A 113,379-nucleotide genomic window follows, 5' to 3' on the forward strand; every position below is an offset into this window, starting at 1 on the left:
TGCGGCAACGGATTCGCGGTGAGATCTCCGCCGAGCAGGCGGCAACGTTCCCGCATGCCGGTGATGCCGCGGCCGTCGCCACCGCTGTCGGCGAGTTCCGGTGCGCGCGCCGCCCCGGCCGGTCCGGTGTCGGCCACCCGGACCCGGAGCCGGTCGGCGCTCGACTCCAGGACCACGGTCACCGAGGTGCGGCCGACGTGGCGGATCACATTGGTGATCGACTCCTGCACGATTCGGTAGGCCGCGCTCTCCACCGCGCTCGGCAGCGGCGTCGGTGCGTCGGACCGTTCGACGGTGAGTTCGAGTCCGGCCTCGCGGGCCATGTCGAGGATGTCGTCGAGCTGCCCGAGCCCGGGGCTCGGTGCGCGGCGGTCGTCACCGCGCAGCACGCCGAGGATCGCCCGCATCTCCCGCAGTGCTCGCGCGCTGGTCTGCTCGATGATCCGCAGCGTCTCGCGCGCCTGCTCCGGTCGCTTGTCGAGAATGTGCGCGGTGACACCGGACTGCACATTGATGATCGCGATGGCGTGGGCGACGGTGTCGTGGACTTCTCGCGCGATCCGGAGCCGTTCGGCGTCGACTCGCGCTCTGGCCTCCTCCTCGCGATGTCGCTCGGCCAGTTCGGCGCGCTGCTGGGCGTCGGCGGCGATGATCCGGCGGGAGCGCACCGACATCCCCAGCGTCATGCTGATCACCGTCGCGCCGATCCGGAAGAACACCCAGCCGATGGCCACGCTCGGCTCGGTGTCGGCGGCCGCCGCCAGCCAGCCCAGCGACAGCACCGCGATGCCCGCGCCGGCGATCACCACCGAGCGGCGGCGGTCGCTGTGCGCGGTGAGGGTATAGGTGGCGACGAACAGCGCGAGGCAGGACAGGCGGTCGGGAAAACCGAGACCGAAGTACACCAGGCTGAGCACGCCGGTGATGCCGAAAACCAGCACCGGATAACGGCGCCGGACGACGAGCACGCCGCCGCCGAGGATCAGCAGCGCGTAGGCGGCATGCCCGAAATCGGTGACGGGCCTGGCCACCGGCTCCGCCCCGAGCGCCGTCCCCGCGCTCTCCACCTGCATCCCGATGACGAACAACGCCAGCAGCAGATCCGTCAGCCACGGTGGCCTGCGGGCCGCCCACGCCCTCGCTCGCGGTACATCCCACCGTCGCATGTCGTGATCGTAGGGGACCGGACGCCGCGTCCGCATGGGTGCGAGGGTGCGCTCGGCTACGCGGCTCGGCGTAGCCGAGCGGGCCGGGACTACGTCGATCGGTGTAGCGGCTCGATGCCGGCGCCGGACGCGAAAAGACCAACCCGGGAGTGGAATCGGAGGCATGAAACGTATCGTCTCCGTCGGGGCGGCAGTGCTCGCTCTCGCCTCCATGACCGCCGCCGGTCGCGCGTCGGCCCAGCCACCGGAACCCGGCAGTGTCGTCACCGCACGCGAACTGACCGGCGGCGAACTGATTCCCGGCGCGGCGCGCGGCTACCGCCTGCTCTACCGGACGACCGGACAGCACGGCGAACCCCAGGTCAGCGGCGCCACCGTCCTGGTGCCCGCGGGCGACCCGCCCGCGGGCGGATGGCCCGTGGTGTCCTGGGCACACGGGACCAGCGGCATGACCTACGGGTGCGCCCCCAATCTCGATGGCGGGCAGGCCGACACGTTCGACGAGACACCGCAGATGTCCACCTACCTGGACCAGGGCTACGCCGTCGCGGCGACGGACTACATCGGGCTGGGCGGACCGGGGACCTACGAGTACCTCGCGTGGCGCGCGGCGGGCCACGCCGTCCTCGACGCCGTGCGCGCCGGCCACACCGTGGACCCGCGGCTGTCGCGGTCGTTCGTGGCGGCCGGACATTCCATCGGCGGCCAAGCCGCGCTCGCCGCGTCGCGGCTGTGGCCGGACTACGCCGCCGACCTGGACCTGCGTGGCACCGTCGCCTACGCGCCGACCAGCAATATCGGCGAGGCGATCGCGGCGCTCGCCCGTCCCGGCACACCGGCCCTGCCCGGCCTGGACGGACTCCATGCCCGGCTGGTCATGATCCTGGCCGGGCTCGATCACGCCCGCCCGGATATCGGGGTGGCCGACTATCTGACTCCGCACGGCAGGCATCTGCTCGATGTCGCCCGGGCCGGCGAGGACTGCCTGGGCGTGCTGGAGGCCGCGGTCGCGGGCCGACCGGTCGGCGCGTTGTTCGCCGCGCCCCTGGCCGATTCGCCGCTCATGACGGCGTTGGCGGACTATCTCGCCCCGCCCACCGACGGGTTCCGGCGGCCGGTGCTGCTCCTGCAAGGTGACGCGGACCGGGTTCAGCCGATGCCGACCACGGTGCTGCTACAGGAGCAGCTCCGGTTCGGCGGGGCCGACAGCAGGCTCGTGCGCCATCCCTCGGCCGACCATTTCGCCATCCTGGTGGCCACTGCGGGCGACACGCGATCGTTCGTCGCCGGGGTGCTTCCGGCGAGCTGACCGGGATCGAAGACCGTTACGCCGCAGCCGATTCCGACGGCTCGGTGGTCGGCTGCCGTCGGCAGCGGCGGCGGGCACGCAGGACGTGTTCGGGGTCGCCCGCCGCCCGGTCGTAGACGAAGAACACCACCCTCGTGATCAGCCGGGCCGGTGCGTCCAGCCATCGGCGCGGCGTGATGCCGAGCTCGGTCGCCGCCCAACCGGGCAGCATCCCCACGATCACCCGCAGCAGGATATTGGCGCAGTACCAGATCGGGAAACGGGACAGGGCCGCCACCGTCGCGCCGACCGGCCTGCCGAAGCGGGTGAACAGCTCGCCCACCCGGCGGGCGCCGTCCCTGGCGACGGTGCCGTGCCACGACCCGACCTCGTGCAGGATCCACGCCGCTTCCGCCCGCGCGGCGGCGCGGTCGGCGGCGGACTCGGCGAGTTCGCCGCGCACGGTGTGCCAGTACGCTTCGACGGCCGCGCGATCGCGGGGAACGCCTGTGCCGCCGAGCTTCTCGCCGATCGGGGCGATGTCGGCCCAGTACCGGTCGACGTCGTCGGGTGCCAGTGCGCGTCCGCTGAGCCGCTGATAGCCGTCGAGGAACCCACCCCAGATGGTGACGTGCACCCAGGTGATCAGGTCCGGGTCGGCGGCGTTGTAGTCGCGGCCGTTGATCGTCCCCGAGACCGGCACGTGCATCCGGTTGACGACCTCGATCACCTGGTCGGACACCGGACCGGCCGCATACGTGGTCGCGCGGACGAAGCCCGCGGTCCGGGCCAGGCGGCCGAGCGGATCGCGCTCCAGTTCGGTGTGCTCGAGCGTGCCGCGCAGGACCACCGGATGCAGGGTGCCGATCAGCAGCCCGACCACTCCGCCCAGCAGCGCGGCGGGCTGGTGACCGAGCACCCGCCACGCCGGACTGTCCGGGCCGGTGTATCCCTGATCGCCCGCCGGTTCGTCGTAGGACTCCCACGGGAGATAGCCGGCGTCGAGGATGAGGACGGGCAATCCGTGGATCAGGGGGCGCGGGCTGTACCGTCCCCAGACCGGCTCGATCGAACTCATCGTTCCCCCTCCCCGCGCAAACCCCGGGAGCGCTGAAGGGGTCTGCGGGACAAGCTGTTCGGCAGTAGGGACACCCTAGCGGCGGAAGCGATGCGCGACAACGCGACCGACTCACCGCCAGGGCGCCGCCCGCAGGTGGGCGATCTCGTGCCGGGTGCGCGCGGTCGCGGTGTCGGCGGCGCGGCCGACCGCGATCATCGACAGCACGGCCCAGCCCGGATTGGGGGCGAGGTCGGCGGTGACCGCGTCCCGGTCGAAGGCGCGGAATTGGTGGCAGGCCAAGCCGAGCGCTTGGGCTTGCACGGTGAGGTGGGCGACGGCTTGGCCCAGGTCGTAGTCGGCGAATTCCGAGTACGGCAGACCGGAGTCGTCGACGAAGCGCCGGGCCAGCGTGACGATCAGCAGCCCCGCGTCGGGCGCCCAGCGCGCCGAACTCGGTGCCAGAAACCGGAGGAGCCGCTTGTGCTCGACCTCGCCCGGCCGGGCCGGATAGAAGCTCCACGGCTGCGAGTTACCCGCTGAGGGCGCCCACCGCGCCGCCTCGAGCAGCACGTCGAGGGTCTCGTCGTCGACGGTTCCTGCCGGGTCGAACGCGTGCGGGCTGTAGCGGCCGGCCAGGAGCGGATGCAGGCGGATCGGTTCGGAAGACACGCTCACTGCCAACCCGGGTCCGCCCGTTCCTATGCCCGTCGTCACCGCGCGGCGATGCGGCCGATGATCTCGACCGCCCTGGCGAGCTGCGCGATCTCCTCGCCGGACAGCTCGGACAGCCGTTCGGTCATCCAGGATTCGGAGGCCCGGGATTCCTCGGCCAGCAGCGCCTGCCCGGTGGGGGACACCGACAGCAGCGTCTGCCTGCGATCGGTCGGGTGCGGTCGCCGATCGATCAGGTTGAGCTCGGTGAGCGACGCGATGGTCCGCGTCATCGAGGGATGGCGCACCTGTTCCCGGTCGGCCAGCGCACCGGCCGCCATCGCCCCTTCCCGGCCCAGGGTGGTCAGGGCCGAGAGCTGGGACAGCGAAATCTGTGGATCGGCGCGGTGGCCGCGCAGGCGGCGGGCGAGCCGCACGGTGGCCAGGGACAGGGCGCCGGCCAGATCAGGGGTTGTCGACAACGTGGACACGGATCCGAAACTACGAACCGGTCCCGGTGGTCAGCTGGCAGTGAGCTGAGAATTTCCCATGAACTCCCGAGCGCGGGTCGGGTCGGTGCGTCGAGATCGGTTGTGGCCCAGACCGGTCGATGGTGGCACCGGATCAGGGGAGGAGGGTGTCGAGCATCCGCATGAGCAGATCCCGTACCTGTGGCCAGGGCGGATGGACGTCACCGAGGCCGGGAATCGAGGCGAGGGTCGAGGAGCCGCGCACGGTGGACACGGCCACCGAGATGGCATCGGGAAAACCCGCCGCCCGCGCGTAGGTGGGCAGCGCCGCGGCCGCGATCGCGTGGATGGCCGCGAGTCCGGCCCGCGTCGATGGCACCACCTGTTCCGCGATCTCGGGATCGGTCCTGGCCGCGTTGAGCAATTCGAGCACCGCCGGGCCGATCGGCAGGTTGTGCAGGTCCCACAGCCGGTCGAGCAGTTCCTCGGCGCGGTCGCGTTCGGTCTCGGCGCGCAGCGGCGTGGCCACGGCCTCGGCGGCCAGCTCGTCGACCATCCGCTGCAGCGCGGCGTCGACCAGGGCGTTCTTGGTCGGGAAGTAGTGCTGCTGGGCGCCCTGGCTCACGCCCGCCCGCTCGGCCACCCGGCGGGTGGTCAGCGCCGCGTACCCGCCGTCGGTCAGCACCTGGATCGTGGCGTCGAGCAGGGCGTCGACCGTCGCGGCCCGCCGCTGCGACTGGGTACGGGTCGGGTTCGGCACAGGCCGATCCTACCGATGCCCAGATTTGCCAGTCGAATGACTTGTAATGCAACTGACTGGTAACTACGGTTGCCGGGGACCGCACACCGCAATCGGGAGAGACACGATGAAGGATTTCAACGGCAAGGTCGCCGTGGTCACCGGCGCCGCCTCGGGTATCGGGCGCGCGCTGGCCGTCGAGCTGACCGCGCGCGGCGCCCGCCTGGCGATCAGCGACGTCGACGTCGCGGGCCTGGCCCGCACCGCCGAACTCTGCGGCGGCGCACCGCATCAGCATGTCCTCGACGTCGCCGATCGCGGGGCCGTGCACGCCTACGCCGACGCCGTGGCCGCCACCTTCGGCACGGTGAACCTGGTGATCAACAACGCGGGCATCACCAAGTTCGGCACCGTCGACGAGACGTCCTACGCCGATCTGGAAGCCGTCATGGACGTCGACTTCTGGGGCGTCGTGCACGGGACCAAAGCGTTCCTGCCACACCTGATCGCCTCCGGCGACGGGCACGTGGTCAATATCTCCAGCGTCTTCGGCCTGTTCGGCGTGCCCACCCAGAGTTCGTACAACGCGGCCAAGTTCGCGGTCCGTGGCTACACCGAGGCCCTGAGCCAGGAGATGCTGATCTCCGGCCACCCGGTGGCGGTGACCTGCGTGCACCCGGGTGGCGTGCGGACCGGCATCGTGGCGAGCGCGACCTCGAGCGTCGGCACCGACATGACCGCCCTGCGCACCCTGTTCACCGAGAAGCTCACCCCGACCAGCCCCGAGTCCGCCGCGCAGACCATCCTGCGCGGCGTCCTCGCGCGCAAGCCGCGCGTGCTGATCGGCTACGACGCCGTCGCCATGGACACCGCGGTGCGCCTGCTCGGACCGGCTTACCAGCGGCTGTTCGCCTCCGTCGCGACCAGGGTGCTCGGCGCGCTCGCGCCGCGGCCGGTCCAGACGGGAGCGCACCGATGACCGAAGCCCCGGCGGCTCAGGCGAGGGAGTTCGCCGGTGCCGCCGGGGGAACGGATTCACGCGCCGAGGACGCGGCGCTCGAACTCGGCGACGACCTTCGGATACAACCGCGGGAACAGGCGAACGACGCGGTCGAGGAACGCGGCGTCACGCCCGACCCGGATCCGGGGAGAGCCGGCCGCGACACCGTCGAGGACGATGGCCGCCGCCTCGTCGGCCGGCATCCGCAGGAGCTTGTCGTTGTAGATGGCGGCCCGTTTACGCTGTGCGGCAGTCACTTCGGCACCGTCGGCAAGCGCCTCCGCCACACCGTTGGACGCGATGTCGGTCTTCACCCCGCCGGGGTGGACAGCGGTGACCCGCACCGGGTGCCTCGCCGCCAGCATCTCGGCGCGCAGCGCCTCGGTGAAGCCGCGGACGCCGAACTTGCTGGCGCAGTAGGCCGACAGTGACGGCTGTGCGAGGTAGCCGTTGAGGCTGGAGATGTTGACGACATGGCCGTCACCCGAGGCGATGAGGTGCGGGAGAAACGCCTTCGTGCCGTGGATGACCCCGAAGAGATTGACCGCGATGACCTTGTCGTAGTTCGCCCAGTCGCTGTCGAGCACGGTCGCCGAGCGACCGGCGATCCCGGCGTTGTTGTAGATCTGGTGGACGGCGCCGAAGTGCGCGATCACCTCCTCGGCATAGTCGATCACCGCCTCGCGATGAGCCATATCGACTGTCGCGGAGTGGATGTCGGCGCCGAGCGCGGCCACCCGCGCGCTGGTCTCGGCGAGGCCGTCGCGGTCGATGTCCGAGGCGGCGATCAGCGCGCCGCGGCGCGCGAGCCCGAGCGCCAGTGCGCGGCCGATGCCGGAACCCGCGCCGGTGACGACGGCAACTCTGCCCTGGAAAGTGGTCATCCGAGGTCTCCTGCGGATTGCGTGGTGCGGGCGTGGTCGGTGATGACTCGTGCGAGCCGGTCGAGGACGCCGGGCGCGAGATGGTGCCGCATCCCGGGGATTTCGAGATAGCGGGCGCCGGGGACGGCGACCGCGGTGGCGCGACCACCGCTGGGATGCACCATCAGGTCGGTGTCGCCGTGGATCACCAGGGTCGGCGCGGCGATGGTGCGCAACTCCACGGTCCGGTCGCCGGACGCCTGGATCGCCCCGATCTGCCGGGCGATGCCTTCGTGCGCCCGCGGACCGGCACCGCGGATCCACGCCCCGGCGGCCCATCGGCACTCGAGCGCCGGATCGGGCGGGAAGGTCGTCGACCCGATGTGGCGCAGCAAGGCCAGATGACGATCGACCGCCTGGTCCGTCGTGCGCGGCGGGCGCGCACCCAGCCGGGCCTTCGTCGACCACGCGGGCTGACCCACCTTCGAATTCCCCGTCGTCGAGAAGATCGACGTGAGGGTGACGACGCGTTCGGGATGCCGGGCGGCGAGGGTCTGGGCGATCATCCCGCCCATGGACATCCCGACCACGTGCGCGGCCCCGATGTCGAGGTGGTCGAGCAGCCAGTAGACGTCGTCGGCCATGTCGGCGAGCGTGTACGCGTCGCGGCGCGGACGCGAGAACAGCATCCGCGCGGTGCCGGGCGGTCGACCATGCCCGGCACTGGACCGGCCGACATCCCGGTTGTCGAACCGCACCACCCGGAACCCGGCCGCGGCGAGCTGGTCGACCAGGCGCGGCGGCCAGGCCGTCAGATCGAGGCCGAGCCCGGCGACGAGCACCAGCGGGACGCCGCCCGTCGGCCCGTCGATCCGGTAGCAGATGCGCGAGCCGGTCGGCAGCGGTGTCACCCGTTCCCGCGTGGGCACACCGTCGGGAGCCGTCACGCGGGGACCGTCGCCGTGCGTCGGGCCGGCTGGTGCGCGGTCTCGAAGTGCAACTCCGGATCGAGGACGTCGGCCTCGCGCAACAGCTTCACATCGTCCTGGTAGTTCATCGAGGTCCGCCACGGCATCCGGTCGCCCTGGCTGGGCAGCTGATCGACGACCCGCTGGATGTAGCCCGCGGCGAAGTCGAGGAACGGCCGGGTCGACAGGGCGGTGTCGGCGATCTCGGCGCGGGCGATCCGGTAGCCGTTGTCGTCCATGTGGGCCAGCACGCGGCAGAAGTGTTCACACAGCAGGCCGATCTTCAACGTCCACGAGGAGTTCGTGTAGCCGATGGCATAGGCGAGATTCGGTACGCCCGAGAGCATCAGGCCCTTGTAGGCCACCGTGTCCGACACCGCGACAGTGCGGCCGTCGATCGTCACCGGGACACCGCCGAACGCCTGCACGTTCAGCCCGGTCGCGGTGACGATGATGTCCGCCTCGAGTTCGCGGCCGGAGGTCAGCCGGATCCCGTTCTCGGTGAAGGTGTCGATGCGATCGGTGACCACCGAAGCCGTGCCGTTACGGATGGACCTGAACAGGTCACCGTCGGGCACGGTGCACAGCCGCTGCTCCCACGGGTTGTACGGCGGATTGAAGTGCTCGTCGACCGGATAGCCCGCGGGCAGTTGCTTCGCGTTGGTCCATCGGATGATCCGGCGCATCCGGTCCGGGTACTTCTGCGACAGACTCCAGACGAGCTTCTGCTGGGCGATGTTCTTGCGGCGGGTCAAGGCGTAGCCGCGCTCGTCGCCGAACAGGCGCTTGAGCGCGTTCGCGATCGGGTCCTTCCTGGGCACCGGCAGGATGTAGGTCGGAGTGCGCTGCAGCATCGTCACGTGCGCGGCCGTCTCGGCCATCGCGGGAATCAGCGTGACCGCGGTCGCGCCGCTGCCGATCACCACGACGCGCTTGCCCGCGTAGTCGAGGTCCTCGGGCCAGTGCTGCGGGTGCACGACGGTGCCCTGGAACCGGTCGCGGCCGGGGAATTCGGGGGTGAACCCTTCGTCGTAGCGGTAGTAGCCCGCGGCGGAGAAGATCCAGTCGGCGGTGAGTTCGAGGTGTTCGCCGGTGTCGGTGCGTTCGACCTGCACGGTCCAGCGCGCTTGCGCCGATGACCACGAGCCGCCGACGACCCTGTGGTGGTAGCGGATGGTGTCGTCGAGTCCGTTCTCGGTGGCGGTTTCGCGCAGGTAGTCCAGGATGCGGGCGCCGTCGGCGATGGATTGCTCGTCGCGCCACGGCTTGAACTCGTAGCCGAAGGTGTGCAGGTCGGAATCGGAGCGGATGCCCGGGTAGCGGAACAGGTCCCAGGTCCCGCCGAGGCTGCCGCGGGCCTCGAGGATGGTGAAGCTCTTGTGCGGCAACAGGGTTCGCAGGTAGCGGCCCGCCCCGATGCCGGAGATCCCGGCGCCGACGATCAGGACGTCGACGTGGTCGGTGCCCGTCTGCGCCGGTTCGGCGGTCGAGGTGGGTGTCATAGCGGCTCCTTGATCCGGCTCCGCCGTGCGTGTGCCGGTGCGGAGGCTGAGGGCGACGTGCTCGGGCGGGTCTGCGCCGGGGCAGGGTGTCCTTCCAGAGTCCGCCGGATCGACGGTCTTGCGCTACGACATAAAGACGCAGCATGATCGGCTGATGCGGCAAAATGATGCACGCGATCTGCACTGGCCCGAGCCCGGGCCGGAGATCGTCGCCCTGATCCGGACGGCGGCCGAGTCAGCGCTCACCCCGTCGGAGGAATGGCTGGAAGACCTGCACGCGGCCTCGCTGGCGGGGGAGCGGATGCGCCGGATCGCCGAGGACCCGGTGCTCGCGGCGGCGGTGCGGCGCGCCAACCTGGCCAACATCACCCACTGGGCCTGGTCGAACATGCAGCATCCCGGTCGCCGGGTCCCACCGCACCTCGGCCCCGAAGCCCTGACCGCGGCACGGGACCTGGTCCGGCGCGGCTTGGACGAGTCCTCCCTCGACGCCTACCGCACCAGCTACAGCGTCGTCTGGAACCGCTGCATGGAGATCTGCTTCGGGCTGACCGACGACCCCGCTCAGCTCCGCGAGCTGCTGGAACTCGCGTCGCTGTCGATCTCGACCTATGTCGAGGACACCGTCGCCGCCATCACGGCCCAGATGAAGGCCGAACGCGAGGACCTGACCCGCGGCACCAACGCCGAACGGCGCGCGACCGTCTCGTTGCTGCTCGAGGGCGCGCCGATCCGCCGCGGCGAGGCCGAACGCCAGCTCGGCTACCGGCTGACCGGCCCGCACACCGCGGCCGTCCTCTGGGCGAGCTCGCCCGGCGCGAGCGACCAGCTCGAAATGGCCGCCGAACTACTGCTGCGCGTCGGCGGCGCCGCCCACCGGCTCACCATCGTGGCCGGCGCCGCCGCGCTGTGGCTGTGGTTGCCGATCGACACCGCGCCGGACCTGGACCCGGTGACCACCGGTCTCGCCGACGCCCCGGACGTGCGCGTCGCCATCGGCAGACCCGGCATCGGCATCCCCGGCTTCCGCCGCAGCCACCTCGACGCCCTCGAAACCCAGCGCATGCTGACCAGGCTCACCTCCCACCGCCGCGTAGCCCGCCACGAGGACGTCCAACTGGTCGCCGTCCTCACCGCCGACCCACTCCGCGCCGACGAATTCGTCACCGACACCCTCGGCGACCTCGCCACCGCCGACCCCGACGTCCTCGAAGCGATCACCACCTACCTCGAACACCAATGCAGCATCACCCGCACCGCCGACCACCTCTACACCCACCGCAGCACGATTGTCCGCCGCCTCTCCCGCGCCGACGAACTCCTACCCCGCCCCCTGACGGGCAACACCATCGCGGTAGGCGCCGCCCTCGAGGTTCTCCGCTGGACCCGATGACCGACCCTGCTCTCGCGGTCAGTTCACACCGATGCTGTTGCCCCGCGCAACGACACCGAATTCACTTGCCTTGGAGCATCTTTAGGCAACGACGCGACGAAGTGTGCCCCAGCTACACGCGAAACCCGGATGGTCCCGGAATGGTCCCCAACTGCGCGCGGCCCATCAACCACAAAATCCCCTCCGACCGAGGTCGGAGGGGATTTTTGCATGGTCGGGCTGACAGGATTTGAACCTGCGACCACCTGACCCCCAGTCAGGTGCGCTACCAAGCTGCGCCACAGCCCGTTCTTGCCCCCGTCTCCGGGTGCTCGAAAAGATTACCGCACTAGTCGGCGTAGGAACTAATCGGCTGGTAGACGGCTGTTTTTGCGTTCCCGCGAGGTCCGAGCGCACGTATCGCTGCCGAGCCACCCCGGATGGCTGGCAGACGCGACACGTAGGTGGACGCTCAGGTGGACCGGGTCCTGACTACAGGTTCGTGCGCTCGGCGGGACCATCCACGATGGGGACCGCGGGCGACCTGGGGACCGTTGCTGGTCGACTGGTAGTCGAGGCGGATTTCGTTCTGGGCTGAGAGAATGTGCGATGTTCCCGAGACCGGTCCACCGAACCCGCCTTCAGTGAAACCGGAGCGGGGCACCATCGGCAGGAGTGGGGAAGAGCGCTGTCGGCAACGAGATTCATGCCCAGTTGTCTGTTGCGGGAGTGCGACACTGCGTGATCGACGGCGACTTTCTCGACATGGCGTACCCGTCGGCGGAAGAGCATGGACTAGCTGAGCGGAACCTCGCCGCGATGTGGGCCAACTACCGCGTGCTGGGATATCGGAGATTGATCTACATCAACACGGCCAGTGTCCTGGGTGAGGTGACCGACCGGTTGACCGCAGCTATGGGCGACAGCCCCCATGTCATCGGTGTGCTTCTGACCTGCACGGACGAGACCGCTCTCCGGCGCCTTTCCCAACGTGAGAAAGGTTCCACCCTGGACGCGCATCTCGAACGCAGTGCCGCCATGGCGTACCGGCTGAACAGTGGGTCCCGGCCCCAGATCCGCCGAGTCGCGACCGACGAACGGTCGATCATCGCGGTCGCCACGGAGATCATCAGGTTCGCGGAGACCTCGGTGACACGGTTCGGTTCCGGATGCTGGAGACCGTCGGGGAGTACGGCAGGCAGCGGGCCCAGGACAGCGGCGAGTACGCGGAATGGTCACGGCGACACCGTGAGTGGGCTCTCGATGCCGACACCTGGGTGATGCCGGGTGAGCTGACCCTGCGTGGTCAGCGTCGCCCGATCGATCTCGCAGTGACCTACGGTGGCTTCGGGCCAGATCCGTGGGATTGGCGTGCGCGCGGCGTTTCACAACGAAACACTGTTGCATCGAAACGATCTCGCGATCGACTACAACGCGGTGGTACGTGCGGGAGCGGCCGCCGTCGGCACCACCGTCCAGATCGAACTCGACATCGAGGTCGTTCAAGGCGAACGACTACCCGCGATGTAGCGGAGGCGAGTGGGGATGAGTTCGGGCTGTCGGCCTGGTCAGTGCGCCCGAGCGGTGTACTCCGCGACCGCACGCACGCCATGTCCGAGCGGAGCTCACGGGAATCGCGGCGGTACCGAGCTGTTACGTAACTTCTTGTGGTCGTGTGGATCCCGGGGACAGTGAAGGTATGACAAAAACAGTCGATCGCGCCGTGCTCGATCAGGCGTTGACGGATCTGGGCAGCGGCGAGAAGGTTTGGTCGAAGACGACGCCGGCCGAGCGTCGAGACCTGCTGAGCCGAGTCCACGGCCTGACCGGTCGCTACGCGGCGGACTGGGTGCGGGCGGCAATCGAGATCAAGAGCCTGGACGAGGACTCGCCCCTGTTGGGTGAAGAGTGGATGTCGGGACCGCTCGCTCTCCTGCAGGGGATCGAAGCGCTGGGCGACACCGTGCAAGCGCTCGCCGAGGGTCGAAGCCCGCTGGACGGTATGCGGATCGACGCGGCGCCCGGCGGTCGCGTCGCGGTGCCGGTGCTGCCTTTCGACACGCTGGACAAGCTTGTCCTCAACGGGTTTCGCGCCGACGTCTGGCTGCGCCCTGGCGTCGACGCGGAAACCGCCAGGCGACGGGCCGGCCTCGCGCAGCTCGATCCGGCTGCTACCGCTGGAATCGGCGTTGTCTTGGGAGCAGGCAACATCATGTCGATCGCTCCGCTGGACGTTCTCTACGAGTTGTTCGCGCACAACCGGGTGGTCGCGCTGAAACTGAACCCGATCACCGATCCGCTGTTGCCGGTGTTCGAGAAGATCTTCGCGCCCTTCATCGACCTCGGTGTCGTGCGCATTCTGCGCGGTGGCGCCGCCGAGGGCGGATACCTCGTCGAGCATCCCGCCGTCGCCCACGTTCACATGACCGGCGGTACGCAAACTCACGATGCCATCGTGTGGGGCCATGGCGCTGAGGCTGACAAGCGGCGCCGGTCCGGTAAACCGCTGCTGGACAAGCCGATCACCAGCGAGCTCGGTGGCGTCTCGCCGACCATCGTGGTTCCCGGGCCGTGGAATGGCGACGATCTGAGGTTCCAGGCCGAACACGTAGCCACCTCGCGGCTGCACAACGGCGGCTACAACTGCATCGCCGTGCAGGTCGTCGTCGTGAGCCGGGATTGGGAGCACAAGGCGACGTTCCTCGACGAACTGCGCGCGGCTCTGCGGCGGGCGCCCCAGCGCGCCGCCTATTACCCGGGCAGCGCGGGACGGGTGGACGCGGCGCTGAAGTCCTATCCCGGCGCGACCGAGTTCGGTGGGCGGGTGCTGGTCGAGAATCTGCCGACCACCGACAGTCCGTTGCTGCGCACCGAGTATTTCTCCCCGGTCCTCGGCGTCGTCGAGCTCCCCGGCACCGGTGCGGAGTTCCTCTCCGGCGCGGTGGAATTCGCCAATGACGAATTGATGGGCACGCTCGGCGCGAACATCCTCGCGCACCCGGATACGCTCGCGGAGCTGGGACCGGTGTTCGACGGCGCGATCGAGAGCCTGCGATACGGAACCATCGCGGTGAACGCGTGGACCGGACTGGCGTTCGGCATCGCGCGAGCTGCCTGGGGCGCCTACCCGGGGCACACCCTCGCCGATATCCAGAGCGGCATCGGTGTCGTCCACAACGCGCTGTTGCTCGACGATGTCGAACGGACCGTGGTGCGGGGGCCGTTCCGGCCCGCACCACGCGCCCTGCTGTCGGGAATGTTCACGCTCAGCCCGAAACCGCCGTGGTTCGTGACCAACCGCACCGCGGTGGCTACCGGACGTGATCTCGTCGATTTCTACGCGCATCGCCGCTACGGGAAGCTTCTGAAGATCTTCTACTCGGCGCTGGCCGGCTGACCGGTTCGCTCGCTGACACCGCGCGCGACGATGTCGGCGATCGTGTCGACGTAGTCGGGGCCGAGCGTCAGCCCGCGCAGTACCAGACGCGCCCACAGCGAGCCCGCCAGTAGGTCGATCACGGTGCCGGCGTCGGTGTCGGCCGCGATCTCCCCGCGTGCGACCGCCCTGTCGAAGATGGCCTGCTCGCGCTCGAGCCGATCGCTGAAGAACCGGTGGCCGACGGTGGCGAGCGCCGGTCGCGACGCCGAGGCGGACAAGACCGCCGCCGCGATGGCCGCGGTGTCCTCGGCGGTCAGCAGTCGGGCGATCTCGCGTCCGAGCGCGGCTAGATCGCCGCGGAACGTTCCGGTGTCGGGAATGGAGATCCGCAGCGGCGCTGCGACCGTCAGCGCCGCCGCCACCAGGGCGTCCTTGGACGGCCACCACCGGTACAGCGTGGTCTTGTTGACCCCGGATCGGTGGGCGACCGCCTCCATCGTCATGTCGTCGTACCCGGCCTCGGCGAGGAGCTCGAGGGCGGCGAGGTAGATGACCTCCGCTTTACGCGGGCCTGCGGTGGGTGAGTCGGTGGCGGACACGCCGCAATGATACAACGCAACGTTGCGTTGCAATTCTGCCCGCGCTAGCCTCATTACAACGCAACGTTGCGTTGCTTTTTGCGAGGAGGGGTTTGCGATGTCGGATCGTCTGCCGGTGGTTCTCATCCACGGAATCAGGCTCAGCGGCGCGGCCTGGACGATGGTCGCCGATCGTGTCGCCGACGGTCATCCGGTGATCGCGGTCGACCTGCCGGGACACGGTCGCCGTCACGGCGAGAAGTTCACCCTCGCCGCCGCTGCCGAAACAGTGCGCACCGCCATTGATTCCGTCGGTGGCCGGGCCTTGGTCGTCGGGCATTCTCTGGGGGGATACGTCGGTGTCGCGGCGGCCGCCGAGGCTCCCGGCGCAGTGGTCGGCCTGGTCGTCGCCGGCTCGACCTGTGTGCCGAGTCGAACGCTGATGCTGCCCTTTTCCATCATGCATCGGGTGCTGTCGCTGCAGTCCGATGGCGGCCGGCGGGCGAGTGCGCGCCTGTTCGACGCGATGCTGCCGGGACCGGTGGCGGCCGCTGTGAACGGCGGGGGCATCGCCACCGAGGTGATCCCGGACGTAGTCGCCGAGCTCAGCCGATTCGATGTGCTCGGGGCGCTGGCCTCGTACCCGGGTCCCGTGTGGCTGATCAACGGCCGCCATGATCACCTGCGGATCCACGAACGCCGCTTCGTCCGGGCCTGCCACAGCGGACGGCTGAGCGTGGTTCCCCGAGCCGGGCACTATCTGCCACTGGCCGATCCGGTACGGTTCGCCGGCTTCGTTCGCGAAACGGCGGCGTCGGCTGAGAACCGCCTGAACACCGACCCGATCTGAGTTTCGCGCTCCAGCGGTGACGGCCCGCGGGATGCTGCCCGCGGGCCGTCGCCGTCAGCGCTGCGGCACTGTGGCCTTCGTCCCGGCCGCGGGCAGGTCCTCGTCTCGGTGCAGAGCCGAAGGCCACCAGTTGTGACGGCCGAGCAAGCCCATCAACGACGGCACGAGCAGAACCCTGACCAGGGTCGCGTCGAGCACGACGGCCAGTGCCGCACCGGCGCCCAGCATCTGCACCGGGGTGAGTCGTGACGCGAGCAGTGCACCCAACGGAATGACCAGTAGCAACGCCGCCGACGTCACGACCGGCGCGGTGCTCGCGAGGCCCGTATCGACCGACTCGCGTGGCGACGCCCCGGCCTGGCGGGCCTCGGTCATGCGGTGGAACAGGAACGAGGCGTAGTCGGTCGACAGGCCGTAGGCCAGCACCGCGACGATGACCAGCGCGGTCACTTCCAGAGCGGGTGAACCGCCGATCGCGGTGTGCTGGAACACGACAACGAGGATGCCGAGAGTGGCGCCCAACGACAGCACACCGATGACCGCGTTCTTGATCGGGATGACCACCGAGCGGGTGAGGATGCCCAGGAACAACCCACTCAGCGCGATCAACAGGAAGGCGACGTAGGGCAACCGGTTCGCCAGGCTCTGCAACAGCGAGTCGAATCGCGCGACCTCACCGAGAACCCGCGCATCGGGGACCACATCGCGAACGGACCGCAGAATCTCGCGACTGCGGGGCGAGGTCGCGGCTTTCGAACTGCAGGGCACCCTTCTCATTCGAACCAGTGGCAGAAGCCAACCGCACCTGGTCAACGTGCTGAGCACGCGGTCGTTGGGTGTAAATCCCTTGTGGGGTAACAGGATTCGGGACAGAAACGGTAACCCTGTCGGATCCGGCGACCGTCCGGGCCCAGGAGGATCTGATGACGGCATCACCTTCTCGGTTCGCCACGATGCACCGCCGGATCCTCGGCGCGATAGCGGCTCTCGGCATCGTCGCCTCGCTACTGGCGCCGGGCCCGGCGCATGCTGCCACTGCGACGATCGATCATCGCGTCGCGCGCAACGATACCTGGGAGCAGCTCTATGTCTCTTCGCCGGCGATGGGACGTGTGGTCGGCCTGGACGTGCTGCGTCCGCGGGGGTCCGCACCGCGTCCCACACTGTATCTGCTCGATGGCACGGGTGCGCGTGATGATCAGGCGCAGAGCACCTGGACGATGCGCACCGATGCGCTTGCCTTCTTCGCGGACAAGAATGTCAACGTGGTGATGCCGATCGGCGGTGGTGGCACGTTCTACACCGATTGGCTCGAAGACGACGACGCGCTCGGTCACATCCGCTGGGAGCAGTTCCTGACTCACGAACTGCCGCCCTTGCTGAATCGGGAGCTCGCCGGGAACGGTGTGAACGCGGTCGCGGGGCTGTCGATGGGCGGGCAGGCCGCGGCCACACTTGCCTTCCGTAACCCTGGCCTCTACCGGGCGGTCGGTGTCTTCAGTGGTTGTCTGCTCACGGGTGGTGTCGGTCAGCCCATGGTCCGTGCTGCGGTGCACCACCGTGGGGGGAACCCGGACAAGATGTGGGGCGGCTCGCTGGCGCCCGGTTGGGCTGCCCACGATCCCACCAAACACCTGGGCGCTCTGCGCAACACCGCGTTGTACATGTCTGTCGGGAGCGGCTCGCGGGGGCCGGCCGATGTCGACTTCGATCCCAGCTTCTCCTACCCGCTCGACCTCGCTGGGGCTATCAGCCTGGAGGAAGGCGCGCACGCCTGTACCCGGACCGTCGAAGGATTGATGCGGGGCGCGGGCCTGCGACCCACTGTGCGGTACACGGTGTTCGGCACCCATTCCTGGCCGTATTGGCAGCAGGCGCTACACGACTCGTGGCCCACTCTCCGTAGCGGGCTCGGTATCTGACGAGGCTGTTCCCATTGGCTACCAGGGGCTGAGTAGGAGAGTTGGGCCCACTCGAAATCCGATGACCGTGTCGACCGCGTGCTGTACGCCCCGGCATTGAGCCCGCCCCGGCGTTTGCTCTGCCCGCGCCGATCCGGTGGATTGATCCCGAGGTGGTTCGCTTTGCGGTGTAGCCACAGCAGAGCCGCGTCGCAGTCATCCTGGGGTGGCGCAGCGCCTTTCGGCGTCGACGACTGTGCACATTCGCAGAACCCGGCTGGACGCCGGCGCCGACAATCTCGACCCGAACTCCGCCGGATACCTGGCCATGGCCGAGGCGGTGCCGCTCGAATCGCTGGCGACGGGATGCCGCCACTGAACGAGAGTGCCACCACCATCGGCATGACCCGATGGTGGTGAGTGATCGGGTCATGCCGATGCGGTCGTGTGTTCCCGGGCGGCCGAGATCATTTCGCGCAGCGCCACGTCGGTCGGGGTCGGTGTGAGGCCGAACGCGGACGTGGCCGCGGAGGAGTCCATGACGAACGGGCGGTCCGTCTGGTAGCGCATCTCGATCATCGCGCGTGCGGCGGGATCGAACAGGCCCGCCAGCCGCAGGGCGGCGCCCGGCAGGGTGCTCACCCGGGCGGGTGCGGTGCCTGCCAGTTCCGCCAGGCGCTCGGCGAGTGCGCGCACCGACATCGGCGGTGGGGTCGGGACGTGCCATGGTCTGCCCCACGCGGATTCGTCGGACGCGACGGTCACCAGCGTGCGAGCGACGTCGCCGACGTAAGTCCAGCTGTGTGGGGCGTCGAGATCCGCGGTGATCGAGGCTCGGCGCCCGGCCAGGATCCGGGGCAGGACCAGCACGGTGAACGACGACACCACGGCCGCACCCAGGTAGTCCGACCCGCGTACTTCGACGGTGCGCAGTCGCCCGGCCTCGTGGTCGGCGAGCGCGTCCAGCCAGATCTGCGCTCGGACACGGCCTTTCACGGTGTTGGGGCGGAGCGGAGTCTGCTCGGTCATCGGTCCGTCGACGAGGCCGTAGCCGTAGAGGTTTCCGGTGGTCGCCAGGACCGCGCCGGTCTGCTGTGCGGCGGCGCGCAGTGCGGCGCTCAGCGGCGGCCATTCCTGCGGCCAGCGGTGGTAGGTGGGGCCGGCGCAGCTGTAGAGCGCCGCAGCGCCTTCGGTGAGGCGGGTCAGGGCGGCGGCATCGTTGGCGTCGGCGGCGATCAGCTCGATCGACGGGTGCGTCGGGCCGCCGCCACGGCGGGTGACCACTCGGACGTCGTGTCCCGCGTCGGCCAGCAAGTGCGCGGTCGCGGTGCCGACCGGACCCGCGCCGACGACGACATGCAGCGACATGGCTGCTCCTTCTCGGAGATGAGAGAACAGTGTTTCTGTTCCAGTTCACCGTACTCGGAAGGCTCGAGACGCGTCAAGAACGGTGTTCTCGAATCGACTCGGTGTTCTCGGCCTGTGCGACACTGGTTCCATGACAGCCAGATCACTGCGTTCGCGGGTGCGCGAGGAAATGACCGAGGAGATCAAGCGGGTTGCGCGTCGTCACCTCGCCACCCAGGGGGCGGATCTGTCGTTGCGTGCGGTCGCCCGGGAGCTGGACATCGTGGCGTCTGCGCTCTACCGGTACTTTCCGAACCGGGACGCGCTGCTGACCGCGCTGATTCTGGAGGCCTACGAGTCGCTGGCCGAAGCCGCGGTTGCCGCCGAGGCGGCGGTGGATCGGGCCGATGGTCGTGGTCGCTGGTATGCGGTCTGGCGCGGTGTGCGTGCGTGGGCGCTGGCGCACCCCGCCGAATACGGACTGCTCTATGGCACACCGGTTCCGGGGTACAGCGCGCCGGCGGACACTGTCACCCCGGCCTCCGCGGTCGTGCTGTTGCTGGTGCGCATCGTCGTCGACGCTGATCTCGGACCGGGTCCCGTGTCCACTCCGATGACCGAGCCGCTGCGCGCCGACCTGCGCCGCCTCATCGACGAGCAGCCGGGAGATCTGGACGAGAACCGGCTCGCCCTGATCTTCGCCGGGTGGACGCAGTTGTTCGGCCTCGTCGGCTTCGAGGTGTTCGGCCGGCTGGATCAGACCGTCACGGCGGTCTCCGACTACTTCGACCACCAGGCGGCGCTGATGGCCGACCTCGTCGGTCTGCCAGGGTGACCCACACTGCCGGATAAAATGTTAGGTTAGGCATAGATAACCTAATGGGAGAGTGAGGTCTTCTGGTGCGCGTGGTCATCCTCTTCGGATCGGAGCTGGGCACGTCCGAATCGGTGGCGGACTGCCTGGCCGACGAGCTGGCGAGCCATGAGGTCTCGGTCTATGACATGACCGACTTCGACCCCGGCGATCTGGACCCGGCGGACTTCCACATCGTCGTCTGCTCGACCTACGGTGACGGCGATCTGCCCACCGGCGCCGAACCGTTCTTCGACACCCTCGATACCACCCGTCCCGATCTGACCGGTCTGCGCTTCGCGGTCTTCGGCCTCGGCGACAGCGTCTACGGTGACACCTTCAATCGGGGTGGCGAGATCGCCGCCGAGAAGCTGGCCGAGTGCGGCGCCGTGCAGGTCGGCGAACACGCTCGCCACGATGCCTCGACCGAGATCAAGCCCAAGGACCTGGCCAGGCAGTGGGCGGCGACCCTCCCGCTGCACAGCTACGCGGCCGTCTGACCCCGGCGCCCAGATCCGCGTCGCCGCCTGCCCTGTTCGAATTCCGGGCGCGGGCTCGGGCTGGTTTCCACCACCCGGTCGGGTGGTGGAAGACCATCGGCCGCATCGAAATCCCGGTGTGCCGGTTGTTGCCGCCGGGCAGGCATCACAACTTTCCGTACGGGTCGCCTCCAGCGACGGTGGAGGCGGGTACGCGGTGTCGGCTTCCGGCTCGACTCGGTAGCACTCGTGCCGCGACTGCGCCATGAACCGGCTTCGCGAGGACAGTCACCGACACGAATTCTGGATCAGTGCACGCTCGTTCGAGTGCGATGACGCGCGGCGGCGATGGCGACGAACTGAACCAGGACCGACGAGTCGCCGAGAGAGGCGACGGTGGTCGGCGTCGCTCTTTGCAACACCCGTTTGACCGGAACCTCGAGACGCTTGCCCGTCAGCGTGTGCGGCAGGCCTGGCGGCGGTCCATGCCGGTGCGGACGCGGTCGACGGTGCCTCGTCGCCGCTCGCGGGCACCGCGAGCCAGCCCTCGCTGGCCTCGATCGTCGCGCTCACCGCCCACACGGAACGCGACACCGGGCTCGACCTCGCGGCAGTCTGCGATCTGGAACCGTACTGGGAGGCGGTGCGCACCACCTACCAGGCATTCGAGACCGGCCTGCCGTCGCAGACCGGACGGGTGTACACCCACGAGATCCCCGGCGGGCAGCTCTCCAACCTCCGGCAGCAGGCTGTCGCGCTCGGTCTCGACGATCGGTTCGAGCAGGTCGAGGCCGCGTACGCGGCGGCGGACCGGATGCTCGGACGGCTGGTCAAGGTCAGGCCGTCCTCGAATGCGGTGGGCGATCTGGCGCTGGCCCTGGTGGGTTCAGGTATCGGTGCCGAGGAGTTCGCCGCGGACCCCGGCCGCCAGGATCTGCCGAGTCGGTGATCGGATTTCTGCGCGGCTACCTCGGCGATCCGGTCGGCGGCTGGCCGGAACCGCTGCGGAGCCGGGCGCTCGCGGGCCGGGCACCGGCCGTCGGCGAGGTCGAGCTGTCGACGAATGACCTCGCTGCCCTCGCCGGCGACGACCATGCGCTGCGGCAGCAGACTCTCAACCGGCTCCTGTTCCCCGGCCCCACCCGGGAATTCGTCGAGCACCGGGCCGCGTACGGCGACGCGACCTCGCTGTCGACTAACCACTCTTCTACGGGCTGCGACACGGTGAGGAACGCCGCGTCCGGCTGGAGCGAGGCGTCGAGTTGATCATCGGGCTCGAAGCCATCAGCGAGCCCGACGAGCGCGGTATGCGCACCATGCTGTGCGTGATCAACGGCCAGCTCCGGCCCGTGGTGGTTCGGGATCGCAGCCTGGACATCGCGATGGCGACCTCGGAGAAGGCGCAGGCCGACAACCCGAAACACGTAGCCGCGACGCCGTTCTCCGGCGTCGTCACTGTGACGGCGGCGGTGGGCGACCCGGGTCGAGGCCGGCGGCCGGATCGGCATCATCGAGCCGATGAAGATGGAAGCCGCGATCACGACGCCGATCGGGGGCGTGATCCACCGAATCGCTATTCCGTCGGTCGCCTCGGTGGACGGCGGCGACCTGCTCGTCGAGTTCGAAAAGATGTCGGCCTACGGATACCGGGCGCGATAGCGCTTTCGTTGACGCGCGCAGGGTCGGCGCGACTCCTGCGTGCGTTGTGCGGCATGGCCGGGCCAGCGCACCTTCGGGCTATTGACCGATGCCGGTTTCGCGGGCCGGGCCGAGTGCGGAAGTGAGCGCTGCCTACGCGACCGACTGGAACGGCGACTGGTCCGTGAGCACAGCTGGGTCAGGGATACATGGAATTTACCTGGGTTTTTCATTCCGGAGACTGCAGGTGTTCATCCCGGCGCTATGTTGAAGTCGAACTCGAATCGACTACGAGTCTTGCCGGGGCGCCAGGCGCGACCCATGACACCACGCAGGAGTACGCCCATGGGCACCAAGAGAATTGTCTTCATCGGGGCCGCGGGCGAGATGTGCCGCCTCGCCATCGAACGTTTCGCCATCGCGGGCGGGGACTGGGAACTCGCCCTGTACGACATTCGCCCCGAACTGCTCGCGTCGCTGGTGCATCAACTGCCTCCCGGTCGCGCGACCGCCGCCCGGCTCGACCTGTTCGACCGCGAACAGCTGGACACCGCCGTCCAGGGTGCTGCGCTCGTGGTGCTCGGCGCGGGTCCGTACACCCGAACCGCGGGCCCGGTGATGGAGGCGTGCCTGGCGGCGAAGGTGCCCTATCTCGATTTCGGCGACGACATCGAGAGCACTCTGCACGCCATGTCGCTACGTGAGGCTGCCCGCGAGGCCGGGGTGCCGATGTACATCGGCTGCGGTGCCTCGCCAGGCTTCACCAACATCCTGGCCGCCGACGCCGCCGCCGAACTGGACACGGTCTCCGACATCGACATGTACTGGGTGGTCGGCGACGAGCGTGGGGCCGTCGGCCGAGCGGTTCTCGACCATATGCTGCGAGTCGCCGCCGGCCCGTGTATGACCTGGGAGAATGGCGGTCCCGCGCTGCATCAGTCGTGGGTGGAAACCCGCTGGACGGAAATGGGCGGTGGGCTCGGTCTGACGATGATGCACGAGACCGCTCATCCAGAGCCGGTCACGTTGCCGCGGCAGTACCCGGACGCCAAGAATATTCGTTGCTTCGGCGGACTGGATCCCGCTCCTTACAACGGCGTGATTCGCGGCGTCGGTCTGGCCGTACAGAAGGGTCGCATGTCCATGAAGGAAGCAATCGACTTCCTGGAGGCTCTCATGACGAACAAGGGCGGCAGCATCAAGGGCTTTCGTCACGTCTTTTCCGGATTGCGGTCCGTGGTCCGCAGTGGCGAGGCGACGTGGACCCAGGTGGTCAAATTCATCGCGCTGGCTGCCGTGGGGCATACCTTTCCGCATAGAACCGGCTTGAAGGTCGAAGTGACCGGTCTTCGAAACGGTCTCCCCGCGGTGGTCAGCCGCCGGACCCCGGTGACTGGGCCCGGGACCTATTTTCTCGCCAACATGGCCGCCGCGACGGGAACCTCGTGCGCAGCGTTCATGTTGGTAGCGCTGGACGAACCGCACGGAACCCGGGCGGGGGTCTTCGCTCCCGAGGAATGGGCCGATCCGGAGCGGGTCTATCAAGCCCTCGAGCGTGTCGGCACTCCGCGTGAGGAGATCTACGAAGTTTCGAGCTAGCGGCTTCGCAGCCGTGTCGGAGATAGGGTCTGAAGGAAGAATTTGTCATGGACCTCAAAATTGCACTGTACGCACTCGCCGATCTCTCGATGATCGTAGCGGGGTTCACCTTCGGCTGGAAATTCATCAACAACTATAAGAATTACCTGCTCGGCCTCGAGTGGATCATTGTGGCGTCCTCGGGGACCAACTTCCTGGTCTACGCGCTGGTCGGCGCCGACGAAACCAGCCCGATGTATCACCTCGCTTTCTTCTTCGACGCGTTCTCCCGGTCGGTCGGAATCACCGTCATCCTCGTCCTCGGCTTGCTGAAGGTCACCCACGATTTCAAGCCTTCGATTGCCGTCGATATCGGCGTCTTCGGGCTCGCGATCGTCGGTGGCCTGGTCATGTCCGCCTTCGCGGACGACCTCGGGTTGGCGGCGGCCATCTTCTACGTCGTGATGAATGCACTGACCACACTGTTCCTGCTGTACTTCGCATGGCGGCTGTGGGAAATCGGCGAGCGCGGCCATTCCACGGCCGTCATGGTCGTCACCGCTGCTGCCGCCGCCGTAGCCGGTATCTACGACTTCGCTGCTATTCCCGGAGACGATGAGCACCATACGATCTTCTACACGTTGGCTATGCTCACCTGGTCCTCGCAGATGGTTGTCTACTACAACGGCTATCGAACGCTGCATAACAGCAATGACCGGAAGGCGACGGTGTCCAGGGCGACGAGTTCGGCGGTGGCGATACCGGGACACGGCCGGAATTCGGTTCACCTGTAGGAGATCTCGTGATCCGGCGCTCGCGATGTCGGTCGGGAGCGACGCTTGTGTGAGCCGCCGGAGAGGGTTCGCTCCGGGCTACTCGGCGTCAGTCCCGGCGAACCCAGGACACCAACGACCGCATGGGCGATTCGGGCTCGCTATCCGCCGAACTGGCTGTTGGGGCTTCTGGTTCGCCGAGGTGGACCTCCATCCACGCGTCGAGCATTCCGACGGTCGACTCCAGTTGAGCCCGAGCAGCGGCAGGGTCGGTTGACGTCAGCGCGTTCAGACCGAAGCCGTCCGACAATGCGAACACCACGAAGATCAGCCGATCGACAGTATCCGGTGTGACCGAATCGGCGGTGAACGGCTCGAAAATTGAGCGCATGGTCGTGAATGTCGCGGAGTACAGAATCCGGGCCTGCCCGCCTTCGCGGTGACCCCAACTGACCAAATCGAGGATACTCGACCCCAAGTCGGGGTTCTCCAGATACCACTGCAGGACCGCGCGCAACAATCCTCGGGCGGTCTTCTGTACATCACCGTGGATGTCGGTGCGGGTCAGCACTGTGCGGTACTCGACGGCGAGATGGTCCAAGACTGCCGCGAAGAGTGCCTCCTTGGTGGCGAAGCAGTAGTGCAGCGTTGCCAGTGGGGCGTGTGCTTGCTCGGCGATGCGGCGCGTGGTGGCCCCGTCGACTCCGTGGACGGCGATGACGCGCACTGCCGCCGCCACCAGCTCGGCGCGACGCTCAGCGGCGGGAATGCGGCCCATCTGGAACTCCTTGACGCCATCTGAACGTTTGATCAAGTCACGCTGTGGACGGCGGTGGGAATCGTGTGGGCGCGGGCGCTGAACGATGCGGTGCCGTCTGGTCGGTCTCATAGACTTGATCATCTGACTATATACAACTCGACGGCGGCCCGCATTGCCGAGCCGGCGTCGGAAACCTGGTGGGGGGGATGTTTCCGCCCTGGTATCGACTACCTGCCGGGTCCGCCGCCGGACGGTCGGCAGGTGCGGGATTTCGCTAGTTGTTCATTTGCCTTGATCACATGACCCACTTGGGGTACGGTTATGGCGGCCCTCACACCCCTGGGGCCCACGTCGGACTTCTCGAGCACACCCTCGGCGGCCCGACATCGAGCCTGTGGATCGCCTGTCCGGGCGGGACGATCACTCTGCCACATCACCGGGCCCCTCTGACCTCCGACGGACCGCCCATTGCCTCCGACGGCGTGTCACTCTTCAAGGAGAAGACCATGTCTATCAGGGAACTGCTTTTCGCGGTCGCGGACATCTGGATGATCTCAGTCGGTTTCATCTACGGCCTCAAGTTCATTCGGGACTACAAGAACTATCTGCTCGGAATCGAGTGGATCATCGTGGCGACATCGGGAACGAACTTCCTGATCTACGGCCTGCTGAAGGCCGGGCACGACAGCCCTATGTACAGCGCTGCAGCCTTTTTGGACGCGTTCTCCCGGTCGGTCGGTATCACACTGATTCTGGTGCTCGGGTTGATGAAGGTCACTCACCGGTATAGGCCGTCGGTGACGGTGGACATCGGGGTGTTCGTCCTCGCGGGTATCGCGGGCCTTCTTCTGGTCGGGTATCAGGACACTATCGGGCTGCCGGCCAAGATCTTCTTCGTCGTGGTCAATGTGCTCACCACAATGTTCATGATCTACTTCGTTGCCAGGCTGTGGCAGATCGGCGAGCGTGGGCACGCCACGTGGACGGCCGCTGCCGCTGCGTGCGGATTTCTGGTCGCGGCGTCCTACGATTTCGTCGAGATCCCCGGGGACGACCCCAAGCACACGCTCTTCTATGTTCTTGCCCTGTCATCCTGGGGTTTGCAGATGTTCGTGTACTTCCGTGCCTATCGGGCATTCGATGCCTACAACAAACGCGTAGCCGCCTCTGCGGAGGCGAACGATGCAGTCGTCGCCGCGTAGTCGCCGCACTTCTTCGAGCAACTCAGAGGCGGGAGCCGACATGGCAACGCATCATGCGCACGTAGAAGCCGCCGAGGTGGTTGTCATCGGTGCCGAGATGGCCGGTTGATGGCCGCGACCACCCTCGCGTCCGAGGTTGGGGTGGTGGTGCTCGAGTCCACCGATCGCACAGGCGGACGCGTCGAAACCGTCCGCCAGGGCAACTGCTGGATCAATGTCGGGACCCAGTTCACCGAGGGCACCGGCATGTTGATCGACGCCCTCGACCGGCACGACATCGAATGGTTCCCTCGCGGGCAAGAGCATCGCTCGGAGCCGGCTGCCACGATCGTCCGCTCGTGGTCGGCTCCTTCACCGACGAGGTCGGGCCGCAGCGATGGGACAAGCACTTCGGGATTTCGGCGCCTCAACTGTCATTCCAGGCGGTGTTCGGGTGCTGGCAAGCCTCGGTCGCTCACGTTGATTGCAGGTGCCTGGAGCGGTGGCGCCGACCGACTTGTTCGAGTCTGCCTGCTACCTGGAAAGTGTCGATCCTTCGCAGTCGAGGGTTGTGAATTCTTCCTGCCCCGGGCTGCTCGAAGCGGTTCGGGCTTGATCGAATCCGGCCGGGATCCAAGGAATTCGGCCGGCGGAGGGTCACGCGTCTTCGAGTCGGAATGCTCGCCGGAAACCTCTGTCCTCTGGTTTGACAACGGCCGCCCGGTCCCGAAATTATTAGAACTCGAGTCTAATTCGAGTTAGTGAGGAGTTGATTTGTGATGGCCCACGGGATGGTGCGCGAGGAGCGCCGCGATGTCGTCGTTGTCGGCGCGGGGATCGCCGGATTGATGTCGGGCACAACGTTGTCCGACGGAGCGGACGTGGTCGTTCTCGAGGCGTCCGATCGCGCCGGCGGTCGTGTCGAGTCTGTGCGAAGGGGTGAGTACTGGGTCAATGTGGGCACGCAGTTCACCGAGGGAACAGGCGCGCTGATCGACGAGCTCGACAAGCATCGAATCCATCGCGGAACGCTCGCCGGGAAGAAGGTAGGACTTCTGCTCAACGGCAGAATGGTGGATACGGCCAACCCGATCGCGCTGATGTTCCGGACGCGAATGACGTTCGCCGACCGCGTTGCTCTTGCGAAAGTGGGTGCCCGGATCGTCTCGGCCGCAGTGGGTCTCGACCCGCGATTCGAGGGCCGATCGTTCTACAACCGCATCCGATCGGCGCTGGACAAGAAGTCGGCGGCTTACGTTCTCGAGGGCGTGAAGTCGCCGGTCGCGCATGCGATGGTTAACTCATGGACCGGGCAGTGGATGGGATGCGACCCGGACGAGACCGCGGCCCCGCAATTCGTCATCTCCATGAGCGTCGCACTCGCTGATCCAGGCAAGGTTCCCAATTTCTCCCTCCCGGAAGGCGGTAATCAGACGCTGACCGATATTCTCGCCGAGGGCCTGGGTGACCGATTGCGGCTCGGCGCCTCGGTGGACTCCGTGGAGCGGAAGGGCGACGAGGTCCTCGTGCGCTACACCGACGCGGAAGGCGCGGCACAGATTCACGCCAAGCGCGTGATCATCGCGGTACCGGCCGACATCGCGGCACGGATCGTGTCCGGCCTGCCCGAGGACTATCGGGCGGCATTGGGTGCCATCGGATACGGTCGCTACGTGGTCGTCGGGTACTTCACCGAAGAGGAGGGCCCGTCGCGATGGGACGACTACTACGGTGTATCGACCCCGCTGCTCGAGTTTCAGGCAGTGTTCAATCACTCTGCGGCGCAGCGAGGTTCGGGGCCGCGGAACCCCGGTGGCGCACTCGCGTGTTTCGCGGGCGGCAGCAAGGCAGACGCGCTGTTCGAGCTCAGCGATGACGACATCGCCGACCGCTTCAGCCGCGACCTGCTGTCGATCTACCCCGAGCTCGACGGCAAACTCGGTACCCCGATTGTCCGGCGCCATCACCGGGTCGTCCCCTACTGGGGGCCGGGGCAGAAGAAGAGCCTTGCGACCCTGCAGCAGCCGCTGGGCCCGTTGTGGTTTGCGGGTGACTACGCACTCGACATGCCTTCGCTGGCCGACGCGGCCGCGTCGGGCGAACGTGCGGCGAAGGCCGTCCTCGGAGACCTGGCGGGCTGAGGCGTAGGTGCCGAGGTGCGCCGTCACGATGCGTACCGCCCCGTCGATGATCGCCGGGCGGGGCGGGAACCGTCCCCGAGACGCTCTGGACGGCGCGCGAGTCGATATGTGGAAGAGGTCGCAGAGAGGGTGCAGGAATGTCGCGGGACGACTTCGAACAACTGCCGCAGGTTCGAATCCAGCAGAGGGAAGACGGCCCGTGGCGTTACAGTGCGACGGTGGACTCCTGGCCTCGTCCCAGTCGACGCACCGCGGCGTTGATCCGTGATGTCGCGGAACGCCTGCTCGCGTCCTCGGAGACAGCCCTCGACGAGCTGACCGCGGCCTCACATGAGGCCGCCGAATACCGTGCGGTGCTCGAGGACCCGCAGCTCGTCGCCGCCGATCGGCGAATGAACAGAACCAACCTGCTGCACTGGCTATCGGCCAACCTGCAGGATCCGGGCGCTCGGGTGGCGCCCAGCGTCGACCCGGATATTCTGCAGTTCGCCCGTGATCTGGTGCGGCGTGGGCTGGACCTGCACGATCTCGGCGCGTGGCGGGGCGCGCAGCACAGTGGGTGGTCGGCATGGGTCGACGAGTGTTTCGCCGTGACCAGCGACCTCGATGAGCTTCGTGACTTGATGAAGGTGTCTGAGCGGTCGATGTCGACGTTCATCGACGACTCCATCGCATCGCTGGACGCGTACGTCGCAAGAGAACGAGCGGAACTGGCCCGGGGTGCCGGCGCCGAGCATCACTCCACGGTCCAGTTGCTGCTCGAGGGGGCACCGATCAGTCGTGCTCGCGCGGAGTCGCGGCTCGGGTACGCCCTGACGGGCAGCCACGTCGCGGCGATAATTTGGAGCGACTCGGTAGACGACGCGGCAGGGCTCGACGGCGCTGCGGAAGCGGTGATGCGAGCGTGCGGCGCGTCGCGCAGGCTCACACTGAACGCGAGCGTTACCGCGCTGTGGGTGTGGCTGGCTGTGAGCGCTGTCCCGTCGGCCGAAGAGATGCAAGCAGCCATGGCCGACCGGCGCGGGATCCGCGTGGCTTTCGGGCGCCCGGGTAAGGACCTCGAGGGATTCCGCCGAAGTCACGTCGATGCCGCGACCGCCCAGCGAGTGCTCGCGCGGGTCGGCTCCGCACGAGGGGTGGTGCGGTACGAGGACATCGCTCTGGTCTCGGTCCTCAGTGCCGACATGGCACAGGCGGATCAGTTCGTCGCCGACACCCTTGGTGACCTCGCCACCGCTGATGCCGCGCTGCGGGATACCGTGCTCACCTACGTCCGGGAACGGTTCAACGGATCTGCTACAGCGGAACGGCTGTACACGCACCGCAACACCGTCGAGCGACGACTGGCCCGGGCCGACCAGCTCCTACCCGTGCCGCTCGCCGAGAACGCCGCGAGCGTGGTGGCCGCCCTCATGCTCGTGCAGCTGCGCGGCTGAGGACGACCACCACGAGGGTCACATCGGTAGGTCTGGCGAGTCGACCCCGACCACCCGGTCACCGCAGAACACCCGCACCGACTCCGCGGGTCCGTGCCCGCCGATGCCCGACGGCCCCCAGAAGCTCTGCGCGGAGTCGTCGCCGAGGTCGAGCACCTTCGCGCCGTTGACTCGTACCTCGCCGGACTTGACGCGCGCGCCGATGGCGATCGCGCGGTCGGTGTCGGTGCCGAAGACGTAGGCGTCCAGGCCCGACGGGTGCGCGTTGGCGGTGCGCAGCGCGTCGATATCCGAGTCGACCCCGTGCAGGGAGATCACCGGGCCGAACAGCTCGGCCGTCGTGCGATCGGGATCGGAGCCGGTGGCGATCGTGGGGGAAAGGAAGAACCCTGCGAGGCCGGGTAGCTCGCCGGGCTGGTCGATGTCGGCGCCCAACTCGCGCAAGCCCTCGATTCGCTGCAGCAGTGTCCGGTAGTGCGGCTCGTTGGAGATCGGACCGATGTCGGTGCTCTCGTCGAGCGAGTGGCCGATCCGCAGGTTCGCGATCCGCTCGGCCAGGGCGTCGCGGATCGGCTGTACCAGCCGATGCGGTGCCAGCACCTTCCCCGGGCCCTCGCACCATTGCCCGTTGAGGTTCGTCATGCCGGTGAGGATCCCGTCGGCAGCCACATCGATGTCAGCGTCGTCGAGGACGAGCACGGGGTTGTTGCCGCCCAGCTCCAACTGGAGAACCTTGAAGTCCTCGGCGGCGGCGCGGGCGATGGCCCGGCCGCCGCCTGGGCCGCCGGTGAACGACACCACCTGGATCCGCCGGTCGCCGGTGAGCGCGGCGCCGATTTCGCCGGCCCCGTGCACGAGTTGTAGCGCACCATCGGGCAGCCCGGCGTCTACGAAGCATTCGACGATCACCTGCGCGCTGGCGGGGGCGTGCTCGGAGGGCTTGAGCAGTACCGGGCAGCCGGCGGCGATCGCGCTGGCTGCTTTTGCCGCGGGGATGAAGCTGGGCCCGTTCCACGGGGTGAGGATCGCGGCTGGGCCCCATGGGATCCGGTGAAGCCGGACGTCGCGGCCGCCCGCCTCGAGGGAGACGACACGGGCAAGATTGCGTGCCTCGGCGGCAGCGCCGCGCAGCCGGTGCGGCAGGAAGGCCGCGACCGTGCGCGTCGCCCGGATCGGCGTGCCGCTGGTGAGGGCGTCGACGCGGGCGATCTCCTCGATCCGTTCCTCGATCTTGTCCGCGGCCCGTTCGAGCGCTTCGGCGCGCTCGATCCGGAAATCCTCGCTCGTGAAGTCCGTCGCGTCGTAGACGCGCTCCGCGAGCTGGAGCGCCCGCTCGAAGTCGGTGGCAGAGGTGGTGACCATCCGGTGCACCGGCTCGCCGGTGTTCGGGTCGACGTTCCAGGAATCGAGGATGTCGCAGTCGACCCACTCGCCCGCGATGTAGCTGCGTGGCTGGGTGAGCGTGATGGTCGTGATGGTCATGGGGTCGTCTCCGCGGTGTCGGGTCGGGTTGGCATGGCGATGACGATGCGGGTCACATCGCCGGACTTCATCGCCTCGAAGCCCGCATTGATCTGCTCGAGCGGATGACGTCGGTGACCATCTCGTCGAGCAGCAGGCGACCCTGCTGGTACAGCCGGGCGAACTGGGTGATGTCTTCGCGAGCGCGGTGGCCGGGGCTCGAGGATCGCGCGGGTCACGTCTCTTCCACCTGTCTGTCGGCAATCGAATGTGCCTGGCCGCGCAGGTCGAAGACCGCGCCGGGCGACTCGGCGGCACGGGCAACGAGCGCGGGCTTCGACACCCGCTGTGACGGAGTGCGCGGGAAGTCCGCGACGAACTCGACATAGCGCGGCACCTTGAACTTCGCGAGCCGCTCGGCGACCCGGGCGATGATCGCCGCGGCCGTCGCCCGATCCGCCGGTATCCCGCCGGCGAGCTGCACGAAGGCCTTGATCTCCTCGCCGAGCACGTCGTCGGGCTCGGCGACGACCGCGGACGACACCACGGTGTCGTCGTGTTCGAGCGCGGCCTCCACCTCGACGGCGGCTACGTTCTCGCCGCCCCGGCGCACCATGTCCTTGAGTCGTCCCACCAGCCGCAGCTCGCCTCGCTCGTCGGCGACGGCCAGGTCACCGGTGTGCAGCCAGCCGTCGCGCAGAGTCTGTGCGGTCTCCTCGGGCCGGTTCCAGTAGCCGAGCATCATCGGCGCGCCGGACACGATCAGCTCGCCGGGTATCCCGGCGGGCGCCTCGGCACCGTCCGCATCCACGATCCTGACCTGTTTGGTCGGCACCGGATGCCCGAGGGCGCCGCTCCCCACGGCCGCGGTGTCCTCGAACGGACTGAACAGGTCGATCCCGCTCTCCGTCATGCCGTAGACCTCGCGCCACGGCGCGCCCCAACGCTGTTCCAGGTCCGGGTGCAGTGCCGCGGGGATCGCGGAACAGAACACCGCGCGCAATCGATTGTCCCGGTCATCGGGGTGGGGCGGTTGTTTGAACAGCAGAGTTGGCATGGACCCGAGGACGTAGCAGAAGGTAGCTCCGTGCCGACGGACCTCGGCCATGTAGCCCGAGGCGGAGAAGCGCGGCAACACCACCAATGGGGCGCCGATCGTGAGGGCCAGCACAGTGTTCCACTGCGGATCCATGTACGAGAACGGCTGGGCGGTCAGCAGGACGTCGTCTGGGCCGAGCCCGACGGCCGCGGCGCAGGCCCACCCGATCCGGGTCCAGTAGTCGTGGGTCAGCATGCACGCCTTGGGAAATCCGGTGGTGCCCGAGGTGTACTGAAGGTTCGCGAGGGTCTCCGGGCCGACCGCGACGTCCGGGGCCGTGGCGGGAAACGCGGCGTCTCTCGCGTCCTCGATATCGATGGCTGTGACGTGCGAGAGAGCCGGATCACCGGCGATCACTTCGCCCACGAGCGGGAGATGATCGGCATCGGTCACGATCACGCGGGCGCCCGAATCCCGCAGCACGAAGTGCAGATCGGCGGCGCGGTAGGCAGAATTCACCGGCACGGCGACGGCACCTGCCTTGAGCACTCCGAGCCACGTCAGGGGCCAGCCCACCACATTGGGCAACATGATCGCGACACGGTCGCCCGGCGCCAGGTGGTCGGTCGCGATGAGCCGGTTGGCCAGCCGCGACGAGGCCGCGTCGACTCGCTGGTAGGTCCAGGACTCGTCGCCGAAGCGCAGCAGTTCGACACCGGGGTGATGCGCGGCACCGGCGGCCAGCAGGCCGGTAACGGTCCGAACTCGGGGGATCGCCCCGATCTCGTCGGGGGCGACGGTGCGGCGGAGCGGCGCGTTCTCCACCGCATCCGTTTCGGTTGTCATCGCCGGGCCTCCTGCCGTTTACTCGATTCTTCGACGATCCAGGCCATCGCCGGGTCGTCCCGTTCCATCCACTCGGGGTGCCACTGCACGCCGAGGATCGGCCGGCCGGGCACCTCCACTGCTTCGATCACCCCTTCGGGGGTACGTCCGGTCACCACCAGCCCCGTTCCGCACCGGTCGATGGCCTGGTGGTGCCACGAGTTGGTCACCACGCTCGGCCCGAAGATCCGGGCGGCGGTCGAGCTGGGCTCGAAGGTCACCACGTGCTCGGCGTCGCCGTCGGTGGGGGCGCTCTGCGCCGACAGGTGCGGGATCGGTCCCGGCGCCAGGTCCGCGATCAAGGTGCCACCGAGCGAGATGTTGAGCACCTGCAGTCCTCGGCATACCCCGAGGAGCGGGACCCCGCGGTCGATCGCGGCACGGGCCAGCGCGAACTCGTATTCGTCGCGCTCGGAATCGTGCGCGTTGGTGTCGCTTCGCGGGTCGATGTCGCGGACGACCGACGTGTCGCCGCCCCAACGGGCGGGGTGCACGTCCTGCCCGCCCGTGATGACCACCCCGCTCAGCCACTCGCACGTGTCGAGCGGATCGGCGTCGTACGGCAGATGCACGGGTATCCCACCCGCCTTCGCGATTCGGGTCGCGAAGGCGGACATGAACGAATCCATGCACGCCTTCCCGTATCGGGGGTCGGCGCCGGCCAGCAGACTCAGCTGGAAGCGACGGCCGGTGATGCCGACCAACGGCTTTCGGCTCATGAGAACTCGAAGTAGCGCCGGGACTCCCACTCGGACAGTTCGGCGTAGGGATCGCCACCGGTGGTGTGGAACTGCATCCACTCCCACCTGCGGGATGCCGTCCAGAAGTCGACGAACTCGTCTCCGAGGTACTCGCGGAGGATCTCGTCGGCGTCGAGCGCCGTGATCGCCTTCGTCATCGAATCGGGGATCCGTTCGACACCACAGTCATCCGGAAGACACCACGCCATGTCCTCGACCTGTGGGGGTGCCGGGATCTTCCGCTCGATGCCCGCCACGATTCCGGCGAGGACACCGGCCAGCGCGTAGTACGGATTGACATCCGAGCCGGGAACCCGATATTCGAGCCGGGAGTACTTGGGATGGCCGACGACAGCGCGCAGCGCCGCGGTCTTGTTGTGCACGCCCCAGCTGATCGTTGTCGGCGGTCCGGAGACGTCGACGAGACGCCGGTACGAGGTGATCTGCGGCAACGCGAGCAGCGTATTGCCCGCCATCGTGGCCATCAGCCCGCCGACCGCGTGCAGCATGGTCTCGGACGGACCGTCCGGCGAATAGAACTGATTCTCACCGTCACGCTGCAGCGAGACGTTCAGGTGCGCGCCCTGCCCGAATCCAGCGGTCGGCTTGGCCATGAAGGTGACCGACCGACCCATCTTGCAGGCGATCTCGCGCATCACCTGCTTCGCCCGCACCCAGGAGTCGGTGAGCGTCAGCGGGTCGGCTGGCGCGATGTTCAGTTCGGTCTGGCCCGGCGCGGCCTCGTCGGTCCATGCCTCCCAGGTGATGCCGAGCTCGTCGAGCCGGTCGGTGACGGCCTCCATGTAGTCGATCCAGTCCGAAGACCTGGCAAGGTTGTAGGTGGCGCCGGTTTCGCCGCCGAGCGGGGTCAGGTCGCGGTATCCGCGGGCCCTGGCCTCCTGGATGGACTCCTCGAACAGGGTGGTCTCGATCTCCACCGCGACGGTGGCGGTGTAGCCCAGGGTGGCGAGGCGTTCGATCAGCCGGCGCAGGAGGTTTCGCGGACAGATCGGCACCGGGCGGCCGTCTGCGAGCCAGAAGTCGCCGATCACGGAGTGGACGCCGGGCTTCCATTCCACGAGGGTGTTCATGTCGGGGATCAGCGCGATGTCGTAGAGGTTGCCGCGCCATTCCGGGTAGGCATCCCCGAACACGACGTCGGTACCCATGTCGATGGCGAACAGGACGTCGGCGAAGGCGAATCCGGAGTTCTGACCGGAGGCGAACTTCGCGGGTGTGACGTTCTTGCCCATGAAGCTGCCGTCGTGGTTGGTGGCCTCGACGCGGAACGCCTTGACGGGTGGGCGGGACGAGGTCGCCTCGGCGATGGTGAGATCAGACATCGAAACGGGCCTTCCACGATGCGGCGGTCATAGCCGACAGCTGAGCCAGGGTGCCCTGGACGCGCAGACCACGTCCCAAGGCGGTGAACAGGGAATCGCTGCCGGTGAAGACTCCGGCCAGCACGTCGGGGGTGCCGACGACCCGGTAGACGCTGGGGCCGTCGCCGAATCGGGCCTCCTGCGGGCCGTCCGGGCCGGCCGCGACCGCGACGAGGACGTCGGGGATGCCGCGCACGCCCCGGGTGGTTTCCCAGAAGTGAGCCGCCGCCGCGCGCCACTCGGGCTGCGGGACATCCAGAGCCCGCAGCAGCGCGTCGGCGAGTTCCCGGTCGCCCTCCGTCGCCACGCTGGAGAATCGTGCCTCGAGGTCGACCACCACGGTGGCATCGGTGGGAACGAAGACGCCACCGGTCACGGTCACAGCACCGGCGGCGAAGGTCACGGTGGCCGCCTGCGGGGTGGCGTGTGACCGCACCGCGACGCTGCCGGAGCGACCTTCGAATGCGTCGGGGGCGTGACCCTGCCGGGCGGAATCGCGCAGGGTCCGGCCGATCAGGCGGACGACAGGGGTGGCGTCGTCCTCGATCGTGACCCGGAGTTGCTCCGCGACCTGCGTCGCGGTGGGTGTGGTGGTTTCCATCTGTTCCTTCATCACTGGCGTTGCTGGGGGAGATGAGTCGGGGCGGCCGCCCAGGAGGTCAGGTGAGCGAGTCGTAGCGCGGCTGCTGTCGGTGTAGCGCTGTCGCCCAGGCGAGGCCACCGAGGAACGCCGTGGCCAGCACGGCCAGAAAGACGTTCGCCAAGGCGCGAGAGCCGATGAGGAGCTCGAAGTTGCCGATGACGAGCACGAGTATGAAGCCGAGCGCCGCGAAGGCGAGGGCGGGTGCGATGGTGCCACGCCATGCGTTCGCCGAGCTGTCCCGGCGGAAATGGACGACGATCGCGGCGGAGGTCAGTGTCAGCAGGGCGATGAGCCCCAGCGTTCCGGTGCCCCCGAACCAGGCGTAGATCTGGGTAACGGGGTCGAGCCCGACGATCGCGGTGATCGCGACCAGCGCGCTGATCACGGCCGAGGTCAGGAGTGAAGCGACGTGGGGTGATCGGTACGCAGGATGCACGGCCCCGAGCCGGATCGGGAGAGCCCGCTGGCGGCCCAGGTCGAACAGATAGCGTGCGACGACGTTGTGGGCGGTGAGCAAGCAGGCGAAGAAGCTCGTCACCAGCAGGACTTGCACGGCGTCGTGGGCGACCTGCGAGACGTACCGTGTTGCGAGCCCCGCGGCGAGTCCCTGGGGATCCTCGGCGGCGAGACCGCCGGCGCGGTCGACACCGGCGCCCATGATCATGGCCCAGGACGACAAGGCATAGATGGCCGCGATGATGGTGACCGCGATGTAGGTCGCCCTCGGGACGGTGCGATCGGGGTTCTTGGCCTCTGACCGGAAAACCGCGGTCGCCTCGAAACCGACGAAGCCGAAGACGGCGAACATGATGCCGGTGGCGGGGGTGCCGCTGGTGAAGGCGGCCCAGGACAGCGGCTCCGCCGAGAGTCCGTCGGCCCCACCGCGCACCACGATGGCGAGGTCGATGACGGCGACGATCGCGATCTCCGCGACGAGCAGTACGCCGAGAACGCGAGCACTGACCTCGACATCGAGATATCCCAGGTAGCCGACAGCCGCGAGCCCGGCGGCAGCGAGCATCCACCACGGAACGGAGACGCTGGAGAAGGTCTCGATCACGGTCACCGCGGCGGCGCCGAAATATCCGGTAACGGAGACCAGGAGAACGGAGTAGGTCACCAGCGCCAGCGCCGCGGCGCCGAGACCGACCGTCGTGCCCAAGCCGCGTTGCACGTAGGAGTAGAAGGCGCCGACGTCGCGGACCTGGGGAGTCATCGCGGAGTACCCGACCGTGAAGAGCACGAGCACGAGACCGACGAATACGAAGTCGCCGGGCGTTCCGATGCCGTTGCCCGTTCCCAGCATGAGCGGGATCAGCCCGGCGAACACCGTCAACGGCGCGGCCATCGCGACCACCATGAAGACGATATGGGAGACGCCCAGTTCCCGTTGTAGACCGGGCGCCGCGGTCGGGCCGCCGGCTCCCGCGGTCGTGCCTGGAGCCTGTTCGGTCATGCCGGCACCTGTTCGATGTGGCCGACGACGAGGTCGGCGATCCGGAGTGCGAGTGCGTCTGGCAAGTGGTGGCCCATACCCGGGATGACGATGTGTCGTGCGCCGGCGATCGCCGCTGCGGTGGCAGTACCTCCGGACGGTGCGACGAGCGGGTCCCGATCGCCGTTGATGACAAGTGTCGGAGCCTCGATCCGGGCGAGCTCGGCGGTCCGGTCGCCCGAGGCCTGGATGGCCTGGATCTGCCGCGCGGTCCCAGCTGCACCGTCACCAGCGGTGCGGTCCCAGGTCGTGCCGGCGTGCGCGGCCTCTTCGACTTCGTCGATGGGGTACGCGGTTCCGGCGATGTGCGCGGTGATCCGCAGGTGCCCCCGGACCGCGCCCACTCGATCACGCGGGGGCGGGCTGCCGGCGACCAAGGCCAGGCTCAACAGCGTCGGCTGGCCGACCTTCTTGCTCCCCGTGGTCGAATACAGGGAGGTGAGCGTCCTGACCAGGTGCGGGTACCTGGCGGCCACCACCTGGGCGATCATGCCGCCCATGGACCTGCCGACGAGGTGCACCGGGCCGACGCCGAGATGCTCGATCAGCTGCGCGGCGTCGTCGGCCATGTCGGCGAGGGTGTAGGCGTCGTGGCGGGGCAGGGCGAGTAGCTGGCGCAGCGTGTTCGGCGGCGGGGACGGGGAATACGTGGAGCGTCCGCAGTCGCGGTTGTCCATCCGGATGACGCCGAAGCCGGTCGCGGTGAGTGCGGACAAGAATCGGTCCGACCAGGTTGTCAGGTCCTCCGCGAGCCCTGAGATGAGGAGCACGGGTGGTGCGTCCGGGGCGCCGTCGAGCCGGTAACACAGTCGCGTGCCGCCGGGCAGGGAGACGAACCGGTCTTCGGGCAAGCTAGACACGGACCGCCCCCTTCGCGGTGCCGGTCACAGTGTCGTCCTTGGTCGAACCGAATCGCAGGGCGTCGTCGAGCAGCGGCCCGCGCAGGAGTTTGGCGTCTGCCGGGTAGGACATCTGCATCTGCCACATCCCGGTGCCCTGCTTGGGCAGGGTTGCGGAGGCCCGCTTGGCGTAGCCGGAGCTGAGGTCCAGGATGGGCCTGGTCTCCATGTCGGGGTCGGATTCGACGATCACGCTGTCGTAGCCGAAGGCGTCCATGTGCTGCACGAGCTTCGTGAAGTAGCGACACAGGATGCCGATCTTCAAGGTCCACGACGACGTGGTGTAACCGATCGCGAGGGCAAGATTGGGGATTCCCGACAGCAGCGTTCCCCGGTACACGACGGACTGCGACAGATCCGTCGGGACGCCGTCGATGTCGATGTCGATGCCGCCGAGCATGCGCACGTTGAGGCCGGTCGCCGTGACGATCACGTCTGCGTCGAGGTGCTTGCCGGACTCGAGCGCGATCCCTGTTTCGGTGAACCGAGCGATGCGGTCGGTCACGATGGACGCGCGGTTACTGCTCAGAGCGTCGAAGAAGTCGCCGTCGGGCGACAGACACACACGCTGGTCCCAGGGGTTGTACGGCGGGTTGAAATGCGTGTCCACGTCGTACCCCGTCGGCAACGATTTCTTGTTGATACGGCGGATGACCGCGCGACCGAGACGGGGGAATGTGCGCAGCGACTTGACTACGCTCCGATCGATCCAGATGTTGTTGAATCGCGTCATCGCGTATCCGCGCTGCTCCCCGAACCAGCGAGTGAGCCGCAGTGCGAGCTTGTCCACCTTGGGCCACGGGACGATGTAGGTCGGCGTGCGCTGCAGCATGGTGACGTGCGTGGCGGCGCCGGTGTGGTTGAGCATCGACGGGATCAGGGTGATGGCCGTCGCGCCGCTGCCGATCACCACGACCTTCTTGCCCGCGTAGTCGTAGTTCTCGGGCCAGTGCTGCGGGTGGATGATGTCGCCGTCGAAGTCCTCGCGCCCCTCGAAGTGGGGGGTGTAACCCTCGTCGTAGCGGTAGTACCCGGTGCCGGCGAAGATCCAGTTCGTCGTGAACTGTGTGTCGCCGTCGGGCGTGCTGACGTCGATCGTCCAGCGTGCGTCGACACTGGACCACGAGGCCTTCCGCACGCTGTGCCCCGGTCGGATCAGCCTGCCGAGGTCGAACTCGTCGACGGTCTCCTGGAGGTAGTCGAGAATCTTCGGGGCTTCGGCGATGGCGGCTCGGTCCTTCCATGGCTTGAACTCGTAGCCGAAGGTGTGCAGGTCGGAATCGGAGCGAATGCCCGGGTACTTGAACAGATCCCACGTGCCGCCGATGTTGTCGCGTCCCTCGAGGACGACGACGCGCTTACCGGGAAATGCCTCGGTGATGTAGCGGGCGGCGCCGATGCCGGAGATTCCGGCGCCGACGACGACGACGTCGAAATCTTCGGGCTGGGACGTCGGTGAGTTCATCGTGCGGCCTTCCGGTGGCGAGTGGAACGAGGGAATACACCGACGATGCCCGACCGACACGGGAGTGATCTACCACACAGTGCGCCCTCTTGATCGGCGTCGGGGTGCAGAGTGCACCCTCTCCTCGTGACCGGGTGGCGCGGTGCGGGTCATGCCCCGGTTGTCACCACATCGACGGCGACGCCGATGACCGCGACGTTGTAGAAGAACCCGATCACCGAATGAAGAAGCACCTGGGAGCGAACTCGGCGGGTTTGGGTGGTCACATCGGAGACCGCGAACGAGACGCCGATCGTCAGTGAGAAGTAGGCGAAGTCGAGCAGGTTCGGCCGTGGCGTCTCGGGAAACGACAGGGATTGTTCCGGGAGGTGCCGATGGTAGGTACGGGCGTACTGTTCGGCGAACCCGAGGTGCAGGAGAAACCAGGCCAGGAGCGCCACTGCCACCGAGATCGCTTCTGTCGACACCAGGTGGGTCTCGTCGTCGGTGCCGACCGCGCTCGACAAGACGGCAGCCAATCCGACGGCGCTCGTCACTCCGGTCAGCAGCAGTGCGGTCCAGCTGTCCGGGATCTCGTCCAGCCACTCGTCGGGGTCTTCGGCGTACTGCCTCCGCAGGAGTTGCACCAGCCAAGCGCCGATGTAGACGGCGGCGATGAAACCCCAGGCGATCAACCAATTGCGTGGTTCGGCCACCACCAGTGCCGCTACGCCGACCGCTACCAGTCCCGCTTCGACTACCCGGATGGCGATCACCCTCGCACTCAGCACTTTCGAGAACCTCCTACTGAGCACGGGTCGATCCGGGGCTTCGCCCTCCCATTCTGGGGTCACCGCCCCGAATCGGGACCAGTCGACCGGTGCTCGGAGCCTATCGCCGCCCGTTCGCCCTCCGTGTCGCGACACTCGCCCACCGAACTGCTACCGGCGATTCGTCAATGGGGCATTGTGCCGCAGCCCGGCATTACCCTCGACACATGTCCACACTCCGTCGGCAGCAGCGCAACCTCGACCGGGTGGCGTCCGGACTGCGGACTCAATTGGAGCGTTCGGCGAAATTCGATCAGACGCTCGATCTCGAGGCCGCCTACGCTACTTACCGGCGCGTGCTGGAATTGCTCGAGCCGCAACTGCCCCGGCTGCGGGTCGCGGCGGGCCTGCCCGCCACACCACCGATCATGGCGCGCTGGCAGGCCGGTTTCGCCAGGCCGTATGCCAGGACGCCGGTACCGTCTGATCGCGTCTTCACGTATTGGAACCAGCCGATCGACACCGCGCCACCGTTGGTGCGGGCGTGTATTGCGCAGATCCGGCGGTTCTATCCGCACCTGCGAGTGCTGGACGGGACCTCGGCTCGCGAGCTCGTCGAGATTCCCGAACGGATCGCCACGGTCGTGGAACAGTCGCGGCCCGCGCACTTCTCCGACTACCTGCGCACCCGTCTGCTCGCCGAGCACGGTGGCATCTGGTTCGACGCCACGGTGTGGCTCGGCGGTAACCTCGACGCGCAGCTGCACCGCTATCTCCGGTCCGGCACCGTCTTTCCCAGCTGGACCAAGCGCCAGATCGCCAACTGGTTCATCGCCTCCCATGCCGGCACTGCCCTGATCGCGCTGCAATATCGTGCGTTGCAGGCGTGGTGGGACGCCTACGACGACCTGCCCGACTATTTTCTCTATCACCGGGTCTTCGAGGTCTTGCGCGCCCTCGTCCCGGAAGTCCGGGGCCAGTGGGACGGCACGCCGCGGCTGTCGTCGACGGCGGCGCATCTGCTGCAGCTCGAGATGATGCAGCCCTGGAACCCGGACACCGTGCACGCGATTCTCGCGGCCGCGCCGCTGCAGAAGCTGAGCTACAAGTACGACACGGTCCCGCCCGGCTCGGTACTCGAGCATCTCCTGGACTCGTGATCGATGACCGACTCCGGGTGCGCATGACAGCGACGATCGCCTGGAATCCGTGCCCGCCCGGGCCGTCGACCTGGGACGGAGCGTAGCCGAGCGCCTCTGTCGGGCGCCTGCGGTGACCCTGCCGAAATAATTTTCGCAACAACTGTTGTGTGAACCCGTAGACCTCACTACAGTGATGCACGCCACTCCAGCGCGCGACAGCGGCGGGTGACCGACGAAGCGGTGTAGAGCGCCCATCGCTTCGGCAAGTCGCGTGATACCGCGACGGCTTCTCCGTGTCGTTTCGGGTGGCATTCCCGAATTTCCGGCAGCCATGTCCGACATGGCCGGCGGCCCAGCAGCTTTAAGGAGATTTGACCATCATGATTTCTCGTCGGACCCGGATTCGATCCGGTCGCTGTGTCACTGTCGCTGGGCTTTTCGGGGCTGTCGTGGTATCCGTCGGTGTACTGATTCCGGCTTCGGCGGGCGCGGATGTGTTCGTTGCGCTGCCGAATGGGTCGAAAGCCGGCCCCGGTGTCACCCTGACCCGTACCGGCGAGCACGCGATCGTTTCGCCGTCGATGGCCGCCAATGGTGTGGGCCGGGTGGTGTGGGTGTCGGGTAACGCGGTTGCCGATGTCGAGGTGACCCCGGAGGGGGAAGTCGGCCCGACCAATGGTCCGGCGGGCCTGCCGGGGAGCAACAATTCGTCCACACACGGTGCGTCGCAACTGAATACGGGCTACATCGTCGGCTGTCAGGTCAGCATCGCCGACGACGCGATCGGCGCCGGGGTCTCCGGTGGCATCTCCACGGGCGGGGTGAGCGCGGGTGGATCCATCGGTGTGAATCTCGGTCCCGGCGAGGTGAAATTCGTCCAGATCGACTACAAGGACATTCTGGCACCGGGTCGCTACTCGGTGGAATACCAGGACGCCGAGATCGAGATCCAGGGCTGCGCGGGCTACGCCCAGGCGCGCGCCTACACGGTGGTGGAAATCATCGGTGAGCACTACTCCAAGACCACTCTCTACGGTGCGCCGTTCAGCATCGGCTGAACGGCGCATCTCCTATTCCCTGCCTCGCTTTGCTTCTGTGAACCCGAATTCGAAGGTGCGTCCTATGTTCAACCGAAAGAATCTCGCGCGTAACAGCTTCGGCGTCGTCGCCGCTGTGGCGATCGGCCTTCTCGCCTGCACCCCTGCCGACGCCGACACGTTCGTGCCGCTGCCGGGAGGGGAGATGGTCAAGACTCTCTCCGACGGCACCGTGGTCACGGTCCGGCTCGTCGGTGAATCCGTCAATATCAATCCGTCGCTCGGGTCGACCCCGGTGCATCGCAACGCGTGGGTGTCGGGTACCGCGCAGGTCGAGATCGCCGGCGCGAGTGCGGGTTCCTACGCGCTGATCGTTCCCGGCTACACGGTGGGTTGCCAGGTCAATATCGCCGGTGGTGGTGTCGGCGGCGGTGTGGAAGGCGCCTCGGACTGGGAGGGCAACGCGAGCGTGGGGGGCGCCACCAGTGGCGAGCTGTCGCTCGGGCCCGGCCAGGCGAAGTCGTTCTACATTCTCGATCGGGAGAAGGCGGACGATTTCGGTAGCGAGTCGCACAAGGTCTACAACGTGGTGACCGGTGGTAATGGTTCGGTGGCCTGGGCCGATCAGACGATCGGCCTGACCGGGTGTGGCGGTTACGCCCAGGCTCGGGCGTTTGTCAGTGTCGAGGTCGTCACTGACAGTGTCACCAGCTGGGTGACGTTGTGGGGTCAGCCTTTCAGTCTGGGCTGACCGGCCGGATCCCGGAATCAGCCGGTCGCGCGGATTTTCGCGCGACCGGCTATCGGCGTTTCCGTGCCAGGCCAAGGCAATTCGTCGACCCCATCGCCGCACCGCTGACCTCGCTTGACGGCCACCGGTCAGCTGTTGCACCATGTGGTGAACAAGCGCTTAGTAACTAGGAGATTCGATATGACAACCGTGGCTCCGCGCAGCACGCCACTCGGGCTGTTCGGTATCGGAGAGATGCTGGACGACGACGAGCGCGACATCCAGGCGACCGTGCGGGAATTCGCCCGCGAGCAGCTGCTGCCGAACATCGGCGAGTACTTCGAGTCGGCCACTCTGCCGCGCGATATCGCCCGAGAATTCGGGCGCCTCGGGGTCCTCGGCATGCACCTGGACGGCTATGGTTGCGCGGGCACGAACGCGGTGAGCTACGGGCTGGCCTGTCTGGAACTCGAGGCAGCCGACAGCGGATTCCGCAGTTTCGTCTCCGTGCAGGGCTCGCTGTCGATGTTCTCGATCCATCGATACGGCTCGGAAGAGCAGAAGAACGAGTGGTTGCCGCGGTTGGCCGCGGGTGAGGCGATCGGTTGTTTCGGTCTCACCGAACCCGATTTCGGCTCCAACCCGGCGGGCATGCGGACCCGGGCCCGGCGCGACGGAACCGATTGGATCCTCACCGGCACGAAAATGTGGATCACCAATGGCGGGCTGGCCGACATCGCCACGGTGTGGGCACAGACCGACGAAGGCATCCGGGGATTCCTCGTTCCGCGCGGTACTCCCGGATTCCAGACCCGCGACATCTCGCGGAAGCTGTCGTTGCGGGCCTCGATCACCTCGGAGCTGGTCCTCGACGAGGTACGTCTGCCCGCATCGGCCGCACTGCCCCTTGCGAATTCGCTGAGCGCTCCGCTGTCGTGTCTGAACGAGGCCCGATTCGGCATCGTGTTCGGTGCGCTCGGTGCCGCCCGCGACAGTCTGGACACCGCGATCGAGTACGCGCGCACGCGCGAGGTGTTCGACCGCTCGCTGGCGAGCTACCAGATCACCCAGGCCAAGCTGGCCGATATGGCCCTCGAATTGGGCAAAGGCATGCTGCTCGCCCTACGTTTGGGTCGGCTCAAAGACGCCGGGCAGCTGCGGCCCGAACAGATCAGCCTCGGCAAACTCAACAATGTCCGCGAGGCTCTCGGTATCGCCCGGGAATGCCGGACGATCCTCGGTGCCAGCGGGGTAACGCTCGAATACTCGCCCCTTCGGCACGCGAACAATCTGGAATCGGTGCTGACCTACGAGGGAACCAGCGAGATGCACCAGCTTTCCATCGGTAAGGCACTGACCGGTATCGGGGCCTTCCGCTGATCGGCCGCTCGTAAGAATCTGGAGGTAACCATGACACAGTTCACGATCGCTTCGCCGTGCGTCGGTGAGGGAAGCCGGTGCGCACGATGAAATTGGCATTGACAGCCGAGGAAACCGCATTTCGCGACAGGCTGCGGGAATTCTTCCGCACAGAGATTCCGGCGAAGATTCGTGAGAAGGTGCGTCAGGGCGAGGAACTGACCAAGGCCGAGATCGTGACATCCCAGCAGACGCTCAACGCGCACGGGCTGGCCGTACCGAACTGGCCGGTGGAATGGGGTGGGCAGCAGTGGTCGGCGACGCAACGCCACCTCTGGCACGACGAGCTGCAGCTGGCTTCGGTGCCGGAGCCGTTGACCTTCAACGCGAGCATGGTCGGCCCGGTGATCGCCACCTTCGGCTCCCAGGAACTCAAACAGCGCTTTCTGCCGCCGACGGCGAATCTCGACATCTGGTGGTGCCAGGGCTTTTCCGAGCCGGAGGCCGGATCGGACCTCGCCTCGCTGCGCACCACCGCGGTGCGCGACGGTGACAGCTACGTCGTCAACGGCCAGAAGACCTGGACGACGCTGGGGCAGTACGCGGATTGGATCTTCTGCCTGGTTCGCACCGATCCGAACGCGAAGAAGCAGGCGGGTATCTCGTTCCTGCTGATCGAGTTGAGCACGCCTGGCATCACCGTCCGGCCGATCGAGCTGATCGATGGTGGCTTCGAGGTCAACGAGGTGTTCTTCGACAACGTGCGGGTACCCGCGGACCAGCTCGTCGGCGAGGAGAACCAGGGCTGGACCTACGCCAAGTTCCTGCTCGGGAACGAGCGCACCGGTATCACCGCGGTCGGACGGACCAAGGTCGCCCTGGCGCTGGCCAAGGAGCGCGCCGCGCAGACGAAAACGGCCGGGGGCACGCTGCTCTCGGATCCGCTGTTCGCCGCACGCCTGGCCGAACTCGAAAACCAGCTACTTGCACTGGAATTGACGCTGCTGCGGGTGGTGTCGGGCGCCGCCGACGGCAAGCCGAATCCGGCGTCGTCGGTCCTGAAGCTGCGTGGCACCGAGCTGCAGCAGGCGGCGACGGAGCTCCTGGTGGATGTCGCCGGACTCGACTCGCTGCCCTTCGAGGCGGGTGCGCGGATCGCGAGCCCGCAGTGGGCGCAACGCAGCACCTCCACCTACCTGAACTATCGCAAGACGTCCATCTACGGAGGATCCAATGAGGTGCAGCGCAGCATCATCGCCTCGACGATCCTCGGTCTCTGAACACAGATTGTGAGTCGATCCCATGGATTTCACTCTCGACGACGAGCAGCAGCTGCTACGTGACACCACTCGGGAGCTGCTCGCACGCAGCTACGATCCGGAACGGCGGGCCGAGGTGGTCGGCTCCGATCTCGGCTGGAGCCGGGAGGTGTGGACCACGCTGGCCGATGTCGGCCTGCTCGGGCTCACCTTCACCGAAGCCGACGGCGGGATGGGAGGGGGTCCGGTCGAAACCATGGCTGTCATGGTCGAACTCGGCCGCAGGCTCGCCCCGGAACCGATCTTGGACTGTGTGGTGCTGCCAGGTGGCTTGATCGCCGAGGTGGGGACCGCGGTGCAGCGCAAGCAGGTGCTCTCGCAGGTCGCCGAGGGTGCGTTGCTGCTGGCTTTCGCGCACACCGAACCCGGCATTCGCTGGCCGTCGGCCGAGGTCACCACCCGTGCCACCGGAAGCGACGGCGACTGGACTGTCAGCGGGCGCAAGAACCCGGTGCTTCGGGGCGACTGCGCGGACCGAATCGTGGTGAGCGCCGCCCTGCCCGACGGCGGCACCGGCCTTTTCCTCGTCGACGCCCAGGCCGCCGGGGTGACCAGGCGGGCCTATCGGACTCATGATGGTGGGCGTGCCGCCGAGATCGAGTTCGACGGCGCGCCGGCGGAATTGCTCGGCGACACCACCGATGCCACGCCCGCCGTCGAGCGGGGCATCGTGCGGGCGCAGGCCGCGTTGTGCGCGGAGGCGCTCGGTGCACTGGAGGAGTCGCTGCGGCTCACCACCGAGTATCTGAAGACGCGCAAGCAGTTCGGGGTGACGTTGTCGAAGTTCCAGACGCTCACTCAGCGCGCCGCCGACATGTACGTCGCGCTCGAGGAGGCACGCAGTATGGTGCTGTACGCGACGGCCTGTCTGGCCGAGGGGCGCGTGGACCCGATCGTGGCGTCCCGAGCCAAGCTGCAGATCGGCCGCTCCGCCAAGCACATCGGGCAGGAGTCCATCCAGCTGCACGGCGGTATCGGCATGACCGCCGAATATCCGGTCGGCCACTACTTCGCTCGGCTCACCGTGATCGACCAGCTCTTCGGTGCCGCCGACGATCATCTCCGGCTGCTCAGCGGCCAGGTCGCCGATTACACCCGGGTGGAGCTGTAGGAGGCAGGGTGTCGTCGGTGGGCGGTGCGCTGCGTCGGCCCGACGCAGCGCACCGCCCAACTCGCCATCTTCGGCGAACTGTCGGGATCATCGAACGGCCCCGACCTGAAACGCCATGGTTTCGCCTAGCGGCTGTTGTGTGAAACGGCTGTGCGAAACTTGGGGCGTGGCACGGAAGCAGAAGTCGAGCGAGTCGCAGCCCGATCCAGCTGGTGAGGGGGCGGTGGCGACCGCGCAGCGCGGGCGGCCCCCGGGCGATCACGCGTCCAAGCGCGCGAAGCTGCTCGAGGCCGCGGCCACGGTGATCGCGGCCGAGGGCTACGCCAAGGCGACGATGCGGCGGGTGGCCGAGCACGCCGGCTACACCACCGGTGCGGTCACCTACTACTTCGCCAACAAAGAGGACATGGTCCTGGCGTTGGTGACGGGTCGATTCGACCGCTACGACGCGATGCTCGAGGCTATCCGCGACACCACCGATGTCCGGGAGTTGCTGGCCCAGTGGTTCCAGCTGGGTCGGGGAGCGAAATTCTGGCCGTTGATGCCGGAACTGCTGACCTCGGCGCGTTCCGAACCCCGGATCGCCGAGCTGATCGCCGGCCGCTACGCGAAATTCCGCGCCGACTACGCCGCGGTGCTGGCGACCGCGCAGGCCCGCGGTCTGGTGCGCGACGATATTCCCCCGGACGTCCTGTCCGACCAGCTCAGTGCGATGGGTGACGGGTGGGCGCTGCTGTATCCGATCGAGCCGGATCGCTTCACCAGTGCGCAGGCGAGTGCCCTGATCGATGCCACTCTCACGCTGATCTCCCCGCGCTAGTACACCGCACTATTTACATAACACCTGTTGTGAAAACTCGAGGATCTCGATAGGTTGAAGGCATCTGCTGTCCTTCGCAAAGGAGATACTCGTGACCTTTTCCTACGACGTCGCGGTGATCGGCGCGGGTTTCGCCGGGGTGACCGCCGCCCGGGACCTGAGTCTCGCCGGGCACTCGGTGATCCACCTGGAAGCGCGTGACCGAATCGGTGGCCGCACGTTTGTCGGCGAGGCCTTCGGCAGGCCGGTGGAATTCGGCGGAACGTACGCGCATTGGTCACAGGCCCATGTCTGGCACGAGCTGAAGCGCTACGACATCGGTCTGACGAGGCGATTGGCGATCGGCCGGTGCCATTGGCTCGCCGACGACGCGGTCCATACCGGGACGCCCGCCGAATACAACGCCATCAGTAAGCCGCTGGCGACCCGCTGGCTGGCGGATGCGCGCGAATGGTTCCCGCTGCCGGGCGATATCACCGCCGCCGACACCACCGCCATCGAAAAGGAATCTCTCGCCGATCGGCTCGACTCGATGGGCCTGTCGGCCTTCGAACGCGATGTGCTCTCCGATGTGATGGCCACACTGGTGCATTCGGAGTCGGAGCAGGGGATGGCGCAGTTCCTGTTCTGGACCTCGATCAACGGAGGTAGCTGGGAGACCTTCATGGAGGGCGCCGGTGGGTTCCCGATCGATGGTGGGACCAAGCGGCTGCTCACGGCGATCAACGAAGAATCCAGCGCCGAGCTGCGTCTGTCCGTGCCGGTCGCCGCGGTGGACGACGACGGGGCCGGTGTCACCGTGACCACCGCGGCGGGTGAACGGATTCGAGTGCGGCACGTGGTGCTGGCGATTCCGCTCAATACCCTCGGTGATGTCGCCGTCACCCCACCGCCGCCCGCCGCGGACATGATCGAACAGAAGCATCCGATGCGCACCGCCAAGATCTGGGCGCGGGTGAAGGGTGAGGTTCCGGCCTTCTCGGCCAACGCGCCCGCCGGTAAGCATCCGATCAACTCGGCCCGGACCGAATATCGCTACGAGGGAGACACTCTGGTCGTGTGTTTCTGCAGCGACGCGGCCGCGATCGATCCCACCGACCGGGCGGCTGTGCAGCGCGCGCTGCGCCTGTTCGTCCCGGATCTCGAAGTGCTCGAGGTTGCCTCCCACGACTGGGTCGGCGATCCGTACTCGCAGGGGACCTGGGTGCATCACCGCCCGGGCCACCTCACCGGTTCCGTGCCGTTGCTGCGGCGCCCGCACGGTCGGATCCATTTCGCCAGTGGCGATTTCGCGTCCGTAGGGGTCGGTGGGATCGATGGTGCGATCGAGACCGGCGCGCGGGCGGCGCGCGAGGTCGTCCACGCTCTGCGCGGTGATTCCTGACCGCACGAGGATCCGGAAAACAGTGAATCCCCCCGGGAGTTTCCCGGGGGGATTCACTGTTTCGGGTGGATTACAGCGTACGCGCGAAGGTGCCGTCCGACGACTCCACGACGTCTCCGGCGTCGATCAGTCGAGCCAGATGCTGTTCGGCCACGCGCCGTTCGATGGTGTCGACGTAGGGGGCCGAGACGTGCGGGCGGTAGACGAACCGCCGGGCCACGATCTCCGCCAGCGTGCGCGGTTCCTCGAGGAACTCCAGCACATTGCGTTCGCGCTCGTACAGTTTGGCGCGGAAGGCCCCGAGGCGCTCACGGAACGCGTCGGCGCCCTCGATCACGCCCTTCTGGTGGAAGGTGCCGTACCAGTGGGCATCGATAGCGGCCACTCGGTCGATGGAGGCGAGGAAGTCGTCGGCACTGCTGTGCACGTCGCCGTACATGGGGCCGAACGAGGTGAGATCGATGTCGCCGACGAAGAAGAAGCTGTCCGGCTCGACGAGGACGCCGCAGTGGCCGGGAGTGTGCCCCGGCAGGTGGACAACCGTGGCGGTGACATCACCCAGTTCGAACACATGCCCGTCGGTAACGCCGATCACGCCTTCGCGCCGCGGCGGGAGGCCGAAGTCGTCGCTCAGTCCCCGGATGGCCTCGGCGCGCGCGTCCGCCGGTAGCCCGAATTGGTCGACCAGCGACTCCAGCGACGACACCGCGGGCGCATCGAGGTGGTGGGCGAAGGTGGGCACGTCGAAGTGGCGCAGCCCGGCGATGTGGTCCTCGTGTCCGTGGCTCAGGAAGACCAGGTCCGCCGCGACGGTACCGGGCTCGAGTGCCAGGGATGGGTCGATGACGAGTGTGCGCGTGCTGCCACGGACCACCACGGTATTGCCGTACGGCATCACGCCGCCGTTGTCGGCGGTCAGTACCGTGACGCGGCCGAAGATCTGGGGGGTAACCACTGTGCTGTTCCTCAGACGACTCGGCGGAAGATGGGGGAGCGGAACGGCTCGCCGGGGTTCAGCTTCGCCATCTCCTCGGTGAACAGGGTGCCGTTTCGGGCGAAGCGCTCATTCGCCTCGGGCAGGGGCCGGAAGGTCGCGTCGTCGCCGAAGAAGCGCAGGACCAGGGTATGCCGGGTGGGGCAAGCGGCGTCCACCGGTGCCCCGCCGTGCAGCGAACCGGGGTGCAGGGCGAAGACGTCGCCGGGTTCGATGGCGGCGGAGACCACGTCGTAGGCGTCCGGGTCGGCGGCGAGGTCGCGGTCGATATCGGGCAGCCGGGGCCAGGTGCCGTCACCGTGCAGTGGTTCGGTCGGGTCGTCCGGATCGGCGAAACTGCTACCGTCGTACTGGATTCCGCGGTGCGAGCCCCGGATGACCTCGAGCGAGTTCCGCTGCGGCAGTGACTGGAAGCTGATCCAGGCATTACCCCAGTGCTCCCCGGTCCAGGGTAGGTACGAGTTGTCCTGGTGCCATGGCCCGCGACCGGGCAGGCCGTTGGCGCGCAGGAAGGTCTCCTCGGCGAAGTACCATACTTTCTCCGAGCCCCAGAGTTCGGCGAAGATCCGGCCCAGCGGCAGCGCGGCGGCCAGCTCGTCGAGGCGCTGCTTGGCGAGTGGGTTGGCGTTGTCGACGTGGTAGGTCAGCTTGTCGCCGTCGAAGACCTGTTTCCCGGTCGGGCTCAGATTGTCGATGCCCCACCGGAACTCGTCGTAGCACTGCGCGAGCTGAGCCTCGTCGAGGCAGTTCTTCAGCAGGACCGCGCCGTCTTCGCGGAAGGTCTGCTTGATCAGGTCGTCCATCGTTACTCCTCGACATCTCGGCGATTCGGTCAGCGTATCCGCGGTTCAATATTTGCACAACAGACGTTACGTAAAATAATCGCGCGCGTCTCGCATTGACATAACAATCGTTGTGTAAATACTGTCGCGTGGCTAGTGTCGGTGCGATGACGCGCAGGTTCGGTGACTTCCAGAACGAGATCTACGGCGACGGGCTGCGGGGTCGGCTTCCGCGCTATCCCGTGGACTTCGACTCCCTCGAACGGACGGCGGCCGCAGTGCTGCCGAGCTGGATCTGGTCGTATGTCGCAGGTGGCTGTGGGGACGAGCACACCCAGCGCGCGAACGTGGCCGCGTTCCGGAAGTGGGGGATCGTGCCCCGAATGGGTATCGGCGAGTACGAGCGGGACCTGTCGGTCGAGCTGTTCGGTATGGCCCTGCCCAGTCCGGTGTTCCTCGCGCCGGTCGGGGTGATGGGTATCTGCACCGGTGACTTCCACGGTGATCTGGTCGCGGCCAGGGCATCCGAGCGCACCGGCGTCCCGGCGATTCAGTCGACATTGGCCATGGATCCGCTCGAAGTCACCGGGGCTGTCCATCGGCGGACACCGGGACTGTTTCAGCTCTACACCCCCACCGACCGCGAGCTGGCGATCAGCCTCCTCCAGCGGGCGGAACGAGCGGGCTACAAGGCCATCGTCGTCACCCTCGACACCTGGGTGACCGGCTGGCGCCCACGCGACCTGAACACCGCCAACTTCCCGCAACTACGCGGCTGGTGTCTCGCGAACTACTTCTCCGACGAACGCTTCCGCGCCATGCTCGGCCGTGCTCCGGAGAGCGACCCGGCAGGCGCCATTCATCTCTGGTCACGGATATTCGGCAAGTCGGTGAGCTGGGACGACCTCACCTGGATGCGCGAATCGACCAGTCTGCCGATCGTGGTCAAGGGCGTGTGCCGCAGCGACGACGTGCGGCGCGCGATCGATGCCGGCGCCGACGGTATCTACTGCTCGAATCATGGTGGGCGCCAAGCCGATGGGGGACTGCCCGCCCTCGACGCGCTGCCCGAGGTCGTCGCGGCGGCCCGAGGGCTGCCGGTGCTGTTCGACTCCGGGGTGCGCAACGGAACCGACGTCGTCAAGGCCTTGGCGCTGGGTGCCACGGCGGTCGGCCTCGGCCGCTCCTACGTCTACGCCGCGGCCGCGGGCGGCGAGGACGGGCTCGTTCACCACCTGCGCTCCGTGCTGGCCGAGGCCGACCTGCTGATGGCGGTCGACGGCTACCCGACGATCGCGGATCTGACGCTGGACGCGATCCGTCGCGTCGTATGAGCCGGACGTGCCGTGACGTGGTCAGCTGGGCGGCGCGGCGTGCGTACCGCGCCGGACCAACCGCACCTCGTGCACCGCACGCTGGGGTTCGACCTGCGGATCCTCCACGCGATCGAGCAGATGTGCCGTCGCCCGGCGCGCGAGGGCGGTGAGGTCGACCGCGACGGTGGTGAGGTCGAAGGCGCGCAACCGGGCCAACGGGATGTCGTCGAAGCCGACGACGGTGAGCTGCTCGGGCACCCGGCGCCCCAGCTGGGCGGCGGCCTCGAGCGCGCCGATGGCCAGTACGTCGTTGGCGCAGAACAGGGCGGTGAGGCCAGGCCGCGCGGCGAGGACGGTCCGCGCGGCGTCGCACCCGTCGTCGATGGCGAACGGCACCTCGACCACGGCATCGGGATGCAACGCGATCCCGTTCCGGGCCAGTGCGTCCCGGAACACGTGCAGCCGTTCACTGCCCGTGCTCGTGGTCGCGGGACCGGCGATGACGCCGATCTCGACATGGCCGAGCCCGGTGAGCAGTTCGGCGACCAATTCGGCGCCGCGCACATTGTCGGGGACATGGGCCGAGGCCGTCCGGCGGCCGGTGATCTCCCGGTTGATCAGGCAGTAGGGGACGCCGCGGCGCTCGATCTCATCGGCCAGACGCGAGTCGGAGGTGGTGGTGAGCACGATGCCGTCGAAGGATCCGTCGAAGATCGGAGCGCTGTCGGGTTCGCGGATGTCACCGTCGTGCAGCAGGACGCCGAGATAGCCCCGCGCGTCGAGTTCGTGGACGATCGGCGCGACCAGCGCGGCATAGAACGGGTTGGTGAGTTCGCCGACCACGATGCCGATGCGCCGGGATCGGCTCGTCGACAGTGACCGCCCGGATTGCAGCGGCACGTAGCCCAGTTCGCGGGCGACCTCCCGGACGAGGCGACGGGTCGCTTCGGAGGTGCCGCGTTGATCGCGCAATGCGCGCGACACGGTGGCCTGGGACACGCCCGCCCGCCTGGCGACGTCGATACTCGTCACTGCCATGGCACGAGCATACGTATACACAAGAATTTACAGTGATAGAGGCTCTAATCGGATCTTGACATGTATACGTATGCAAGCCAGTGTCGCCCGCATGTCATCCTCTGTTCCTCCTGAAACCACCGTTGTGAAGAAGGGCGCTACCGCAGTGGTCGCCCAGCAGCGCGATGTCGCCGATATCGTGCGCGGCGTCATCGACGACATCCGCGCCAACGGCGACGACGCCGTGCGCCGGTACTCGACCGAGTTCGACAACTGGTCGCCCGAGAGCTTCGAACTCGGTCCCGATCGGATTCGCGTCGTCGTCGACAGTGTGCCGACGACGGTGCTCGACGACATCCGTACGGTGCAGGCCAATGTCCGCGATTTCGCCCAGCGGCAACGCGATTCGCTGTCCGACTTCGAGGCCGAGGTGCGCCCCGGTGTGTTCCTCGGTCAGCGCTCGCTGCCGGTCGACCGGGCCGGCGCCTATGTGCCCGGCGGGCGATACCCGCTCGTCGCGTCGGCCCACATGACCGTGGTCACCGCCAAGGTCGCCGGCGTCGAGCACGTCACTGCCTGCACGCCGCCGATCAAGGGCGAACTGCCTGCCGCGACGATCGCCGCCATGCACCTGGCAGGTGCCGATCAGATCGCTGTGCTCGGTGGCGTGCAGGCTGTCGCCGCGATGGCTGTCGGTACCGAGTCCATCGACAAGGTCGACATGCTCGCGGGCCCGGGCAATGCCTTCGTCGCCGAGGCCAAACGTCAGCTGTTCGGTGAGGTCGGCATCGACCTGTTCGCCGGCCCCACCGAGGTTCTCGTGGTCGCCGACGAATTCGCCGACCCGTTCGTCGTCGCGGTGGACCTGCTGAGCCAGGCCGAGCACGGGCCCGACTCGCCCGCGGTGCTGATCACCACGTCCGCCGGGCTCGCGGCCGAGGTGGTCCGGCTGGTCGAGCGGATCCTGCCGACCATGCCGACCCGGGATTTCGCCGAGCCTGCCTGGCGTGACCACGGCGAGGTCGTCGTCGTGCACGGCAGCATCGAGGACGCCTACCGGATGGCCGACACCTATGCCTGCGAGCACGTGCAGATCCTGACCCGCGAGCCCCGGGTCGCACTGGCGGTGATGCGGAACTACGGTGCGCTGTTCCTCGGTGAGGGGACCTGTGTTTCTTACGGCGACAAGGTGATCGGCACCAATCACACCCTGCCGACCCGTGGTGCGGCCCGCTACACCGGTGGACTGTGGGTGGGCAAGTACCTGAAGACGGTGACCTATCAGGAGGTCACCGACCCGCGGGCCGCCGCCGAACTCGGCGAACTGTGCGGACGCGCGTCGCGCGTCGAAACCTTCGAAGGGCATGCGCGTTCGGGCGACGTGCGCGCCGCCAAGGTGCTGGGCCGAGGGCTGGCATGGGATCCGCGATGACCCGGACGCAGCCCGATCCAACCGACCTGCGCGCGTGGTACGACCTGCGGGTGCGGCTGGCCGACGACGACCATTACGGCCATGTGAACAACGCGGTCTACTACGAGTACTTCGATTCCGCGATCAACGGCTGGCTGATCGAGAACCTCGACGGGGTGCGCGTGCGGGATCTGCCCGCGCTCGGTGTCGTGGTGTCCAGCTCGTGTCAATTCCTGCGCGAGCTGCACTTTCCCGACCGGCTGCGGGTGGGCATCGCGGTGGCGCGCGTGGGCCGTAGCAGCGTGACCTATCGGCCCGCGATCTTTCTGTTCGGCGACGGCGGCGCTCTGACGTTGTGCGCGCACGGTGAGTTCGTCCACGTGTATGTCGATCCGCAAACACGCAGGCCGGTGCCGGTCCCTGAGGCTGTTCGCGCGCTCGTCGCCCCCTTGGCCGAGGCCGGGGTGGAGCAGCTCGCCGAATCAGGTGCGGAGAAATTTACATAACAACCGTTGTGCAAAGGGGGTGACTCACGCTACCGTGACGTGGGTCACCCCGATTTGTAGAAAGGCCACACACATGGACCAGTCAGTGAAGGAGGCGTTCCGCAACGACGGCGCCGTCCTGATCAAGGACTGCCTCACCGAATCCCAGTTGGCGCAGTGCTATGACGCGTTCACCTGGGACGTCGAGAACCCGGGACCGTACGTGTTCCGCGCGCTGGACGGAACCCGGTTGCAGACCCATATCGACAACTCGAACCCGCTGGCCAAGGGCCGTCTCGACGACATGGTGACCCAGATGCCGTTCGGTGAACTGTTCGCCGAATTGTGGGGTTCCGAGCACGTCTGGTACTTCGCCGAAGAGGTGTTCGTGAAGGAGGGCGGCCGGAGTGGCCGCGGCCCCTGGCATCAGGACACCTCGGTGCTGCCCTGGGCGGGTAGGCACTGGGGCAATGCCTGGATCTCGTTCCAGCGGGTGCCCAAGAAGAACTCGCTCGAGATCGTGCGTGGCTCGCACCTCGGCATCCAGTACGACGGCGCCAGTTTCCGTGATCCCGACGACCCCACCGACCCGGTGTTCGACGACGGGACCTGGCCCCGGTTGCCCCACATCGATGCCGAACTGGCCAAGGACCCCAACGCCTTCGACGTGCTGTCCTGGGAGGTCACGCCCGGCGACATCGTCGCGCTGCATCCGCACTGCCTGCACGGCGGCGCCGGGGTGGACGAGAGCTTCCCTGATCGGCACACCCTGGTCCTGCGGTTCTTCGGCGACGACGCGACGTTCCGTCCACTGCCCGAGTCGAACCCGCGCTACGCCCGCAACGGGCCGCTGTTCGCCGAGGAGATGGCGAAGCTGAACGCCGGCGACTCGTTCCGTTCCCCCGTTTTCCGTCAGCTCGTCTAGACCACGTAGGAGAAGCACTGCATGCAGCGCCAATTGATCAATCCGCCCGGTACCGAGGCGACGTACGACCGGCTCCACTTCTCACAGGCGGTCCGCGCCGGAAATCTGATCTGGGTCTCGGGCCAGGTGGGGATCGACAGGTCGACCGGAGAGCCGGCCGACGGCATGGATGCCCAGGCTCGCATCGCCTTCGAGGGTGTGCGCACCGTGCTCGAAGCCGCGGGTGCGAGCCTGAGCGACGTCGTCGAGTTGATGACGTTCCACACCGATATGCGCCAGGACATCGAAGAATTCGTCAAGGTGAAGGACGAATACCTGCCCGAGAATTTCCCGGCGTGGACCGGGGTGGGCGTCGCACAGCTGGCGCGTGACGGTCTGTTGGTGGAAGTCCGCGTCGTCGCGGCCGTCGGCAACTGATTCGAGGTCGACCCGGCGTGGCGGACACGCCGGGTCCACCCTCTCGCAGGACGGGCTTGCACACCCGAATCTGCACTCTCACTGAATTTTTCGCTAGCTCAGCGGTCGGTACCGAGAGCCGGTTCTGTAGACGTCCCCACGCTACGTCGCCGAGTGTACCGGTCCCCGCCGCGGGATGGAAAACCATGACACCTCTGGACACCCTCGAGTCCACCGCGCACACCGATGGCGCGCGGCTGGCCGCCCGGCTCGACCGGCTGCCGGTGATCTCACCGCACATCACCTGGATCGCGGTCCTCGCGATCAACCTGGCGCTCGAGTACTACGACAACGCCCTGTTCGCCTACGTGCTGCCGTCGATCGCGGAGAGTACCGGCCTGAGCCTGCCGCAACTCGGCACGGTCGGCAGCGCGTTCTTCGTCGGCATGATCGTCGGCGCGCTGGGCGGTGGCCGGCTGTCGGACCGATTCGGCAGGCGCCAGGTGCTGATCTGGGCCACCGTCATCTATTCGGCCGGCGCGCTGGTCACCGCGTTCGCCGCCAGTTTCGAGGCGATGTTGCTGGCGCGCTTCATCACGGGACTCGGAGTGCAGGCGGCGACCTCGGTGCTGCTGGTCTACGTCGCCGAGATGTTCCCGAGCAAGACGCGCGGCCGGTTCGCCTCGGTACTCACGACGGGCTTCGTGGTGGTCGCGCCGCTGGTCGCCTTCCTGGCGATGGTGGCGATCCCCAACGGCGGCCCCGACACCTGGCGGCACCTGTTCTTGATCGGCAGCGTCGGCCTGGTGGTCGCGCCGCTGGCGCGGTTCATCCTGCCGGAATCGGTGCGCTGGCAGATCTCCCGCGGGCAGATCGACAAGGCCGAGGCGCTGGTGACCGAGCTCGAGACCATCGCGTTGCGCCGCGGACCGCTGCCAGAGCCGTCGGTGGTGCCCGATGCGCCGGTCGAGAAGCAGTCGCTGCGGCAGGTCTTCGCCGACAGGCACGTCGTGCGGGTGATCGCGATTGTCGGCATCGGCTATTTCGGTTCCACGCTCGGCTACTACCTGTTCGGCAACTGGGTGCTGTACTCCCTGATCGAGGGCCTGAAGTACGACGAGGGCACCGCCTATGAGATCCAGCTGGTCTGGAACGTGGTCTACTGCGTGACTCCGCTCATCGCGTTGGCTCTGATGGATCGGGTCGAGCGCAAGACCCTGATCTTCCTCGGGTCGATCGTCAGCGCGATTCCGCTCGTCCTGCTCGGCGTCTCCACGCAGAGCTGGGTGGTCACCGCCGCCGGTGGTGCCGCGGCCATCACGACGGGCCTGGTGATCAACGTCTACTTCGCCTACATCCCCGAGGCGATGCCGCCACAGGGACGTGGTCTGGGCACCGGTGTCGTCATCGGTATCGCCCGCTCGGGCGGCGCCGTCTCCGGTGTCCTGGGTGCCGCCCTGTTCGGCCGGTGGAGCATCGGCGGCGTGATGATCGTCGCCGCGATCTGCTACATCGTCTTCTCCTCGGTGGTCCTGCTGTTCGGGCCACGGACCACCCAGCGCTCACTCGAAGGTGTCGCTGTGGAGAGCTGACACTTCCCGACCGTCGACGGAGACCGGTCGTGTGGTGCCGACACCGCGCGACCGCTCTCCGTCGGCGAGTTTTCGATTCCGTTTCGACGATAGGAGCAACACCATGACCGGGACCAGCGGTCCGCAATCGGCCGAGGACGCCGGGACCACCTACTCCACCTTCACCGGCTGGATCGATCGGCCGACAGATCTCGCCGCACCGCTCGACGCGGAGATCAGCTGCGACGTCGCCGTCGTCGGCGGTGGCCTCGGCGGCATGTCGATCGCCTTGCGGCTGGCCGAATTCGGCGCCGATGTCGTCGTGCTCGATGCGGACTTCTGCGGGTACGGCGCGAGCTCGCGCAATGCCGGTCAGCTCTCGGGAAAGCCGACCGGCGAACCCCAGCTCTTGGCCAAGGTGAACCCGGGGTTGCTGCGTGATCTGGTCCGGTTCGCCGAGGGCTCGGTGCAGTTCGCCGAGGACATGATCAAGCAGCTCGGCATCGAGTGCGAGTACGAGCAGGTCGGCAATGTCGGCGTGGCGGTCACCAAGGGCCAGCTGCGCAAGGCGCAACGCGACGCGCAGGCTCTGATCGCCGCAGGTGCCGCCGAAAGGTATGGTGACCAGCGCGAACTGGGCCTGCCCGATACTTTCCTCGGCGGTGTTCTCACCATGGTGGGCGGCACGATGAACCCCGGGATGTTCACCCTCGGAGTGCGTGCGGCACTGCTGCGCTCAGGGGTGCGGGTTTTCGAGCAGTCGCCCGTTCAGTCGGTGATCGAGACCGGGGCGGGCGCCCAGGTGGTCACGCCGCTGGGCCGGGTTCGTGCCAAGCGGGTGGTGCTCGCGAACAATGCCCACGCGCCCGAACTCGGGATCACCCCGAAGCACCTGTCCAAGCCGGTCTGGGTGAGCATGATCGAGACCGCTCCGGTCGACGCGGATCGGATCGCGGCCACCGGGTGGACCAGCCGGTCGGGTCTGGCGACCAAACACAATGTGATGGAGAGCTACCACGTGACTCCGTCCAACACCATCGCGGTGGGTGTCCGCCGGCTCGAGGTGGGCAAGAATCCGCTCACCGATCGCACCTCGAGTCAGGCCGTCGTCGCCGATCTGACCTCGGCGTTCCGCGCGCGATTTCCGTCTCTGCGGGATGTGCCCGTCACCAAGACTTGGGGTGGCTGGATCGCCATGACCACCACGCGCCTGCCGGTGGCCGGACAGGCATCGAAGAGCGTCTACTACACCGTCGGCTGCAACGGACATGGTCTCGGCCAGGCGCCCTACCTCGGCTCCCTGCTCGCCGAGTACCTCGCCACCGACGCCATCCACCACGACCTGATCCCGTTCTGGCGCAGTGCGCCTCGCTTCACCCGCTCGCTGTACCTGCACAACCCCGTGTTGCGGGCGGCCTGGGTGGTCGACCGGCTGGGTGACCGACGCGCGGGTCGGTGAGCGCGGACGAAGGAAAACTGCCCTGCACCGATTCGCGGTGCAGGGCAGTTCTTTTCGGTCGTTGCTCAGAACAGGGAGGGGATGCGTGCATCGATGAGGTGCGGGCCGGGCTCGGCCAGTGCCGTGCGGAACTGCTCGGCCAGCTCCGCGCAGGTGGTCGCGACCGTCGCGGGCACGCCGAAACCGCGGGCGATCTCGGCGAAGTCCATGTCCGGGCGCGCCAGGTCGAGCAGGCTCCCCGCCTTCGGACCCACCTCGGTGGCCCCGACGCGCTCCAGCTCCATCCGCAGAATCGCGTAGGCGCGGTTGTTGATGAGCACCGTGGTGATGTTCAGGTTCTCGCGGGCCATCGTCCACAGCGCCGAGATGGTGTAGGCGGCGCTGCCGTCGCTCTGCAGTGCGATCACGGGCCGGTCGGGGGCGGCGACCGCCGCGCCGACCGCCACCGGCAGGCCCTGCCCGATGGCACCGCCGGTGAGCGAGAGCACGTCGTGGCGTGGCGATCCCGCGGTCGCCGCACCGAGGAAGATCCCGGAGGTGTTCGACTCGTCGGAGATGATCGCGTCCTCCGGCAGCAGCGCGCCGATGACCTTCACCCAGTTGCGTACGTCGAGTGGCCCGGTGGGTAGCTCGGGCAGCGACGATGCCGCGCCGCGCGGCTCGACATCGGCCGCGACCACCGCGGCCAGCGCCTCGAGCGCGGCGACCACGTCGACATCAGATGCCGCGAGCTCATGGACGGTCGCGCCGGCCGGAACCAGATCGCTCGGCTTGTCCGGATAGGCGAAGAACGACACCGGCGCACGGGTGCCCGCGACGATCACGTGCTCGGCGCCGTCGAGCTGGCGGGTGGCCTGCTCGGCCAGATAGCCGAGGCGATCGACGGCGGGCACACCTGCCCCGCGGGTGAGCCGAGCGGGGTGGGTCTCCACGAGGGGACGTGCCCCGGTGGCGGCGGCGATGCGGTCGGTCGCCGCGAGGCCGCGCTCGGTGGCCGCCGGCCCGCCGATCAGTAGCACGCTCGACTCGCCGCTGCGCAGAACCTTCGCGATCTCGGCGATGATCGACTGGTCGGGTGCCGCCGCCGGAACCGGCTCGACCGGCGTCGCCGGAACCCCGCCGTCACCCCAGGAAACATCGGCGGGCAGCACCAAGGTGGCGATGCGCGACGGTGTCGCCTGCACGGCGGCGACCGCGTCCGCGGCGTCGCGCCCGATCAGTTCGGGGGAGCTACCGCGACGCGTCCAGCTGTGGCTCCAGCCGGTGAGCGCGTCGATATCGGAATCCAGGGGAGCGTCGTACTGCTTGTGGTCGGCGGCGTGCTCACCGACGACATTGACGATCGGGGTGTGTGCTCGCCGGGCGTTGTGCAGATTCGCCAGACCATTGGCCAAGCCGGGGCCGAGATGAAGGAGTGTGACGGCCGGTTTGCCCGCGATCCGGGCGTACCCGTCGGCCGCGCCGGTGACGACGCCCTCGAACAGGCACAGCACGCCGCGCATGCGCGGCACCGAATCCAGCGCGGCCACGAAGTGCATCTCCGAGGTTCCGGGATTGCCGAAGCACACTTCGACTCCGGCGTCGGCGAGCGTGGCGATCAAGGCTTGGGCACCGTTGGTCATGCATGCACCTTTTCTTCGAGGATGACGCCGGGGTTGAGTATCCCGGCCGGATCGAACGCGTGCTTGATGCCACGCATCAGCGTGAGCGCGACCGGATCGGCCACGGCGGTGAAGTGGGCGGTCTTGATCCGCCCGAGGCCGTGCTCGCCGGAGACGGCACCGCCCAGGTCGGTCGCGAGTGTGAAGACGCGGCGCAGCAGTGCCTCGCGTGTGGCCTCCGCACGGCAGAACACGCCCATGTGCACGTTGCCGTCGCCCGCGTGACCGCAGCCGACGAGGACTGCGCCGACCTCGTCGGCCAGAGCGGTCGCCCTGTCGAAGAACGCGGGCATCGCGGCCCGGGGAACCACCACGTCCAGGACCTCGTCGGCCCCGGCCGCTTTGGCCGACCAGAACGCCTTCTCCCTGGCCTCGATCAGCAGGCGAGCCGAATGGCCTTCGAGCACATAGATATTCAGTGCTCCTGAGCTCTCCAACAGCTGACCGAGCAGGTCTATGTCAGTATCGAGCGGGGCGCGCTCGCGGTTGTCGAGCCCGATCACCAGGTACGCGCGGGCGGCAGCGCGAACCCCGGGATCGATGCCGAGCTCGAGCTCCTGGGCCCTGCTGATCGCGTCCAGAGTGACGGTGTCGAGGTATTCGAGGATGGTCGGTGCCACTCCCGTGCGCAGGGTCGCCGGCACCGCCGCCATGACCGCGGCGAGATCGGCGAAGGCGGCCATCAGGGTGACGCTGTGCGCGGGCCGCGGGTACAGGCGCACGGTGATTTCGGTGGCCAGCGCGAGGGTGCCCTCGGAACCGATGATCAGCTGTGTCAGGTCGTAGCCGGCGGACAGTTTGGTGAGCTTGCCGCCGGTGCGTAGCAGTTCGCCCGAGGGCAACGCCGCTTGCAGGCCGAGCACATTGTGTCGGGTGACGCCGTAACGCACCGCCCGCATACCGCCCGCGTTGGTCCCCACGGTGCCGCCGATGCTGGCGGACAGTTCGCCGGGAAAAACGGTGTACATCAGGCCGTATGGCGCGGTCGCCGCGTCGAGCGCGGCCAGCGTGACACCCGGCTGCACCACGGCGACCTGGTTGTCGATGTCGACCTCGAGGACAGCGGCCATGCGCTCGAACGAGATGACCAGGCCGCCGGGCGCAGGTCGGCAAGCACCGGACAAGCCGGTACCCGCGCCTCGCGCGGTCACCGGGATCCCGGCGGCCGCCGCCGCGGCGAGGAGTTCAGCGGTTTCCCCGGCGGTGGCGGGCAGCGCCAGGTACCGCGGCGCCACCGGCGTGCCGGCGAGCGCCTCGTCGTGGTGGTAGTCGGGACCGATCCGGTTCCCGGTCAGCACATGAGCCGACCCGACGACAGCCGCGAAGCGGTCGAGCGCCCGCTGGTCGGGCGCTGTGTCTGTATCCGGAGGGGTACTCAAGGGCGTGCCACGTCGCTGTCACGTGACGATGCGGTGGAACGCAGTGCGGTGCGGTCGATCTCGCGCTTGAGGATCTTGCCGGTCGAACCCTTCGGGAGCTGTTCGACGAACTGGATGACGCGCGGAATCTTGTACGCGGACAATCGCTCCCGTGTCCAGGTGTCGATGTCGGCGGCGGTGAGCGTCGATCCAGCCCTTGGGGTGACAACGGCCGCGACCTCCTCGCCGTAGTACTCGTCGGGTACCCCGACCACGGCGGCCTCGACGATATCGGGGTGCTCGTACAGGACTTCTTCGACCTCGCTCGGATACACGTTGTAGCCGCCGCGAATGATGAGGTCCTTGAGTCGGTCGACGATCCGCAGGTCGTGCTCGGCATCGAGCTCGCCCAGGTCGCCGGTGCGGAACCAGCCGTCTTCGGTGAGCGCGTCGGCCGTGGCGTCGGGGCGGTTGCGGTAGCCCTTGAACACCGTGTCGCCGCGGACGAAGATCTCGCCGACCTCGCCCGGCGCGCACTCCGTGCCGTCGGGAGTGCGGATCTGCATCTGCAGGCGCGGAACCACCCGGCCCACCGAGCCGATCTTGCCGCCGCGATCGATGTCGTTGAAGGCGCCGAACGCGGTGGTCTCGGTGAGCCCGTAACCTTCCAGGATCGTGCAGCCGAACTGCTTCTCGAAAGCGCGTGCTACTTCGCCGGGGAGGGACGCGCCACCGGAGACGGCGACGCGCAGGGTTGCGAAATCTGTGCCGTCGGCGTCGCCCGCGGCGTGCAGCATGGCGTTCCACATGGTCGGCACGCCGCACATCACGGTCAGTTCGTCGCGGCGCAGTATCTCGATCATGGCCTGTGGCGTGAATTTCGGCAGAAGCGACAGCGATCCGCCGCTGGTGAAGGTCGCCATCATCACTGCGGCCTGTCCGAAGACGTGGAACAACGGCAGGGCGGTACCGGTGCGATCCTCGGCCGATGTGCCCGCGACGGCGCAGCCGATCTGGCCTGCCGCGAGCAGATTGGCGACGCTGAGTTCGGCGCCCTTGGGTCGCCCGGTGGTGCCCGAGGTGTACAGGATCGCCGCGGTCTCGTCGGGGGCGCGATCGACGATCTCGGCCAGGGGAGTGGCCTCGGTGTCCGCGCCGGCACTCAGCGTCAGATGGGTGACGCCCGCATTGTCGGCGGCCCGCGAGACCGCGGGTCCGATCTCGTGCCAGCTGATCGCGAGTTTCGCGCCGGCGTCGGTGAGGTAGTAACCCGCCTCGACTTCGGTCGACATGGTGTTGATCGGCACCACGGTCGCGCCGATGGCCTGAATTCCCATGTACGCCACCACGAATTCCGGGCAGGACGGCGCGGCGAGCAATACCCGGTCGCCCGCGGCGACCTCGTGACCGGCGAGCAGTTCCGCGTAGCGCAGGCTGCGCTCGAGCAGTTCGGAGTAGGACCAGGGGTCGGCGGTCGTGTGGATCGCGATGCGCTCGGTGGGCGCGCCGGCGTGCCTGACGATCGGGTCGATCAGATTGGACATGGGAGCTGCCTTTCGGAACAGGCGACAGGGTGCAGCAGCTGATGTGCTTGGCGTCACTGTAGGCACGGAGCTGAATTTACACAACAGTCGTGATGTAAATGTGTGGATGTCGGGATCACCCGGCGTGCATTTCCTCGACGGTCACGCCCTCGAGCGATTGATTCGTCGTCCGCGGGCCGAAGGCCAGGATGACGATCGAGAACGCGACGAAGGCTGCCGCCGCGGTGATCATCACGCCCGCTCCACCCCAGGCGCCGTAGAGCGTGGCGCCGAGCACGCCCGACAGTGCGCCACCGGCGTTGCCGACGCTGATGATGATCCCGCTGCCCAATCCGCGGGCCTCGGTGGGAATCGTCTCCGGAATGTAGGCGAAGTAGCCGGTGATCGTGAGTCCGGTGATCACGCCCGCCGCTCCGCCCGCCGCTGTCACCAGCCAATCGCTGGTGGCCAGGCCGAGCGCGACCAGCGGGAACGCGGACAGGACCGAGGACGCCAGAATGAGTGTCTTGCGCTCGACGCGGTCCATTACCAGCAGGGCGACGAGCGGGGTGACGAAGTAGGCGACGTTCCAGATGAGCTGGATCCGGTAGGCGTCGGTCTCGGGGAAGGCCAGGCCGTCGACCAGGACATACATCGCCCAGTTCTGGTACAGGAACAGACCGAAGGTGGCGCCGAAGTAGCCGATCGACAGTACGACGACGGTGCGGATGATGTGCTTGTTGCGCAGCAGCGTGCGCAGCGACAGTGGCGGCGGGCTCGCGGTCGCGGCCTGGGGTGCGATGAGTGGGCCCCGGCGCCGCGCGCGGGCCTCGAGTCCGCCGACGATGTGTTCGGCTCGGTCGATCTGGCCGCGTGTGATGTGCCAGCGCACCGACTCCGGCATCAGGAAGCGGGCGAGAGGCGCGATGAGCAGGCCGACGCCGCCGACGACGAACAAGTGCCGCCAGGTATCCGGCCCGCCGTTGGGGACGGTGACCAGCGCCAGCAGTGCGACGATCGGGGACACGATCACGAACGCTGAGGTGACGATCGAGACGAACCGGCCACGGGTCTTGGCCGGGAACATCTCGGCGATGTACACGAGCAGGGCCGAGGTCGCCGCCTGGACGCCGATCCCGGTGATCACCCGGGCGATGAGCATTGTCTCGAAGTTCGGCGCCAGGCCGGTGGCGATCGCGCCGAGCGAGTAGAGCGTCGTGCCCCACACGAGGATCGAGCGCCTGCCGAAACGATCGGCCAAGCGACCGCCGAAGAGACCGCCGATCACCATGCCGACGAAGAACGCGGTGCTGACGATGCCGATCTGGCCGAGGTTCAGGCCCGCGTTCTCCACGATCGCGGGGATCACGTACGCGAACAGCGCGTTGTCGTAGTACTGCAGCGCCAGGTTCGCGGTGAGGATGCTGATCCACAGGATGTGGGGTGCCAGTACCGGCAGGCGGTCGAGACGTGGGGGGATTGCCGCCGGGTTCTTCTCGGGGGCGGGGCCGGCCTCGGTATCGAGCAGGGTCATCGGGTGTGCCTTATCGACGAAGCGAATGTACGTGACGGACATCACTGTAGGAGCTACGCTGTGTTTTGCACAACACTTGTGATGTAAATTCTCGGCACAACATCCGAACGGGACCCGAGCGGGCGAACCGCCTGTGATCGGCGTTGACGGAAGGCAAGCGATATGAAAACCAAGGGCGCGATTCTCTGGGGCGTGAACGAGCCGTGGTCGGTGGAGGAGATCGAGATCGACGATCCTCGCGACGGAGAAGTCCAGGTAGAACTGGCCGCGTCGGGGCTGTGTCACTCGGACCACCACCTGGTCACCGGTGATACCCCGGTCGACCCGTTCCCGGTACTCGGTGGCCACGAAGGCGCGGGCGTGATCAGCAAGGTCGGCCCAGGCGTCAAGGGCCTGCGGGAGGGCGACCATGTGGTGCTCTCGTTCATTCCGGCCTGCGGGCAGTGTGGGCCGTGTTCGTCCGGTCACCAGAACCTGTGTGATCTGGGCATCGACCTGCTCACCGGCAAATCGATCAGCGACGGGACGACCCGGGTGCGCGCACGCGGTACGGACGTCATCCCGATGTGCCTGCTCGGCACGTTCTCGCCCTACGTCACCGTGCATCAGTATTCAGTGGTCAAGATCGCCGACCACATCCCGCTCGACGTGGCCGCGCTGGTCGGCTGCGGAGTGACCACCGGCTGGGGTTCGGTCACCAACGTGGCCGAGGTTCGGCCGGGCGAGAACGTCGTGGTGGTCGGGGTCGGAGGCGTCGGCATCAACTCGGTGCAGGCCGCGGCCGCCGCCGGAGCGAAGAACATCATCGCGATCGACCCCGTCGCCTATCACCGCGAGCAGGCCGAGCGGTTCGGTGCCACCCACGTCTTCTCGTCCATGGACGAGGCGCTGGCGCCGGTGACCGAGCTTACCTGGGGCCTGATGGCCGAAAAGGTCGTCCTCACGATCGGGCGGGTCCGGGGCGAGCACATCGAGCCCGCCCTCGCGCTGACCGCGAAAGCGGGCACCTGCGTGGTGGTCGGTATGGGGGACCTCGAAGACAACGAAGTCAGGTTCAACCTGACCATGTTCGCCCTGCTGCAGCAGCGTCTGCAGGGTGCGGTCTTCGGCGGCGCCAACCCGCGAACGGAGATCCCGTCGCTGCTGTCGATGTATCAGGCGGGCAAGCTGGAGCTGGACGGTCTGATCACCAACACGTATCGCCTGGACGACATCAACCAGGGCTACCAGGACATGCTCGACGGCAAGAACCTGCGTGGCGTCATCGAGTACACCCAGGCGGACCGATGAGCGAGCTCGACTACACCAAGATCTACGTCGACGGCGACTGGGTCGCGTCCGATGGCGCGGGCCGCATCGAGGTCGTCGACCCCACCACCGAGACGCCGATCGCGGCGGTGGCCGAGGGCACCGCGCGCGATGTCGATCGGGCCGTGCGCGCCGCTCGGGCCGCCTTTCCCGGCTGGTCGGCGCTGCGCGGCGCCGAGCGCGCCGGCTATCTGCAGCGGGCCCATGAGGTGGTGATGGCGCGCTACGGCGAGCTCACCGCGCTGGTCTCGCGCGATATGGGCATGCCGGTGTCCTTCGCTGGTCCGGTGCAGATCGAGATGCCCGCGGGCAACCTCGCCGTCTTCGCCGAACTCGCGCGAAGCTACGAGTTCGACAACGAAGAGGTGGGCAACGCGCTGATCGTGCGCGAGCCGGTGGGCGTCGTCGGCGCCATCACCCCGTGGAACTATCCGCTGCACCAGGTGGTGCTCAAGATCGGTGCCGCGCTCGCCGCGGGCTGCACGGTGGTGCTCAAGCCCACCGAGGTGGCGCCGTTGATCGCCTACGAGCTGGTCGGCATCTTCGATGAGATCGGTTTGCCCGCAGGCGTGTTCAACCTGGTCAGTGGATATGGACCGGTGGTCGGCGAGGCGATCGCCGCGCATCCCGGCATCGACATGGTGACCTTCACCGGGTCGACGCAGGCAGGCAAGCGGGTCGCGAAGGTGGCGGCCGAGACGGTGAAGCGGGTCGCGCTCGAACTGGGTGGAAAGTCGGCCAACGTCATCCTCGACGACGCGGATCTGGAACAGGCGGTCACCGACGGCATCGGCAAGTGCTTCCTGAACTCGGGTCAGACCTGCTCGGCCCTGACCCGGATGCTGGTGCCGCAGAACCGGATCGCCGATGCCGCCCGGATCGCGGCCGAGGTTGCCGCGGCGTATCGGGTCGGTGATCCGGCCGCCGAGACCACTGTGCTCGGCCCGCTGGTGAACGCCAATCAACTCACCCGGGTGCGGGCCTATATCGACAGTGGTGTCGCGGAAGGGGCGACGCTGGTGCTGGACGGCCGCGAAACCGCGGAGACGAAGGGGTATTTCGTCGGGGCGACGGTGTTCGCCGATGTCACCGAGGAGATGACCATCGCCCGTGAGGAGATCTTCGGACCGGTGCTGTCGATCATGGGCTACCGCGACGAGGACGAGGCGGTGCGGATCGCGAACAACTCCGACTTCGGCTTGGCCGGTGGTGTCTGGTCCGGTGACACCGAGCGTGCGCTGCGCGTCGCCCGGCAGCTCAGGACCGGGCAGGTGGAGGTGAACGGTGGCGAGTTCAACATCGCGGCACCGTTCGGCGGCTACAAGCAGTCCGGTGTCGGCCGGGAAGCGGGTACCTTCGGCCTCGAGGAGTTCTTGGAGGTGAAGGCCATCCTGCGGTAGCGCGGTTAGGGCGGAGGTCACGCGGTAGCGCCACCTCGGGTATGCACAACGGTTGTAATGCGAATTCTGTGACAGAATTGCTTCCATGGTGAAGCAGCCCGAGAGCGCCGCCCGGCGAGGCAGGCCGGCCGGTGACCACAAGGCCAAGCGGGTGGAACTCCTGCGGGCGGCCACCGCGGTGATCGCCGAGGAGGGCTACGCCAAGGCCTCGTTGCGCAAAGTGGCACAGCGGGCGGGTTACACCACCGGCGCGGTGACCTACTACTTCGCCAACAAGGACGAGTTGATCACCGCGCTGGTCGAGAGTCGTTTCGATCGATACGACGAGATGCTCGAGACGGCGAGGGAACAGCCCGACATTCCCGCGCTGATCCGGCGCTGGCTGGCGATGACAACCGGTGACTCGCAGCACTGGCCGGTCATGTCGGAGCTGCTCGTGCACGCGCGTTCCGAACCCGCCCTGGCGACCTTGATCCGGGAGCGCTACGCCCGGTATCGCGATACCCACGCCTCGATCATCAAGACCGCGCAGGCGCGTGGTGCCATCCGTGACGACATTCCCGCCGAGTTGCTGGGCGATCAGCTGGCCGCCATGGGCGACGGCTGGACGATGATGTATCCCTACGAGCCGGAGCGATTCACGCCCGCTCGCATAACCGACCTGCTCGACGCGGCAATCACGCTGATTGCCCCGCGCCCGGACGCCGGCCAGCCGTAACGACTGCGCGCGGCACCGCAGGTCACCACCGACTCGAGCAAACGCTCAGAAAATCTACCCATTGTGCGGGCGTGCGTCGGCGCGCCCTGGAGCCGCGCGCTCCGGAAAGGCTGTCATGACGGTTTACGAGACGATCCTTGTCGATGAAGCTCGGCCGGGCGTAGGGCTGATCATCCTCAACCGGCCCGAGAAACTGAATTCCTTGAGCCGAACCGTCGAACGGGAGGTGCTCGCCGCGGCACTGGCCTTCGATCGCGACCCCACCATCGGCGCCATCGTCATCACCGGTTCCGAGCGTGCGTTCGCCGCGGGGGCGGATATCGCCGAAATGTCCCCGTGGGCGTTTCCCGACCTCGACGGGATATCGCTGTACGAGGATTGGGATCGCTTGGCCGCCCTGCGGACGCCGTTGATCGCCGCGGTGTCGGGCTATGCGCTGGGCGGCGGATGTGAGCTGGCGATGCTCTGCGATTTCATCATCGCCTCGGACGGAGCGACATTCGCACTGCCGGAGATCACGCTGGGCATTCTCCCCGGTATCGGTGGCACGCAGCGAATGGCCAGGGCGGTGGGCAAAGCCAAGGCGATGGAGTTGTGCTTGACCGGTCGCCGGATGGGCGTCGAGGAAGCGGAGCGGGCGGGTCTTGTCGCCCGGGTCGTTCCGGCGGCGAGTCTGATCGACGATGCGCTGTCGACCGGTGAGCAGATCGCGAGAATGTCCCGCCCCGCCGCGACCGCCGTGAAAGACGCGGTGAATCGCGCGTTCGAGTCGTCCTTGGCGGAGGGTCTTCGATACGAACGGGCGTTGTTCAAGGCGCGGTTCGCGACCGCTGATCAGAAGGAAGGCATGGCTGCCTTTCTGGAGAAGCGGGCCGCGGAGTTCATTCGGCCCTAGCCGCAGGCGTACCCGTGCGGGCCGGTGGGTGACCTATCGGCCCGCGCCGGTCAGCCGGCGCCGACGATGCGCAATGCCATGTCGGCGTAGGCGGTGGCGATGTCTTCCGGCGACCAGTCGCCCTCGTCGCGGTACCAGCGCGAGATATCGATGCCGAGCGACAGCAGGGCGGTGGCCGCGATCCGTGCGTCGGGGGTGTCGAAGGCGCCTGTATGGATGCCGCGCTCGACCAGATCCCGAATTGTCTGCTCGATCTGATGGCGGATGCCGCGAATCTCGATGCGGTGTTCGGGACTCAGCGAGTTCAGTTCGTAATTCACGATCCGGGCGCTGGTGTGCCCGCGGGCGTGGTGCACGGCGAAATCGCGGACGACAGCGCGCAGCGCGGTCGCCGGATCGTCGGACGACGCGGCCGCCTTCTGGATCAGCTCGAGCGTTTCGTCGTGGCCCGATCGCGAGATCAGGTACAGCAGTTCTTCTTTGGATTTGTGATGCACGTAGACCGCGGCCGGGCTCACGCCTGCGGCCGCGGCGATATCGCGCGTAGTCGTCCCGTTGAAGCCCTTCTCTGCGAACGCTGCGATCGCGGCTTCGAGCAGGCGTGCGCGGGTCGCGTCGCTGCGGGATTCGGTGGTGTCGGTCATGGGAATGCCATTATCTCGCCTCGGTGGATGGGCACTCGCCAGGGGCGATGTGATGTGGATAACAAGCGGTGCGGGCTGGCTGTCTCTTGACGCCGGTTCAGGGTCGCCTGCACTATCTTACTAAGCAAGCGCTTATTCACCAAGGAGATGTGATGCCGGAAGCTGTGATCGTCGCCGCTGCCCGTTCCCCGATCGGCCGGGCGGGCAAGGGTTCGCTCAAGGACATGCGTCCCGACGACCTGACTGTCCAGATGGTTCGGGCCGCCCTGGCTCAGGTGCCGAACCTCGATCCGACCGAGATCGAGGACCTCGTTCTCGGTTGCGGGCAGCCGGCGGGTGAGTCGGGCTTCAACATCGCCAGGGCGGTCGCCGTGCTGGCCGGGCTCGACACCGTTCCGGGCACCACCGTCAACCGCTACTGTTCGTCGAGTCTGCAGACCACCCGCATGGCGCTGCATGCCATCAAGGCGGGCGAGGGCGACATCTTCATCTCGGCGGGCGTCGAGACGGTGAGCCGCTTCGTCAAGGGCAACGCCGACGGCCTGCCCGACACCGAGAACCCGATCTTCGCCGACGCGGTCGCCCGCACCGCCGAGCGTGCCGCCGGTGGTGCCGCGTCCTGGGCCGACCCGCGCGGCAACGGCGTACTGCCCGATGTCTACATCGCCATGGGACAGACCGCGGAGAATGTCGCCCAGTTCACCGGGATCACCCGCGCCGAGCAGGACGCATTCGGTGTGCGTTCGCAGAATCTGGCCGAAAAGGCCATCGCCAACGGCTTCTGGGCCACCGACATCACCCCGGTCACGCTGCCCGACGGCACTGTGGTCAGCGCCGACGACGGCCCGCGTGCCGGTGTCACGCTGGAGGCGGTGAGCCAGCTGAAGCCGGTGTTCCGCCCGGATGGCACTGTCACCGCGGGTAACTGCTGCGCGCTCAACGACGGCGCGGCCGCCCTGGTCATCATGTCCGACACCAAGGCGAAGGAACTCGGTCTGACCCCGCTCGCGCGCGTCGTCAGCACCGGAGTCTCCGGTCTGTCGCCGGAGATCATGGGCCTCGGCCCGATCGAGGCGTCCCGGCAGGCGCTGCGCCGCGCCGGTCTCGGCATCGACGACATCGACCTGGTCGAGATCAACGAGGCGTTCGCCGTGCAGGTGCTCGGCTCCGCCCGGGAACTCGGCATCCCCGAGGACAAGCTCAACATCAACGGTGGCGCGATCGCGGTGGGCCACCCGTTCGGCATGACCGGCGCCCGCATCACCAGCACCCTGATCAACTCGCTGCGCTTCCACGACAAGCAGTTCGGGCTGGAGACGATGTGCGTCGGCGGCGGCCAGGGTATGGCGATGGTGCTGGAGCGGCTGTCGTGACCGGGCGTTTCGCGGGCAAGGTCGCGATCGTCACCGGCGCGAGCCGTGGCATCGGCCTGAGCATCGCGCAGCGGCTGGTCGACGAGGGCGCGAAGGTCGTCGTCACCGCCCGCAAGAAAGACGCTCTCGACGAGGCGGTGCTGCAGCTCGGTGGCGCCGAACACGCACTGGGTGTCGCCGGCCGCGCCGACGATCTCGACCATCAGCGCGACACGGTCGAGCGTGCCATCGCCACCTTCGGCGGTGCCGACCTGCTGGTCAACAACACCGGCATCAACCCGGTCTACGGCCCGATGATCGAGATGGACCTCGAAGCGGCCCGCAAGATCGTCGAGGTCAACTGCTTGGCCGCGCTGTCGTGGACGCAGCAGGTGCACATGGCGTGGATGGCCGAACACGGTGGCGCGGTGGTCAACGTGTCGTCGGTGGCCGGGGTCAAGCCGGCGCCGGGCATCGGCTTCTACGGCGCCAGCAAGGCCATGCTGACCTACCTCACCCAGGAACTGGCCGTGGAACTCGGCCCGCGGCTGCGCGTGAACGCGGTCGCGCCCGCGGTGGTGAAGACCAAGTTCGCCACGGCCCTCTACGAGGGCAAGGAGAAGGAACTCGCCGAAACCTACCCGCTCAAGCGCCTCGGTGAGCCCGAGGACATCGCCGGCGCGGTGGCATTCCTGCTCTCCGACGACGCGTCCTGGGTCACCGGCCAGCTGCTGGTCCTCGACGGCGGCGTCACGCTGACCGGCGGAGTCTGACAACCACATCGAACTATCTGGAGACAATGATGAGTACCCCCACCAAGACCGCCATCGTCACCGGGGCGGCCCGTGGCATCGGCGCGGGCGTCGCCCGCAGGCTCGCCGCCGACGGCATGGCCGTGGCCGTGATCGACCTCGACGAGGTCGCCTGTAAGCCGGTCGTCGAGGCGATCGAAGCCGCGGGCGGCCGCGCGATCGCCGTCGGCGCCGATGTGTCCGACGAGGCCGCGGTCACCGCCGCCGTGGATCGGGTCACCGCCGAGCTCGGCGCCCCGACCGTGCTGGTCAACAACGCCGGCGTGCTGCGCGACAACCTGCTGTTCCGGATGACAACCGACGACTGGGACACCGTGATGAACGTCCATCTGCGTGGGTCGTTCCTGATGACCCGCGCGGCGCAGAAGTCCATGATCGAGGCCGGCTTCGGCCGCATCGTCAACCTGTCGAGCACCTCGGCGCTCGGCAATCGCGGCCAGGCCAACTACGCCGCGGCCAAGGCCGGTCTGCAGGGCTTCACCAAGACGCTCGCGTTCGAGCTCGGCAAGTTCGGCGTCACCGCCAACGCCGTCGCCCCCGGATTCATCGAGACCGAGATGACGGCCGCCACCGCGGCGCGCGTCGGAATCCCGTTCGAGGACTTCAAAGCCGGTGCCGCCAAGGAGATTCCGGTCGCGCGGACCGGTCTGCCCGAGGACATCGCGCACGCTGTGTCGTTCTTCGCCAGCGAGGGCGCGGGTTTCGTGTCCGGTCAGGTGCTCTACGTCGCGGGAGGGCCGAAGGCATGAGGACTTTCGACGGCATCGCCGAGCTCGAGGCGGCGGTCGGTTCCCATGTGGGCTACTCCGAGTGGCACACCGTCACCCAGGCGCAGATCAATGCCTTCGCCGACGCGACCGGTGACCACCAGTGGATCCACATCGACACCGAGAAGGCGGCGAACGGACCGTTCGGCACCACCATCGCGCACGGCTACCTGACCCTGTCGCTGGTCCCGCTGCTGGTCGCGCAGGTGTACCGGGTCGAGGGCGTGCGGATGGCGGTCAACTACGGCGCCAACAAATTGCGCTTCCCGGCACCGGTGCCGGTGGATTCGAAGGTGCGCGCCGGGATCGAGCTGGTCTCGGTCGTCGCGGGTGCCGCGGGCCACCTGGTCACCACCAAGATCGTGATCGAGACCGAGGGCGGCGACAAGCCGGCCTGCGTCGTCGAGTCGCTCACCCTCGTGGTGGTTTGATGGACGCCCGGACCGACCTTCCGGGACTGGATCTCGACCGGTTCTCGACCTGGCTGCGCGATCGGGTTCCCGCGATGGGCTCCGCCCTGAGCGGCACACTGATCGCCGGCGGCAAGTCGAACCTGACCTATGCGGTCAGCGACGGCCGCACCCGTTGGATCGTGCGACGACCACCGCTGGGGCATGTGCTGGCCACCGCCCACGACATGGCCCGCGAGTACCGGGTGATGGCCGCGCTGCGGCCCACCGATGTCCCGGTGCCGACGACGCACGCGCTGTGCCAGGACGACACCGTGCTCGGCGCGCCCTTCTACGTGATGGAACATGTGGAGGGGACGCCGTATCGAACCGCCGCGGAGTTGCGCGCGCTGGGACCCGAACGGACACGGGCGATCTCGACCGATCTGGTCGACACCCTCGCAGTCCTGCACGCGGTCGATCCGGCGGCGATCGGGCTGGCCGACTTCGGTCGTCCCGAGGGATTCCTGGAGCGTCAGGTGCGCCGCTGGAAGAAGCAGCTGGACGCGTCGCATTCGCGCGAGCTGCCCCTGGCGGACGAACTGCACGCACGACTCGCCGCCGACGTGCCCACCGAGTCGGCGGTGGGCATCGTGCACGGCGACTACCGGCTCGACAACGTCCTGACCGACCGGGACGACCGGCTCGCGGCGGTCATCGACTGGGAGATGGCCACTCTCGGTGACCCGCTCACCGATCTGGCGTTGATGCTCCTGTACGGCCGCCTCGCCGCGGACCGGTCCAGTGGTGCGACGGTGGCCGACGCGTCGACCGCCCCGGGGTTCCTGTCCGAAAGCGAGATCATCGAGCGCTACACCGCCCGCAGCGATCGCGACATGTCCCGGTTCGGTTTCTACCTCGGGCTCGCCGCGTTCAAGCTGGCCGCGATCCTCGAGGGCATCCACTATCGCCATCTGCACGGGCAAACCGTCGGCAAGGGTTTCGACACCGTCGGCGCGGTGATCGACCCCCTCCTCGAAGCCGGTCTCACCGCATTGAAGGAGTACCGCTGATGGATTTCGCCTACGACGCCCGCACCGAGGAATTGCGGGCCTCGCTGCTGGACTTCATGGACTCCCATGTCTACCCGGCCGAACCGGTATTCCGTGCGCAGCTGTCCCAGCTCGACAACCGCTGGGCATGGGATTCGGTGCCGGTCATGGCAGAGCTGCGGGCCGAGGCGCGCAGACGTGGCCTGTGGAATCTCTTCCTGCCCGGAGCCGAGGGTGCAGGCCTGACCAATCTGCAGTACGCGCCGCTGGCCGAGATCACCGGCCGCAGTGGACATCTGGCCCCCGCCACGCTCAACTGCGCCGCGCCCGACACCGGCAACATGGAGGTGCTGGCGCAGTTCGGCACCGAGGCCCAGCGGAAGGAATGGCTGGAGCCGTTGCTGGAAGGGCAGATCCGGTCCGCCTTCGCGATGACCGAGCCCGACGTGGCCTCCTCCGACGCCACCAATATCGCGACCCGCATCGAGCGCGACGGCGACGACTATGTGCTCAACGGCCGCAAGTGGTGGATCACCGGCGCGATGAATCCGAATGCTCAGATCTTCATCGTGATGGGCAAGACGGACCCCTCCGCGAGCCGGCATCGTCAGCAGTCGATGATCCTGGTCCCGCGCGAAACCCCCGGCGTGGAGATCCTCCGCGGCATGGAAGTCTTCGGGTACGACGACCACGATCACGGTGGCCACGCCGAGTTGTCGTTCACCGATGTCCGGGTGCCCGCGGCCAACCTGATCGGTGGCGAGGGCGCAGGTTTCGCCATCGCGCAGGCCAGGCTCGGCCCCGGCCGCATCCACCACTGCATGCGCGCCATCGGCGTGGCCGAGCGCGCGATCGAGGCGATGTGCGCCCGCGCCGACGAGCGCGTCGCCTTCGGCAAGCCGCTCAGCGATCAGGGCGTGGTCCGGGACTGGATCGCCGAGTCGCGGGTCGAGCTCGAACAGCTGCGGCTGCTGGTGCTCAAGACCGCCTGGCTCATGGACACCGTCGGAAACAAGGGCGCCCACACCGAGATCCAGGCGATCAAGATCGCCACACCGGCCACTGTGCAGCGGATTCTCGACAGGGCCATCCAGGTGCACGGCGCCGCCGGCCTGTCACAGGACTTCTCGCTGGCCGCGTCCTACGCGGGCAACCGCACGCTGCGCTTCGCCGACGGCCCGGACGAGGTTCACAAGAACGCGCTGGCCAAGAACGAGCTGCGCCAACAACGGGAGGCCAGAGGATGACCATCGACGAACTGCGGACCAGGATCGGGGAATTCCTCGCCGCCAACGACCCCGCAGCCCTCGATCGGCTCGAGTTCCTGCGTGCTCGCTTCGACGCCGGCCTGGCGTGGGTGTACTTCCCCGAAGGGCACGGTGGACTCGGTCTGTCCCACTCCTGGCAGCCGGAGGTGGACGAGCTCTTCGAGCGGGCCGGTGCCCCGGACAACAATCCGGGCGCCAATGTCATCGGGCTGGGCATGGCCGGTCCGACGATCCTGGCCTGCGGCACCGAGGAACAGAAGCGGCGCTTCCTGCGTCCGCTGTGGACCGGCGAGGAGATCTGGTGCCAGCTCTTCAGTGAGCCCGGCGCCGGTTCCGACCTGGCGAACGTCAGCACGAAGGCGGTGCGGGACGGCGACGAGTGGGTGGTGAACGGGCAGAAGGTGTGGACCTCGAGCGCGCATCTGGCGCAGTTCGCGATCCTGCTGGCCCGCACCGACGCGGGCATCCCCAAACACCGTGGCATGACGTACTTCCTGATCGACATGACCCAGCCGGGGATCGAGGTGCGGCCACTGCGGCAGATCACCGGTGAAGCCGAGTTCAACGAGGTCTTCATCACCGACGCCCGGGTGCCCGACGCCCAGCGCCTCGGCGCGGAGGGCGATGGCTGGCGGGTGGCCAACGCGACGCTCAACACCGAGCGCGTCGCGATCGGCGGCAAGGCGAGTACCCGCGAGTCCGGCATCGTCGGCGTGGTCGCCGACACCTGGCGCGACAACCCGCAGCGGCGGACACCGGAACTGCACGACCGGCTGCTGAGGCTGTGGGTCGACGCCGAGGTCGCCCGGCTCACCGGTCTGCGCTTGCGCCAGAAGCTGGCCCAGGGGCAGCCCGGACCGGAAGGCTCGGCGATGAAGCTGTCGTTCGCCCGCATCGCCCAGCAGTTGTCCGGCCTCGAGGTCGAACTCCTCGGCGAAGACGGTCTGCGCTACTCCGACTGGACCCTGGTCCGCCCGGAGCGGGTCGACATGAACGGCCGCGACGCGGGCTACCGCTATCTGCGCGCCAAGGGCAACTCGATCGAGGGCGGCACCTCCGAAATCCTGCGAAACATCGTGTCCGAACGGGTCCTCGGCCTGCCCGCCGAACCGCGCACCGACAAGGACCGTCCCTGGAAGGAGGTCGCGCGATGACCGACCTGAATCTGGTCTACACCGAGATCGAGGACGATGTGCGCGGTGTCGTGCGCTCGGTGCTGACCTCCCAGTGCCGACCCGACGCGGTGACCGCCCTGTACGACGGCGACCGCGCGCTGGTCGACAACCTCTGGAAGAACATCGCCGTCGACCTCGGCCTGGCCGGGCTGCTCGTCCCCGAAGCCGAGGGCGGTGCGGGCGCCTCGGCCAGGGAGGCCGCGGTCGTCCTCGAGGAACTCGGCCGCTTCGTCGCACCCGTGCCGTTCCTGACCAGTGCCGTGGTCGCCACCACCGCACTGCTCGGCTCCGGTTCGGCCCTGCTGGGTCGGCTCGCGGCGGGGGAGCGCACCGCCGCGCTCGCGGTGCCACTGTCCACCGCCGCCCACGCGGTGCTGCCGTCTGTCGCCGTCGACGCTGACAACAGGGTGACCGGGACCGTAACCAGTGTCGCTGGTGCGCTCGAGGCCGACGTGCTGCTGGTCCTGGCCCCCGGCCCGGAAGGCCTTGCGCTGTACGCGGTGTCGGCCGCGGATGCCCAGCTCGCCCCGGTCGTCTCCTTCGACATGACCCGCCAGCTCGCCGACATCGTGTTCGACGGTGTCACCGGTGAGCTCGTCGTGGCCGACGGCGAGGCGGCGGTACGGCGTGCGCTCACCGCGGGCGCGGCCCTGCTCGCGTCGGAGCAGTACGGCATCGCTCGGTGGTGCCTCGACGAGACGGTGGCGTACCTGAAGGAGCGACGTCAGTTCGGTCGTGTCGTCGGTGGCTTCCAGGCGATCAAGCACCGGCTGGCCGATCTCTACACCGCCGTCGAGTCCGGCAACGCCGCCGCCCGCTACGCCGCGGCCACACTCGCCGCCGATGACGACGTGCCCGTCGCCGCGGCGGTCGCCCAGGCGTTCTGCAGCGACCTCGCCGTGTACGCGGGCGAGGAGGCCGTGCAACTGCACGGTGGCATGGGCATGACGTGGGAGCATCCGGCCCACCTGTACCTCAAGCGCGCCAAGGCCGACCAGATCGCCTTCGGTACCGCTGGTGCGCACCGGGCGCGGCTGGCCGAACTGGTCGAGGTCCCGGGACCATGATCATCGGAGTCCTGCGGGAAGCACGCCCGCGTGAGACCCGGGTGGCCGCCACCCCGGCGACGGTCTCCCGGCTCGTCCGGCTCGGCTACGACGTGGTGGTCGACACCGGCGCGGGAAACCTCGCCTCGTTCTCCGACGACGCGTACCTCGCGGCGGGCGCCACCATCGGCAACGCGCGGACCGCCGACGTGGTGCTCGGTGTCAACGCGCCGGCCGTCTACCAGCTCGACGACCTGAATCCCGGCGCCACCGTGATCGGCCTGCTCGGGGTGGCCAATGATCCCGATCTGCTCGCCGACCTCGGTGCGCGGCCGATCACCGCGCTGGCTATGGACGCAGTGCCGCGCATCTCGCGCGCCCAGTCGCTGGACGTGCTGTCCTCGATGGCCAATATCGCGGGCTATCGCGCGGTGGTGGAGGCGGCGCACGCCTTCGGCCGCTTCTTCACCGGACAGGTCACCGCGGCGGGCAAGGTGCCGCCGGCCAAGGTGCTCGTCGTCGGGGCCGGGGTGGCCGGGCTGGCCGCCATCGGCGCCGCGGGCAGTCTCGGCGCCGTCGTGCGGGCGACCGATCCGCGCCCGGAAGTCGCCGATCAGGTGAAATCCCTCGGCGGGGAATACCTGTCGATCGAATCCGCGGAGACCGAGGTGTCGGCCACCGGCTACGCCAAGGAGATGAGCGGCGACTACAAGGCGCGCGAGGCGCGGCTGTATGCCGAGCAGTGCGCGGACGTCGACATCATCATCACGACCGCGCTGATTCCCGGTCGTCCGGCGCCCCGCATCATCACCGCCGAGATGGTGGCTTCGATGCGACCCGGCAGCGTCATCGTCGACATGGCCGCGCAGAACGGTGGCAATGTCGAGGGCACCGTCACCGACCGCGCGATCGTCACCGACAACGGTGTCACCATCATCGGCTACACGGATCTGGCCGGTCGCCTGCCCGCGCAGGCCTCGCAGCTGTACGGCACGAACGTGGTGAACCTGCTGGAGCTGCTGACGCCGGGCAAGGACGGGCGGGTGGTCCTCGACTTCGACGATGTGGTCCAGCGCGCGGTCACCGTCGTGCGGGGCGGCGAGATCACCTGGCCGCCGCCTCCAGTCGCCGTCTCGGCGGCACCGGCGCCCGAAGCGGTCGCCGCGGCCGAACCCGCGCCGGCGAAGGAACCGATGTCCGCCCGGCGCCGCTTCGGGCTGGTGCTGGCCGCGGCGGCCGCGGTCTTCGGGCTGATCGCGATCTCACCGCCCGCGTTGCAGGGGCACCTGACGGTGTTCGCGCTGGCGATCGTCATCGGCTACTACGTGATCGGCCACGTGCACCACGCACTGCACACTCCGCTCATGTCGGTCACCAATGCGATCTCCGGGATCATCGTGGTCGGCGCGCTGCTGCAGATCGGACACGGCGATCCGTGGATCACGGGGCTGTCTTTCGCGGCGATCCTGCTGGCGAGCATCAACATCTTCGGTGGCTTCGCGGTGACCCGCCGCATGCTCGCCATGTTCTCCCGCAGCTGAGCTGCGCCCGACCTCGGAGTGACTTCTCATGATTTCCGTTGAGACCGTGGCCAATTCGGCCTACATCGTCGCGGCGCTGCTGTTCATCCTCGCGCTGGGCGGGCTGGCCAGGCACGACACCGCCAAGCTGGGCAACTCCCTCGGCATCACCGGGATGGCGGTGGCCCTCGGCGCCACCGTCGCGCTGGCGATCGACCGCGACATTGAGCCGCTCGGCCTGGCGATGCTGGTCGGCGCGACCGCGCTGGGTGCCGCGATCGGCCTGTGGCGGGCCCGCATCGTCGAGATGACCGGGATGCCCGAACTGATCGCGCTGCTGCATTCGTTCGTCGGTCTGGCGGCGGTGCTGGTCGGCTGGAACGGCTACCTGCACGTCGAACGGCATCCCCGCGGCGCCGATGCCGAATTGCTCCGCGCCGCGGGCCTGCTGGGCATTCACGGGGCCGAGGTCGCGATCGGGGTGTTCATCGGCGCGGTGACCTTCACCGGCTCGATCGTGGCCTACCTCAAGCTCTCGGCGCGGATCGCCTCGGCGCCGATGATGTTGCCGGGCAAGAACATTCTGAATCTCGGCGCACTGGTCGTGTTCGCCGCACTGACCGGGTGGTTCGTTGTCGACCCGAATCTGTGGACGCTGGTGGCGATCACCGTGGTCGCGCTGCTGCTCGGCTGGCACCTCGTCGCCTCCATCGGCGGCGGTGACATGCCGGTCGTGGTGTCGATGCTCAACAGCTACTCCGGGTGGGCCGCGGCGGCGTCGGGCTTCCTGCTCGGCAACGATCTGCTGATCATCACCGGCGCGCTGGTCGGCTCTTCGGGCGCGTACCTGTCGTACGTCATGTGCGCGGCGATGAACCGCTCGTTCCTGTCGGTGATCGCGGGTGGCTTCGGCATCACCGCGGGCCCGGCGGGCGACACCGACCTGGGCGAGCATCGCGAGATCACCGCCGACGGGGTCGCCGAGCTGCTCACCGGGGCGGAATCGGTGATCATCACCCCCGGATACGGCATGGCCGTGGCCCAAGCCCAGCACGGCGTCGCCGAACTTACCCGCAAGCTGCGCGAGCGCGGGGTGTCCGTGCGGTTCGGCGTGCACCCTGTCGCGGGCAGGCTGCCCGGGCACATGAACGTGCTGCTGGCCGAGGCGAAGGTGCCCTACGACATCGTGCTCGAAATGGACGAGATCAACGACGATTTCACCGGTACCGACGTGGTGCTGGTGATCGGTGCCAACGACACCGTCAACCCCGCGGCCGCCGAAGACCCGGCCAGCCCCATCGCGGGCATGCCGGTGCTGACGGTGTGGGAGGCCGACAAGGTCGTCGTGTTCAAACGATCCATGGCCTCCGGCTACGCCGGCGTGCGGAACCCCCTGTTCTTCCGGGAGAACTCCGCGATGCTGTTCGGCGACGCGAGGGACCGGGTGGAAGACATCGTCAAGGCGCTCTGATCGAGCCTGAAGCGAGAAGAGGGCGGCAGTGCCACAAGCGCTGCCGCCCTTTGTGGCTTTCGTCTACGCGAGCGCGCGCAGGTAGACGCACACCTCGTCGATCGCTGCCTTGGTCTGCGCGAAAACCCCGACCTCGGTGAAGAATCCGTGGAAGACGCCGGTGTATCTGGTCGACGACACCTCGACACCCTCGGCGCGCAGCCGCTGCGCGTAGGCCTCGGCGTCGTCGCGGATCGGGTCGACCTCCGCGGTGACGACCAGCGCGGGCGGCAGGTCACGCAGTGACCGCGCGCGCATCGGCGCCGCGAGTGGGTCGCCGCCGGGATGCCCGGCACCGACGTATTGCTCCCAGAACCACTGTGCGTCCGCGGCGCCGAGCAGTGGCGCGTCGGCGAAGTCCGACCACGACGCCCTGGTGAACCTGTCGTCCACGGCCGGGTAGGCGAGTACCTGGGCCACGGGCAGGGCGCTGCCCTCCTCGCGTCGGTGCAGGCACAGGGCGGCCGCGAGATTACCGCCGGCGGAGTCGCCGCCGACCGCGACGCGGTCGGGGTCGATGCCCAGGTCGGGCGCCGATCGAATCAGCCACGCGTAGGCATCGAGGCAATCTTCCAGCGCCGCCGGGTACGGGTTCTCCGGGGACAGTCGGTAGTCGAGGGACACGACCGTCCAGCCGGATCCGGCGGCGATCGCGCGGCACAACTCGTCGGCGCCGTCCAGGGTGCCGAGCACGAAGCCGCCGCCGTGTAGGTAGACGAGGGCGGGCGCGGCGCCGTCGGGAGACGTACCGTCGGCGCGGTACAGACGGGCCGCGATCGTGCCGGAACGCGTCGGCACGGTCAATTGACCAACATGGTCCAGCGGCGTGATCGGGTCGGTGGACGGGGTCGAGTCCACCAGCGCGCGGGCCTGCTCAGGCCCCAGCTCACGCAGGGGTTTCTGCAGGATCTGGCCGATCATTCCGGCCACGGTCGCGGCCTGGTCGTCGAGCAGATCCCAGCAGGCGGGGGTGGCGTCGTTCATGGGAATCCTCGCTGGTCGTTGACAAGAGGGTGATCTGTGCCTCACCATCATAGTCACGTGACCCAGACATTTGACTATGAGTTCACGTTTCGTTGGGGATCCGCTGTCGACGCTGTACCGCGCACACGATCTCGTCGAGTCGAAAGGACAACATGATGACCGAAACGACGATCGATCCCGCGACACGCGGGGCCGACGCGGTCGGCGGGGTCGATATCCGGATCGAGGACGACGCCAGTCCGATCGTCCGGCTGATCGCCCGGACCGTCACCGATTCCCTCCGTGCCGACAGCTCCCTGCTGTCCACCGGTCCGGTAGGTGCGATCGCGATCCGCTCCCATGACACGCCGCAGGCCGCGACCATCACCATCGCCGACGGCGCCATCGCGGTGTCGGGCGGCGTGTTCGTCGAGCCCGACCTCGACGTGACCGTCGACCTGAACCAGTTCTTCGCCCCGGTCGGCGAGCCCATCGGCGCGCCCGAGTTCGTGGCCCTGGCCGTCGCGCTGCTGTCGCCGCCGCTGCCGGACTGGAAGACCGCGGCCGCGAGCTTCTGGGCGGCGACCAGATCGGTTCCCGGCATCCCGGACATGCTGATCGCGGTCATCGAGGGCCCCGAAGGCCTGGATCAGGTCGTCGCGGGCGAGGGGGAGACCCACTACGTCATCGCGGGCCCGCCGGAGCTGCTGGCCGCCATCTTCGCCGGCGCGGTCGATCTGCTCGCCGCGCTGTCCACCGGCCTCATCGGCGTGCGCGGCACGCTCGCGCAGCTGTCCGTGCTGGTCGCCGCATCCTGGAAGGTTCGTTACGATGTCTGAAATCGCCACCACCACAACGGCTCTCGTGCCCGATGTGCACACGGTCCGGATCGAGTCGACCAATCACGACGGTTCGTTCCACGGCAAGAACATCGCACCGAAGAAGTTCGCCACGACCGCGGAGTTCGGGGTGGCCGATCTGTTGTTCGGGCTCGACCTGGGTAACGCGCCGACCATGGGCTTCGCCTACCCGTCCTGGCGTGGGCACCTCGCCGACCTGCAGTTCCGGCCCGACATGTCGACGTCGGTGCAGTGGGAGCCCGGCGTGCAGTCCGTGATCGGTGACTACTGGCAGGCCGACGGCACCCCGGTCGGCATCTGTCCGCGCAACCTGGCTCGCACGCTGGTCGACCGGCTCGCCACCCGGGGATTCACCGCGACCATCGCGGTCGAGATCGAGGCCACGCTGTTCCAGGAGTCCGTCCACGAGGCCAGGGCGAAGGGATACCGCGATCTCACTCCGCTCGGCGGTTCCGCGGGCACCGCAATGAATCTCGCGAAGTCCAAGGACTGGGTCGACTACATGTCGGCGGTCGTGCGGCGGCTCGAGCAGATCGGCATCGAGTGGGAGGCCTGGAGCGACGAGGACGCGGCCGGTCAGGTCGAGCTCAATCTGGTACCCGGCGATCCGATCTCGGTGTGCGACAACTGGGCTCGCGCCCGGCAGGTGATGCGCGAGGTGGCCTTCGAACGCGGGCACACGGTGACCTTCATGGCCAAGCCGACCGCGGGTTACGGCCAGGCCTCGCACGTCAACCTGTCGCTGCAGCGCGACGGTGTCAACGCGTTCTACGCTCCCGACGGGCCGTCGGCGACGATGCGGCACGCGGTCGCCGGGCTGCTCGCGACGATGCGTGGGGCGACCTCGGTCATGCTCCCGCAGATCACGTCCTTCCGGCGCCTGGTCGACCTGAGTGGTCCGCCCACGACGGTGACCTGGGGCATCGCGAACAAGACCACCGCGGTGCGTGCGGTGGTCGGGCATCCCGTCTACTCCCGCCTCGAGTATCGCGTTCCCGGCGCCGACGCCAACCTGTACCTCGCGGTCGCGACGATTCTGGCCGGGGTGATCGCCGGGATCGACGGTGACCTCGAGCCCGCCGATCCGGTGAGCGACATGGCTTGGTGCGCACCGGATCTCGAGCGGCTGCCCGAGACCATCACCAAGGCGGCCGACGCGCTCGACGCTGATCTGATCCTGCGTGAGCAGCTCGGCGACGAGTTCGTCGACTATTGGGTCGGCACGCGGCGCTGGGAGTGGATGCAGTTCCACACCGGCGGCGGTGATCCCTTCTCCGAACTCTCCGAGTGGGAGTCGGCCCGCTACTTCGAGTTCCCGTGACAGCCCGCTCGGCACGGGTGAAACCGCTGATCGGACTGACCGGGCGACGGTTCCGGATCGAGCTGATCAGGGGTTCCCACCCGGGATACGGTCAGCGCCTCACCGACAGCTTCTTCACCGATTTCGCGGACCGGATCACCCGCGCCGGTGGTGTGCCGGTGATGCTGCCCTACGACGCGGACCCGGAAGCGTTGGGCGACTGGCTGTCCGGTGTGCTGATCACCGGTGGCCAGGATGTGCATCCGGCCTGCTGGGGCGGGGACGAGTCGGTCGTCGACGACGTCGATTCGCTCGCCGACCCCTCGGTCCACGACCGCAGCCGCGACGAGTTCGAGATCGCGCTCACGCGGGTCGCGCTGGCGCGGCGGATTCCGTTGCTCGGTGTCTGCCGCGGCATGCAGGTGCTCAATGTGACCCTGGGCGGCACGCTGATTCCCGACCTGCCGGACGGGCCGATCCGGCACCTCATGCCGGTGGGTCCGCTGTCGGACGGCGACCCCGAGCACGTGGTCTCCTTCGACGCGGGGACGACCGCCCAGAAGGTGTTCGGCGATCGTCTGGTGACCAACTCGTGGCACCACCAGGCCATCGAAATGTGTGGCGAGGGACTGGTGGTCACCGGCCGCACCGACGACGGTGTCGCCGAATCGGTCGAGCTCCCCGGTGCCGCCGTGCTCGGGGTGCAATGGCATCCCGAGTGGATGACCAGCGACGACGGCGCGCTGCGCTGGCTCGTCGACGCGGCCGCCGAGCGGCGCTGAGCGACGCGGAAACGACTGTGGCCGCCACCGTTTGCGGTGGCGGCCACAGTGTTCGTGGTGCCGGTGTGCTCATTCCACGCGCACCCAGGACACCAGCGACCGCATGTCCGGCTCCGGCGCGACCTCCACGGGTCGGGGCCCCGGCGTGGCGGCGTCACCCAGGTTGGCCGCCATCCACGTGTCGAGCACGCTGACGGTGAGTTCCACCTGGGCCCGCGCCGCGGCGGCATCGGTGAACACCAGCCAGTTGAGCGCGAAGCCGTCGGACAGCGTGGACACCACGTAGATCAGTTGATCGATCGTGTTCGAGTCGACGGGTCGGCCCGCGGCGGTCGTCGTGCTCTCGATGATGGTGCGCATGGTCGCGAAGGCCGCCGTGTACACGACCTCGGCCTTCTTGCCCTCGCGCTGGCCCCAGCTGATCAGCTCGAGGATGGTCGCGCCGAAGTCCGGATTCTCCAGGTACCACTGCAGCACGCCGCGGAGCAGTCCCCGCGCGGTGTGCTGGGTGTCGCTGTGGACGTCGCTGCGGTTCAGCACGTCGCGGTATTCGCCGGCGAGGAACTCGAACACCGCCCCGAACAACACCTCTTTGGTGGCGAAGCAGTAGTGCAGGGTCGCCAGCGGAGCGTTTGCTTCCTCGGCGATGCGGCGGGTGGTGGCACCGTCGACTCCGTGGGTGGCGATCACACGCACGGCCGCGGCGACCAGGTCGGCGCGGCGTTCGGCGGCGGGAATGCGAGCCATGCGGTGCTCCTTCGCATCGAATCTGAACGATTGATCAAGTCAATCACGACATTACCAGTCCGAACAGTGCATCGGGCGATCGTGGGCCGAGGATGATGGCAATTAGTTAGTCATTCGCCTTGATCAAATGACCCACAACGGCTACCGTTATGGCAGGCCTCACATCCCCTGGCGCTCCAGGCGTCGCGAGAACCCACCGTGACGGCGAGCGTGCGGGCATCGCAGCCCGGCGACCGGGGTCGATCCACGACCTGCCACCTGCTACCCGCGAAGGGACGACATGACCCACGTCGAATCGGTCCACACCGAGCGCGCGATCGCGCTCGAACGTCTGACCGTGGACCCGCCGATCGACACCCTGGTCGGTCTGCTGGCCGATCGGGCCGTCCGCGCTCCCGATCGGGAATTCCTCCGGTTCGTAGACGGGTCCTGGACCTTCGCCGAGGTCGACGACTGGACCTCGCGGCTGGCCCGGCGGCTGGTCACCGAGGACGGTGTCCGTCCGGGGGACCGGGTCGCGATCATGCTGCCCAACGTGGTGCAGTGGCCGATCGCCTGGCTGGCGATCCTCAAGGCGGGCGCGGTGACGGTGCCGGTGAACTCGGCGTACCAGCGGGCCGATCTCGAATTCGTCCTCCGGGATTCCGGCGCCAGGGTGCTGTTCACCGACGCCGCGCACACGCCGCTGGTCGACGAGGTGCGCGCGGCGAACGGTGAGCTGGCCGACGTCCGCGTCGTCGAAGCGACCGCTGCCGGTGAACTCTCGGCCTACCCGGCGGACCCGCCCGCGGTCGCCGTCACGGGCGCGACCCTCGCGAATCTCCAATACACCTCGGGGACAACCGGATTCCCCAAGGCGTGCATGCTCACCCACGATTACTGGACCCGGATCGGCTGGGTCGCCGCGACTGTGGCCGGACTCGGCGCCGACGACGTGGCCCTCACCTCGCAGCCGTTCTCCTACATGGACCCGCAGTGGAATACCGCGCTGTGCTTGACGATCGGCGCGCCGCTGGTGGTGCTTCCCCGGTTCTCCGCCTCCGGCTTCATGGCCGACGTCCGCAAGCACCGGGCCACGTTCTGCTACGTGCTCGGGTCGATGCCGACGCTGCTGTTCAAGCAGCCGCCCACGCCGTCCGACCGGGACAACCACCTGCGCATCGTGCTGTGCTCGGCCATCCCCGTCGCGCTGCACGCGGAGCTCGAACAGCGCTGGGGCGCGCCGTGGCGGGAGATCTTCGGGATGACCGAGAGCGGTGTCGACGTGGTCAGCCTGCCGGAGAGCGCCGGTGATGTCGGCAGCGGACGGCTGGGGCAGCCGGTTCCCACCAAACGGGTGCGCGTGGTGGACCCGCAGGGTCGCGAGGTGGCCGAGGGCGAGTCCGGCGAACTGATCACCTCGGGCAAGCCGATGATGCTCGGCTACTGGAACCGGCCCGAGGACACCGCGCAGGTCCTGCGCGACGGCTGGCTGCACACCGGTGACGTCGCCGTGCGCGAAGCGGGCAGCTACCGCCTGGTCGGCCGGATCAAGGACATGGTCCGCCGCGGCGGGGAGAACATCGCCAGCGCCGAGGTCGAACGCGTGCTGGAACGCGACGACAGCGTGGTCGCGTCCGCCGTCGTCGGTGTGCCCGACGAGCTGTTCGGTGAGGAGGTCAAGGCTTTCGTGCAGCTTGCCCCCGGCGTCGAAGCGAGTCGCGCGACCGCAACGCACCTCCTCGACAACGCGCGAACCCAGTTGGCGCGGTTCAAGCTTCCGCGCTACGTGGAGTTCGTCGCCGACTTCCCGCGCACGCCGTCAGAACGGGTATCCAAGCCCGCGCTGAAAGCGCGCGCGGCGGAATCGCCCGGCACCACCTACGACCTGCAACCCCCGCGCGACTGAGGAGCCGGACATGACCGACAACTATCTTGACACCCGCATCGACGAAGACGTCGCGGTGCTTACCCTGAACCGCCCCGCGAAGCTGAACGTGCTCGACGTGGCCACCCGGGTGCGGCTCGCGCAGACCATCCGCCAGTTCGGCACCGGTGATCTCGTCCGCGGCATCGTGCTCACCGGCACCGGCCGAGCCTTCTCCGCCGGGGAAGACCTGCAGTCGGTGCCCAGCACCTACGACGAGATGCGCGAGGCCTTCGCGACCTTCCACGACATCACCCGCGCGATCCTCGAGACGAAGATCCCGGTGATCGCGGCCGTGAACGGGATCGCGGTCGGCGGGGCCTCGGAGATCACCCTGTGCTGTGACGCGCGGATCGGCAGCCCGGCCGCCGAGTACTTCCAGCCGGAGAATCACCGCGGGATCATCATCTCCAACGCCTCGAGCTTCCTGCTGGGCCGGCTGGTCCGCAACCACGCGATGCGCATCGTCCTCGGTTCCGAGCGCGTGAAGGCCGACGAAGCACTCCGCATCGGGCTGCTCGACGAGATCGTCGCCGAGGACCACCTGGTTGCTCGCGCGGTCGACACGGCCCGCCGGTGGAATTCCGATCCCCGCACCACCGCACTGCATCTGGGCCTGTTGCGGCCACGCGCCGACGAGATCGAGGCCGCGTTCGCCCGCGAAGACGACGCGGCCCGCCAGTCCTGGGAGTCCGGTGCCCTGTCCGAGGGCATCGACGGTTTCTGGGCATCGAAGAACGAACGGAGACAAGGATGATCACCACCGAAGCAGCAGTTCTCACCGCGGTGAACGAACCGCTGGAGTTCACCGAGATCCTGGTCGACGACCCGGAGCCCCACGAGGTCCGCCTGGCCGTCACCAATGTCGGTCTGTGCCACAGCGACCTGCACTACATGACCGGCACGGTCGGCGCTGACCTGCCCGTGGTGGTCGGTCACGAGGTGGCGGGTGTGGTCGAGTCGGTCGGCTCCGCGGTGACCTCGCTGCGTCCCGGCGACCGGGTCGTCGGCGCGCTCACGCCCTCGTGCGGGCAGTGCCGCAACTGCCAGGTCGGGCATTCGACCCAGTGTCAGCGCGTCACCGAGATCCGGCGGCGTCCCCGGCCCGCCTTCCAACTGCCCGGTGGCCAGGTCGTGCATCGGCTCGGGGACATCGGCGCGTTCTCCCGGCACACCCTGATGCGGGAGAACGCCCTGGTGAAGGTGTCCGACGAGGTCGGACTGCACGTGGGCTGCCTGCTCTCGTGCTGTGTCATCACCGGCATCGGCGCCGTGTTCCGCGCGGCCCAGGTGCGTCCGGGCGCCACCGTCGCCGTCATCGGTTGCGGCGGCGTGGGTTCGGCCATCATCCAGGGCGCGCGCCTGGCGGGTGCCTCGGCGATCGTCGCCGTGGATCTGGACGACGCGCGGCTCGCCGCGGCCCGCACCTACGGTGCCACGCACGTCGTCAACGGTGCCGCCGACGTCCCCGCCGAGATCCAGCACCTGCTCGGCGACGGCGTGGACTACGCGTTCGAGGCCGTCGGCAGCGCGCGGACCGCGGCCACCGCGCTCGCGGTCCTGCGCGCCACGGGCACCGCGTGCATGGTCGGGATCGCCCCCGACGGAACCGATCTGGTGCTGCCCGCCTGGAACTTCTTCTTCAGTGAGAAGCGCCTCATCGGTTCGTACATGGGTTCGGGCCAGGCGCAGGAGGACATCGCCCAGTTCGCCCGGCTGTACCTGCAGGGTCGCCTGCTGCTCGACGAGATGGTCAGCGACGTCATCCCGTTCCGCGACGTCGACAAGGGCTTCGAGGCGATGAAGTCCGGCGAGGTCACCCGCATCGTCGCCGATCTCACCGTCTGACCTTCCCCATCGAGCATCGAAGGAGCTCCGGATGTCGAATCCACAACTGCCCCAGCCGATCAACTACATCGCCGACGAGTGGTCCGAGTGCGCGACGATCCCGGACGCCTGGAATCTCGACCCCAACACCGGCCTGCCCGTGCACCGCGCCGTCACCACTACCCCCACCGACGTGGAGCGCGCCCTGCGCCACGCCGAGCGGTCCTACGGTTTCGAGCGCTGGGACGACGCGGCGAGCGAGGAACGCGCCGCCGTCATCGAGCGCGCGGCCGACATCGTCGAGTCCCGGATCGAGGACATCGCCCGCACCGACGCCCTCACCAGCGGTGTCCCGATCGCCAAAGCCCGGATGGTCGCGCAGTTCCTGCCGCACCGGATCCGGGCCTCGGCCGCGGACCTGCGCACCACCCCCCGGCGCACCGCGCTCGCGGCCGGTGGGCGTGACGTGCGGCTCTACAAGGTCCCGTGGGGCCCGGCCGCCATCCTCACCCCGTGGAACGGCCCGAGTTTCATTCCGGCCGCGAAGATGGTGAGCGCGCTGGCCGCCGGCTGCCCGGTCATTCTCAAGCCGTCGGAGCACGCGCCGAGCAGCGCACAGATCATCGTCGAGAGCTTCGTGAAGGCCGGTCTGCCCGCCGGTGCGTTGCAACTGCTCCACGGTGCGGGCGACGTGGGCGCGGCCCTCACCGGCGACCCGCGCGTGAAGATCGTTTCCTTCACGGGCGGCCCGAACGCGGGCCGGGCGATCGCCCGCGCGGCGGCCGAGGACTTCAAGGTGCTCCAGCTCGAGCTCGGCGGCAACAACCCGGCCCTGGTGCTGGACGACGCCGACATCGATGTGGCAGCCGACGGCATCCTCGACGGAATGACCAAACTCAACGGTCAGTGGTGCGAAGGCCCTGGCAAGGTGCTGGCGCACCGGAGCCTGGTCGAACCACTGCTCGAGGCGCTGCTCGATCGCATCGCCCGCATCGAGATCGGGAACTCGCTCGACGAGCGCACCGAACTCGGCCCCATCTCGAACGCCCCGCACTTCGCGACGCTGCAGAGCCGCATCGACGGGCTGCGGGCCAACGGCGCGACCATCCATCAGCCCGCGAAGCTCCCCGGTCCGGACGGCTTCTTCCTGTCGCCCACGATCGCTACGGATGTCGACGCGTCGCTGGCGACCGCCGAACTGTTCGGTCCGCTCATCAGTCTGCACGCCGTGGAGTCCGACGAGGACGCGCTGCGCGTGGCCAACGCCAACCCCTCGGGTCTGGACGCCTATGTGTTCGGCGGGGACTTGGGCCGCGCCATCGAGGTCGGCTCGCGGGTGCTGTCGGGCGAGGTGCGGGTGAACGGCGCCAAGGTCGCCGACCTGGCCGACGGTTCGGCCCAAAGCTTCTGGGGCGCTTCGGGAATCGGCGGCCACGGCCCCGGTGAATCCGTCCGGGTGTTCTGCGGCGACCGGGTGGTCGGCGTCGATTCTCCCGACCTGCCGATGTAGTGATCGCGGAACTACTTCCGCCCATCCCTTGACTGTGACCGGGACCACTGGTGTACTTCAACTAAGTCATTTGATCCAGTCGATTGACCATGCTAAGGAAAGCGGCTTCTGCCATGAACTCCACTTCCCACTCAGAGATCGTCGACGTCATCGGTGTGGGTGCCGGCTTCACCGGCGTCTACCTCTCGCATCGGCTGACGACAGCAGGCTGGACCTTCGCGGGTTTCGAGGCCGGGCCCAGCGTCGGCGGCACCTGGTTCTGGAACACCTATCCGGGCGCGCGCTGTGACGTCGAGAGCATCTACTACTCGTACTCGTTCGACGAGGCACTCCAGCAGGAGTGGACGTGGAGTCAGCGGTTCGCCCCGCAGGCCGAGATCCTGAGCTACATCGAGCACGTGGCCGATCGGTTCGACCTGCGCAAGCACTTCACCTTCAACACCCGCGTGGTCGGTTCGACCTGGAACGCGGACGACAACCTGTGGGAGGTGCGGCTCGACAACGGGGAGATCCGGCGCGCCCGCTACCTGATCTCGGGCGCGGGTGGCCTGTCCACCCCGAAGGACTTCGACGTGCCGGGGCTGTCGAACTTCGCCGGTCTGCAGGTGTCGACCAGCCGGTGGAACATCTCGCTCGACGACCTCGCGGGCAAGCGTGTCGCGGTGATCGGCACCGGATCCTCGGGCGTGCAGGCCATTCCGCTGATCGCGGAGGTCGCCGACCACCTGACGGTGTTCCAGCGCACCCCGAACTATGTGATGCCCGCGCGCAACGCCGAACTCACCCCGGAACAGGTCACCGCCGTCAAGGACGACTACGTGGCCATCCGCGAGGAGTGCAGGCACTCGCCCGGCGGCATCCCCGATCGCCCCGTCACCGACCGGGCCTTCGACGTCTCGGACGAGGAACGCAAGCGCCGCTACGAGGAGGCCTACGAGCGCAGTGGTTTCCAGGGCGTCGGCGGTGAGTTCGTCGACCTGCTCTTCGACGTAGAGGCGAACCGGACCGCGTCGGAATTCATCCACGACAAGATCCGCGAGATCGTCGAGGATCCGGCGACGGCGGAACTGCTGGTGCCCAAGTACCACCCGCTGGGTGCCAAGCGCAGCGTGTTCGGCACCGACTACTACGAGACCTACAACCGGCCGAACGTGTCGTTGGTATCGCTGCGCGACGAGCCGATCGAGACCATGACCGAGAACGCGATCGTCACTCCGAACGGCACCTACGAGGTGGACGCGATCGTGCTCGCGATCGGTTTCGACGCCTTCACCGGGCCGCTGTACGGCCTCAACCTGACCGGGGCCACCGGCGAGAAGCTGCAGGAGGCCTGGAGTGACGGCATCCGCTCCTTCCTCGGGTTCATGGCCGCCGACTTCCCCAACTTCTTCATGGTCGGTGGACCGCTGAGCCCCGCGCTGGCCAGCAATGTGGTGGTGACGATCGAGCAGGCTGTCGACTGGATCGCCGACCTCATCGAACATGCCCGCGACACCGGTGCCACGGTGATCGAGGCCACCCCCGAAGCACAGCGGGAGTGGGTCGACGTCACCGAGTGGACCGTCGCCCAAACGCTGTACGCCACCACGGACTCCTGGTACCGGGGCTCCAACATCGCAGGAAAGCCCAACACTTTCATGGGTTACCTCGGTGGTGTCGGCAAATACCGCCGCATGTGCACCGAGATCGCGAAGCGGGGTTACCCCGGCGTCGCGCTCGACGGCGAAGCGCAGTCGCGCACCCTCGGCCCGATCCACGAGGAGATCGCATGAGCACGGCGATCCACCGGCGCTATGTCGCCTTCTCCGACGCGCACTACGCAGGGAATCTCGTCGACGGTGCCTACGCCTTGAAACTCTTCGGCGACGTCGGCACCCATCTCGCGATCGAAATGGACGGCCACGAAAGCCTGTTCGCCGGCTACTCGTCGGTGGAATTCCTCGCCCCGGTCCGTGGCGGCGATGTCGTCGAGGCCGAGGCCACCCTGGTGAGAAAGGGGAACCGGAGTCGCACAGTCGCTTTCGAGCTGCGGGTGATCTGTCGTGGCTCCGATGACACCGGCCACGCGGAAGTGCTGGAGCCGCCCCTGCTCGCGGTACGCGCGGTCGGCACCGCGGTCATCCCCGCCGACGGAACGGAGTAGGCGCCATGGAACTGATCCAGGACACCGGATGGGCCGCACAGCCCACGACGGTCGAACCGTCCCTGACCGCGGATATCGACTGCGATGTCGTGGTGATCGGCGGTGGTGGCGGCGGCATGTCGGCCGCACTGCGCCTCGCCGAGAAGGGCGTCGACGTGGTGCTGCTCGAGGCCCGCACGCTGGGTTGGGGCGCCACCTCGCGCAACGCCGGGTACATCACGAACTCGGTGGCCGCCGATCCGGAGATGCTGGGCTTTCTGTTGAAGCGCGAGCGGTTGCGCGAGCTGTACCGCTACGCCGAGAACGCGGTGCACTTCGCCGAGAACGCGATCGAGCGCCACGCGATCGACTGCGATTACCGGCAGGAGGGCATCGTGATGGCCGCGGTGTCGAAAGGGCAGTTGCGGCATGTGCGCCGCAATGCGAAGGTGCTGGCCGAGGCCGGGTCGTCGGGTGAGTTCGTGGAGGGCCCCGAGGCGGGTCTGCCGGAGGGTTTCCTCGGTGGTGTCCGTGAGGGGGTCGGCGGCACCGTCAACCCGGGCAAGTTCGCGCTCGGCCTGCGCGCGGCGACGATCGCCGCCGGCGTGCGTGTCTACGAGCACACTCCCGCCCGCGATATCGCCGACATCGGTGCCGGGGTCGTCGTGGACACCCCGCACGGAAAGGTCAAGGCCCGCAAGGCGCTACTGACCACGAACGCCGCGAGCAACAGCCTGTCCATCGCGCCCAAGCACCTCGCCACCCCGGTGTGGACCTCGCTGATCGAAACCGAACCCATCGCGCCCGAGCGGCTCGACGAGATCGGCTGGACCAGCCGGGCTCCCATGGTCACACTGCACATGATCCTGGAGAGCTACCGCGTCACCCCGCGCGGAACCATCGCGTTCGGCACGCGCCGGGTCCAGGCGGGCCGCAACCCGCTGCCGGATCGCACCCCCTCGCCGACCGTCGCCGACGATCTCGTCCGTGGATTCCACGACCGCTTCCCCGGACTGCGTGACATCAAGCCGGTGAAGGCCTGGGGCGGCTGGATCGGCATGAGCTCGACGTGGCTTCCCGTCGCGGGCGCGGCCTCCGACAACGTGCTCTATTCGGCGGCGTGCAACGGTCACGGCTTCGCCCAAGCGCAGTACGTGGGCCACCTGCTGGCCGATCACGTCACCGGTGCGCCGCGGCACGCGGACCTGGAGGCGATCTGGCACGGCAGCAAGCGGTTCTGGCCCAGCTTCGTCAGCAACCCCGCGTTGTATCTGGGCTGGCTCGCCGACCGTGCGACCGATCGGATGGCCGCGCTCGGGAGGTAAGCGCCGCCCTGGTTCGCACCGGTCGTCGGTGGAAGGGCGTCCTCTCCCGACGGCCGGTGCTGCCGAACGCCTATCCCAGCAGGTCTGTGGCCGATCCAATCGACTTGGTCGTATGACTTGGACGTAACGACACCTACTCAGGACTCACATGTTCACCAACACCTTCACCAAGACTTTCGGCATCGAGCACCCCATCGTCTGCGGCGGGATGACCGCTGTCGGCACGGCGGATCTGATCGGGGCTGTGGCAAATGCCGGGGCCCTCGGATTCCTCACCGCCCTCACCCAGCCCACTCCCGAGGCGCTGGTCAAGGAGATCGGCCGGTGCCGCGATCTCACCGACAAGCCGTTCGGGGTGAACCTCACGATCCTGCCCACCATCAAGCCCGTGCCCTACGACGAATACCGCGACGCCATCGTCGAGAGCGGCATCACCATCGTCGAGACCGCGGGCGGCAACCCGCAACCGCATCTGCCCACCTTCAAAGCCGCCGGCGTGAAGGTCATCCACAAGGCGGTCACGGTCCGGCACGCGCTCAAGGCCGAACAGCTCGGTGTAGACGCGGTCAGCATCGACGGATTCGAATGCGCGGGGCACCCCGGTGAGGACGATGTCCCCGGGCTCGTGCTGATCCCCGCCGCCGCGCGGGCGTTGTCGATTCCGATCATCGCCAGCGGCGGAATCGCCACCGGCGCAGGCCTTGTCGCCGCTCTCGCGCTCGGCGCGTCCGCGGTCAACATGGGCACCCGGTTCATGGCGACCACCGAGGCGCCCATCCATCACAACGTCAAGCAGCAGATCGTCGACAACTCCGAACGCGACACCGTGATCGTGTTCCGCGAGTTCCACAACTCCGCCCGGGTCGCCCGCAACACGGTCTCGGAGGAGATCGCCGCGGTGTCCCGCGAGCCCGGTGCGACCTTCGACGACATCGCGCATCTGGCCAGTGGCGCCCGCGCCCGTGAACAGGTCTACGGCGAAGGCGATGTCGAGGGCGGCATGTGGTGGGCCAGCCAAGCCCAGGGCCTGATCCATGACATCGGCAGCTGCGCCGACGTGGTCGACGCGATCCTCGCCGACGCGCGGAAGATCATCGTCCGCACTCTGCCGGGACAGCTCGGGGGCTGATCTGCCCCTGCCCGCCGAATCCACGCATGATCGGCCGGCCCGAATAAGTGGGTCAAATGGCTTGATCATATGACCCACTATCGGTAGGGTTATGACTGGCATCACATTCGGCCTCGCGCCGGGTGGTAGCCCGCTCGGCGGCCTGATGCCTCGGATTGCCGAAGCGGAATGACTGCCATTCGCCATAGCTCGGCAGCGCTGACAAACGACCCAATTGCCGCTGGTCGGCGGGCGTCACCATCAAGGAGAAAGATCATGTCCATCAAGGAACTGCTTTTCGCGGCCGCGGACATCTGGATGATCGCCGTCGGTTTCACCTACGGCATCAAGTTCATCCGGAACTACCGGAACTATCTGCTCGGTATCGAGTGGATCATCGTCGCGACATCGGGCACGAATTTCCTGCTGTACGGTCTGCTCAAAGCCGGCCACGACAGCCCGATGTATACCGCCGCGGCCTTTTTGGACGCCTTCTCCCGTTCGGTCGGTATCACGCTGATTCTGGTTCTGGGCCTGATGCAGGTCACCCATCGGTACAAGCCGTCGGTGGCGGTGGATATCGGGGCGTTCGCGCTGGCGGGCGTGGCCGGTCTGCTGCTGGTCGCCTTCCATGACGAGATCGGCCTGCCGGGCAAGGTCTACCTGGTCGCGGCCAACGTCGTCACGTCGATTTTCCTGGTCTATTTCAGCAAGCGCCTGTGGGACATCGGTGAACGCGGGCACGCTGTCTCGGCGGCCGTCGCCACTGCGTGCGGATTCGTCATCGCGGCGACCTACGACTTCGTGCGAATTCCGGGCGACGATGCCGAGCACACGATCTTCTACATTTTCGCGCTGTCCACCTGGGGCCTGCAGATGTTCGCGTATTACCGCGCGTACCGGGCATTCGACGCCCACAACAAGCGCGCCGACGCTCCCGTGATGACCGATGGCGCCCCGGTTGTCGCGTAAGCCACCGGACCCTCTTTCGAACGATCAATACAGTCAGGAGCCGAGATGGCAACGCACGATGTGCAGGAAGAAACCACCGAGGTCGTCGTCATCGGCGCCGGAATGGCGGGGTTGACCGCGGCGACCACCCTGGCGTCGCAGGCCGAGGTGGTGGTGCTCGAGTCCACCGATCGCACGGGTGGACGCGTCGAAACCGTTCGGCAGGGCGACTACTGGATCAATGTCGGTACCCAGTTCACCGAGGGCACCGGCACGCTGATCGAGGCGCTCGACCGGCACGGCATCGAGATGGGCTCGCTCGCGGGCAAGAGCGTCGCGCTGCACCTGAACGGCTCGACGGTCGACACCTCGAATCCCTTCGCCCTGATGTTCCGCACGCGCATGTCCATGATGGACCGGATCGGCCTGGCCGTGGTGGGGACGCGCATCCTCGCGGCCGCGCCGTTCCTCGGCTCGCAGGGCCGCTTCGGTCAGCGGGTGCGCGCCCGGCTGGAGACCAAGCTGGCGTCCTACCTGCTGAAGGGCGTCCGCTCGGAACTGGCCGCCACCATCGTCCGCTCGTGGTCGGCGCAGTGGATGGGCTGCGACCTCGACGAGACGGCCGCCGCGCAGTTCGTCTACTCGGTCGGCATCGCGCTGACCGACCCGGAGAAGGTGCCGAACTTCTCGCTGCCCGCCGGCGGCAACCAGACGCTCACCGATGTGCTGACCGAGGACCTCGGCGACCGCATCCGGCTGAACTCGGTGGTGCGATCGGTGCGCCGCGACGGCGACGGCGTGGTGGTCGACTATCTCGACGGCGACCGCCCCCGGCGATTGCGCGCCGCGCGGGCCATCGTCACCGCGCCCGCCGATATCACCGAGCGGATCATTCCGGACCTCCCGCAGCAGTATCGGAACGCGTTCAACGACATCACCTACGGTCGCTATGTGGTGGTCGGCTTCTTCACCGACGAGGTCGGGCCGCAGTCGTGGGACAAGTTCTTCGGCATCTCCTCGCCGCAGCTGTCGTTCCAGGCGATGTTCAATCACGCCGCGGCGCTGCGCAACGGCAGCGATCGCAAACCGGGCGGCGCCCTGGCCTGTTTCGCGGGCGGTGGCAAGGCCGACGCATTGCTGGACCTGCCCGATGCGGAGATCGTGTCGCGCTTCCGGAACGACCTGCTCACCCTGCTGCCCGAGCTGGACGGGAAACTGGGGGAGGGCATCCTGCGGCGGCACCGCCGGGTCGTCCCCTTCTGGGCGCCCGGTCGGCGCAAGACGCTCCCGACCTTGCGCGACCCGCTCGGCCACATCTATCTCGCCGGCGACTATCAGCTCGACGTGCCGTCGCTCGCCGACGCGGCCGCCTCCGGTGAGCGTTCGGCGCAGGCGGTACTGACCAGTCTGGGCCGCTCACGATAGGCGGGCGAGCGGCGCTTGCCGCGGTGGTCGGTGATTGACAGCGCGACCTCGTTGACGCAAGCTAAGCAAGCGCTCACTCATTCAGGTGGCGCTGGCTCCGGTGTCGACCGGGCGGATCCGCGGAGGAGAAGCGCCGATGAATATTGCTGGGAAGGTGGCCGTCGTCACCGGTGGTGGGGCGGGCATCGGGGCCGCGACGGCGGCGGCGCTGGCCGCTGCCGGTGCGCGGGTCGTGGTGTCGGATCTGCACGAGGCGACGGCACTGGCGACCTCGGAACGGATCAATCTCGCGCACCCGGGCGCGACCGTGGGTATCGGCGCCGACGCGACCGATCGTGCCGCGATCGAGGGCCTGGTCGCGCTGGCGGAGAGCTGCTTCGGGCCGGTGGATCTGTATTTCGCGAACGCGGGCATCCTCGAAGCGTCCGGCCTCGGTGACGACGCCGAGTGGGACAGGGCGCTGGAGGTCAATCTGCGCGCGCACGTCCGGGCCGCGCAGGTACTGGTGCCGGGGTGGCTCGAGCGCGGTGCGGGCTATTTCGTCAGCACCGCGTCGGCCGCCGGCCTGCTCACCCAGATCGGCTCGGCGACCTACTCGGTGAGCAAGCACGCCGCGGTCGGATTCGCCGAATGGCTCAGCGTGACTTACGGCGACAGGGGAATTCGCGTGAGCTGCGTGTGCCCGATGGGCGTTAACACCACGCTCCTGCACGGCCGGGAAGCGGAGCCGCAGGTCGCCACCGCGACCCGGGCGGTGACCACGGCGGGCACGGTGCTCGAACCCGAGCAGGTGGCCACCGCGGTCCTGGCGGCGATCGCCACCGAACAGTTCCTTGTCCTGCCCCATCCGGACGTACTGGAGATGTACCGCCGCAAGGGTTCCGACTACGACCGCTGGTTGCGCGGAATGCGCCGCTTCCAATCCTCGCTGCTCGCCACCGAGGGGCAGCGGTGAGTGCGGACACGGAGCGGACGGCGGTTCTGATCGATTTCGGCGGCGTGCTGACGACCAGCATGTCGGAGGCTTTCCGGCAGTTCGGCGCCTCGATCGGTGATCCGGATCTGCCCCTGACTGTGCTGACACGGGACGACACGGCGCGACGGCTGTTCGTCGACCATGAGTCGGGCCTGATAGGTGCCGCGGAATTCGACGCGGGTTTCGCCGCCCGCTTACGCTCGCACGGGGCGCGGCTGGACTCGGACGGGATTTCCCGCCGTGTCCTCGCCGCCCTCGGCCGCGATGACGAGACTGTCGCCCTGCTCAGCCGGCTCAGGAACGCAGGCGTGCCGGTGGCGCTGGTATCCAACGCGTTCGGGCGCGACCCCTATCAGGGCTTCGATCTCGACGCGCTGGCGGACGTGGTGGTCGTCTCCTCCGAAGTCGGCGTCCGGAAGCCGTCGCGGCGCATCTACGCGATCGCGTGCGAGCGTCTCGGGACTTCGCCGCAGCACTGCGTCATGGTCGACGACCTCCAGCAGAACCTCGACGGCGCGGCCCGCCTCGGCATCGCCGGCGTCCTGCACGTCGACGGCGCCACCACCGCTCGCCTGCTGGCCGAACAGTTCGGATTCACCGCAGCACTCGCGGACTGACAATCGCTGATCCGCTTGTCCGCGCGGGCGGACCACCCGGTGCGGCCCGCGTGATGTCACTCATCCTTCAGCCGGAGGACACGCCTGTGCGCCGCCACACCGTGGTCACTCCTCCGTGGGATCGCGCAGGCGTCGCCTCTGTGCCCAGCCGCTCCACGACCCCGGAGCGACGGAGGCTCAGCATCAGTGGGCCGAGACGCCGACGTTCGGCGGTCACCGGTAGGCCGTCGGCTTCCATGTCCCGGAGAACATCGGCGCCGATGAACACCTTGCCTGCCGGATAGTTCGCGATCACCCCGGCGGCTGCCGCGAGAAACCGCTCGGACTCATGGTCGTTCGCCGGCCTTGCCATGCTGTTCCCCGATCAGCCGTTCCGCATCGCCCACCCCGAGTGACGATATCCGAACTACCGCAATGTAATTCGACCTTTCGTGAGTCGAGGCGGCTGACTGCCTGCGCGCGCTCTCGGTGGGCACCGAGAACGGCAGGCTCGGCATCAGAAATTGCGATGAATTCATTGCTTTTCGTCATCGAGTAAGCGGCAGAAGTCGCTCGACCTGCGGAAACGGTCGGGTGGTGCACGGTTGAGTGGTCGAGCGGCGTGATCGAGATCGAGTAGCTTTCGATCGCGAGTGTGCCGGCGGTGTGATGGGGAGTTGCGATGAGAATTGGTGAGAACACGGTGTTCGAGCGGGAATTGCCGCTGCGGTGCGCGGTCAACGCCCGCGATCTGGGTGGACTGCGGACCGAGGACGGCCGCCGGGTGCGGCCCCGCCTGGTGCTGCGCTCGGATCTGGTGACCGAGCTGGGGCCCGACGACCGGGCGTTCCTGGTGGACGACTGTGCCTTGCGCACCGTGATCGATCTGCGCGGCGCCGACGAGATCGGGACGGACGGGCGCGGCGCGCTGGCCGACGTCGTCGCGCGGTACCACAACGCCCACGTCTACGGTGCGAGCCGCACTCGCCTCGACCTCACCGAGGTCGCCCCCGGCGACACCATGTTCGGCCGGTACCTCGAATACCTCGAGCACAGTGCGCACAACATCGTCGCCGCGCTCGACCTGCTGACGACGCCCGCCCACCTGCCCGCGCTGATCCATTGCGCCGCGGGCAAAGACCGGACCGGTGTCGTGGTGGCCGTCTTGCTCGCCCTGCTCGACGTTCGCGCCGACGACATCGTCGCCGACTACGCCGCCACGGCACCGAATGTCCCCGCTCTGCGCGCCCGCCGCGACTCCACCGCGCCGCTGCCCGACTGGATCTTCGCCGCCGACGCCGGCACCATGCGGCGATTCCTGTCCCACCTCACCACCGAACACGGCGGCGCCCACGCCTGGGCCGCGAGAGCCGGTCTCGACGACTCGGCTCAGCGTCAGCTCGCGACGATCCTCCTCGAGGACGCGGGAAGCCGCTGACCTGGAATATCCGTGGCGGTGCGGCCGGTCGTGGGTTGTCGCCGCGGGCGCCGGGGTAGGTTTCGGGCCGGAGACGAGTCGGGTGTTCCCGATCCGGTGCGTGGAAGGAACAGTGCGATGGCGCGGGCGCTGGACGAGTGGCTGGCAGGCGGAACGAGGTCGACGGTGCTGGGGCACACCATCTTCCACCGCCAGGACGGTCCCGCGGACGGGCCGCCGGTGACCCTGATGCACGGCTTTCCGACCTCGTCCTACGACTGGGCGGGGATCGTGCCGCGTCTGGTCGAGGCGGGATATCGCGTGACGACCTTCGACTTCCTCGGTCTGGGCGCCAGTGCCAAACCCCGCGGATACGACTATCGCCTCACCGAACAGGCCGATATCACCGAGGAGCTGTGGCGTCGGCTCGACATCGACCGGACCGCACTGGTCGCCCACGACTACGGGGTGAGCGTTGCCCAGGAACTGCTGGCCCGAGACGCCGACCGGATCGTGGCCATGACCTGGCTCAACGGCGGTCTCTATCCCGACCTGCACCGTCCCGTGCTGATGCAGCGACTGCTGCACGGCCGCTTGGGCCCGCTACTGGGCAGACTCGGCAGCGAACGCAGCTTCCGCGCGGTCATGGGCCAGATCATGGGCCGCGCGGTCGGTGACGAGGAACTGTCGGCGATGTGGGCCACGATCACCCTCGACGACGGCAAGCTGGTCCAGCATCGGCTGCTGCGCTACATCGACGAACGCCGGATCCACGCGCGGCGCTGGCAGGACGCCCTCGAAACCTATCCCGGCCCGTGCCAGTTCATCTGGGGCCCCGCGGACCCGATCAGCGGTGCCCACGTCCTGGCTCGTCTGCGCGACCGCGTGCCGGGCGCGGAGTTCACCGTCCTCGACACGCCACCGGCCGTGGGGCACTACCCGCAGGTGGAAGCTCCCGACGAGGTCGGCGCGGCATTGGTCGCCTTCCTGCTCGGCGCGCAGTAGATCCGGCACGCGCGGGCCGATGACTCGCATCGAGGGCCAGATGAGCAGTGAAGTGAACTGGTAACCGAACAATCCTGTGTCGCAGGCTCGCGCCATCGCCGAAACTCAGGAGGTGCGCGATGGTTCGCAGAGGTGAACATGCGGTGGTGCTCGGCGCGAGCATGGCGGGGTTGCTCGCGGCACGAGTGCTGGCCGATTCCTACGACCGCGTGACGGTGGTGGAACGGGATCGGCTCGGCACGGGAGACGAGCCGCGCCGGGGAGTACCGCAGGGCAAGCATGTGCACGCGTTGCTGCCGAGTGGGTCCGCGGCGCTGGAGGTGTTGTTTCCCGGTGTGCTCGCAGAGCTGGTCTCGGGTGGCACCAAGGTGGTCGAGGACTACACGGAGTTCTATTTCTCGGTCGGGGGCAACCGGCTCTCGTCCGAGGTGCAGCCGCGTGTACTGACCTACCTACCGACCAGGCCGCGTCTTGAAGGGGCTGTGCGCGACCGTGTTCGGGCGCTGCCGCGCGTGAGGTTCGCCGATGGCAACGACGTGGTCGGTCTGGTCTCGGACGAAACCCGCAGGCGGGTGCTCGGTGTCCGGATCATGGCTCGGGCGGCGGGGAGCGCGGAGGAGGTCTTGGCCGCCGATCTCGTCGTGGACGCGATGGGCCGTGGGACGCGGACCCCGACGTGGCTGCGCGGACTCGGCTACGAGATGCCTGCCGAGGAGTCGGTGTCGGTTCACATGGGCTACTCCAGCGTGTCCGTGCGATTGCGGCCCGGCACCGAGCCGGAGAAGCTGGTCCTGATCGGTCCGGCGCCGGACCGGCCGAGAGGGATGGCGTTGTTCGCGACCGAGGATGACACCTGGCTGTTCACCGCGACGGGTTACCGCGGCCACCACCCGAGCACGAGTTTCGCGGAGATGGTCGACGGCGTCGCGGGATTCGCCCCGCCGCGGGTAGTCGACGCGCTGCGTCACGCGGAGCCCCTGTCGGAGGTGGTGACCTACCGCTATGACGCCAACCGTCGGCGCCGCTATGACCGGGTGCGTAGATTCCCGCGGGGATTGATCGTGCTCGGGGACGCGCTGTGTGGCTTCAATCCCATCTACGCCCAGGGGATGTCGGTCGCCGCGCTGCAGGCCGTCGCGCTGCGCGATTGTCTGCGTGACAGTGGTGACGATCTGGAACGACGCTTCTTCCGCGCCGCCGCCGAGCCGGTGGGTGTCGCGTGGCGGCTGGCCGTCGGCGCGGATCTGACGCAGCCGCTGGTCGAAGGTCCGCGGCCACTTCCGATCCGGCTGGTCAACCGCTACGTCCGCCACCTGCTCGACGTCGGTAGACACGATCCGGTGGTGGCCACGCAGTTCCTGCTGGTCTCGGCGTTGCTCGACCATCCGGCGCGGCTGCTGCGACCCGGGATCATCGCGCGGGTACTGCGCGGGACGGCTCGACCGGAGCGGGTCGAGGGCGTGTCGGCACAGCGAGTTCCGGTCCGCTGAGCACCGGTGTCGGCAAAGACGAACAGCGCGGATACGGAGCTGATACACATGGCCGGTGAGTAGCGCCTCAGCACAGCCGAGAACCGTCGCCGACCGGCTCCGGCTGGCCCGCCGGCGCCGGTTCGTCGGCCGCGTCGGCGAGATCGAGCTGTTCCTGGCGGCGCTCGACGCGGACGAGCCGCCCTTCTCGGTGCTGTTCGTCCACGGGCCGGGCGGTGTCGGCAAGACGACCCTGCTCGCCGAACTGCTGGAGGCGGCCGCGCACGCCGGACGCGGCACGGTGCGGGTCGACGGACGCAGCATCGAGCCGTCGCCCGCGGCGTTCGACGCGGCCGTGTCCGAGCTCGCGGAGCGCGGGGACCAGCCGATCTCGGTGTTGGTCGTCGACGGCTTCGAACGCCTTGCGCCGTTGGAGGATTGGCTCCGGGAGACCTTCCTGCCCGGCTTGGCGACCGACGTCCTGGTCGTGATCGCCGGTCGGCATCCGCCCGCCCGGGAGTGGTCGAACGACCCCGGCTGGCGGGAACTGCTGCGCGTGGTCTCGCTGCGCAACCTGGCACCCGATGACGCCCGTACCTACCTTCGCGTCGCGCAGGTCCCCGAGGACAAGCACGACCGGATGCTGGCCCTGACCCACGGCCATCCGCTGGCCCTGTCGCTCCTCGTCGATCTGCTGGCCCAGACCGCGGGCGAGCTGCCCGCCACGCTGGTCGACGCGCCGGACGCGGTGCGGGCGCTGCTCGCGCGGTTCGTCGAATCCGTGCCGAGCAGACGTCATCGGGCGGCGCTCGAGGTGTGCGCCCACGTCCGGTTCACCACCGAGGCGCTGCTGCGGGCCGCGCTCGACGAACCAGACTGCGCGGAGGAATTCGGATGGTTGTGTGAGCTCGCGATCATCGAGCGCGGACCGCTCGGGCTCGCTCCGCACGACATCGCTCGCGACGTCCTCGACGCGGATCTGCGCTGGCGCGATCCGGAGTCCTATCTCGAGGTGCATCGCCGGGTGCGCGGGCACCTCCTCGAGGTGCTCGACACCACTGCCGAACACGGTCGATGGCCCGTCGCGGACCTGGTGTTCCTGCATCGGCACAACCCGACGATCTCCGGATATTGGGATTGGTCGAGCTTCGGCCGGGCCTTCCCCGATCGATACCGCCCGGCGCATCGCGAGTCGATCCTGGCGATGACGAAACGACACCAGGGGCCCGAACAGGCCGAGCTGGTGGACTTCTGGCTCGCCCGCCAGCCCGAGCACTTCGTTGTCGTCCAGGGTTCGGGCGCCGAGCCGATCGGCTTCTTCTGCCGGCTTGCCCTGCACGAGGCGACCGAGGCGGACCTGGCCGCCGACCCGGGCACCCGCGCGATGTGGGACTACGCGACCCGCTACGGCCGACCCCGACCGGGCGAGCCGGTGTTCGCGGGCCGGTTCCTCGTCGATGGGGAAATGAACCAGCTCCCGTCACCGACGATCAATGTGGTCACCGCTCGATCGACCAAAAACTGGCTGTCGCAACAGGATCTGACCTGGGAATTCATCGGCGCATTCGCGGATTCCGACGCATGGGAGCCGTTCATGCGCCACATCGATTTCCATCGTGCGAGCGAGGCCGGATACGAGATCGGTGGACAGCGCTACGCGGTCTACGCCCACGATTGGCGGCGCGGGGGCATCGCCGAATGGCTCGACTCGACCAATGACCGGGTCGTCGGCACGGATCTCGCCCGACCCGCGCCACCGGTACCCGAACTCGTGCTGTCCCAGCCCGAGTTCGCCGACGCGGTCCGGTCGGCGTTGCGCGAGCTCGCTCGCGGCGGGCGACTCGAGCGAAACCCGTTGCTGCGCTCCAAGGTCGTGCGAGGACGGCCGGGCTCGGCCACGGGCGGCACGCTCCGGGAACTGCTCACCACGATCGTCGAATCGCTACGCGAGGAGACCCGTGGCGAGAAGCTCTACCGGGCGCTCGACCGCACCTATCTGCGACCGGCACCCACGCAGGAACGCGCCGCCGAGGTACTCGGGTTGCCGTTCTCCACCTACCGCCGTCACCTCACCCGGGCGGTGCAGCGGGTGATCGAGAAGATGTGGGAGATCGAGCTCTACGGAACCGAGTCACCCGAGCGCTGATCGATGTCCTCCGGCGGATTCTCCGCGAACCGGGTGGTGAGGTCTGCCGCGATTTCGTAGTGGCGCAGGAGGAACGAGCGTTCGTCGAGCTTCTTGCGCCGTAGCCAGCCGGTCACCTCGGCATTGCACTTGCTGGAATTGCACGACCCGCAGGCGGGGACGACATTGCCGAGGGTGTAGCGGCCGCCGCGCGAGATGGCCTGCACGCAGTCCTTCTGCAGCGCGGCGGCGGGGGAGCCGCAGTACGCGCAGCCGCCCCACGACGTCTGGAGCGCGTCCCACTGCGCGTCGGTGAGGTCATGGGTGACGCGCGCCATCCGCTTCTTGCGCTTGCGCGCGGCACGAACCTGTCTGCTACCGCCAGTGGGCACGAGGGTGAGCGTACGCGGCGCGGGCGCCGACCGGTCGGAGGCCGCGCGGCTAGGAACCGACCTGGGAGCTCAGGTAGCTCAGGAGGATCTGGGCGTCGTCGCCGTAGTCGACGTGGGCTTCGGAGGCGTAGAAGTTGGCCATGTCCACGCCTTGACGGCCCAGCTGGACGAGCTCGTCGACGGTGGCGGGGTCGGTGATGCTGAACAGGGTGCGGGTGGTCGAGCGGAGGTCGGCGCGGATGCCCGCGGCGACGGGGCCGAGCACGGCGCCGGTGAGGTCGGCGCCGGTGGCGGCCACTGTCGCCAGGTCGACCGCGGCCGCGATGGGGTCGTTGCGGTCGAGGGATTCGACCGCACGCCACAGGATTTCCTGGATCTGACCGACGCTGTCGGCGATGCTCAGGAAATCGATGTGCAGGAGGGCGTCGGCGATGACGCTGACCCCCGCGGTCCGACCGGACGGGTCGACGGCCGCGGCCGCGCGGATGACCTGGGCGACCAATGTTCGGTCCACCCCCGCGGCGGCCTGGACCAGCGGGGCCAGGGCGACATTCAGGGCCTGCGCGGTGTCGTGCGCGCCGCGGATGTCACCGGCCGCGAGCAGTTCCGGGAGGCGGGTGAGGTCGTCGAGAATGGTCGGCAGGTTCGCCGCGGTGGCGGTCCAGCCCGCGCCCATGGTGACGGCCTGAGCGATCAGGCTGCGGGGATCGGCCGTGGCGGGCAGGTAATTCGCGATGGGCGTGGGATCACCGCTGAGGACCCGGCCGACGACAGCGAGGAACGGGGAGGTGGCGACATCGAGGGAGCAGTACAGGTCGCCGTCGGCGCACAGGGTGCGGACCCGATCGGTCAGCGCACCGAAATCCCGGTCCCGGCTTCCGGCGATGCCGTAGCCGGGCTGCGGATCACCCAGGGAGAGTGTGGTATCCGGATCGCGATGCGGATCGGCCAGTAGTCCGACACCGACGACGCGATCGGCATCGATGGGGCCGTCGCCGTTGCCGATCTCGGTGGCGAGATCGCCGATGCCATCCGCGCCCTGGCTGTAGCCCGCGAGGACGACCCGCGTCGACCCGCACAGGCCACGCAGCATCTGGCGCAAGCGGGATTCCAGCGTGCCCAGGGACTCCGCGTAGGTCAGGCCCTGGTCGAAAGCGCTTGCCGCATAAGGGGCGTAGAGCACGGTGATGTCGTCGCCGAACTGCCGTCGCAGGCCGTCGCCGACGGGGCGGAGCATGCCGACGGGCACGTCGGGATCGGCGCCCGGGGTGGTCTCCCAGGTCCCCGGCCCGAAGATCGCGGTGTACGGGGTGCAGGTCTGCGCGCCGGGCGCTTCCGCCCGCGCGACGCCGACCGACGCGGTTCCGGCGGCGACGACGGCGGCAACCAACGTCGTCGCGGCGGATCTCGACAGCCTGTTCATCGTCCAATTCCTCTGTTGCCGAAGGGGAGTCGCGACAGCGCGGCTATGCTGAATCCCACCGAACCGTCGTGACCAATTCTCGCCACTCGACGCCGGTTCCATCGGCACTTTCAGACACATTTTCATTTCAGATTCGGCGCCGAGGCGGCGGGATTCGTGGGTGTCTCGCTCGCTGCGGACGGGCCCGGGACCGTAGAATTTCCGGCAGGTGTGGTCGCAAAGGCGCGATCATTCTGGCCTGAGGGGCTGATGACAGTTGGCGGGCAGGATTTTCACACTGGGGGCGACGGACTGGACGGTCGTTCGGATGATCGGCCAGGGCGGGTTCGGTGCCGTCTACGAAGTCGACAACGGGGCGCGTCGCGCGGCGCTCAAGGTGGTACCGAAGCGGCCCGGAGCCGACCGGGAGTCCCTTGCTACGGAACTGGCGGATGTCCGCAACGTCATCCGGATCGAAGAGGTCGGTGAGGACAACGCACCCGCGAGCTATCTGCTGCTGATGCCGTTGGCACAGACCAGCCTGCGCACGGTGTTGTCCGACCGGGGCGCCTTGCCCGAAGACGAAGTGATCAAGATCCTGCGCGACGTCGTGACCGCGCTCGATGATCTGGGTCGCGCCGTCGTACACCGGGATATCAAGCCGGACAATGTGCTGCTGCTCGGTGAAACGTGGCACCTGAGCGACTTCGGTATCGCGCGGTACGCGGAGGCGGCGACCGCGACCGTCACGCACAAGGGCACCGCGACACTGCACTACGCACCACCGGAGTGGTGGCGGAACGAGCACCTGCACAGCCACAGCGACGTCTACTCCACCGGCGTGATGGCGTACGAGCTGCTGACCGGGGCTTGCCCCTTCACCGGGCGGAGCCGGGAGGAACTTCGTGACCAGCACCTGACGACACCGCCCGCACCCTTGGCGACGGTGTCGGTCCCGAAACTCGCGACTCTGGTGTTGTCCATGCTGGACAAGCGGCCTGCCGCGCGACCTACGCCACGGAAGATCCTCGAGCGGCTGGCGACAGCGACCATCGAACCGTCGACGGCACTGCGCAAGCTCCACGCCGCCGACCTCGCTCACGTCACTCGGTCCGCCGAGGAAACCGCCGAGCGCAACGCGGCGGAACAGGTGACAGCGCTGCGCGCCGAGCGCGAGAGCGTGGCAGTGGAGCAATTGTCGGCGATCTTCGCGACGATCGCGGAGACCGTGGAGGCCGAAACCAGCGGCACGGTCAGAAAACGGGCCGAAGACGCGCTGCATCTGCGGTTGTCGATGAAAAGCCCGCCCGCCACGTTGGAGATGCACTTCTACCAGGGCGCGGATTCGGTGTCTCGGCGGCCGGGGTTGCCGTTCGAGGTGATCGCGACCGCTGTGATCGCTGTGTTCTCCTACGATCCCGGCAGGATCTGGCAGGGGCGCAGTCACAGCCTGTGGTACTGCGATGCCAAACACGCTGGCGAATTTGCTTGGTACGAAACGGCATTCGCGGATGATTGGCGTGGAACGCGGCAGAACCAGCCTTGGGTCGATCCCTATGCCCGCTCCGTCGATGACACCTCGATTCTGGCGCTCCGTCCCGACGTCGACAGTCCGCTGGTCGCCTGGCCGTTCACCGAGGTCGACCTCCACGACCTCGGCGAGTTCAGAGATCGCTGGATCGGATGGTTCGCCGACGCCGCGCTCGGCCGGTTGGTCCGGCCGGAGAACATTCCCGAGCGTCCTGTTGCGGGCAGTTGGCGAGACGGCGAGAGCGACGACGAATTCTGATCGGCGGGTTCCGGCCGAACGGTCAGGTGGTCGGTGAGACGACGCAGAACTCGTTGCCCTGTGGGTCGTGCAGGACGGTCCATCCGAAGCCGGGGAGTGCGTGTTCGCCGAGGACGGTCGCGCCGAGCGCCGTCAACCGGTCGATTTCGCTCTGCCGAGTGGTCGTCTGGAAGTCGATGTGCATCCGGTTCTTGGCCGATTTCGGTTCCGGGACCAGTTGGAACGCGAGGTAGCGGCCCTCCCCGAAACCCACTCCCGGCGGGGCGATCATGATGAAGTCCCCGGCGTCCGCCAGGACCGTGTAGCCGAGGGCCGCGGTCCAGAACTCGGCGAGCTCGGCGGGGTTGTTGCTGTCGATGGTTACGCCACCGAAGGCGATGGTGTCGGACACGGTGCAGACCCTAGACCAGGGTGCCGACACCTTCGGCCGGGGCGCCGGGACCGTCATGGGGAGACGGATCCGGTGTGGCCGACGGTGCCCATCGGCGTGCGAGCCGATGGAATGTGTGGACGAGCTCCGGCGGGCGTAGCTCGGTGAGTTCGCTATCGAAGGTGGCGAGGATGCCCGCGACGCCGACCCAGGATCGGGCGCCGAGGGTGAGCCGGCAGCGCTCGGCATCGAGGGCCCTCACCGACGTCGTGGCGCGTTTCGAGGTCGACATGCGTCAGCGCGGCAGCGAGGTGCTGACCTCGGCTATGACGACCGTCCGGTGGATCCTGGACACCGACACCGGGCTCGGCGCCGCGGCCGCCGCCGTGAGCACTCCGATCCTGGCCGCGGCTGCTCGCCTGCGCTGGCGAGAGTGAGGTTTGCCTTGCCTTACTTCGTATGGTCTAGTGGCAGCGAACCAGTAGGCACGTGCGGAGGAGGATCGTCATCGCGAACGAGAAACGACACGACCGTGCGCTCAGCCGTCGGCGATTGTTCGCGGTGGCGGGGTTGGTCGGTGTGAGTGCGGGCCTGGCGGCATGCGGCACCGACGACGCGCAGGACGGAGCGGGGAGCTGGGAGTTTCCCGATGGTCGCGGCGGCACTGTCCGAACCGGTGGGATGCCACGCCGGGTGGTCGCGTTCACCGGTTCGGCGGGCGCGCTGGCCGACTACGGGGTGCGCGAGCGCATCGTGGGGATCTTCGGCGAAGCGCACGCGCCGGATCTCCTCGGCGACCTCGATGCGGCCTCGGTGACCGTCGTCGGTGACGCGTGGGGCGAGTTCGACATCGAGAAGTACGCGACCCTGGAGCCGGACCTGCTCGTCACCGATTCCTATGTGCCGGGCCGTCTGTGGTACGTGCCCGACGACAACCTGGGCAAGATCGAGTCCGCGAACCCGAATGTCGTCGCCATGGAGGTCTCCGGTCGGAGCCTGGTCGAGATCCTCGCGCGGTACCGCGCGTTGGCCGGTGCGCTCGGCGCCGATACCGCCGCCCCCGCGGTGGTTGCCGCGGGGCAGCGCTTCGGGGCCGCGTCCCAGGCGGTGCGGGACGCGGTGGCGTCGCGTCCCGGGTTGCGGGTACTCGCCGCCTCGGCATCGCCGGAGCTCTTCTACGTCTCCGATCCCCGTTCCTCGGCTGATCTGCGGTATTTCGCCGAACTCGGCGTCGACTTCGTCGTCCCCGACCGGGTGGACGCCGGCGGCTACTTCCGATCGCTGAGCTGGGAGACGGCCGACCGGTATCCGGCGGACCTGATCCTGCTCGACGACCGATCCAGCGGACTACAGCCGACCGCCCTTGCCGACCGGCCGGTGTGGCGGAGCCTCCCCGCGGTGACGGCTGGCCAGGTCGCGCCCTGGTCGCCGATCTTCCGATTCTCCCACGCCGCGACCGCGCCACTGCTGGAACGGCTGGCGGCCACGATCCGGGACTCGCGAAAAGTGCTCTGACAGCTCGAGGCTCAGCCCGATTTGTCGGCGCGCGTAGACCCCGTCGGTGGCTAGGCGAGGAGGGATTCGGTGGTCGCGGTGTAGAGCCAGTTCTGGTATTTGTCCCAGCTCCAGCCGCGGCGGTTGACCAGGCGGTCGGCGAGTTCAGGGGCGGTGAGGGCCCAGAGGGTGTCCGCGGCGTCGGCGGGGGAGAGGCCGGGGCGCAGGCCGAATCGGCGGTGCAGGTGGTTCGCGAGGTTGGTGGCGCCGAAATTGCGTTCGTTCTCGGTGGTGTCGGTGAAATCGCGGAGGTCGGGGTCGCCGGTCGCGGACTGGGCCAGGGCCATCGACACCAGGGGGAGTACGCGGTGGGCGATGGTGCGGGCGATGGCGGTGTAGTGCGCGAGGCACTCGGTGGCGGTCTCGGCCGCGAGCATCGCTTGGAACTGGGGTCGATCGATCATCGGGATCGGGTCGTCGTCACCGGCCAGCATCGTGTCGTACACGGCCTTGAACACCGCCGGCTTGGTGCCGACGGTGTTGTAGATCGTCTGCACGCTGACCTGCGCGGCCTGGGAGATCCCGGTGATGGTGGTGCCGAGGTAGCCGTGCTCGAGGAACAGCGTGCGGGCGGACTCCAGGACGCGGGCGCGGGTGAGCGCCGTCTGCTGGGTGCGCAGCGCCGTCGAGTATCGCCGCTTCCCTGTCACGGATCTCCTTGAACCATTTTCGATGGATGAACGTTCTAACCAATAGAGCTACGTTCATTCTAATCTCGGGAGGCCACGATCATGGCGAACGAACACAGCGCGATCGCAGACCTGGCGGTGCGGTCGATTCAGATCATGGGGGCGGGAGAGCTCGCCGACTTCGAGGAGGTGGTCCACCCGGAGGCGTACAACCGGGAAGGGGTGCAGGAACCGCCCGCCTGTCGGGGCAACGGTCCCGCGGCCTTCTACGCCACCGCCCTGTGGCTGCGACAGGCGTTCGCCGACCTGCGCTGGCAGGTGCACACCGTGGTGACCGAGGGTGACGTGGTCGCGGTGCACGTGACGATGGCCGGACGGCAGATCGGTCCGTTCGTCGCCTTCGACGTCAATGGTGATGTCGCGCAAGCTTTTCCCGCCACCGGCAAGTCGTTCGCGATCACGCAGACACATTGGATCCGGGTCGTCGACGGCAAGGTCGTCGAGCACTGGGCCAACCGGGACGATCTCGGAATGTCCATGCAACTCGGCTGGAATCCGCCGACACCGCGATATCTGCTGCGAATGCGCCGCGCGACGAAGCGGGCCCGACGGGAACAGTCGGCCACGTCGGCTCAACAGTAGCTGACACGCAATGGTGACCGAATGGATTTCGGGGGTGGTGTCCGGTGTGAGTCGAAACCGCGCGGAATATTCGCTCGGCAAAGCTTTTTCTCGCGACTATGTGCCCAGCTGGAAAGGACCTTATACCCTATTTGCCTGAAGTTTGCGGTGGTGGGATCGGTGCCCAGGAAATGCTTCGCAGACCACGATGGAGGGTGTTCTCGGGTGACCATTTCACACTATCCGGTTTGTTTCAATGGCGGTAGCCGAGGCGGGCGGTGACCGCG

General features: G+C 68.0%; 106 protein-coding genes, 1 tRNA gene and 2 pseudogenes (2 of these 109 cut by a window edge). 71 read left to right on the forward strand and 38 right to left on the reverse strand.

Annotated features, from left to right (window positions below; genetic code table 11):
* On the reverse strand, positions 1-1,166 hold the 5' portion of the coding sequence (locus AB0L91_RS25710) for a sensor histidine kinase (RefSeq protein WP_365014169.1). Its footprint begins 58 nt before the window's first position; only the first 1,166 of its 1,224 coding nucleotides appear in the window; the start codon lies at positions 1,164-1,166; its stop codon lies beyond the left edge, outside the window.
* A 163-nt stretch (positions 1,167-1,329) separates the two neighbouring features.
* On the opposite strand from AB0L91_RS25710, the gene AB0L91_RS25715 reads away from it, so the two are divergent.
* Positions 1,330-2,475 carry a lipase family protein gene (locus AB0L91_RS25715; protein WP_365014173.1) on the forward strand — a complete coding sequence of 382 codons (1,146 nt, stop codon included), beginning with the start codon at positions 1,330-1,332 and terminating at the stop codon, positions 2,473-2,475.
* A 16-nt stretch (positions 2,476-2,491) separates the two neighbouring features.
* Here the strand turns inward: AB0L91_RS25715 and AB0L91_RS25720 are convergent, their stop codons facing one another.
* The 4 genes from AB0L91_RS25720 to AB0L91_RS25735 form a co-directional block, all read right to left on the reverse strand.
* Positions 2,492-3,532, reverse strand: coding sequence for an oxygenase MpaB family protein (locus AB0L91_RS25720; protein WP_365014176.1), 1,041 nt, complete (start codon positions 3,530-3,532; stop codon positions 2,492-2,494).
* A gap of 111 nt (positions 3,533-3,643) precedes the next feature.
* Complete coding sequence (locus AB0L91_RS25725; protein ID WP_365014179.1) at positions 3,644-4,183, reverse strand: nitroreductase family protein; 540 nt, start codon at positions 4,181-4,183, stop codon at positions 3,644-3,646.
* A gap of 41 nt (positions 4,184-4,224) precedes the next feature.
* Positions 4,225-4,656 (reverse strand): MarR family transcriptional regulator, encoded by a 432-nt coding sequence (locus AB0L91_RS25730; RefSeq protein WP_355282570.1) that lies wholly within the window; start codon positions 4,654-4,656, stop codon positions 4,225-4,227.
* 133 nt (positions 4,657-4,789) lie between these two features.
* The gene (locus AB0L91_RS25735) at positions 4,790-5,395 is read right to left on the reverse strand and encodes a helix-turn-helix domain-containing protein (RefSeq protein ID WP_365014184.1); all 606 of its coding nucleotides are present in this window, start codon (positions 5,393-5,395) and stop codon (positions 4,790-4,792) included.
* 106 nt (positions 5,396-5,501) lie between these two features.
* Here AB0L91_RS25735 and AB0L91_RS25740 point away from each other — a divergent pair, with 106 nt between their 5' ends.
* Positions 5,502-6,353: an SDR family NAD(P)-dependent oxidoreductase gene (locus AB0L91_RS25740; RefSeq protein ID WP_365014186.1), complete on the forward strand. Its 852-nt coding sequence runs from the start codon at positions 5,502-5,504 to the stop codon at positions 6,351-6,353.
* Positions 6,354-6,409: 56 nt separating this feature from the next.
* Here AB0L91_RS25740 and AB0L91_RS25745 read toward each other — a convergent pair whose 3' ends face one another.
* From AB0L91_RS25745 to AB0L91_RS25755, 3 genes are read right to left on the reverse strand one after another with little or no spacing between them, the layout of a single operon-like run.
* Complete coding sequence (locus tag AB0L91_RS25745) at positions 6,410-7,258, reverse strand: SDR family oxidoreductase (protein ID WP_365014189.1); 849 nt, start codon at positions 7,256-7,258, stop codon at positions 6,410-6,412.
* Entirely contained in the window at positions 7,255-8,184 is a 930-nt protein-coding gene (locus AB0L91_RS25750; RefSeq protein ID WP_365014192.1) for an alpha/beta fold hydrolase, read from the reverse strand. The genes AB0L91_RS25745 and AB0L91_RS25750 overlap by 4 nt, the downstream gene beginning before the upstream one ends.
* Positions 8,181-9,707, reverse strand: coding sequence for an NAD(P)/FAD-dependent oxidoreductase (locus AB0L91_RS25755; protein ID WP_365014195.1), 1,527 nt, complete (start codon positions 9,705-9,707; stop codon positions 8,181-8,183). The genes AB0L91_RS25750 and AB0L91_RS25755 overlap by 4 nt, the downstream gene beginning before the upstream one ends.
* Before the next feature lie 154 nt (positions 9,708-9,861).
* Between AB0L91_RS25755 and AB0L91_RS25760 the strand changes: the two genes are divergently transcribed.
* On the forward strand, positions 9,862-11,100 hold the full coding sequence (locus tag AB0L91_RS25760; protein ID WP_365014198.1) for a helix-turn-helix domain-containing protein: 1,239 nt from the start codon (positions 9,862-9,864) through the stop codon (positions 11,098-11,100).
* A 211-nt stretch (positions 11,101-11,311) separates the two neighbouring features.
* Here the strand turns inward: AB0L91_RS25760 and AB0L91_RS25765 are convergent.
* Positions 11,312-11,388 (reverse strand) — tRNA-Pro (locus AB0L91_RS25765).
* Positions 11,389-11,754: 366 nt separating this feature from the next.
* Here AB0L91_RS25765 and AB0L91_RS25770 point away from each other — a divergent pair.
* The 3 genes from AB0L91_RS25770 (at position 11,755) to AB0L91_RS25780 (ending at position 14,476) form a co-directional block, all read left to right on the forward strand.
* Positions 11,755-12,360: an ATPase gene (locus AB0L91_RS25770; protein ID WP_365014201.1), complete on the forward strand. Its 606-nt coding sequence runs from the start codon at positions 11,755-11,757 to the stop codon at positions 12,358-12,360.
* Positions 12,361-12,420: 60 nt separating this feature from the next.
* Positions 12,421-12,609, forward strand: a complete 189-nt coding sequence (locus tag AB0L91_RS25775) for a hypothetical protein (RefSeq protein ID WP_365014203.1) — start codon at positions 12,421-12,423, stop codon at positions 12,607-12,609.
* 169 nt (positions 12,610-12,778) lie between these two features.
* Entirely contained in the window at positions 12,779-14,476 is a 1,698-nt protein-coding gene (locus AB0L91_RS25780; RefSeq protein ID WP_365015279.1) for an aldehyde dehydrogenase family protein, read from the forward strand.
* Here the strand turns inward: AB0L91_RS25780 and AB0L91_RS25785 are convergent.
* Positions 14,455-15,057, reverse strand: coding sequence for a TetR/AcrR family transcriptional regulator (locus AB0L91_RS25785; RefSeq protein ID WP_365014206.1), 603 nt, complete (start codon positions 15,055-15,057; stop codon positions 14,455-14,457). The genes AB0L91_RS25780 and AB0L91_RS25785 overlap by 22 nt on opposite strands.
* Before the next feature lie 22 nt (positions 15,058-15,079).
* Between AB0L91_RS25785 and AB0L91_RS25790 the strand changes: the two genes are divergently transcribed.
* A complete protein-coding gene (locus AB0L91_RS25790; RefSeq protein WP_365014209.1) occupies positions 15,080-15,886 on the forward strand; it encodes an alpha/beta hydrolase in 807 nt (268 codons plus the stop codon).
* A gap of 54 nt (positions 15,887-15,940) precedes the next feature.
* Here the strand turns inward: AB0L91_RS25790 and AB0L91_RS25795 are convergent, their stop codons facing one another.
* A complete protein-coding gene (locus AB0L91_RS25795) occupies positions 15,941-16,588 on the reverse strand; it encodes an MMPL family transporter (RefSeq protein ID WP_365014211.1) in 648 nt (215 codons plus the stop codon).
* A 221-nt stretch (positions 16,589-16,809) separates the two neighbouring features.
* Here AB0L91_RS25795 and AB0L91_RS25800 point away from each other — a divergent pair, with 221 nt between their 5' ends.
* Together AB0L91_RS25800 and AB0L91_RS25805 are read left to right on the forward strand one after the other, a co-directional pair.
* Positions 16,810-17,808, forward strand: coding sequence for an alpha/beta hydrolase family protein (locus AB0L91_RS25800; RefSeq protein ID WP_365014214.1), 999 nt, complete (start codon positions 16,810-16,812; stop codon positions 17,806-17,808).
* Between the two features lie 235 nt (positions 17,809-18,043).
* On the forward strand, positions 18,044-18,166 hold the full coding sequence (locus AB0L91_RS25805) for a hypothetical protein (protein ID WP_365014217.1): 123 nt from the start codon (positions 18,044-18,046) through the stop codon (positions 18,164-18,166).
* Between the two features lie 50 nt (positions 18,167-18,216).
* Here the strand turns inward: AB0L91_RS25805 and AB0L91_RS25810 are convergent, their stop codons facing one another.
* Complete coding sequence (locus AB0L91_RS25810) at positions 18,217-19,155, reverse strand: NAD-dependent epimerase/dehydratase family protein (protein ID WP_365014219.1); 939 nt, start codon at positions 19,153-19,155, stop codon at positions 18,217-18,219.
* 169 nt (positions 19,156-19,324) lie between these two features.
* Between AB0L91_RS25810 and AB0L91_RS25815 the strand changes: the two genes are divergently transcribed.
* From AB0L91_RS25815 to AB0L91_RS25835, 5 genes and pseudogenes are all read left to right on the forward strand, one after another.
* A complete protein-coding gene (locus AB0L91_RS25815; RefSeq protein WP_365014221.1) occupies positions 19,325-19,969 on the forward strand; it encodes a TetR/AcrR family transcriptional regulator in 645 nt (214 codons plus the stop codon).
* 65 nt (positions 19,970-20,034) lie between these two features.
* On the forward strand, positions 20,035-20,487 hold the full coding sequence (locus AB0L91_RS25820) for a flavodoxin domain-containing protein (protein WP_365014224.1): 453 nt from the start codon (positions 20,035-20,037) through the stop codon (positions 20,485-20,487).
* Between the two features lie 451 nt (positions 20,488-20,938).
* Positions 20,939-22,125 (forward strand): annotated as a pseudogene (locus tag AB0L91_RS25825) (biotin/lipoyl-containing protein); the annotation flags it as partial.
* 324 nt (positions 22,126-22,449) lie between these two features.
* Positions 22,450-23,703: a saccharopine dehydrogenase NADP-binding domain-containing protein gene (locus AB0L91_RS25830; RefSeq protein ID WP_365014227.1), complete on the forward strand. Its 1,254-nt coding sequence runs from the start codon at positions 22,450-22,452 to the stop codon at positions 23,701-23,703.
* Positions 23,704-23,750: 47 nt separating this feature from the next.
* Positions 23,751-24,476 (forward strand): transporter, encoded by a 726-nt coding sequence (locus tag AB0L91_RS25835; RefSeq protein WP_365014230.1) that lies wholly within the window; start codon positions 23,751-23,753, stop codon positions 24,474-24,476.
* An 88-nt stretch (positions 24,477-24,564) separates the two neighbouring features.
* Here AB0L91_RS25835 and AB0L91_RS25840 read toward each other — a convergent pair whose 3' ends face one another.
* Positions 24,565-25,233 carry a TetR/AcrR family transcriptional regulator gene (locus tag AB0L91_RS25840; protein WP_365014233.1) on the reverse strand — a complete coding sequence of 223 codons (669 nt, stop codon included), beginning with the start codon at positions 25,231-25,233 and terminating at the stop codon, positions 24,565-24,567.
* A 488-nt stretch (positions 25,234-25,721) separates the two neighbouring features.
* Between AB0L91_RS25840 and AB0L91_RS25845 the strand changes: the two genes are divergently transcribed.
* The 4 genes from AB0L91_RS25845 to AB0L91_RS25860 all read left to right on the forward strand — a co-directional run bounded on the left by AB0L91_RS25845 (position 25,722) and on the right by AB0L91_RS25860 (position 29,973).
* Positions 25,722-26,417, forward strand: coding sequence for a transporter (locus AB0L91_RS25845; protein WP_365014236.1), 696 nt, complete (start codon positions 25,722-25,724; stop codon positions 26,415-26,417).
* Between the two features lie 108 nt (positions 26,418-26,525).
* A complete protein-coding gene (locus AB0L91_RS25850; RefSeq protein WP_365014239.1) occupies positions 26,526-27,158 on the forward strand; it encodes an FAD-dependent oxidoreductase in 633 nt (210 codons plus the stop codon).
* 17 nt (positions 27,159-27,175) lie between these two features.
* On the forward strand, positions 27,176-28,537 hold the full coding sequence (locus tag AB0L91_RS25855) for an NAD(P)/FAD-dependent oxidoreductase (protein ID WP_365014242.1): 1,362 nt from the start codon (positions 27,176-27,178) through the stop codon (positions 28,535-28,537).
* Positions 28,538-28,674: 137 nt separating this feature from the next.
* Positions 28,675-29,973 carry a helix-turn-helix domain-containing protein gene (locus AB0L91_RS25860; RefSeq protein ID WP_365014245.1) on the forward strand — a complete coding sequence of 433 codons (1,299 nt, stop codon included), beginning with the start codon at positions 28,675-28,677 and terminating at the stop codon, positions 29,971-29,973.
* Positions 29,974-29,991: 18 nt separating this feature from the next.
* Here AB0L91_RS25860 and AB0L91_RS25865 read toward each other — a convergent pair whose 3' ends face one another.
* From AB0L91_RS25865 to AB0L91_RS25910, 10 genes and pseudogenes are all read right to left on the reverse strand, one after another.
* Positions 29,992-31,449: an aldehyde dehydrogenase gene (locus AB0L91_RS25865; protein ID WP_365015281.1), complete on the reverse strand. Its 1,458-nt coding sequence runs from the start codon at positions 31,447-31,449 to the stop codon at positions 29,992-29,994.
* 2 nt (positions 31,450-31,451) lie between these two features.
* Positions 31,452-31,642, reverse strand: a pseudogene (locus AB0L91_RS25870) (alcohol dehydrogenase); the annotation flags it as partial.
* Between the two features lie 27 nt (positions 31,643-31,669).
* Positions 31,670-33,319: an AMP-binding protein gene (locus tag AB0L91_RS25875; protein WP_365014248.1), complete on the reverse strand. Its 1,650-nt coding sequence runs from the start codon at positions 33,317-33,319 to the stop codon at positions 31,670-31,672.
* Positions 33,316-34,077: a gamma-glutamyl-gamma-aminobutyrate hydrolase family protein gene (locus AB0L91_RS25880; protein WP_365014250.1), complete on the reverse strand. Its 762-nt coding sequence runs from the start codon at positions 34,075-34,077 to the stop codon at positions 33,316-33,318. Before AB0L91_RS25880 ends, AB0L91_RS25875 begins: the two co-directional genes overlap by 4 nt.
* A complete protein-coding gene (locus AB0L91_RS25885; protein ID WP_365014253.1) occupies positions 34,074-35,441 on the reverse strand; it encodes a glutamine synthetase in 1,368 nt (455 codons plus the stop codon). Before AB0L91_RS25885 ends, AB0L91_RS25880 begins: the two co-directional genes overlap by 4 nt.
* Entirely contained in the window at positions 35,434-36,081 is a 648-nt protein-coding gene (locus tag AB0L91_RS25890; RefSeq protein WP_365014255.1) for a hypothetical protein, read from the reverse strand. The genes AB0L91_RS25885 and AB0L91_RS25890 overlap by 8 nt, the downstream gene beginning before the upstream one ends.
* A 58-nt stretch (positions 36,082-36,139) precedes the next feature.
* Positions 36,140-37,579, reverse strand: a complete 1,440-nt coding sequence (locus tag AB0L91_RS25895) for an APC family permease (RefSeq protein ID WP_365014258.1) — start codon at positions 37,577-37,579, stop codon at positions 36,140-36,142.
* Positions 37,576-38,478: an alpha/beta hydrolase gene (locus tag AB0L91_RS25900; RefSeq protein WP_365014261.1), complete on the reverse strand. Its 903-nt coding sequence runs from the start codon at positions 38,476-38,478 to the stop codon at positions 37,576-37,578. Before AB0L91_RS25900 ends, AB0L91_RS25895 begins: the two co-directional genes overlap by 4 nt.
* On the reverse strand, positions 38,471-39,982 hold the full coding sequence (locus AB0L91_RS25905) for an NAD(P)/FAD-dependent oxidoreductase (RefSeq protein WP_365014263.1): 1,512 nt from the start codon (positions 39,980-39,982) through the stop codon (positions 38,471-38,473). The genes AB0L91_RS25900 and AB0L91_RS25905 overlap by 8 nt, the downstream gene beginning before the upstream one ends.
* Positions 39,983-40,131: 149 nt before the next feature.
* Positions 40,132-40,815 (reverse strand): DUF1345 domain-containing protein, encoded by a 684-nt coding sequence (locus AB0L91_RS25910; RefSeq protein WP_365014266.1) that lies wholly within the window; start codon positions 40,813-40,815, stop codon positions 40,132-40,134.
* 143 nt (positions 40,816-40,958) lie between these two features.
* Here AB0L91_RS25910 and AB0L91_RS25915 point away from each other — a divergent pair, with 143 nt between their 5' ends.
* The 8 genes from AB0L91_RS25915 (at position 40,959) to AB0L91_RS25950 (ending at position 49,633) form a co-directional block, all read left to right on the forward strand.
* Complete coding sequence (locus AB0L91_RS25915; RefSeq protein ID WP_365014269.1) at positions 40,959-41,891, forward strand: capsular polysaccharide synthesis protein; 933 nt, start codon at positions 40,959-40,961, stop codon at positions 41,889-41,891.
* A gap of 362 nt (positions 41,892-42,253) precedes the next feature.
* Entirely contained in the window at positions 42,254-42,931 is a 678-nt protein-coding gene (locus AB0L91_RS25920) for an MspA family porin (protein WP_365014271.1), read from the forward strand.
* A 64-nt stretch (positions 42,932-42,995) separates the two neighbouring features.
* Entirely contained in the window at positions 42,996-43,661 is a 666-nt protein-coding gene (locus AB0L91_RS25925) for an MspA family porin (RefSeq protein ID WP_365015283.1), read from the forward strand.
* A gap of 180 nt (positions 43,662-43,841) precedes the next feature.
* Positions 43,842-45,020 carry an acyl-CoA dehydrogenase family protein gene (locus AB0L91_RS25930; RefSeq protein WP_365015285.1) on the forward strand — a complete coding sequence of 393 codons (1,179 nt, stop codon included), beginning with the start codon at positions 43,842-43,844 and terminating at the stop codon, positions 45,018-45,020.
* 86 nt (positions 45,021-45,106) lie between these two features.
* Positions 45,107-46,279, forward strand: a complete 1,173-nt coding sequence (locus AB0L91_RS25935; protein WP_365014274.1) for an acyl-CoA dehydrogenase family protein — start codon at positions 45,107-45,109, stop codon at positions 46,277-46,279.
* A 22-nt stretch (positions 46,280-46,301) separates the two neighbouring features.
* Positions 46,302-47,429 (forward strand): acyl-CoA dehydrogenase family protein, encoded by a 1,128-nt coding sequence (locus AB0L91_RS25940; RefSeq protein WP_365014276.1) that lies wholly within the window; start codon positions 46,302-46,304, stop codon positions 47,427-47,429.
* 166 nt (positions 47,430-47,595) lie between these two features.
* Positions 47,596-48,249 carry a TetR/AcrR family transcriptional regulator gene (locus tag AB0L91_RS25945; protein WP_365014279.1) on the forward strand — a complete coding sequence of 218 codons (654 nt, stop codon included), beginning with the start codon at positions 47,596-47,598 and terminating at the stop codon, positions 48,247-48,249.
* Between the two features lie 91 nt (positions 48,250-48,340).
* A complete protein-coding gene (locus AB0L91_RS25950) occupies positions 48,341-49,633 on the forward strand; it encodes an NAD(P)/FAD-dependent oxidoreductase (RefSeq protein WP_365014282.1) in 1,293 nt (430 codons plus the stop codon).
* A gap of 70 nt (positions 49,634-49,703) precedes the next feature.
* On the opposite strand, the gene AB0L91_RS25955 is transcribed toward AB0L91_RS25950, so the two are convergent.
* Positions 49,704-50,588, reverse strand: a complete 885-nt coding sequence (locus AB0L91_RS25955) for an MBL fold metallo-hydrolase (protein ID WP_365014284.1) — start codon at positions 50,586-50,588, stop codon at positions 49,704-49,706.
* Positions 50,589-50,599: 11 nt separating this feature from the next.
* Positions 50,600-51,430 (reverse strand): phytanoyl-CoA dioxygenase family protein, encoded by an 831-nt coding sequence (locus tag AB0L91_RS25960; protein ID WP_365014286.1) that lies wholly within the window; start codon positions 51,428-51,430, stop codon positions 50,600-50,602.
* Between the two features lie 146 nt (positions 51,431-51,576).
* Between AB0L91_RS25960 and AB0L91_RS25965 the strand changes: the two genes are divergently transcribed.
* Positions 51,577-52,743 (forward strand): alpha-hydroxy-acid oxidizing protein, encoded by a 1,167-nt coding sequence (locus AB0L91_RS25965; protein ID WP_365014288.1) that lies wholly within the window; start codon positions 51,577-51,579, stop codon positions 52,741-52,743.
* 21 nt (positions 52,744-52,764) lie between these two features.
* Here the strand turns inward: AB0L91_RS25965 and AB0L91_RS25970 are convergent, their stop codons facing one another.
* Positions 52,765-53,763: a LacI family DNA-binding transcriptional regulator gene (locus AB0L91_RS25970; RefSeq protein ID WP_365014291.1), complete on the reverse strand. Its 999-nt coding sequence runs from the start codon at positions 53,761-53,763 to the stop codon at positions 52,765-52,767.
* A gap of 91 nt (positions 53,764-53,854) precedes the next feature.
* Here AB0L91_RS25970 and hisD point away from each other — a divergent pair, with 91 nt between their 5' ends.
* The 6 genes from hisD (at position 53,855) to AB0L91_RS26000 (ending at position 59,989) form a co-directional block, all read left to right on the forward strand.
* Complete coding sequence (gene hisD / locus AB0L91_RS25975; RefSeq protein WP_365014293.1) at positions 53,855-55,174, forward strand: histidinol dehydrogenase; 1,320 nt, start codon at positions 53,855-53,857, stop codon at positions 55,172-55,174.
* Positions 55,171-55,659: a thioesterase family protein gene (locus AB0L91_RS25980; protein ID WP_365014296.1), complete on the forward strand. Its 489-nt coding sequence runs from the start codon at positions 55,171-55,173 to the stop codon at positions 55,657-55,659. Before hisD ends, AB0L91_RS25980 begins: the two co-directional genes overlap by 4 nt.
* A 73-nt stretch (positions 55,660-55,732) precedes the next feature.
* On the forward strand, positions 55,733-56,563 hold the full coding sequence (locus AB0L91_RS25985) for a phytanoyl-CoA dioxygenase family protein (RefSeq protein ID WP_365014299.1): 831 nt from the start codon (positions 55,733-55,735) through the stop codon (positions 56,561-56,563).
* Between the two features lie 21 nt (positions 56,564-56,584).
* Positions 56,585-56,980 (forward strand): RidA family protein, encoded by a 396-nt coding sequence (locus tag AB0L91_RS25990; RefSeq protein ID WP_365014302.1) that lies wholly within the window; start codon positions 56,585-56,587, stop codon positions 56,978-56,980.
* 185 nt (positions 56,981-57,165) lie between these two features.
* Entirely contained in the window at positions 57,166-58,551 is a 1,386-nt protein-coding gene (locus tag AB0L91_RS25995) for an MFS transporter (protein ID WP_365014305.1), read from the forward strand.
* Positions 58,552-58,654: 103 nt separating this feature from the next.
* A complete protein-coding gene (locus AB0L91_RS26000; protein ID WP_365014307.1) occupies positions 58,655-59,989 on the forward strand; it encodes an FAD-dependent oxidoreductase in 1,335 nt (444 codons plus the stop codon).
* Positions 59,990-60,054: 65 nt separating this feature from the next.
* Here AB0L91_RS26000 and AB0L91_RS26005 read toward each other — a convergent pair whose 3' ends face one another.
* The 4 genes from AB0L91_RS26005 to AB0L91_RS26020 form a co-directional block, all read right to left on the reverse strand.
* On the reverse strand, positions 60,055-61,611 hold the full coding sequence (locus AB0L91_RS26005; protein WP_365014310.1) for an acetolactate synthase large subunit: 1,557 nt from the start codon (positions 61,609-61,611) through the stop codon (positions 60,055-60,057).
* Positions 61,608-63,029, reverse strand: a complete 1,422-nt coding sequence (locus tag AB0L91_RS26010) for an FAD-linked oxidase C-terminal domain-containing protein (protein WP_365014312.1) — start codon at positions 63,027-63,029, stop codon at positions 61,608-61,610. The genes AB0L91_RS26005 and AB0L91_RS26010 overlap by 4 nt, the downstream gene beginning before the upstream one ends.
* Positions 63,026-64,552 carry an AMP-binding protein gene (locus AB0L91_RS26015; RefSeq protein WP_365014314.1) on the reverse strand — a complete coding sequence of 509 codons (1,527 nt, stop codon included), beginning with the start codon at positions 64,550-64,552 and terminating at the stop codon, positions 63,026-63,028. The genes AB0L91_RS26010 and AB0L91_RS26015 overlap by 4 nt, the downstream gene beginning before the upstream one ends.
* 115 nt (positions 64,553-64,667) lie before the next feature.
* Positions 64,668-66,065: an MFS transporter gene (locus AB0L91_RS26020; protein WP_365014317.1), complete on the reverse strand. Its 1,398-nt coding sequence runs from the start codon at positions 66,063-66,065 to the stop codon at positions 64,668-64,670.
* A gap of 162 nt (positions 66,066-66,227) precedes the next feature.
* Here AB0L91_RS26020 and AB0L91_RS26025 point away from each other — a divergent pair, with 162 nt between their 5' ends.
* From AB0L91_RS26025 to AB0L91_RS26040, 4 genes are all read left to right on the forward strand, one after another.
* Positions 66,228-67,355: an NDMA-dependent alcohol dehydrogenase gene (locus tag AB0L91_RS26025; protein ID WP_365014320.1), complete on the forward strand. Its 1,128-nt coding sequence runs from the start codon at positions 66,228-66,230 to the stop codon at positions 67,353-67,355.
* Positions 67,352-68,773 (forward strand): aldehyde dehydrogenase family protein, encoded by a 1,422-nt coding sequence (locus AB0L91_RS26030; protein WP_365014322.1) that lies wholly within the window; start codon positions 67,352-67,354, stop codon positions 68,771-68,773. Before AB0L91_RS26025 ends, AB0L91_RS26030 begins: the two co-directional genes overlap by 4 nt.
* Positions 68,774-68,858: 85 nt before the next feature.
* Complete coding sequence (locus AB0L91_RS26035) at positions 68,859-69,491, forward strand: TetR/AcrR family transcriptional regulator (RefSeq protein ID WP_365014324.1); 633 nt, start codon at positions 68,859-68,861, stop codon at positions 69,489-69,491.
* A gap of 115 nt (positions 69,492-69,606) precedes the next feature.
* Positions 69,607-70,386 carry an enoyl-CoA hydratase-related protein gene (locus AB0L91_RS26040; RefSeq protein WP_365014327.1) on the forward strand — a complete coding sequence of 260 codons (780 nt, stop codon included), beginning with the start codon at positions 69,607-69,609 and terminating at the stop codon, positions 70,384-70,386.
* A 50-nt stretch (positions 70,387-70,436) separates the two neighbouring features.
* On the opposite strand, the gene AB0L91_RS26045 is transcribed toward AB0L91_RS26040, so the two are convergent.
* The gene (locus tag AB0L91_RS26045; RefSeq protein WP_365014328.1) at positions 70,437-71,030 is read right to left on the reverse strand and encodes a TetR family transcriptional regulator; all 594 of its coding nucleotides are present in this window, start codon (positions 71,028-71,030) and stop codon (positions 70,437-70,439) included.
* A gap of 152 nt (positions 71,031-71,182) precedes the next feature.
* Here AB0L91_RS26045 and AB0L91_RS26050 point away from each other — a divergent pair, with 152 nt between their 5' ends.
* From AB0L91_RS26050 to pntB, 10 genes are read left to right on the forward strand one after another with little or no spacing between them, the layout of a single operon-like run.
* A complete protein-coding gene (locus AB0L91_RS26050) occupies positions 71,183-72,403 on the forward strand; it encodes an acetyl-CoA C-acetyltransferase (RefSeq protein ID WP_365014331.1) in 1,221 nt (406 codons plus the stop codon).
* Positions 72,400-73,155, forward strand: a complete 756-nt coding sequence (locus AB0L91_RS26055) for an SDR family oxidoreductase (RefSeq protein ID WP_365014334.1) — start codon at positions 72,400-72,402, stop codon at positions 73,153-73,155. The genes AB0L91_RS26050 and AB0L91_RS26055 overlap by 4 nt, the downstream gene beginning before the upstream one ends.
* Before the next feature lie 29 nt (positions 73,156-73,184).
* Positions 73,185-73,943 carry a 3-oxoacyl-ACP reductase FabG gene (gene fabG, locus AB0L91_RS26060; protein ID WP_365014337.1) on the forward strand — a complete coding sequence of 253 codons (759 nt, stop codon included), beginning with the start codon at positions 73,185-73,187 and terminating at the stop codon, positions 73,941-73,943.
* The gene (locus tag AB0L91_RS26065) at positions 73,940-74,392 is read left to right on the forward strand and encodes a MaoC family dehydratase (RefSeq protein ID WP_365014340.1); all 453 of its coding nucleotides are present in this window, start codon (positions 73,940-73,942) and stop codon (positions 74,390-74,392) included. Before fabG ends, AB0L91_RS26065 begins: the two co-directional genes overlap by 4 nt.
* A complete protein-coding gene (locus tag AB0L91_RS26070) occupies positions 74,392-75,423 on the forward strand; it encodes a phosphotransferase family protein (protein WP_365014343.1) in 1,032 nt (343 codons plus the stop codon). The genes AB0L91_RS26065 and AB0L91_RS26070 overlap by 1 nt, the downstream gene beginning before the upstream one ends.
* Positions 75,423-76,649: an acyl-CoA dehydrogenase family protein gene (locus AB0L91_RS26075; RefSeq protein WP_365014345.1), complete on the forward strand. Its 1,227-nt coding sequence runs from the start codon at positions 75,423-75,425 to the stop codon at positions 76,647-76,649. The genes AB0L91_RS26070 and AB0L91_RS26075 overlap by 1 nt, the downstream gene beginning before the upstream one ends.
* Positions 76,646-77,824, forward strand: a complete 1,179-nt coding sequence (locus AB0L91_RS26080; protein WP_365014347.1) for an acyl-CoA dehydrogenase family protein — start codon at positions 76,646-76,648, stop codon at positions 77,822-77,824. Before AB0L91_RS26075 ends, AB0L91_RS26080 begins: the two co-directional genes overlap by 4 nt.
* Positions 77,821-78,912 carry an acyl-CoA dehydrogenase family protein gene (locus AB0L91_RS26085; protein WP_365014349.1) on the forward strand — a complete coding sequence of 364 codons (1,092 nt, stop codon included), beginning with the start codon at positions 77,821-77,823 and terminating at the stop codon, positions 78,910-78,912. Before AB0L91_RS26080 ends, AB0L91_RS26085 begins: the two co-directional genes overlap by 4 nt.
* On the forward strand, positions 78,909-80,432 hold the full coding sequence (locus AB0L91_RS26090) for a Re/Si-specific NAD(P)(+) transhydrogenase subunit alpha (RefSeq protein WP_365014351.1): 1,524 nt from the start codon (positions 78,909-78,911) through the stop codon (positions 80,430-80,432). The genes AB0L91_RS26085 and AB0L91_RS26090 overlap by 4 nt, the downstream gene beginning before the upstream one ends.
* Positions 80,433-80,460: 28 nt before the next feature.
* The gene (gene pntB / locus AB0L91_RS26095) at positions 80,461-81,882 is read left to right on the forward strand and encodes a Re/Si-specific NAD(P)(+) transhydrogenase subunit beta (RefSeq protein ID WP_365014354.1); all 1,422 of its coding nucleotides are present in this window, start codon (positions 80,461-80,463) and stop codon (positions 81,880-81,882) included.
* 63 nt (positions 81,883-81,945) lie between these two features.
* On the opposite strand, the gene AB0L91_RS26100 is transcribed toward pntB, so the two are convergent.
* A complete protein-coding gene (locus AB0L91_RS26100) occupies positions 81,946-82,905 on the reverse strand; it encodes an alpha/beta hydrolase (protein ID WP_365014357.1) in 960 nt (319 codons plus the stop codon).
* 155 nt (positions 82,906-83,060) lie between these two features.
* Here AB0L91_RS26100 and AB0L91_RS26105 point away from each other — a divergent pair, with 155 nt between their 5' ends.
* Genes AB0L91_RS26105 through AB0L91_RS26115 form a run of 3 tightly spaced genes read left to right on the forward strand, consistent with a single transcriptional unit; the run spans position 83,061 to position 85,826 of the window.
* Positions 83,061-83,723, forward strand: a complete 663-nt coding sequence (locus AB0L91_RS26105; protein WP_365014359.1) for a hypothetical protein — start codon at positions 83,061-83,063, stop codon at positions 83,721-83,723.
* Entirely contained in the window at positions 83,716-85,065 is a 1,350-nt protein-coding gene (locus AB0L91_RS26110; protein ID WP_365014361.1) for a glutamine synthetase family protein, read from the forward strand. Before AB0L91_RS26105 ends, AB0L91_RS26110 begins: the two co-directional genes overlap by 8 nt.
* On the forward strand, positions 85,062-85,826 hold the full coding sequence (locus AB0L91_RS26115) for a gamma-glutamyl-gamma-aminobutyrate hydrolase family protein (protein ID WP_365014364.1): 765 nt from the start codon (positions 85,062-85,064) through the stop codon (positions 85,824-85,826). Before AB0L91_RS26110 ends, AB0L91_RS26115 begins: the two co-directional genes overlap by 4 nt.
* A 69-nt stretch (positions 85,827-85,895) precedes the next feature.
* Here the strand turns inward: AB0L91_RS26115 and AB0L91_RS26120 are convergent, their stop codons facing one another.
* Complete coding sequence (locus AB0L91_RS26120; RefSeq protein WP_365014367.1) at positions 85,896-86,573, reverse strand: TetR/AcrR family transcriptional regulator; 678 nt, start codon at positions 86,571-86,573, stop codon at positions 85,896-85,898.
* 280 nt (positions 86,574-86,853) lie between these two features.
* On the opposite strand from AB0L91_RS26120, the gene AB0L91_RS26125 reads away from it, so the two are divergent.
* The 12 genes from AB0L91_RS26125 (at position 86,854) to AB0L91_RS26180 (ending at position 100,340) form a co-directional block, all read left to right on the forward strand.
* Positions 86,854-88,461 carry an AMP-binding protein gene (locus AB0L91_RS26125; RefSeq protein ID WP_365014370.1) on the forward strand — a complete coding sequence of 536 codons (1,608 nt, stop codon included), beginning with the start codon at positions 86,854-86,856 and terminating at the stop codon, positions 88,459-88,461.
* Between the two features lie 10 nt (positions 88,462-88,471).
* Positions 88,472-89,236, forward strand: coding sequence for an enoyl-CoA hydratase/isomerase family protein (locus AB0L91_RS26130; protein WP_365014372.1), 765 nt, complete (start codon positions 88,472-88,474; stop codon positions 89,234-89,236).
* On the forward strand, positions 89,233-90,327 hold the full coding sequence (locus AB0L91_RS26135; RefSeq protein WP_365014375.1) for a Zn-dependent alcohol dehydrogenase: 1,095 nt from the start codon (positions 89,233-89,235) through the stop codon (positions 90,325-90,327). Before AB0L91_RS26130 ends, AB0L91_RS26135 begins: the two co-directional genes overlap by 4 nt.
* Positions 90,328-90,358: 31 nt before the next feature.
* Complete coding sequence (locus AB0L91_RS26140; protein ID WP_365014378.1) at positions 90,359-91,816, forward strand: aldehyde dehydrogenase family protein; 1,458 nt, start codon at positions 90,359-90,361, stop codon at positions 91,814-91,816.
* Between the two features lie 113 nt (positions 91,817-91,929).
* The gene (locus AB0L91_RS26145; protein WP_365014380.1) at positions 91,930-93,588 is read left to right on the forward strand and encodes an NAD(P)/FAD-dependent oxidoreductase; all 1,659 of its coding nucleotides are present in this window, start codon (positions 91,930-91,932) and stop codon (positions 93,586-93,588) included.
* Positions 93,585-93,959 carry a hotdog domain-containing protein gene (locus AB0L91_RS26150; RefSeq protein ID WP_365014383.1) on the forward strand — a complete coding sequence of 125 codons (375 nt, stop codon included), beginning with the start codon at positions 93,585-93,587 and terminating at the stop codon, positions 93,957-93,959. Before AB0L91_RS26145 ends, AB0L91_RS26150 begins: the two co-directional genes overlap by 4 nt.
* 5 nt (positions 93,960-93,964) lie before the next feature.
* The gene (locus AB0L91_RS26155; RefSeq protein WP_365014386.1) at positions 93,965-95,263 is read left to right on the forward strand and encodes an FAD-binding oxidoreductase; all 1,299 of its coding nucleotides are present in this window, start codon (positions 93,965-93,967) and stop codon (positions 95,261-95,263) included.
* Between the two features lie 148 nt (positions 95,264-95,411).
* Positions 95,412-96,392: a nitronate monooxygenase gene (locus tag AB0L91_RS26160; RefSeq protein ID WP_365014388.1), complete on the forward strand. Its 981-nt coding sequence runs from the start codon at positions 95,412-95,414 to the stop codon at positions 96,390-96,392.
* A gap of 255 nt (positions 96,393-96,647) precedes the next feature.
* On the forward strand, positions 96,648-97,343 hold the full coding sequence (locus tag AB0L91_RS26165; protein WP_365014391.1) for a transporter: 696 nt from the start codon (positions 96,648-96,650) through the stop codon (positions 97,341-97,343).
* Positions 97,344-97,388: 45 nt separating this feature from the next.
* Complete coding sequence (locus tag AB0L91_RS26170; protein WP_365014392.1) at positions 97,389-98,747, forward strand: NAD(P)/FAD-dependent oxidoreductase; 1,359 nt, start codon at positions 97,389-97,391, stop codon at positions 98,745-98,747.
* 136 nt (positions 98,748-98,883) lie between these two features.
* Positions 98,884-99,702 (forward strand): SDR family oxidoreductase, encoded by an 819-nt coding sequence (locus AB0L91_RS26175; RefSeq protein WP_365014395.1) that lies wholly within the window; start codon positions 98,884-98,886, stop codon positions 99,700-99,702.
* A complete protein-coding gene (locus tag AB0L91_RS26180) occupies positions 99,699-100,340 on the forward strand; it encodes an HAD-IA family hydrolase (protein ID WP_365014398.1) in 642 nt (213 codons plus the stop codon). The genes AB0L91_RS26175 and AB0L91_RS26180 overlap by 4 nt, the downstream gene beginning before the upstream one ends.
* Before the next feature lie 67 nt (positions 100,341-100,407).
* On the opposite strand, the gene AB0L91_RS26185 is transcribed toward AB0L91_RS26180, so the two are convergent.
* Positions 100,408-100,692, reverse strand: a complete 285-nt coding sequence (locus tag AB0L91_RS26185) for a hypothetical protein (RefSeq protein ID WP_365014401.1) — start codon at positions 100,690-100,692, stop codon at positions 100,408-100,410.
* A 309-nt stretch (positions 100,693-101,001) separates the two neighbouring features.
* On the opposite strand from AB0L91_RS26185, the gene AB0L91_RS26190 reads away from it, so the two are divergent.
* The 4 genes from AB0L91_RS26190 to AB0L91_RS26205 all read left to right on the forward strand — a co-directional run bounded on the left by AB0L91_RS26190 (position 101,002) and on the right by AB0L91_RS26205 (position 106,356).
* Complete coding sequence (locus tag AB0L91_RS26190) at positions 101,002-101,757, forward strand: tyrosine-protein phosphatase (RefSeq protein ID WP_365014404.1); 756 nt, start codon at positions 101,002-101,004, stop codon at positions 101,755-101,757.
* Between the two features lie 117 nt (positions 101,758-101,874).
* Positions 101,875-102,741, forward strand: coding sequence for an alpha/beta hydrolase (locus AB0L91_RS26195; RefSeq protein ID WP_365014406.1), 867 nt, complete (start codon positions 101,875-101,877; stop codon positions 102,739-102,741).
* A 119-nt stretch (positions 102,742-102,860) separates the two neighbouring features.
* On the forward strand, positions 102,861-104,231 hold the full coding sequence (locus AB0L91_RS26200) for a 2-polyprenyl-6-methoxyphenol hydroxylase-like oxidoreductase (RefSeq protein WP_365014409.1): 1,371 nt from the start codon (positions 102,861-102,863) through the stop codon (positions 104,229-104,231).
* A gap of 55 nt (positions 104,232-104,286) precedes the next feature.
* Complete coding sequence (locus AB0L91_RS26205) at positions 104,287-106,356, forward strand: AAA family ATPase (RefSeq protein ID WP_365014411.1); 2,070 nt, start codon at positions 104,287-104,289, stop codon at positions 106,354-106,356.
* On the opposite strand, the gene AB0L91_RS26210 is transcribed toward AB0L91_RS26205, so the two are convergent.
* Both AB0L91_RS26210 and AB0L91_RS26215 read right to left on the reverse strand, forming a co-directional pair.
* Positions 106,329-106,727 carry an HNH endonuclease signature motif containing protein gene (locus AB0L91_RS26210; protein ID WP_365014413.1) on the reverse strand — a complete coding sequence of 133 codons (399 nt, stop codon included), beginning with the start codon at positions 106,725-106,727 and terminating at the stop codon, positions 106,329-106,331. The two genes, AB0L91_RS26205 and AB0L91_RS26210, sit on opposite strands and share 28 nt — an antisense overlap.
* A 49-nt stretch (positions 106,728-106,776) precedes the next feature.
* Positions 106,777-108,150, reverse strand: a complete 1,374-nt coding sequence (locus AB0L91_RS26215) for a cutinase family protein (RefSeq protein ID WP_365014416.1) — start codon at positions 108,148-108,150, stop codon at positions 106,777-106,779.
* A 307-nt stretch (positions 108,151-108,457) separates the two neighbouring features.
* Between AB0L91_RS26215 and AB0L91_RS26220 the strand changes: the two genes are divergently transcribed.
* Complete coding sequence (locus AB0L91_RS26220) at positions 108,458-109,918, forward strand: serine/threonine-protein kinase (RefSeq protein ID WP_365014418.1); 1,461 nt, start codon at positions 108,458-108,460, stop codon at positions 109,916-109,918.
* Positions 109,919-109,940: 22 nt separating this feature from the next.
* On the opposite strand, the gene AB0L91_RS26225 is transcribed toward AB0L91_RS26220, so the two are convergent.
* Entirely contained in the window at positions 109,941-110,309 is a 369-nt protein-coding gene (locus AB0L91_RS26225) for a VOC family protein (protein ID WP_365014421.1), read from the reverse strand.
* A 170-nt stretch (positions 110,310-110,479) separates the two neighbouring features.
* On the opposite strand from AB0L91_RS26225, the gene AB0L91_RS26230 reads away from it, so the two are divergent.
* Positions 110,480-110,725, forward strand: coding sequence for a hypothetical protein (locus AB0L91_RS26230; RefSeq protein ID WP_365014423.1), 246 nt, complete (start codon positions 110,480-110,482; stop codon positions 110,723-110,725).
* Positions 110,726-110,867: 142 nt separating this feature from the next.
* A complete protein-coding gene (locus AB0L91_RS26235) occupies positions 110,868-111,803 on the forward strand; it encodes an ABC transporter substrate-binding protein (protein ID WP_365014425.1) in 936 nt (311 codons plus the stop codon).
* Between the two features lie 50 nt (positions 111,804-111,853).
* Here AB0L91_RS26235 and AB0L91_RS26240 read toward each other — a convergent pair whose 3' ends face one another.
* A complete protein-coding gene (locus tag AB0L91_RS26240; protein ID WP_365014427.1) occupies positions 111,854-112,492 on the reverse strand; it encodes a TetR/AcrR family transcriptional regulator in 639 nt (212 codons plus the stop codon).
* 81 nt (positions 112,493-112,573) lie between these two features.
* Between AB0L91_RS26240 and AB0L91_RS26245 the strand changes: the two genes are divergently transcribed.
* A complete protein-coding gene (locus tag AB0L91_RS26245) occupies positions 112,574-113,113 on the forward strand; it encodes an ester cyclase (protein WP_365014429.1) in 540 nt (179 codons plus the stop codon).
* 257 nt (positions 113,114-113,370) lie between these two features.
* On the forward strand, positions 113,371-113,379 hold the beginning of the coding sequence (locus AB0L91_RS26250; protein WP_365014431.1) for a hypothetical protein. 303 nt of this gene lie beyond the right edge of the window; 9 of the gene's 312 nt are visible here — the first part of the coding sequence; its start codon is at positions 113,371-113,373; the stop codon falls past the right edge of the window.

The organism is Nocardia sp. NPDC051833 (assembly GCF_040681225.1).
Taxonomy (GTDB): domain Bacteria; phylum Actinomycetota; class Actinomycetes; order Mycobacteriales; family Mycobacteriaceae; genus Nocardia.

Excerpts from the sequence above, each read along its gene's own strand:
- AB0L91_RS26080 (WP_365014347.1), top strand. The coding sequence starts at position 76,646 with ATGACCATCGACGAACTGCGGACCAGGATCGGGGAATTCCTCGCCGCC.
- AB0L91_RS25740 (WP_365014186.1), top strand. The coding sequence starts at position 5,502 with ATGAAGGATTTCAACGGCAAGGTCGCCGTGGTCACCGGCGCCGCCTCG.
- AB0L91_RS25960 (WP_365014286.1), bottom strand. The coding sequence starts at position 51,430 with ATGGACGACCTGATCAAGCAGACCTTCCGCGAAGACGGCGCGGTCCTG.
- AB0L91_RS25780 (WP_365015279.1), top strand. The coding sequence starts at position 12,779 with ATGACAAAAACAGTCGATCGCGCCGTGCTCGATCAGGCGTTGACGGAT.
- AB0L91_RS26245 (WP_365014429.1), top strand. The coding sequence starts at position 112,574 with ATGGCGAACGAACACAGCGCGATCGCAGACCTGGCGGTGCGGTCGATT.
- AB0L91_RS26030 (WP_365014322.1), top strand. The coding sequence starts at position 67,352 with ATGAGCGAGCTCGACTACACCAAGATCTACGTCGACGGCGACTGGGTC.
- AB0L91_RS25895 (WP_365014258.1), bottom strand. The coding sequence starts at position 37,579 with ATGACCGAACAGGCTCCAGGCACGACCGCGGGAGCCGGCGGCCCGACC.
- fabG (WP_365014337.1), top strand. The coding sequence starts at position 73,185 with ATGAGTACCCCCACCAAGACCGCCATCGTCACCGGGGCGGCCCGTGGC.
- AB0L91_RS26035 (WP_365014324.1), top strand. The coding sequence starts at position 68,859 with ATGGTGAAGCAGCCCGAGAGCGCCGCCCGGCGAGGCAGGCCGGCCGGT.
- AB0L91_RS25815 (WP_365014221.1), top strand. The coding sequence starts at position 19,325 with ATGACCGAGGAGATCAAGCGGGTTGCGCGTCGTCACCTCGCCACCCAG.
- AB0L91_RS25935 (WP_365014274.1), top strand. The coding sequence starts at position 45,107 with ATGAAATTGGCATTGACAGCCGAGGAAACCGCATTTCGCGACAGGCTG.
- AB0L91_RS25915 (WP_365014269.1), top strand. The coding sequence starts at position 40,959 with ATGTCCACACTCCGTCGGCAGCAGCGCAACCTCGACCGGGTGGCGTCC.
- AB0L91_RS26100 (WP_365014357.1), bottom strand. The coding sequence starts at position 82,905 with ATGAACGACGCCACCCCCGCCTGCTGGGATCTGCTCGACGACCAGGCC.
- AB0L91_RS26155 (WP_365014386.1), top strand. The coding sequence starts at position 93,965 with ATGGAACTGATCCAGGACACCGGATGGGCCGCACAGCCCACGACGGTC.
- AB0L91_RS25875 (WP_365014248.1), bottom strand. The coding sequence starts at position 33,319 with ATGACAACCGAAACGGATGCGGTGGAGAACGCGCCGCTCCGCCGCACC.
- AB0L91_RS25940 (WP_365014276.1), top strand. The coding sequence starts at position 46,302 with ATGGATTTCACTCTCGACGACGAGCAGCAGCTGCTACGTGACACCACT.
- AB0L91_RS26020 (WP_365014317.1), bottom strand. The coding sequence starts at position 66,065 with ATGACCCTGCTCGATACCGAGGCCGGCCCCGCCCCCGAGAAGAACCCG.
- AB0L91_RS25905 (WP_365014263.1), bottom strand. The coding sequence starts at position 39,982 with ATGAACTCACCGACGTCCCAGCCCGAAGATTTCGACGTCGTCGTCGTC.
- AB0L91_RS26150 (WP_365014383.1), top strand. The coding sequence starts at position 93,585 with ATGAGCACGGCGATCCACCGGCGCTATGTCGCCTTCTCCGACGCGCAC.
- AB0L91_RS25715 (WP_365014173.1), top strand. The coding sequence starts at position 1,330 with ATGAAACGTATCGTCTCCGTCGGGGCGGCAGTGCTCGCTCTCGCCTCC.
- AB0L91_RS26005 (WP_365014310.1), bottom strand. The coding sequence starts at position 61,611 with ATGACCAACGGTGCCCAAGCCTTGATCGCCACGCTCGCCGACGCCGGA.
- AB0L91_RS26185 (WP_365014401.1), bottom strand. The coding sequence starts at position 100,692 with ATGGCAAGGCCGGCGAACGACCATGAGTCCGAGCGGTTTCTCGCGGCA.
- AB0L91_RS25835 (WP_365014230.1), top strand. The coding sequence starts at position 23,751 with ATGGACCTCAAAATTGCACTGTACGCACTCGCCGATCTCTCGATGATC.
- AB0L91_RS25880 (WP_365014250.1), bottom strand. The coding sequence starts at position 34,077 with ATGAGCCGAAAGCCGTTGGTCGGCATCACCGGCCGTCGCTTCCAGCTG.
- AB0L91_RS26070 (WP_365014343.1), top strand. The coding sequence starts at position 74,392 with ATGGACGCCCGGACCGACCTTCCGGGACTGGATCTCGACCGGTTCTCG.
- AB0L91_RS26040 (WP_365014327.1), top strand. The coding sequence starts at position 69,607 with ATGACGGTTTACGAGACGATCCTTGTCGATGAAGCTCGGCCGGGCGTA.
- AB0L91_RS25845 (WP_365014236.1), top strand. The coding sequence starts at position 25,722 with ATGTCTATCAGGGAACTGCTTTTCGCGGTCGCGGACATCTGGATGATC.
- AB0L91_RS26140 (WP_365014378.1), top strand. The coding sequence starts at position 90,359 with ATGTCGAATCCACAACTGCCCCAGCCGATCAACTACATCGCCGACGAG.
- AB0L91_RS25925 (WP_365015283.1), top strand. The coding sequence starts at position 42,996 with ATGTTCAACCGAAAGAATCTCGCGCGTAACAGCTTCGGCGTCGTCGCC.
- AB0L91_RS25800 (WP_365014214.1), top strand. The coding sequence starts at position 16,810 with ATGACGGCATCACCTTCTCGGTTCGCCACGATGCACCGCCGGATCCTC.
- AB0L91_RS26025 (WP_365014320.1), top strand. The coding sequence starts at position 66,228 with ATGAAAACCAAGGGCGCGATTCTCTGGGGCGTGAACGAGCCGTGGTCG.
- AB0L91_RS25720 (WP_365014176.1), bottom strand. The coding sequence starts at position 3,532 with ATGAGTTCGATCGAGCCGGTCTGGGGACGGTACAGCCCGCGCCCCCTG.
- AB0L91_RS26200 (WP_365014409.1), top strand. The coding sequence starts at position 102,861 with ATGGTTCGCAGAGGTGAACATGCGGTGGTGCTCGGCGCGAGCATGGCG.
- AB0L91_RS26160 (WP_365014388.1), top strand. The coding sequence starts at position 95,412 with ATGTTCACCAACACCTTCACCAAGACTTTCGGCATCGAGCACCCCATC.
- AB0L91_RS25930 (WP_365015285.1), top strand. The coding sequence starts at position 43,842 with ATGACAACCGTGGCTCCGCGCAGCACGCCACTCGGGCTGTTCGGTATC.
- AB0L91_RS26215 (WP_365014416.1), bottom strand. The coding sequence starts at position 108,150 with ATGAACAGGCTGTCGAGATCCGCCGCGACGACGTTGGTTGCCGCCGTC.
- AB0L91_RS25920 (WP_365014271.1), top strand. The coding sequence starts at position 42,254 with ATGATTTCTCGTCGGACCCGGATTCGATCCGGTCGCTGTGTCACTGTC.
- AB0L91_RS26125 (WP_365014370.1), top strand. The coding sequence starts at position 86,854 with ATGACCCACGTCGAATCGGTCCACACCGAGCGCGCGATCGCGCTCGAA.
- AB0L91_RS26090 (WP_365014351.1), top strand. The coding sequence starts at position 78,909 with ATGATCATCGGAGTCCTGCGGGAAGCACGCCCGCGTGAGACCCGGGTG.
- AB0L91_RS26190 (WP_365014404.1), top strand. The coding sequence starts at position 101,002 with ATGAGAATTGGTGAGAACACGGTGTTCGAGCGGGAATTGCCGCTGCGG.
- AB0L91_RS25995 (WP_365014305.1), top strand. The coding sequence starts at position 57,166 with ATGACACCTCTGGACACCCTCGAGTCCACCGCGCACACCGATGGCGCG.
- AB0L91_RS26170 (WP_365014392.1), top strand. The coding sequence starts at position 97,389 with ATGGCAACGCACGATGTGCAGGAAGAAACCACCGAGGTCGTCGTCATC.
- AB0L91_RS25855 (WP_365014242.1), top strand. The coding sequence starts at position 27,176 with ATGGCCCACGGGATGGTGCGCGAGGAGCGCCGCGATGTCGTCGTTGTC.
- AB0L91_RS26085 (WP_365014349.1), top strand. The coding sequence starts at position 77,821 with ATGACCGACCTGAATCTGGTCTACACCGAGATCGAGGACGATGTGCGC.
- AB0L91_RS26175 (WP_365014395.1), top strand. The coding sequence starts at position 98,884 with ATGAATATTGCTGGGAAGGTGGCCGTCGTCACCGGTGGTGGGGCGGGC.
- AB0L91_RS26065 (WP_365014340.1), top strand. The coding sequence starts at position 73,940 with ATGAGGACTTTCGACGGCATCGCCGAGCTCGAGGCGGCGGTCGGTTCC.
- AB0L91_RS26120 (WP_365014367.1), bottom strand. The coding sequence starts at position 86,573 with ATGGCTCGCATTCCCGCCGCCGAACGCCGCGCCGACCTGGTCGCCGCG.
- AB0L91_RS26000 (WP_365014307.1), top strand. The coding sequence starts at position 58,655 with ATGACCGGGACCAGCGGTCCGCAATCGGCCGAGGACGCCGGGACCACC.
- AB0L91_RS25890 (WP_365014255.1), bottom strand. The coding sequence starts at position 36,081 with ATGGAAACCACCACACCCACCGCGACGCAGGTCGCGGAGCAACTCCGG.
- AB0L91_RS26045 (WP_365014328.1), bottom strand. The coding sequence starts at position 71,030 with ATGACCGACACCACCGAATCCCGCAGCGACGCGACCCGCGCACGCCTG.
- AB0L91_RS26110 (WP_365014361.1), top strand. The coding sequence starts at position 83,716 with ATGTCTGAAATCGCCACCACCACAACGGCTCTCGTGCCCGATGTGCAC.
- AB0L91_RS25840 (WP_365014233.1), bottom strand. The coding sequence starts at position 25,233 with ATGGGCCGCATTCCCGCCGCTGAGCGTCGCGCCGAGCTGGTGGCGGCG.
- AB0L91_RS26165 (WP_365014391.1), top strand. The coding sequence starts at position 96,648 with ATGTCCATCAAGGAACTGCTTTTCGCGGCCGCGGACATCTGGATGATC.
- AB0L91_RS26130 (WP_365014372.1), top strand. The coding sequence starts at position 88,472 with ATGACCGACAACTATCTTGACACCCGCATCGACGAAGACGTCGCGGTG.
- pntB (WP_365014354.1), top strand. The coding sequence starts at position 80,461 with ATGATTTCCGTTGAGACCGTGGCCAATTCGGCCTACATCGTCGCGGCG.
- AB0L91_RS25990 (WP_365014302.1), top strand. The coding sequence starts at position 56,585 with ATGCAGCGCCAATTGATCAATCCGCCCGGTACCGAGGCGACGTACGAC.
- AB0L91_RS25985 (WP_365014299.1), top strand. The coding sequence starts at position 55,733 with ATGGACCAGTCAGTGAAGGAGGCGTTCCGCAACGACGGCGCCGTCCTG.
- AB0L91_RS26195 (WP_365014406.1), top strand. The coding sequence starts at position 101,875 with ATGGCGCGGGCGCTGGACGAGTGGCTGGCAGGCGGAACGAGGTCGACG.
- AB0L91_RS25850 (WP_365014239.1), top strand. The coding sequence starts at position 26,526 with ATGGCCGCGACCACCCTCGCGTCCGAGGTTGGGGTGGTGGTGCTCGAG.
- AB0L91_RS25970 (WP_365014291.1), bottom strand. The coding sequence starts at position 53,763 with ATGGCAGTGACGAGTATCGACGTCGCCAGGCGGGCGGGCGTGTCCCAG.
- AB0L91_RS26075 (WP_365014345.1), top strand. The coding sequence starts at position 75,423 with ATGGATTTCGCCTACGACGCCCGCACCGAGGAATTGCGGGCCTCGCTG.
- AB0L91_RS26135 (WP_365014375.1), top strand. The coding sequence starts at position 89,233 with ATGATCACCACCGAAGCAGCAGTTCTCACCGCGGTGAACGAACCGCTG.
- AB0L91_RS25755 (WP_365014195.1), bottom strand. The coding sequence starts at position 9,707 with ATGACACCCACCTCGACCGCCGAACCGGCGCAGACGGGCACCGACCAC.
- AB0L91_RS25760 (WP_365014198.1), top strand. The coding sequence starts at position 9,862 with ATGCGGCAAAATGATGCACGCGATCTGCACTGGCCCGAGCCCGGGCCG.
- AB0L91_RS25745 (WP_365014189.1), bottom strand. The coding sequence starts at position 7,258 with ATGACCACTTTCCAGGGCAGAGTTGCCGTCGTCACCGGCGCGGGTTCC.
- AB0L91_RS26220 (WP_365014418.1), top strand. The coding sequence starts at position 108,458 with ATGATCGGCCAGGGCGGGTTCGGTGCCGTCTACGAAGTCGACAACGGG.
- AB0L91_RS26230 (WP_365014423.1), top strand. The coding sequence starts at position 110,480 with ATGCCCGCGACGCCGACCCAGGATCGGGCGCCGAGGGTGAGCCGGCAG.
- AB0L91_RS25810 (WP_365014219.1), bottom strand. The coding sequence starts at position 19,155 with ATGTCGCTGCATGTCGTCGTCGGCGCGGGTCCGGTCGGCACCGCGACC.
- hisD (WP_365014293.1), top strand. The coding sequence starts at position 53,855 with ATGTCATCCTCTGTTCCTCCTGAAACCACCGTTGTGAAGAAGGGCGCT.
- AB0L91_RS26105 (WP_365014359.1), top strand. The coding sequence starts at position 83,061 with ATGACCGAAACGACGATCGATCCCGCGACACGCGGGGCCGACGCGGTC.
- AB0L91_RS25980 (WP_365014296.1), top strand. The coding sequence starts at position 55,171 with ATGACCCGGACGCAGCCCGATCCAACCGACCTGCGCGCGTGGTACGAC.
- AB0L91_RS25830 (WP_365014227.1), top strand. The coding sequence starts at position 22,450 with ATGGGCACCAAGAGAATTGTCTTCATCGGGGCCGCGGGCGAGATGTGC.
- AB0L91_RS26050 (WP_365014331.1), top strand. The coding sequence starts at position 71,183 with ATGCCGGAAGCTGTGATCGTCGCCGCTGCCCGTTCCCCGATCGGCCGG.
- AB0L91_RS26015 (WP_365014314.1), bottom strand. The coding sequence starts at position 64,552 with ATGTCCAATCTGATCGACCCGATCGTCAGGCACGCCGGCGCGCCCACC.
- AB0L91_RS25965 (WP_365014288.1), top strand. The coding sequence starts at position 51,577 with ATGACGCGCAGGTTCGGTGACTTCCAGAACGAGATCTACGGCGACGGG.
- AB0L91_RS26145 (WP_365014380.1), top strand. The coding sequence starts at position 91,930 with ATGAACTCCACTTCCCACTCAGAGATCGTCGACGTCATCGGTGTGGGT.
- AB0L91_RS25885 (WP_365014253.1), bottom strand. The coding sequence starts at position 35,441 with ATGTCTGATCTCACCATCGCCGAGGCGACCTCGTCCCGCCCACCCGTC.
- AB0L91_RS25860 (WP_365014245.1), top strand. The coding sequence starts at position 28,675 with ATGTCGCGGGACGACTTCGAACAACTGCCGCAGGTTCGAATCCAGCAG.